At 59.2% G+C, this 115343-nt stretch carries 73 protein-coding genes, 1 tRNA gene and 2 rRNA genes (2 of these 76 only partly in view); 37 read left to right on the top strand and 39 right to left on the bottom strand.

Annotated features, from left to right (window positions below):
• The 8 genes from ACRRQW_RS13335 to ACRRQW_RS13300 all read left to right on the top strand — a co-directional run.
• On the top strand, positions 1–1146 hold the 3' portion of the coding sequence (locus tag ACRRQW_RS13335) for a glycosyltransferase family 4 protein (RefSeq protein WP_438481969.1). 105 nt of this gene lie to the left of the window's left edge; the window shows 1146 of its 1251 coding nt (coding positions 106–1251); its start codon lies off the left edge, out of view; it ends in the stop codon at positions 1144–1146.
• Positions 1143–2561 (top strand): hypothetical protein, encoded by a 1419-nt coding sequence (locus ACRRQW_RS13330; RefSeq protein ID WP_438481968.1) that lies wholly within the window; start codon positions 1143–1145, stop codon positions 2559–2561. Before ACRRQW_RS13335 ends, ACRRQW_RS13330 begins: the two co-directional genes overlap by 4 nt.
• Positions 2539–3690, top strand: a complete 1152-nt coding sequence (locus ACRRQW_RS13325; RefSeq protein ID WP_438481967.1) for a glycosyltransferase family 4 protein — start codon at positions 2539–2541, stop codon at positions 3688–3690. The genes ACRRQW_RS13330 and ACRRQW_RS13325 overlap by 23 nt, the downstream gene beginning before the upstream one ends.
• Positions 3691–3713: 23 nt before the next feature.
• Positions 3714–4865 carry a glycosyltransferase gene (locus tag ACRRQW_RS13320; protein ID WP_438481966.1) on the top strand — a complete coding sequence of 384 codons (1152 nt, stop codon included), beginning with the start codon at positions 3714–3716 and terminating at the stop codon, positions 4863–4865.
• Positions 4862–5986, top strand: coding sequence for a glycosyltransferase family 4 protein (locus tag ACRRQW_RS13315; RefSeq protein WP_438481964.1), 1125 nt, complete (start codon positions 4862–4864; stop codon positions 5984–5986). Before ACRRQW_RS13320 ends, ACRRQW_RS13315 begins: the two co-directional genes overlap by 4 nt.
• The gene (locus tag ACRRQW_RS13310; RefSeq protein WP_438481963.1) at positions 5983–6579 is read left to right on the top strand and encodes a putative colanic acid biosynthesis acetyltransferase; all 597 of its coding nucleotides are present in this window, start codon (positions 5983–5985) and stop codon (positions 6577–6579) included. The genes ACRRQW_RS13315 and ACRRQW_RS13310 overlap by 4 nt, the downstream gene beginning before the upstream one ends.
• A 100-nt stretch (positions 6580–6679) precedes the next feature.
• On the top strand, positions 6680–7384 hold the full coding sequence (locus ACRRQW_RS13305; RefSeq protein WP_438481961.1) for a PEP-CTERM sorting domain-containing protein: 705 nt from the start codon (positions 6680–6682) through the stop codon (positions 7382–7384).
• A 105-nt stretch (positions 7385–7489) separates the two neighbouring features.
• Positions 7490–8401, top strand: a complete 912-nt coding sequence (locus tag ACRRQW_RS13300; protein WP_438481960.1) for a glycosyltransferase family 2 protein — start codon at positions 7490–7492, stop codon at positions 8399–8401.
• Here ACRRQW_RS13300 and ACRRQW_RS13295 read toward each other — a convergent pair.
• The 6 genes from ACRRQW_RS13295 to ACRRQW_RS13270 all read right to left on the bottom strand — a co-directional run bounded on the left by ACRRQW_RS13295 (position 8382) and on the right by ACRRQW_RS13270 (position 19420).
• Positions 8382–10988 (bottom strand): hypothetical protein, encoded by a 2607-nt coding sequence (locus tag ACRRQW_RS13295; RefSeq protein ID WP_438481959.1) that lies wholly within the window; start codon positions 10986–10988, stop codon positions 8382–8384. The genes ACRRQW_RS13300 and ACRRQW_RS13295 overlap by 20 nt on opposite strands.
• Complete coding sequence (locus tag ACRRQW_RS13290; protein WP_438481957.1) at positions 10985–12628, bottom strand: exosortase/archaeosortase family protein; 1644 nt, start codon at positions 12626–12628, stop codon at positions 10985–10987. Before ACRRQW_RS13290 ends, ACRRQW_RS13295 begins: the two co-directional genes overlap by 4 nt.
• A gap of 99 nt (positions 12629–12727) precedes the next feature.
• Positions 12728–13387: a response regulator gene (locus ACRRQW_RS13285; RefSeq protein WP_438481956.1), complete on the bottom strand. Its 660-nt coding sequence runs from the start codon at positions 13385–13387 to the stop codon at positions 12728–12730.
• Positions 13388–13574: 187 nt separating this feature from the next.
• The gene (locus ACRRQW_RS13280; RefSeq protein ID WP_438481955.1) at positions 13575–14282 is read right to left on the bottom strand and encodes a response regulator; all 708 of its coding nucleotides are present in this window, start codon (positions 14280–14282) and stop codon (positions 13575–13577) included.
• Between the two features lie 234 nt (positions 14283–14516).
• Positions 14517–16646 carry a PAS domain S-box protein gene (locus ACRRQW_RS13275; RefSeq protein ID WP_438481954.1) on the bottom strand — a complete coding sequence of 710 codons (2130 nt, stop codon included), beginning with the start codon at positions 16644–16646 and terminating at the stop codon, positions 14517–14519.
• Entirely contained in the window at positions 16643–19420 is a 2778-nt protein-coding gene (locus ACRRQW_RS13270) for a chemotaxis protein CheB (RefSeq protein ID WP_438481953.1), read from the bottom strand. Before ACRRQW_RS13270 ends, ACRRQW_RS13275 begins: the two co-directional genes overlap by 4 nt.
• Before the next feature lie 374 nt (positions 19421–19794).
• On the opposite strand from ACRRQW_RS13270, the gene ACRRQW_RS13265 reads away from it, so the two are divergent.
• From ACRRQW_RS13265 to ACRRQW_RS13240, 6 genes are all read left to right on the top strand, one after another.
• A complete protein-coding gene (locus ACRRQW_RS13265) occupies positions 19795–20676 on the top strand; it encodes a response regulator transcription factor (RefSeq protein WP_438481952.1) in 882 nt (293 codons plus the stop codon).
• 361 nt (positions 20677–21037) lie between these two features.
• Positions 21038–37684 (top strand): autotransporter-associated beta strand repeat-containing protein, encoded by a 16647-nt coding sequence (locus ACRRQW_RS13260; protein WP_438481951.1) that lies wholly within the window; start codon positions 21038–21040, stop codon positions 37682–37684.
• A 491-nt stretch (positions 37685–38175) separates the two neighbouring features.
• The gene (locus tag ACRRQW_RS13255) at positions 38176–40266 is read left to right on the top strand and encodes a hypothetical protein (RefSeq protein ID WP_438481950.1); all 2091 of its coding nucleotides are present in this window, start codon (positions 38176–38178) and stop codon (positions 40264–40266) included.
• 41 nt (positions 40267–40307) lie between these two features.
• Positions 40308–40664, top strand: coding sequence for a DUF1573 domain-containing protein (locus tag ACRRQW_RS13250; RefSeq protein WP_438481949.1), 357 nt, complete (start codon positions 40308–40310; stop codon positions 40662–40664).
• Positions 40665–40667: 3 nt separating this feature from the next.
• Positions 40668–41843, top strand: coding sequence for an efflux RND transporter periplasmic adaptor subunit (locus ACRRQW_RS13245; RefSeq protein ID WP_438481948.1), 1176 nt, complete (start codon positions 40668–40670; stop codon positions 41841–41843).
• Complete coding sequence (locus ACRRQW_RS13240; protein WP_438481947.1) at positions 41840–45181, top strand: efflux RND transporter permease subunit; 3342 nt, start codon at positions 41840–41842, stop codon at positions 45179–45181. Before ACRRQW_RS13245 ends, ACRRQW_RS13240 begins: the two co-directional genes overlap by 4 nt.
• Positions 45182–45184: 3 nt before the next feature.
• Here ACRRQW_RS13240 and ACRRQW_RS13235 read toward each other — a convergent pair whose 3' ends face one another.
• The 5 genes from ACRRQW_RS13235 to ACRRQW_RS13215 all read right to left on the bottom strand — a co-directional run bounded on the left by ACRRQW_RS13235 (position 45185) and on the right by ACRRQW_RS13215 (position 54027).
• Positions 45185–46210, bottom strand: a complete 1026-nt coding sequence (locus ACRRQW_RS13235) for a beta-propeller fold lactonase family protein (protein WP_438481946.1) — start codon at positions 46208–46210, stop codon at positions 45185–45187.
• A complete protein-coding gene (locus ACRRQW_RS13230; protein WP_438481945.1) occupies positions 46207–46773 on the bottom strand; it encodes a hypothetical protein in 567 nt (188 codons plus the stop codon). Before ACRRQW_RS13230 ends, ACRRQW_RS13235 begins: the two co-directional genes overlap by 4 nt.
• Positions 46774–46793: 20 nt before the next feature.
• Positions 46794–48926, bottom strand: coding sequence for a TonB-dependent receptor family protein (locus tag ACRRQW_RS13225; RefSeq protein ID WP_438481944.1), 2133 nt, complete (start codon positions 48924–48926; stop codon positions 46794–46796).
• A gap of 5 nt (positions 48927–48931) precedes the next feature.
• Complete coding sequence (locus ACRRQW_RS13220; protein WP_438481943.1) at positions 48932–50971, bottom strand: TonB-dependent receptor; 2040 nt, start codon at positions 50969–50971, stop codon at positions 48932–48934.
• Positions 50972–51033: 62 nt separating this feature from the next.
• A complete protein-coding gene (locus tag ACRRQW_RS13215) occupies positions 51034–54027 on the bottom strand; it encodes a chitobiase/beta-hexosaminidase C-terminal domain-containing protein (RefSeq protein ID WP_438481942.1) in 2994 nt (997 codons plus the stop codon).
• Between the two features lie 303 nt (positions 54028–54330).
• Here ACRRQW_RS13215 and ACRRQW_RS13210 point away from each other — a divergent pair, with 303 nt between their 5' ends.
• A complete protein-coding gene (locus tag ACRRQW_RS13210; protein ID WP_438481941.1) occupies positions 54331–56550 on the top strand; it encodes a GH92 family glycosyl hydrolase in 2220 nt (739 codons plus the stop codon).
• A gap of 58 nt (positions 56551–56608) precedes the next feature.
• Here the strand turns inward: ACRRQW_RS13210 and ACRRQW_RS13205 are convergent, their stop codons facing one another.
• The 5 genes from ACRRQW_RS13205 to ACRRQW_RS13185 all read right to left on the bottom strand — a co-directional run bounded on the left by ACRRQW_RS13205 (position 56609) and on the right by ACRRQW_RS13185 (position 63194).
• Positions 56609–57448, bottom strand: coding sequence for a hypothetical protein (locus ACRRQW_RS13205; protein WP_438481939.1), 840 nt, complete (start codon positions 57446–57448; stop codon positions 56609–56611).
• Positions 57449–57476: 28 nt separating this feature from the next.
• On the bottom strand, positions 57477–59174 hold the full coding sequence (locus ACRRQW_RS13200) for a hypothetical protein (protein WP_438481938.1): 1698 nt from the start codon (positions 59172–59174) through the stop codon (positions 57477–57479).
• Entirely contained in the window at positions 59171–60592 is a 1422-nt protein-coding gene (locus tag ACRRQW_RS13195) for a hypothetical protein (RefSeq protein WP_438481937.1), read from the bottom strand. Before ACRRQW_RS13195 ends, ACRRQW_RS13200 begins: the two co-directional genes overlap by 4 nt.
• Positions 60593–60638: 46 nt before the next feature.
• Positions 60639–61997, bottom strand: coding sequence for a GH1 family beta-glucosidase (locus ACRRQW_RS13190; RefSeq protein WP_438481936.1), 1359 nt, complete (start codon positions 61995–61997; stop codon positions 60639–60641).
• Between the two features lie 72 nt (positions 61998–62069).
• Positions 62070–63194, bottom strand: coding sequence for a LacI family DNA-binding transcriptional regulator (locus ACRRQW_RS13185; protein WP_438481935.1), 1125 nt, complete (start codon positions 63192–63194; stop codon positions 62070–62072).
• A 128-nt stretch (positions 63195–63322) separates the two neighbouring features.
• On the opposite strand from ACRRQW_RS13185, the gene ACRRQW_RS13180 reads away from it, so the two are divergent.
• Positions 63323–66148: a TonB-dependent siderophore receptor gene (locus tag ACRRQW_RS13180; protein WP_438481934.1), complete on the top strand. Its 2826-nt coding sequence runs from the start codon at positions 63323–63325 to the stop codon at positions 66146–66148.
• Positions 66149–66286: 138 nt separating this feature from the next.
• Here ACRRQW_RS13180 and ACRRQW_RS13175 read toward each other — a convergent pair whose 3' ends face one another.
• Positions 66287–67138: an MBL fold metallo-hydrolase gene (locus ACRRQW_RS13175; RefSeq protein ID WP_438481933.1), complete on the bottom strand. Its 852-nt coding sequence runs from the start codon at positions 67136–67138 to the stop codon at positions 66287–66289.
• A gap of 50 nt (positions 67139–67188) precedes the next feature.
• Here ACRRQW_RS13175 and pyrE point away from each other — a divergent pair, with 50 nt between their 5' ends.
• A complete protein-coding gene (gene pyrE / locus ACRRQW_RS13170; protein WP_438481931.1) occupies positions 67189–67758 on the top strand; it encodes an orotate phosphoribosyltransferase in 570 nt (189 codons plus the stop codon).
• An 80-nt stretch (positions 67759–67838) separates the two neighbouring features.
• Here the strand turns inward: pyrE and ACRRQW_RS13165 are convergent, their stop codons facing one another.
• From ACRRQW_RS13165 to ACRRQW_RS13110, 12 genes are all read right to left on the bottom strand, one after another.
• The gene (locus ACRRQW_RS13165) at positions 67839–69260 is read right to left on the bottom strand and encodes a Do family serine endopeptidase (RefSeq protein WP_438481929.1); all 1422 of its coding nucleotides are present in this window, start codon (positions 69258–69260) and stop codon (positions 67839–67841) included.
• Positions 69261–69314: 54 nt separating this feature from the next.
• Entirely contained in the window at positions 69315–70262 is a 948-nt protein-coding gene (locus ACRRQW_RS13160) for a ribose-phosphate diphosphokinase (RefSeq protein WP_438481928.1), read from the bottom strand.
• Positions 70263–70310: 48 nt separating this feature from the next.
• Positions 70311–71336 (bottom strand): UDP-3-O-(3-hydroxymyristoyl)glucosamine N-acyltransferase, encoded by a 1026-nt coding sequence (lpxD, locus tag ACRRQW_RS13155; RefSeq protein ID WP_438481927.1) that lies wholly within the window; start codon positions 71334–71336, stop codon positions 70311–70313.
• Between the two features lie 47 nt (positions 71337–71383).
• Positions 71384–72079, bottom strand: coding sequence for an OmpH family outer membrane protein (locus tag ACRRQW_RS13150; RefSeq protein ID WP_438481926.1), 696 nt, complete (start codon positions 72077–72079; stop codon positions 71384–71386).
• A 33-nt stretch (positions 72080–72112) separates the two neighbouring features.
• The gene (gene bamA, locus ACRRQW_RS13145; protein ID WP_438481925.1) at positions 72113–74542 is read right to left on the bottom strand and encodes an outer membrane protein assembly factor BamA; all 2430 of its coding nucleotides are present in this window, start codon (positions 74540–74542) and stop codon (positions 72113–72115) included.
• The gene (gene dnaB, locus ACRRQW_RS13140; RefSeq protein ID WP_438481924.1) at positions 74523–75929 is read right to left on the bottom strand and encodes a replicative DNA helicase; all 1407 of its coding nucleotides are present in this window, start codon (positions 75927–75929) and stop codon (positions 74523–74525) included. The genes bamA and dnaB overlap by 20 nt, the downstream gene beginning before the upstream one ends.
• Positions 75930–75958: 29 nt before the next feature.
• Positions 75959–76435, bottom strand: a complete 477-nt coding sequence (rplI, locus tag ACRRQW_RS13135; protein WP_438481923.1) for a 50S ribosomal protein L9 — start codon at positions 76433–76435, stop codon at positions 75959–75961.
• 50 nt (positions 76436–76485) lie between these two features.
• Positions 76486–76962, bottom strand: a complete 477-nt coding sequence (locus tag ACRRQW_RS13130; RefSeq protein WP_438481922.1) for a single-stranded DNA-binding protein — start codon at positions 76960–76962, stop codon at positions 76486–76488.
• A 26-nt stretch (positions 76963–76988) separates the two neighbouring features.
• On the bottom strand, positions 76989–77285 hold the full coding sequence (gene rpsF, locus ACRRQW_RS13125; RefSeq protein ID WP_438481921.1) for a 30S ribosomal protein S6: 297 nt from the start codon (positions 77283–77285) through the stop codon (positions 76989–76991).
• Positions 77266–77865 carry an aminoacyl-tRNA hydrolase gene (pth, locus tag ACRRQW_RS13120; protein WP_438481920.1) on the bottom strand — a complete coding sequence of 200 codons (600 nt, stop codon included), beginning with the start codon at positions 77863–77865 and terminating at the stop codon, positions 77266–77268. Before pth ends, rpsF begins: the two co-directional genes overlap by 20 nt.
• A gap of 59 nt (positions 77866–77924) precedes the next feature.
• A complete protein-coding gene (locus ACRRQW_RS13115) occupies positions 77925–78668 on the bottom strand; it encodes a 50S ribosomal protein L25 (RefSeq protein ID WP_438481919.1) in 744 nt (247 codons plus the stop codon).
• Between the two features lie 203 nt (positions 78669–78871).
• Positions 78872–78946, bottom strand: a tRNA-Asn gene (locus tag ACRRQW_RS13110).
• 321 nt (positions 78947–79267) lie between these two features.
• Between ACRRQW_RS13110 and ACRRQW_RS13105 the strand changes: the two genes are divergently transcribed.
• The 10 genes from ACRRQW_RS13105 to ACRRQW_RS13060 all read left to right on the top strand — a co-directional run bounded on the left by ACRRQW_RS13105 (position 79268) and on the right by ACRRQW_RS13060 (position 93905).
• Positions 79268–80317: a LacI family DNA-binding transcriptional regulator gene (locus tag ACRRQW_RS13105; RefSeq protein ID WP_438481918.1), complete on the top strand. Its 1050-nt coding sequence runs from the start codon at positions 79268–79270 to the stop codon at positions 80315–80317.
• Between the two features lie 103 nt (positions 80318–80420).
• Positions 80421–82181 carry a sodium:solute symporter family transporter gene (locus ACRRQW_RS13100; protein ID WP_438481917.1) on the top strand — a complete coding sequence of 587 codons (1761 nt, stop codon included), beginning with the start codon at positions 80421–80423 and terminating at the stop codon, positions 82179–82181.
• A 172-nt stretch (positions 82182–82353) separates the two neighbouring features.
• A complete protein-coding gene (locus ACRRQW_RS13095; protein ID WP_438481916.1) occupies positions 82354–84729 on the top strand; it encodes a TonB-dependent siderophore receptor in 2376 nt (791 codons plus the stop codon).
• Between the two features lie 144 nt (positions 84730–84873).
• On the top strand, positions 84874–85959 hold the full coding sequence (locus tag ACRRQW_RS13090) for a class I mannose-6-phosphate isomerase (RefSeq protein WP_438481915.1): 1086 nt from the start codon (positions 84874–84876) through the stop codon (positions 85957–85959).
• 1 nt (position 85960) lies between these two features.
• Complete coding sequence (locus ACRRQW_RS13085) at positions 85961–86965, top strand: hydroxyacid dehydrogenase (protein WP_438481914.1); 1005 nt, start codon at positions 85961–85963, stop codon at positions 86963–86965.
• A gap of 56 nt (positions 86966–87021) precedes the next feature.
• On the top strand, positions 87022–88896 hold the full coding sequence (locus ACRRQW_RS13080) for a DUF2264 domain-containing protein (protein WP_438481913.1): 1875 nt from the start codon (positions 87022–87024) through the stop codon (positions 88894–88896).
• Positions 88897–88942: 46 nt separating this feature from the next.
• Positions 88943–91072, top strand: coding sequence for a heparinase II/III domain-containing protein (locus tag ACRRQW_RS13075; protein ID WP_438481912.1), 2130 nt, complete (start codon positions 88943–88945; stop codon positions 91070–91072).
• On the top strand, positions 91050–92138 hold the full coding sequence (locus ACRRQW_RS13070; RefSeq protein ID WP_438481911.1) for an alginate lyase family protein: 1089 nt from the start codon (positions 91050–91052) through the stop codon (positions 92136–92138). Before ACRRQW_RS13075 ends, ACRRQW_RS13070 begins: the two co-directional genes overlap by 23 nt.
• 104 nt (positions 92139–92242) lie before the next feature.
• Complete coding sequence (locus ACRRQW_RS13065; RefSeq protein WP_438481910.1) at positions 92243–92998, top strand: hypothetical protein; 756 nt, start codon at positions 92243–92245, stop codon at positions 92996–92998.
• A gap of 4 nt (positions 92999–93002) precedes the next feature.
• On the top strand, positions 93003–93905 hold the full coding sequence (locus ACRRQW_RS13060; protein ID WP_438481908.1) for an alpha/beta hydrolase: 903 nt from the start codon (positions 93003–93005) through the stop codon (positions 93903–93905).
• A gap of 192 nt (positions 93906–94097) precedes the next feature.
• Here the strand turns inward: ACRRQW_RS13060 and ACRRQW_RS13055 are convergent, their stop codons facing one another.
• Together ACRRQW_RS13055 and ACRRQW_RS13050 are read right to left on the bottom strand one after the other, a co-directional pair.
• Positions 94098–94895, bottom strand: a complete 798-nt coding sequence (locus ACRRQW_RS13055) for a sugar phosphate isomerase/epimerase family protein (protein ID WP_438481907.1) — start codon at positions 94893–94895, stop codon at positions 94098–94100.
• 92 nt (positions 94896–94987) lie between these two features.
• Positions 94988–97540, bottom strand: coding sequence for a TonB-dependent siderophore receptor (locus ACRRQW_RS13050; RefSeq protein ID WP_438481906.1), 2553 nt, complete (start codon positions 97538–97540; stop codon positions 94988–94990).
• Between the two features lie 245 nt (positions 97541–97785).
• Here ACRRQW_RS13050 and ACRRQW_RS13045 point away from each other — a divergent pair, with 245 nt between their 5' ends.
• From ACRRQW_RS13045 to ACRRQW_RS13025, 5 genes are all read left to right on the top strand, one after another.
• On the top strand, positions 97786–98322 hold the full coding sequence (locus ACRRQW_RS13045) for a helix-turn-helix domain-containing protein (protein ID WP_438481905.1): 537 nt from the start codon (positions 97786–97788) through the stop codon (positions 98320–98322).
• 115 nt (positions 98323–98437) lie between these two features.
• Positions 98438–99850 carry a glycosyl hydrolase gene (locus tag ACRRQW_RS13040; protein ID WP_438481904.1) on the top strand — a complete coding sequence of 471 codons (1413 nt, stop codon included), beginning with the start codon at positions 98438–98440 and terminating at the stop codon, positions 99848–99850.
• Positions 99847–100683 carry a sugar phosphate isomerase/epimerase family protein gene (locus tag ACRRQW_RS13035; RefSeq protein WP_438481903.1) on the top strand — a complete coding sequence of 279 codons (837 nt, stop codon included), beginning with the start codon at positions 99847–99849 and terminating at the stop codon, positions 100681–100683. Before ACRRQW_RS13040 ends, ACRRQW_RS13035 begins: the two co-directional genes overlap by 4 nt.
• Before the next feature lie 108 nt (positions 100684–100791).
• Positions 100792–101940 carry a Gfo/Idh/MocA family protein gene (locus ACRRQW_RS13030; protein ID WP_438481901.1) on the top strand — a complete coding sequence of 383 codons (1149 nt, stop codon included), beginning with the start codon at positions 100792–100794 and terminating at the stop codon, positions 101938–101940.
• 97 nt (positions 101941–102037) lie between these two features.
• Positions 102038–102814, top strand: a complete 777-nt coding sequence (locus tag ACRRQW_RS13025) for a 3-ketoacyl-ACP reductase (protein ID WP_438481899.1) — start codon at positions 102038–102040, stop codon at positions 102812–102814.
• 69 nt (positions 102815–102883) lie between these two features.
• Here ACRRQW_RS13025 and ACRRQW_RS13020 read toward each other — a convergent pair whose 3' ends face one another.
• The 3 genes from ACRRQW_RS13020 to ACRRQW_RS13010 all read right to left on the bottom strand — a co-directional run bounded on the left by ACRRQW_RS13020 (position 102884) and on the right by ACRRQW_RS13010 (position 105285).
• Positions 102884–103687, bottom strand: coding sequence for a 3-keto-disaccharide hydrolase (locus ACRRQW_RS13020; protein WP_438481898.1), 804 nt, complete (start codon positions 103685–103687; stop codon positions 102884–102886).
• Between the two features lie 87 nt (positions 103688–103774).
• A complete protein-coding gene (locus tag ACRRQW_RS13015) occupies positions 103775–104557 on the bottom strand; it encodes an SGNH/GDSL hydrolase family protein (protein ID WP_438481897.1) in 783 nt (260 codons plus the stop codon).
• 8 nt (positions 104558–104565) lie between these two features.
• A complete protein-coding gene (locus tag ACRRQW_RS13010) occupies positions 104566–105285 on the bottom strand; it encodes a YceH family protein (protein WP_438481896.1) in 720 nt (239 codons plus the stop codon).
• A 191-nt stretch (positions 105286–105476) separates the two neighbouring features.
• Between ACRRQW_RS13010 and ACRRQW_RS13005 the strand changes: the two genes are divergently transcribed.
• Together ACRRQW_RS13005 and ACRRQW_RS13000 are read left to right on the top strand one after the other, a co-directional pair.
• The gene (locus tag ACRRQW_RS13005; RefSeq protein WP_438481895.1) at positions 105477–106211 is read left to right on the top strand and encodes a DUF3224 domain-containing protein; all 735 of its coding nucleotides are present in this window, start codon (positions 105477–105479) and stop codon (positions 106209–106211) included.
• Between the two features lie 62 nt (positions 106212–106273).
• Positions 106274–106969 (top strand): lysostaphin resistance A-like protein, encoded by a 696-nt coding sequence (locus ACRRQW_RS13000; RefSeq protein WP_438481894.1) that lies wholly within the window; start codon positions 106274–106276, stop codon positions 106967–106969.
• Here ACRRQW_RS13000 and ACRRQW_RS12995 read toward each other — a convergent pair.
• Positions 106966–107844, bottom strand: coding sequence for a DUF1206 domain-containing protein (locus ACRRQW_RS12995; RefSeq protein WP_438481893.1), 879 nt, complete (start codon positions 107842–107844; stop codon positions 106966–106968). The two genes, ACRRQW_RS13000 and ACRRQW_RS12995, sit on opposite strands and share 4 nt — an antisense overlap.
• A 103-nt stretch (positions 107845–107947) precedes the next feature.
• Between ACRRQW_RS12995 and ACRRQW_RS12990 the strand changes: the two genes are divergently transcribed.
• Positions 107948–108751: a DUF899 domain-containing protein gene (locus ACRRQW_RS12990; protein ID WP_438481892.1), complete on the top strand. Its 804-nt coding sequence runs from the start codon at positions 107948–107950 to the stop codon at positions 108749–108751.
• 103 nt (positions 108752–108854) lie between these two features.
• Positions 108855–109148, top strand: coding sequence for a hypothetical protein (locus ACRRQW_RS12985; RefSeq protein WP_438481891.1), 294 nt, complete (start codon positions 108855–108857; stop codon positions 109146–109148).
• A 67-nt stretch (positions 109149–109215) separates the two neighbouring features.
• Here the strand turns inward: ACRRQW_RS12985 and ACRRQW_RS12980 are convergent, their stop codons facing one another.
• Positions 109216–109947 (bottom strand): PEP-CTERM sorting domain-containing protein, encoded by a 732-nt coding sequence (locus ACRRQW_RS12980; protein WP_438481890.1) that lies wholly within the window; start codon positions 109945–109947, stop codon positions 109216–109218.
• Positions 109948–110074: 127 nt separating this feature from the next.
• A complete protein-coding gene (locus tag ACRRQW_RS12975; RefSeq protein ID WP_438481889.1) occupies positions 110075–110713 on the bottom strand; it encodes a response regulator in 639 nt (212 codons plus the stop codon).
• 259 nt (positions 110714–110972) lie between these two features.
• Here ACRRQW_RS12975 and ACRRQW_RS12970 point away from each other — a divergent pair, with 259 nt between their 5' ends.
• The gene (locus ACRRQW_RS12970) at positions 110973–112823 is read left to right on the top strand and encodes a tetratricopeptide repeat-containing sensor histidine kinase (protein ID WP_438481888.1); all 1851 of its coding nucleotides are present in this window, start codon (positions 110973–110975) and stop codon (positions 112821–112823) included.
• Positions 112824–113499: 676 nt separating this feature from the next.
• Here the strand turns inward: ACRRQW_RS12970 and rrf are convergent.
• Positions 113500–113615 (bottom strand): 5S ribosomal RNA (gene rrf, locus ACRRQW_RS12965).
• Between the two features lie 87 nt (positions 113616–113702).
• A 23S ribosomal RNA gene (locus ACRRQW_RS12960) occupies positions 113703–115343 on the bottom strand; it runs 1271 nt beyond the window's last position.

Genomic DNA, 115343 nt, shown 5'->3' with positions numbered 1-115343 from the left:
CACGCGCCCGAGTTCATCGATCGCTTGCTGCCCGCGCGCGTGGCGAGCCAGCTGCGGCGGCGGGCGTATCCCAGCGAGTTGCTGACGTCGATTCACACGCGACCGTTTCACGAAGTCGTGCGACTATTCGCGCCCAAGGTCGGATTATCGTCCTTCGTCAAAGGTGAAGGCAGCGCCTTTAGCATCGACGGAGTTTATCGCGCGTTAGACGCCGCCGTGGCCGAGCGATTGAGCCAGGCAAACTTCCGTGCAGTTTACGCCTACGAAGATGGCGCGGCGACGGCCTTTCAAGCAGCGCGGCGTCGCGGCATGGTGACACTTTACGATTTACCCATCGGGCATTGGCGCGCTGCGCGCACGTTACTGCTCGAAGAAGCGGAACGAGAGCCGGAATGGGCCGCGACATTAACCGGCAACCAGGACAGTCCGGCGAAAACTGATCGGAAAGACGCCGAGTTGGCCCAAGCGGATATCGTGTTCGTCGCGAGTGCGTTCACGCGCCAAACGCTAAGTGCCGCGCCTGATTTCAAAGGCACCGTGGTCGTCGTGCCCTACGGGGCGCCCTCGTTCACCCCCGTAACGGCGGCAGTCCCCAATCCCACGAAAAAACTCCGCGTGTTGTTCGTCGGCTCGCTCGGGCAACGCAAAGGTTTGAGTTATCTTTTCGCCGCCTGTCGTCAGCTCGGTTCCGCCATCACGCTTACCGTCATCGGGCGCAAACCCGTTGAGACGTGCGCCGCGCTCGATCGCGAACTCACGGGCGTGCGTTGGATTCCCAGCTGCCCGCACCAGGAAATCCTCGCGGAGATGGTCGCGCATGACGTGTTTGTTTTCCCCTCGCTCTTCGAAGGCTTCGGGTTGGTGCTGCTGGAAGCGATGGCCATGGGTCTGCCGGTCATCACCACGCCAAACACCGCCGGTCCTGATTTGATTCGCGAAGGAGTCGATGGATTTATCGTGCCGATTCGCGACAGCGCGGCCATCGCCACCCGACTCGAGCGATTGCACCGCGAACCGGCACTCCTCGCCGAAATGCGTGAACGCGCGCGTGAACGCGCGCGCGAATTCTCCTGGGACAACTACGAATCCACGCTCGCCACGTGTGTGACGCGGGCACTTGCGGAAAAGCGACCGCGCGCCGCATGAAAATTTCCATCAAAGCCTTGATCTGGCTCTACCTCACGTTGCTCATCTTCGAAGGGGCATTGCGCAAATGGGTGCTGCCCGGAATGGCGGACGCGCTGCTGGTCGTGCGCGACCCGGTGATCCTGGCGATTTATGTTATCGCATTTAAGCAGCGGATTTTTCCGATCAACCGCTTCATCGCGGCCATTGCAGTTTTGGCCGGGCTTTCAGTGCTCCTGTCTGTGCTGGGCGGGCACACGCACCCGCTCGTCATCGCCTACGGGGTGCGCATTAATTATTTTCATCTTCCGCTCATCTGGATCATGGGCGCAGTGCTCGACCGACGTGATGTGGAAAGGATTGGCGCGTTTCTCCTGATCGTAGGTATCCCGATGACTTTGGTCATGGTCGAGCAGTTCCGATCACCGATGAACGCCTACATTAATCGCGGAATCGGCAACGATGAGGTCGGGCAGATTTTCGGCGCGGACGGACGCATTCGTCCGCCCGGCCTATTTGCCTTCATCACGGGGCCGCAGCTTTTCTATCCACTTTGCGCGGCATTTTTCCTGGATGAAATTTCCGGCGCGAAACGCCTGCCCTGGTATTTGCTCGTGGTGTGCGGGCTCACTTTGGCCATCGCGTTACCCGTATCGATCAGTCGCTCTCTCATGTTGGGCACGGGCGTGGTGGCGGTGGCGTTCGTGCTTTCGCGTCCGTTCACCTCTGTGAAAGCCTCCGTGCTTTTCCGGCCCCTTCTCTTGCTCGCGGTGGTCGGAACGGCGCTCTCTCAGCTCCCCGTATTTCGAGAAGGCGCGGAAGTTTTCATGATGCGTTGGGACACCGCCGAGGGCGAAGGCGCCGCCGTCGCTTGGGGTGGCGTGCTCAATCGCACCGTGAACGGGTTCACCAATCCGGCGTATTTCTTAAAGATCGCGCCGCTCCTTGGACACGGAATTGGCAGCGGATCGAATGTCGGTGCGCGCCTGACTTCCGGAGAAGTGGGGTTCAATCTCGCCGAAGAGGAATGGGGCAAAGTGCTCCTCGAACTGGGTCCCCTCGTCGGTTCCGGATTCATAATTTTTCGAATAATCCTGACCGGCTGGCTTGGCTGGGTGTCGTGGCGCGCGCTGCGGCGCGACCGCAACGCGCTGCCGTTGCTGATTTTCGCCGCCATGGCGCTGACCATTTTGCAAGGCCAGTGGGCACCGCCGACGGTGTTAGGCTTCGCCGTCACGGGTGCTGGGCTGCTCCTGGGCGCGTGCAATCCTCGACGAGACGACCCCGGCGCGAAGCGAAAGACGGACGAGTCATCCGCACTCATTTCACACCCCTCCCTTCATCACCGTGGAATCCAGCGCGCACCGTCACTTACGCCACGACGACTTCCCTCAACTCTTCACAAAAAAAACCATGAAAATCCTATTGATCGGTAATTTGCCCCAGGACGGGCAACAAAGCATGCAACGTTTTACGGATCTGCTTCATCACGGCCTGAGTGCTCGGAACCACGATGTTACGGTGCTGACACCGACCCTGCGACTCGCCCGCCTGGGCCCGCGCTATCACTATAACGGCCTGCCGAAATACCTAGGATACTTCGATAAGTTCGTGCTGTTTCCGAGGCAGCTACGCCGTCACATGCAAGCAACCCGGCCCGACATTGTGCATCTCACTGACCAAGCTAGCGCCGTTTATATGGGGGCAATCGATTCCCAGCACACAATCGCAACTTGCCACGATCTCCTTCAAATTCGGGCAGCAGCGGGCGAGATTTCGCAACACACTTTGAGTAGGGCTGCCCGCGCCCACCAGAACTGGATCCGTAGAAACCTAAATCGCGTGCCGCATGTAGCCTGTGTCTCGGAACAGACACGATCCGAAGTGTTGCGGCTGACTGCAATGGGGCCCTCCAAAACCTCGGTAGTCTCCAACGCGTTAAATTATTCCTACCGACCGATCGCAGCTGCAATTGCTCGTGAGCGCCTTGACGCACTTTCAGCAACTGCGCACAAATCTGACCCATTCAAGCACGGCTTCGGGGGGTTCGTGCTTCACGTAGGTGGCGAACATTGGTATAAGAATCGTCCAGGCCTGCTTGCAATTTACGCAGCCTTGCGCACGCAGATTTCTCCGCCGCCGACACTGGTAATCGTCGGCCCCGCGCTCGACGCCGAAGCATCGGCCATCGTTGAAAAACTGGGTCTGGAGACACACATCACGGTGTTTACGAATGTGAGCAACCTGCAGCTCGAAGCACTTTACTCGCTCGCAGAGGCGTTAATTTTTCCGTCGCTCGAGGAGGGCTTCGGCTGGCCCATTGTCGAAGCACAGGCCTGCGGCTGTCCTGTTTTCACCTCGAATCGCGCGCCCATGCCGGAAGTCGGGGGACGATTCGCTTATTATTTCGACCCTACGAATCCTTTGGAAGCGGCGCAAATTATCAGCGCCGCGTGGGTCGGCCGGCACGTCCACCGTGATGCCGCAATCAGCGCCTCCGGACGCTGGCATGCCGACGTGATGCTGGATGCTTACGAAGCTCTTTACCGACGATTGCGCGCATGAAAACACTTCATCTCGTTAGCTCGATGAATCCCGCCTTCGGCGGGATTTCCGCTTTTTTAAACTCGCTTGTGCCGGCACTCAACGCGCTCGGACATTCCTCCGAAATCGCATGTCTCGATTCGCCCGATTCCTTATTTTTAACCGACATTATCGGGCGCGTGCACGCACTGGGCCCTGTAAAATCTGGCTACGGCTATGCCCCTCGATTGCGCCCTTGGTTGAAAACCGCCGCGGCGCGCTTCGATGCCGTGATTGTCCACGGGCTTTGGCAATACCATGGGCTGGCTACCAACGTCTCAATTACGCCAGGAAGTTCGACCTGCTATTTCGTGTTTCCCCACGGCATGCTCGATCCCTGGTTCAAACGCACTTATCCGCTCAAGCATCTGCGTAAATGGTTTTATTGGTGTCTAGCTGAGCGACGCGTGCTGCGCGGAGCAACCGCTGTTCTGTTCACATGCGCGGAAGAATCGCGCCTGGCACGCCAGTCGTTTCCCGGCAGTTCCTACCGTGAACGCGTAGTGACCTTCGGAACAGCCGCACCGGAAAAAAATTCCAGCGAACAACGTGCTGCTTTCCTCGTGAAACATCCTGCACTCCGAGAACGGCCGTTCTGGCTTTTCCTCGCGCGCCTCCACCCCAAAAAAGGCGTCGATATTCTAATTGATGCCTATGCCGCGCTCTGTCGCGAGCACACGGATCTCCCCCATCTCGTCATCGCGGGCCCGTGCGATGATCGGGTATACCTCGCCGATTTGAAACGACGTGCGGCCGCATCGTGTCCCGACGGCGCAGTGATCTGGACCGGTATGTTAGAAGGCAACGTGAAATGGGGTGCGCTGCGAACGGCAGAAGTGTTTATCCTGCCGTCTCATCAGGAAAACTTCGGTATCGCGGTCGTGGAAGCTCTCGCATGCGGCACACCGGTGCTAATTTCCAAGGAAATCAACATCTGGCGGGAAATTCTCGATGACGGCGCAGGCCTAGCCGAAGCCGACACCACTGAAGGAACGTTGCGACTCATGCGCCGCTGGCGCGGCCTGGACCGCTCATCGGTAAACGCCATGCGAACCGCCGCTCTCAGCACGTTTAGCCAACGTTATGAAATCAATGCGGTCGCCAAAAATTTAATCCAAACCCTGCAACCTACTTCGACTCTCGTCCTTACCTCATGAAAATCACTATTGTTCAAGGAGCGTTCTATCCCGTGCCCACGCTGCGCGGCGGTGCCATTGAAAAAATCTGGTTCGCTCTCGGCCAGGAATTTGCCCGGCGCGGCCATGAAGTCACGCATTACTCACGACTGTGCGATGGCCTGCCGGCACGTGAAACAATATCCGGAGTTCGTCACATCCGGGTGCTTGGAGCGGACACCCCCTCATCGCGTCTGCGCCAAAAGTGGCGGGACTTCTGTTTTACGTGGCGCGTTCGTGGAAAATTAACACCCGCCGACGTCATCATTACCCACACTTTTTTCTCACCCATGCTTTTTTCCCCGAGGCGACACGGCGCGATTTGGGTCCATGTGCAACGCTACCCGCAAGGCCAGATGAGATTTTATCCACAGGCCGCGCGACTTCAGACGGTCTCGCGCGTCATCGCGCACGCCATGGTGAATCAACTCCCGTCTTCGTTGGATCGCGTGCGCATCATTCGAAATCCTCTGCCGCCGCTCGCGCAACTTGCTCAACCGATCGCGCGCGACCCAAATCTCGTGCTGTTTGTCGGACGCCTGCACGCTGAAAAAGGCATCGAATTGCTCGTGGAAGCGGCGGCGCTCGCCCGCTCGCAAGCTCCCTCACTGCGGTTTCGAGTCGTAGGCCCGCACGAGACTCGTTTCGGCGGCGGTGGCGACGCGTTGCTCGAAAAACTCAAACTCTTGGCGCAGTCCAGCGATGCCAATGTTGAATTTACTGGCTCCGTGTTTGATGAGGCCGCGCTGGCGACTCACTACGCCGCGGCCAGCGTATTTGTTTATCCTTCACTCGCAGCGAAAGGCGAAGCATCGCCCGTCGCACCGCTGGAAGCCCTCGCCCGCGGCTGCCCGGTGGTGACTTCCGATCTCGAATGTTTTAACGACACCATCGGTTTCGGAGCCTTTGCCAGCCGTTTTGACCATACGGCGGCGGATGCGTCCGCGCGTTTACTCACGTCAATTCGTGCGGCAATCGGGAATCCTGTCTCGTGGTCGGTCGCATCTGAAGCCGCCATCGTGCGGGCAAACGAATTTTCCATCGAGCGCATCGCGACCGAATACCTTGCAGGATTTTCGGTGCTCCCGGCTGACGAATCATGAGCGTAGAACTGCACACCCATAACCAGGCTAGCGCCTACGCGTCGCCATGGACCCTGCGCCGCCGACTCACGTTGCTCGTGTGGGACTGGACGTGGGCGCTTACTTGCGCGTGGACTCCGAAGCCGTGTAATCGGTGGCGCTTGCTCGTGCTGAAGCTATTCGGCGCGGAAATTCACGGAACACCCTTTGTCCATCAGCGCGCGCGCATCCAACAACCCGCCAACCTCGTGCTGCATGATCGCGCGTGCCTCGGTGACGGCGCGGTCGCCTACTCACTCGATCAGATCGTGCTGCACGAAGGTGCGACGATTGCGCAGGAGGTTTATTTGTGCACCGGCACTCACGATTTTTCACAAAAACACATTCCGCTTCAGACCGCGCCCATCGTGGTAGAGCGAGGAGCGTTTGTCGGAGCACGCGCTTTCATCATGCCAGGGCTCACGCTGAGCGCAGGTTGCGTCGTTGGAGCAATGTCGGTGGTGACGCGTGATGTCCCGGCACGCACTGTCGTCGCAGGAAATCCTGCGCGAGCACGCAGCGGGCATGCTTTACGCGTGGCGGGGACGAACCCTGATACGGAGGTCAGGGCATAAGGCCCGCCGGTGCGCTTGAGCGTCCGCACGGTGAACGCACGGTGTTCATAGAGGGAAAATCACGCGACGCGTGGCCCCCTTCAAGAACACTAAACACAAAATGAAACTCAGACTAAAGTCCAAGTTGCTCCTCACGGCCACCCTCGGGTTGGCCTTTTCTGCGATTGTCGCTCACGCGCAATTGATGGTGAACGTCAGCCAACGCGCCACTTTCGGCCCGTTCGTCGGCGGCATCAACAATTCCGTGACCAACAATGGCAGCACCAACATCAACCAGGTCATTACGACCGGCACGCCACTGGCGTCCCAATTCAATATCACCTACGATCCGATCACCGGACCGTCCATGGTAACGCTGAACACGGGCACGCTCACGACAACGAACTTCATCTTCAATTCGACCATCACGCCGCAGAATTATTTCTCCGCCCTGGCAGTCGCGATTGAGACTGATTTCGATGGCAACGGTAGTTACGATCTTACTCAGAACTATACTCTGAGTCTCTCGCCCTTCACGTCGCCCAACGGCCTGACCGGGGTCAACTACATGATCGTTCCGCAGCAGTTCTTCGGTTCGGTCATGATCAACGGCTCCAACTACGGTTATGCCTCGGTCGTGTCCAACAACCAAGGCACGCTGTTCGATGGTTCGTCCACGACGGCCGCGATTCAGTTCCAGTTCCTGGCCACGCCGGTGCCAGAACCTTCCACCTACGCTCTCGCAGGTGTCGTTGCGCTCGGTGGCATTGTCGCTCTGCGCCGTCGCCGCAACAAAAGCAACTCGCCCCTCGCGCTGGCTGCTTGATTCCGTGCCGCGCCAGTCACCCCGCTGGCGTAGCAGTGTAAAAATGATTCCGCCGCGATCCGTTAAGTCGCGGCGGTTTTGCACCTCACGCCTGAATCCCTCGTCATGAATCCGTCAAAAATTTCCGTTTCCGTTCTCATTCCGATTCGCAATGAGTCGGCTAATCTCGCCCGTTGTCTCGCTTCCGTTGCCTGGGCCGACGAAATCTTCGTCGTGGATTCCCACAGCTCCGATGACTCTGTCGCCATCGCCACCGCAGCCGGGGCCAAGGTTGTGCAATTTGATTTCAACGGCATCTGGCCGAAGAAAAAAAACTGGGCCCTCGAAAACCTCCCCTTCAGTCACGAGTGGGTCTTGATCCTCGATGCCGATGAAGTGATGCCGCCGTCATCCGCCGGCGAAATCGGCACCATCGTCGAACTCGACGGTGCGGGCCACACCGGTTTTTGGATCAACCGTCGTTTTATGTTTATGGGCGGCTGGCTCCGTCACGCTTACTATCCAAACTGGAACCTCCGTCTTTTCCGCCATCGCGTGGGCCGCTACGAACAGCTTGTCCGCGGCGCGACTCACAGTGGCGACAACGAGGTGCACGAGCACATCTTTGTCGAGGGCCTCACCGGCAAACTGAGCTGCCAGATGGATCACTATGCGTTCCCCTCGATCGACGTCTTCATGGAAAAGCATAACCGCTACTCCAATTGGGAAGCGCGACTCGATATGGAACTGGAATCAGCCGACCGGAATCCTTCCGCCGACCGTCCGCTGCAATCCACCGCCGCCAGTTTGCGCCGTCGGTTGAAGCTTTGGTCGAGACGGCTGCCTTTCCGCCCGACGCTGCGTTTTCTTTACGTCTATCTCGTGCAACGCGGTTTCCTTGACGGAGCGCGCGGCTTTTACTTCGCGCGGCTCCATGCTGTGTATGAGTTCATGTCAGTGGCCAAGGCGGCCGAGCTCCGCCTGCCCGCTCCACGGTCTGTCGCCGGCGTGCCGCTCGTCAGATCCGTGGGAGCGTAATTGCCCCGGTTGAAGCGAGCAACTGGCGGGAGATTTTCTCCGCCAGTTCTGCTTCTTCGGGCAAGGCGGCTTTCGGATCGAAGTTCGCCAGACTGGCCCGCGCCGCGTCGCGGTTGCCCAGCTCCATTAAGATCACCGCGCGCAACAACGCAGCCGGCACGGCTTCTGTTTCGAGCGTAATCTTCTCCTCCGGCAATAACGCCAGGGCTTCAGCTGCCCGTCGCTGCTTCCAGAGTGAAAACGCATACACCAGCCGACGCGCGCGATCCGTCGGCATGGCGGCGAATTGTTGCTGCGCCACCACGTGCGCGCGGGTGAGATTGGAATCGATCAGCAGGCAGTAGTAAGCGTAAGCCACCGCCGCGTCGCCTGTCACCGAGTTGTCTTTTAAATGCACTCCGAGCACGCGCACCAGTTCCGAAGTGCGCCGCGTGCTGCGGTAGTAGTCGAGCAATTCGGCGAGCAAGACCTGATTCCCTGCCTCCCGCTCGAACAATAAATTGAGCACGGCGATTTGCTCCGCCCGCCATTCCCATTGCGTGGTCAATGCGCGCAGGTCTTGCAAACGTGCCGGCACGCGATCGGCCGATGCCAAGGCTTGCCGCCATTCTTGGTCGCTCTGGCGCAGATCGTTTTCTTGCCGGGAGGCCCACGCGAGTAATGCGGCGCGCAGGTAGTCGTGCTCACGCCATTTCTGGGTGTTTAAAAACAAGCGCAGCTCCACCGCATTTCCCGCACCATAAAGCGTGTCCGCCAGTCGCATATCCGGCGTGGCGGTGCTTCGCGCCTCAGGCGTCAGGAGTAAAAGCCAGCCGGGCCTTTCCACACCACCGGCCGGGCCTTGTTGCATCGCGAGCAGACGCGAACGATTGCCACTTTCACGCAATGACTGGGCGATCGCGGTGTGGACACCGAGTAACAATTTCTTCTCCTCCGGCAGGAAATCAGCGCTAGCCAAGCCATCCACCAAATCGTCCGCGCCCGCCACGTCACCCAATGTGGCCATGCACAATGCACGCAGCACGCGACGCACAGGCTCAGATTTTTCGCTTGGTGCAAGGCGGTCCAGTTGCGCGAGCGCATCGGCCACGCGCCCTTGTTTGTAGAGTGCGAGCGCATACGTCGTCGCAAAATTCGGATTATCCGGATGGGTTTTCGCGAGGTCGGCCGCGAGCAAGTTGACCCGAGCCAGGTTCGCATCGAGCAACAAGCTGGTGTAAGCAAAATTATTTCGGGCAATCTCGTTGGCAGGGTGCACTTCGACGAGCCGATTGAACAAGCGGTTGAGATTCACCGTATTCCCCTGGCGCTTTTCCCACAGGACAAGAATTTCCTGCACCGACTGGTTCTCGGGAACGAGGGCGAAAATTTTCCAGACGACATCGTGGCGTTCCTGCGCCCAACGCCAACCGTCCACGCGCGCCAGCAAGGCAAGGGCTTTGCTCATGTCGGCTGCAGTGCCGGCAAGGGCAAGTTTCCAGGCCCCGGCAAAATCTGCCCTGCGATCTTGCTGACGGTAGCTATAGGCGAGCAGCGCCGCACGCAGGTAATCGCGCTGCGGCCATTTGCTACCGCGCAGCAAGACTTCCAACCGCTCATAATCGCGCATTCGGAGCAACGCTTCCGCCACTTGGAGCTGCACGTATTCGTTCGCCTGCGTGGTTTCCGGCAGGGTCGCGAACCAGGGCATAACGGTCGCGGTGCGATTCGATCGCACGAGAAAATCAACCAACCGCGCGACGTCCCCGGGCGCTGCCGCCGCTTCGGCTTTCAAGCCGGTCAGTGCGGCGGTCGCGTCGGGTGAGCCGACCAGGAACAAGCCCTCAATGATCAACAATCTCTCGGCCAGCGTCAGGTCGGACTGGCTTTGGAGTTCTTGCACAATTTTTCTAGCGCCGGGAGAGACGTTACCCGTCACATGATCACGCAGCAGCAAAGTCAGCGCGCGCCTTCGTAGCTCGGGCTGCTCCGAAAGCGTGCGCAACTTCGCGCGCGCCGACTCATCCTCGCGGGCGGGATCGCGCGCAAGTTCCAGTTCCACGAGATCCAGTTGCGCCGTGAGATCGGCGGGCTGTAATTGCGTGAGCGCCACCAGATGGAATTTTGCGGAGAGCAACTGCCCGCTTTGCACGTAAGCTTGCGCGGCCAGTCGGTGGAACTCCGGGTTCTCCCGCGCGCCTTCCCCGATTACCTTGATCGCATCGATCGCGTAATTGATCGCCGAGAACTGCAGCGCGAGGCGCATCAACTCCAGGTAATTCTCGGTCGTGGGTTCGATGTGACAGAGGTTTTCCTGATAGTAAATCGCGTCGGGTTGCGCCCGGGCTTTGGACGCTTCGACCGCGATGCGCCAAGCCTCCGGATTGACGGTGGTGGACTTCAGGCTTTTGCGCGCCGTAAGAATCGCGTTGGCAAAATCTCCGCTCACCAAAAAGGCGCGCGCGTCACGATTCATGGTATCAAGACGGTGCGCCTTAACGGCAGGCCACGCGTAGTGCCGCGTCGTCACGTAGCCGCCACCGAGTAGTGCCAGGGCAACCAGGCTGCCCGCGACCCAGCGCTGCCAGCGTTTAAGTTTCTTTTTCATAAATTCTTCGGGGTTGAAAGTGACGCCAGTGACCCGCCGGGCCCGGTTTGAATCACGCCTTGCAACACGCGCACGACCACCTCGCGCGCTTCGTCGGACGAGGTCGCCGCGAGCAGCGCGATGCCGATGACGTGCTGTCCGAGATTGCGCTCACCTTGCATGACAGAGCGCAGCCGCTCCGACGAATCCACCTGCCGGTAGGAAGATTCCGCCACGCTGGAAATGGGCCGGTCTTCGATGATGGCGTGAAACACATACACGTCGCGGCCACCCTGACTGAAAAGATACGTGGAGAATGGAATCCGCAGCCCATTTACCTCACACGACCAGCCCCCCAAGTCGCCCACCAGCGTAAGCCCGGTCGCCGGCAAACACACCGTGGGATAATGCGCGCTCGAGAGAAATTTAGAGACGCGCCCGGGATTCCAATGCAGCGCATACATCTGCCATGGATAAACTCCTTCCGCCTGCCACGACGCGGTGGCGCCCTCGTTGAATTTCAAAAGTGCCAGCGTGCGTTCCGCGAATTTGCCATGCGCAAACTGCGGCGCTTTTTCCGGCCACTCCACTGACCACGCCAACGCGGGCGGCACTTTGCTTTCGTGCCAGCCATACCACGCGTGCGTCAGCCCCTCCGCGCCGACCAGCCAGAGAAGGCCGGCGACTGCGAACCAGCGTGGCCACGGCGCACGCCGCAATTCTGGATTAGAATCGCGCACCACTTCGCCGGCTCCGGACGCGATTCGCTGCGGACGAAACCACTCGGAAAGCCCCCACAACGCGACGAGGCATCCGATCATCGCCACGACGCCGATGGTATCGTGCCACTTTTCTGCGAGCCCTTCAGTGGCGGTGAGGTGCGTGAGCAACAGCGTGCGCAACAGGTTGATCAAAAACGCGAGGGCGAACGACGCCGCGACGAGTCCGACGCGCCGCAGCCAGGAAAGCCGATGGAGTTCACCGAGGAAAAGCGACATCATGAAGGCCGTTTGCAGCGAACGAATGCCGCTGCACGCCTCCTCCACGTTGACCCAGCGATCCGCGACCTGAATCAAGTTCCCTTCGGCAAGCGCCGGGGTGCCCGACCACGTGAGCAATTCCGCGCAGACCGCGGCGTTGCCGCGCATGAGCTCCTGCACGAGAAAAGTTTCCATCCACACCGGCCACGGCAAGGCCGTGAAGCAAAACAGCTGCGGAAAAATAAAATGCAGCGCGTAACGCAAGCCGCCGATGGCGGTGAACGCCATGAGGCTGAGTCCCACTCCAAGTGCGGCCAGGCTCCAATTGATTTTCACCCAATCGGGATTGGCTTCTTGAATTACCCGCACCGGCAAATACGCCGCGAGCAAAACGCCCGCAAGAACCAGCCACCCCACCGCTGACACTGCGGCGGGCGTCAGCGCAATCGGGCGCGAACGCCAGCGCTCGAACAATAAGTAAAGCGCCATGATTGGCACCGCCCAACCGTAGGCATACACGACATTTACGGTCCACTCGAGGCGCTGCTGGTTGAAAATAAGCAGCCAGAGCACACCCAGCATCGTCAATGCAGGCAGCCATGCGAATCGACCAAGCTCGCTTAATTTTCGCGGCCAATGTTGGGCCGCATCCGGTTTTTCTGATTCGCTGGTGGAGTCCATTCACCGCAATCTACTTCGCCACGAGCGAACCCGCCAGCGCGCCAACCTCAGGCAAACCCTGATGCGCCCATCCTCTCGTGGAGGACGAAGCGCCTCTCTTTAAGCAAGCTCTCGTTTGCTCTCTTCCACCCAACGCACACTGAACTGCACGAGTTCATTCGCGGTGCGAAGATTAACCTTCGACTTGATATGCCCACGATGGGTCTCCACGGTCTTCACACTTACGTGGAGTCGGCCCGCGATTTCCCGCGTGCCCAGACCGGAGCCGATCAGTGTCACAATTTCCAGTTCGCGATCGCTCAACACTGCCACCGGGGATTCCGAAAAGTGTTCGGGGCCCTTGATTAGGCGATCGAGCATCTGCACCGAAACCGCCTCACTCACGTAAATCTGCCCGCTGAGAACTTTTCTCACGGCCTCAATCACTTTGTAACTGACGTCCTGTTTCATGACATAGGCTTTTGCGCCGGCCTTTAAGGCCCGCAATGCATACACGGACTCGTCGTGCACGGACAACACCACCACTTGAGTCCGGGGATCAAGGATTTTGATATTCTTAATCAGCTCGATGCCATTATTTCCACGCAAGGAAATGTCCACGATGACAAGGTCGGGTTTGAGTCGCTCAATTTCGCTCGTGGCGGTCGCGCAATCCTCTGCTTCGCCACATAGCTCGAGGTCGGACTCCAGTGCGATCATGGCAGCGAGACCGCGCCTTACCAAAGCGTGATCATCGACGATAAAAATGCGGGTCTTCAAAGAGGAAAACCCCTCGCCCGATGCATGAAGTGAGCAGAGCTAAATTCTGCCTGACTGATTTTTTTCATCCGGCGAAGGATAACACCTCGTCGGTGGACACACTATCGGGGCATCTGGTCAACGTTGGCGCGTTTCACCCCGACCCCGAGCTAATGCATTACCTGAGCAGCCGCGTGCACCGGCTTTTTCAGGCTTCGCGCACTCGCATGGTTTCCAAGATATTTTCCATCGGTGCGGGCGCGAGCGACAGCCGTTTGCTTTCCTCGACCCAACGGATGCAGAACTGCACGAGCTTGGTGCCACTCGTAAGATTGATCTTCGCTTTAATGTGGGCCCGATGCGTCTCAACCGTCTTGATTCCCATGTGCAGGCGCGCGGCGATCTCACGCGTGGCATAGCCCGCGCCGATCAGGTTAACCACTTCGAGTTCGCGATCGCTCAACCCGGCTACTGGCGAATCGCCCTCGTGCTGGCCTTGGGCGAGTCGATTGAACATCTGACTGCCGACATCCTCGCTGATATACATCTGCCCTTTGCTCACCTTGCGAATGGCGTCGATGACCTTACTGCCCGCGTCCATCTTCATCACGTAGGCTTTCGCGCCGGCCTTCAACGCGCGCAGCGCATAAGTGGTTTCGTCGTGCACGGAGAGCACGACCACACGAATCGCTGGGTCGATCACTTTGATGTTTTTAATGAGTTCAATTCCGCTGTTTCCGCGCAGGGAAATATCCACCACGACTACATTTGGACGCAATTTACCCAACTCTGCCGTGGCAGCGGCACAGTCAGCAGCTTCGCCGATAAACTCCATATCGGGCTCGAGTCCGATCATGGCAGCGAGTCCTCGGCGCACCATCGCGTGGTCATCAACCACATAAACTTTGGTTTTCACAAGCAGCGCTCCTTTTCGAAGCGCACATTGGCGATGGATGGAAAATTTCCTGCCATCAGGGAGAACGGTGAATAAGTAGTCATCGAAGGCCGTTAATTTACACTATTTTACAACGCGGTGCCATCAGGCCATCCCCTAAGAGTATATCCGGCCTACCACATCACTACTCAACAAACCTCATCTTTGAACCATCTACTAAGGCACGATATATATTACAACCCGCTGCTTAGCACATCATTGAGACTTAACTTTATGGAGCGGCATGGTGGCGCGAACCTTCGTCCCCTTGCCGACAATGGATTCGATCCGGAAGCGACCATTAAACATTTCTACACGTTCTCTCATCCCAATAAGTCCAAGGCGGCGATTCCACTTTGGAGAGGTCAGACGGGCCACATCAAAAGATTTCCCATTATCCGCGATTTCCAAATGAACCATGCCGGGGCGCTTGTGCAATGTGACCTGCGCAACGGTCGCCTGCGCATGTTTGCGGACATTCACCAGCGCTTCCTGCACCACGCGGTAGAGGACGATCCGACAGTCATTATCGAGGGCGTTAAAACGGCCCGTGGCTTTGAATTCAATACGCAGGTTTCTGCGGTCGGGAAAATTATCGATGTAATACTGGAGCGCGGGCACCAGCCCGAAATCATCGAGCAGCGACGGGCGCAACTCGCGGGCAAAGCGGGCGACAATCTCCAGCGACTTTTCCACCAGACGTTGCAGAGGAACGATGGATTTTCGGATTCTCTCGGGCCGCACCTCCGCTGCTCGGGCAAAATTGGAGAGCTGCATCACAATTCCCACCAGGACCTGGCTAATGTCATCGTGAAGTTCGCGGCTGATTTTTTTTCGCTCCTGTTCCTGCACGAGCAGGATTTGGTGAGATAAATGGCGCAGCCTTTCCTGCAGTTGGCGCGCTTCTACCAGCATCAACCGACCGCTTTGCTCGCTCTTCCGCAACGCAGACTCAACCACTTGCCGCCGCATGATCTCGCGTCGCATCTTAACGTTGGTCGCAGTCAACACATCCAACCGGCGTTGGGCGGCTTCCGCTCGCGTGCGCTCGGTGATGTCGTTGAAGAACGCGACGACGCCATACTCACCGGCCGGTAGCGTCACGCGCTGAATCTGCCATTCATAAATTTCCTCTTTGCCGGTATCGAGCCGATGCTCAGAAAATTTAGGGGATTTATACGGGACGCCGGTTTTTAATGTTTGGCGGAATAGCTTAACGATCGGATCAGAAACCCGCCGTGTCCAAATCGACCGGTGAACCTCCGCAAAGTCGCGACCGATCAACGGATGCACGCCAGCGAACACCCGCTGCGCCCGGGGGTTCACCTGTTGCAGCCGGAATTCATCATCGACCACATACACCCCGACCGGGGCCTGCTCGATCAACGCGGAGAACAGCGCTTCGTTGCGACGCAGCACTTCCTCCGCTTTTTTGCGCACCGTGATGTCGCGAATATTGCACTGGATTACCGTATGGCCATTTTCCGCGTAGAGATTGGCCACGACCTCGACCTCCCGGTGCCGACCGTCTTGGGTTTCGAGCGGCAAATAGTCGTAGCGTAGCTGGCGGTTAACTTTCAGCTGCTCAAACATCGCCCGGCTGGCGGCGGCATCGCGCAACAAGCCAATCTCGAACAATTCCTTCCCCACCAGTTGAGGCCGCGAATAACCCAGCAGTTTAATCATGAATGGATTCGCATCCGTGATTTTCCGCGTGAGCGGATCGAGGAGCAGAACCCCGTCGTGCGCCGCTTCGAACAGCCGGCGGTAACGCACCTCCGACGTGCGCAGGTGATCCTCCGCTTGCTTGCGCGCAGTGATATCAGTCACCGCCATGCGACAGCCCAACCCGCTAGGCAAACACTGGGCTTCGATGTTCACCCATTTCGGCGGCTGTTCCCGGACACACAATTCGAACTCCCCGGCTTGTTTCACCGGTCCTTCAAACACCTTCCGCAGAAACCCGACAAATGCCGCTCTCTGCGTCGAGCGAAGGAGCATCGAAAATGAACGTCCCACCAGTCGGGAACGATCGGTTCCCGCCAGTCCGGCACCGGTGAGGTTGACCATTTGAATCACCGCTTGGGGCGAAAGCGTGAAGTAACCCACTGGCGCAAAATCGTAAAGGTCGGTGTATTTCGCCAAGCCCGCTTCCACCTCGGCGTTTGCGTGCAACAGATCCTCATTTTGCAGCTCCAACTCGATCTGCTGGATCTGCAATTCCTGCACCAGCCGCTGGGCATCAGCGCTCGCAAACTCCAACTTCGCCAACTGGATTCCAAAGGATTCTTCCGCGCGCCAGCGCAACGCTTCCTCACGGGAAATAGCCGGCGCGCGCGGCTTCATGCGGTCTTCTTTCGCGTGATTGCGACGGGCTTCGGACGGACTTGCGTGCCGCGCCGACGCGCGGGCTGGCCTGGGCCGCTCTGCGCCAGTCCGCGCGCCGCTTGGTGCAAGGCCTTTTCCTGCGTCTCGACGCGACTGGACAAGGTGTCGCGTTGCTCGCGCAACCTGACCTCGGTCTTTTTTGCCTCGGTGATATCGGCAAACGTGATCACTAACCCATCAATCCGATTGTCGGTGGTCCGATATGGCATGATGCGCACGCCAAACCACCGCCCATCGTGCGTGGCAATCATCCGCTCCACCACGACCAGCGAGCGCAAGACCTCGTGCGCATCGGCGACCAGTGCTGGGTAAATCAGATCCGAAGCCAGGTCCGTAATCGGACGGCCCACGTCACTCGCGATAAATTTTATGAGCGCCTTGGCTTGCAGCGTAAATCTACGCACACACAGGACGTTGTCCAGAAACAGCGTGGCGATGTCGGTGCTGTTCAGGAGATTCTTCATGTCGTTCTGCGCGCTCGATAACTCGTCGAGCTTGGCGTGGAGTTCCGCATTGACGGTATGCAGCTCCTCGTTGAGCGACTGCATCTCTTCCTTCGACGTCGTGAGTTCTTCGTTGGTGGACTGCAATTCCTCGTTGGTGGATTGCAGTTCTTCGTTCAGCGAGCGCTGTTCCTCCTGCGAGTTCTGCATCTCCTCGCGGCACAATTGCACTTCCTTGCGCGCGCGGGCGAGTTCACGTGCATGATCGCGCGGCAGCGAACGGCTGCGCCCGGTGGAAATTTTTTCCAGGGCTTTTGTTTCGGCGGGAAGAGGAACTCCGGCGAACACGATAAGGATCAAGCCGGCCAGTTCTTTGGGTTCATGGAGCCGCTGCACGGTCACGTCTGCGCAGCGCGCCGTGTCGCCCGCATCGGTTTTGATTCCCGGCAGCGTAAGCGGGCCTTTCTTCTTCTGCACCAGTTGGAGCGCGCGCGCGAGTTCGTAGCGGAGGCCGTCCCGCGCCATGGCGATGACGTTCCAGTTCGCTTTGCCCGCAGCGGGCTCCAGATAGAGACCGATTCGTCCGCTGATATAAAGCACATCGCCCTGATCATTAACGAGCACCGCCGGTGGTGAAAAACGGGTTTGCACCAAGTGATCGGCGTGGGACTGCAGGTTGGCCACGGGGCGGTGGCTTGGCGCGGGCGTGTTCGTCGGTGACGCCAGGGTGAGGGCATTGAACACCGCCGGAAAATCATGGACTGATTCGCGGCGCGCTGCGTCATTTCTACGAAAGATGCGTTCTTTTTGGGCGAGCGGCGTAAATAACCGCGAAGAACTGCCGAGACTTTCAGAACTCCCGAGGAAAAGAATTCCCCGCGGATTAAGCGCGTAATGAAAGAGCGGCAGAATTTTCTTCTGCAACACCGGTGTCAGATAAATCAGCAAATTCCGGCAGCAAAGGATATCCAGCTTGGTGAAAGGCGGATCCATGATCAGGTTTTGCGGGGCAAACACGACCATCGCACGAATCTCCTTTTTTATGCGGTAACCGTGCGACTCCTTGATGAAGAAACGCGCCAACCGGACGGGTGACACCGTCGCGGCAATTGCCTCCGAAAACAGACCGGCGCGGGCCTTTTCGATGGCGTCCTTGTCGAGATCGGTCGCATAAATCTGCAGCGACAGAGTGCCTCGAGATTTACTTTTCTTGAGGGTTTCCATGAACACCATCGCCAGAGAAAACGCTTCCTCTCCCGTCGAACAACCCGTGACCCAGGCGCGCAATTGCGTGCCGGCCGGACGACCGGACATCAACGCGGGCAACGCACTTTTCGCCAATTGTTGCCACGCCGCCGGATCGCGGAAAAAGCCCGTCACGCCAATCAACAGTTCCTTAAAGAGGATGCCGACCTCCTGGGGATTCTCCTGAAGGTAACGAATATAATGACTCACCTCAACGATCTGATGGATACCCATCCGATGTTCGATGCGCCGATCAAGCGTGCTGCGTCGATACAGCGTGAAATCGTGTCCGGTGTGGGTCCGCAGCAAGATGATGATTTTTTCGAGCGCCCCGCTTACAGCCTCTTCCGCCAACGGTGTCACCACCGCCAACCGGGGCCGATTTTTAACGTAAGCAAAAAGCTTCGCGGGCAACTCAGCCGCCGGAGCGACGATATCAGCGAGCCCTGCGGCAATCGCACTGCGCGGCATCGCATCGAACTTCGCCGTGCCGGGTTCCTGCACGAGCGTGAGTCCGGATTTCTCTTTTATCTCCAACAGCCCGGCCGTGCCATCACTGCCCATCCCTGACAACACCACGCCAACCGCCCGCTCACGCTGATCTTTCGCGAGCGATTGAAAAAAAGAATTAATCGGCAGCCGCACGCCGCGCGCGTCCACTGGCATCATCAAATGCAGAATGCCGTGCAACACGGACATGTCGCGATTGGGCGGAATCACATAGACGCAATTCGGGTGCACCCGCATGAGGTCGACCACTTGTAATACTTTCAGTTTAGTAACGCGCTGCAGCAACTCCGGCATCATGCCTTTCTGCGTCGGATCGAGGTGTTGGATTACCACGAAAGCCATTCCGCTATCATCGGGAACGTTGCGAAAAAATTCAGTCAGCGCCTCGAGTCCGCCAGCCGAAGCTCCAATGCCTACAAGGGGAAAATTTCTGCCTGCGCTTCTTATCTTTCCGGAAGTCTGCCCGTAAGCCTTCTCGCCCGCAGCACGAAGCCGGTGGAGTTTCCGCGAACCCGGCGAAATAGATTTTTTCAAGAACAACCCTTGACCGCTAAAGAGCTCAGCGGTTCGAGGATAAGCAGTTTATTTGATCTTTATGGAAGTGTCGAGAGGGTTGAACGATTAGAGAGCCAACGTCGGCTCGGCCTTCGCGGTTAAGCAAATTTTCGCGTTTCACCGTGTGCTATCAGTGGTGCTGCATCGGTCCTTTCAATCGGCTTCGATCTGCCAATAAAGCACCGTTAGCACCCAAAGGAAGATACCTAACGTCAAAGATCAGCTAGGAAAACTCCGTCACGGCCGCCTCCTCCGGTTCGCAAATTTTTTCCGCTCGTTCCTTGCAGTTTGGTTTTCCGCGTGATTCACCGAAGCGCCATTGGAATTTTCCTCTTTCCGATCCGCGCACCATTTTGAAAAAATCCGATCTGACACCCGTAAATCTCGCCGAGCATCCCGACAGCACGGTTGCACTTTGGCACCGCCTCGCGGCGTTTCCGGCGAGCGAGACCGATGCGGCGCTCACTCATTTGCAAGAGTGGATCGCCAAAACCATCGATGCCGACAATGTCATCTGGATTGGGGGAGTGCGCATCCTGCAAGGCGAAGCGGCGAAGGCCGACGCATTTCTCGGTTGGCGTTTGCGCGCGCGCGTCGCGCTGCGCCCCGATCCCCCGCCGTATCGCAAGCAACTCGCCGAATATTACGACAGCGAACATTACGGCAAACTCACCCCGACGTATTATGAGCGATCGCACGAAGCGAAAAAAGAAGATCACATCGGCATGGACAGTCACGCGACCATGTCGGGCTGCGGAAATTTCCGCGCCGTGAGCATCCGCGATCGCACCTACCTCGATTTCGCAAAATTCCAAACGACGCCCCATTACCAGCGTTATTACCACGACGCGGGCATCGTCGACCGGCTGATGGTGTCCTTTCCACTTACCCCCGACCACGAATCGTTTTTTTTGATCGATCGTTTTAGAAGCTCGCCGCCGAGAAAATTTTTTACCGAGCGCGAAATAAAACTGGCTGGCGCGGCGATCCATGGCGCGCCGCAATTGCATCGCCGTCTTTTTCTCGGCAACGGCCTGTTCGTCGCGGACAAATTGCTCAGCCCGATGGAGCAGCAAGTCTTGCAAGGCCTGCTGACTGGCCTGACTGAAAAACAAATTGCCGCCACGACTGGTCAAAAAGTGCCGACGTTGCACAAATACGTAACGGCACTCTACGCGCGTTTCGGCGTGAAGAGTCGGCAGGCATTGATGGCACTTTGGTTGGGCGGCAAATAACTGCCAAAAGTGGGTAAAGCCACCACCCCTTCCCTCTATTTAGAGGAGTATTCGATTCGGGGTAAAAAGAGCATACTTCAGGCGGAATTTTTCCGTCATGCTCTGGTCCATAATACACGCGTTTCTAATTAATGTTCAATATCCTGCGGATTTTTACAATTCACAGGTAAACATTGCGCGAGCGATTCTGCTGCTTGCCCCGTTGGCCAAGGTTTTCACCCCAGAATCTTCGCTAATTTCAGCGAATACCGACCGGGTGGCTCGCGCTTCGCGTGACGGCTGCTTTCCGAGCTCCGTCCTCGCGTAACCCGCATCTCCGAATTCGCCCACTTTCACACACACCTGCTCGCAACTGCCTCGAATGGCCTTCCCTGCCCTGCACTTGAAAACCACTTCGTTATTCCTTCTGCCTCCCCGAATCCGCTCACTGGCCGTTGCCCGGTTGTCCTGGCTCACGTTAGCCGCCGGTCTTTTTTCGGCGCCCGCGCTCGCGCAGAATACCATTCTCTTCAACACGCGCTACACCGCGCAGAACATCAGCATGGGCAGCACGAGCGCGCCGATGAACATCAACTACGATCAGTTCCTCGGCCTGCAGTGGAATGAGCGCAGTGCGACGGTCGGTGGATTTTCTTATGGCGTGTTTGGAGAACGTTATGGTCTGGCGTTCAGCGCAGGAACCTCCGGCAAAGTCGGGTTTGATGTCATGTTCAAATCGACGAGCGGCACGTTGGACATCGATATGCCGAACACGATTTCGTTCACCATGCCGGATCTGACGGGCACAAACCCGAGCGGATCGATCGTCGTCAAACAGAACCGCGATTTCAGCACCGTCGAAAATGTCATCGCGACAAAGTTCCCGCAGGCGCAATTCAACGTCGGCGCCCAATTCCACGTCAACGCCGACGTCACGGGAGAAATCGCCTACGGCGTTGGCTCCGCGAGCGGCACGGTGACGCTCACCGATCTTTATCAATTCACGACGCTCGTCACGACCATGAACCCGCTGCTGGCGTCGGTGGATCCGTTCAACCAGGACCTCCCGATCATCAGCTACAACGTTAACAACAGCGGGAAAATCAACTTGCTCGGCGGTCTCTTCGGCATCGCCGAGAAAAACCTGAACCAGAGCTTCACCTTCCCGCTCGATACGGGCACGTTTACAAATCTGCCCAAGGTCAGCAAGGCGCTCCCGACGGCGGTCGAGTTCGGCAGCATTCAGTTCAAGAACATCCAGCTCGATGGCGCTTCCGGCACGTCGTTTACCTCGGTGGAGCAACAGGATCTCGTCCTCGGCATCCGCGCCAATCTCATCGGCCTTTCCATGCTGGCCAACGGCATGCCGTTCAACCCGCTTGAGTTGAAAGTCAAAATTCCGGGCACCCCGCTGCAGGTCGACGCGACCCTCCTGGATATCAGTGCGGGCATCGATATCGGCCTCAAGCAGACGATCACTCTCCAACCGCAGACCCGCATCGTGCTCACGAGCAACATGCCTGTCACCTACAACGTCAACGGGCAGATCTACACGACCATGTCGCTCGACATCCTGCTGCCCGACAACGGCAACGACCTGAGCTTCTCGATCGTCAGCAAACCCGATGATCCCAAGCTGCAGATCTTCCCTTCCGTTTACGTCAGCCCGATCGTGAAAAATAACGTCGAGCTGGGTCTGGCGCCTTCGATCCGGGTCACGGCGCTCTCGTTGGGCATCAGCGCGTATGGTTTCGGCGGCGGCATCGGCCCGGTTTATTCCGAAGAATTTCACCCCGACCCGTATTTCCTCTCCGTTTATACCAGCACCTTCAATATCGGTGAACTCGCCCAATTCAGCCGGCGCTACCGCACCGCCGACTCCATCGTGAACAACGGCGTCGCGCTCGGCGAGGATCTGGCGATCGGCCTCTCGGAATATGTCCGGCTCGTGAACAGAAATCAGCCTTACCAGACGTCGATCATTCCGGTGAACGCGGCGCTCGAGGTGGATAGTGGCGTGTTCAAAAACACCGTGGACCTCACCCTCGCGGCGGGCGCCCAGTTAATCCTCAACGGCGACTCCGCTTCGCAGACGCACGCGCTCTACATGGATGCCAATGCCCAGGTCCTGATTTCCTCCCAGAGCAAATTCACGGTGCTCGGCAAAGTGAATGTGAACGGCGTGCCGATCCTCGATGGAAACGGAAACAAGCAACTCGGTTTCATCGATGCCGACGGCACGATCGCCCACGGCGATTTTCAAATTGCCGGTCAATTTTTTTATCAAGGCCCCAACATCAAAAAAATCGGCACCACCGCGCGCCTCGCGCTGATCGACAATGACGACGTCGGCAATGGCGCGAACGCCAACCTGCTCCATATTGTCAACGGAACGACCGACGCACTCGGGCCAAATCCACTGACCGCCCTGGAGACGCTGGACGGCACGCTCATTCTCGACGGAGCGAATCTGACCACGGCAAATCCGTTGTCGCTCGGCGGCCTGCTCGACCTGCGCTCCGGCTCGGTCGTCACCACGCGAGGGCTCACCGCCACCGGCACGGGCCAGAACGTCGGCACGGTGTTTCTCGATCACGGCACCCTGCTCGACATCAGCTCCGGCACGTGGGGCAACCTCAACAATGGAACTTCCGAGTTCGCGAACGATGGCGTCCTCAACAACATCAATCTCGTCCTCGGGGATGCGGCGGGCGGCGGACAGGTTCGCTACACCGGTGACTTCATTCGCCAGAACAATGCCGTGATCGTAATGGCGGGAACCGCTCCGACCGGCGGCTTCCTCTCGCGCTCGACCAGTGGCAACTGGACGGACGGGCTCCAGACGCTCGCCAGCAACACCAATACGCTCTCGTTGCTCAGCGGCGCGAAGCTGACCTCCTCCGCGAATTTATTCACGAACTCCGGCATGTTGATGATCTCTGGTGCCGGCAGCCGCCTCACCACGAACAACTTTACCAACACCGCCACGGGCATCGTGGCCGTGTCCGCCGGGCGTCTGGAGACGACCGGATTTTCCAACGTCGGACGATTCACTTTGGGGGACGGCGGCGTGTTGAAGCTCACTTCCATCGAGGAGTTGGATTTGGGGAGCCTTCACAACGGCGGCGAGTGGATCATCGGCGGAACCGTCGACACCAGCGGGTCTTTGTTTTCCATCACCGGGGTGCACAGGGGCACAACGCTGACCATGCGCACGCCCTTCGCGTCCTTCGGCATTGGCGCGCTGAATTCTCTCAGCGCGTTCAGCTACAACGACGGCAACTTCAATATCCTAGCCGGGGCGACCGTGCAAAGCGGTCAGCTGCTCACGAATGCTTTCCCCGGCGTGCTGACCGTGGCGGGCCAGTATGATGCGAGCGGAAACACCCGCAGCACTTTCAAATTCAATGGCGTGAGCCTCTTCATGCTCGGCACGGTGAATATCGGCACCTACGGCATCTTCGATTCGACCGGCGGCGGACTCCGGCCCGACACCGACAGCAGCCTCCCGGTGAATCTCGACACCGGCGAGTTCGGCAGTGTCTTCGCTGGCGTAAACAACGGCGTCCCTTTTTCCGTCGGCGGCACCTGGAACGTCGGCGGCGATCTGCGCTACACTGGAAAAATCATCACGGGGATCACGGCCCCCACGATCCTCACTTTCAAACCCAGCGTCGCCGCGCCCAGCGTCGTCTCGGCGGACTACGACACCAACTCCGCCGGAAAATATTTCCAACGGTTAACCGGGTCAGGATTCGTGGACGGCCTCACGCAGCTCGGTTCCATCGCCGGCACGGTCACGCTCGAGGGCCACACTTCCCTGCGCACCGACGTTTCGTTCAACCTGCTCGCGGGCGGCACGCTGAACATCAATGATGGCGCTTCCTTCCACGTCACCGGTCCCACGCTGACGCTGGCGGACGGCAGCCATTTCAACCTCGAGGGAAATTTGATTCTCGGCAACGGCACGGGCACGACCACCTTCCGCGCTCCGACGAACTTCGCTTTCACGAACACGAATGGCGAAGTTCAACTCGGCCACGTCATGACCGCCGGCACCGGCGTCAACGCCCGCTTCTACACGTCGGGCACGGGCATCATCGAGCCCTTCAACGTCGGCGGCACCTGGACCAATACCAACACCCTGATTCGCGGCTCCGGCGTCGTTCGCGGCGCGAACATCTTGAATCGAGGAGCGATCTACGCTTCGGGTGAGACGCTCACCCTCGACGCCACCGATGGTTTTTTCACCAACTCCGGGGTGATCGGCGCCGCCCTCGGCATCGATCTCAACAATTTGCAGGGAACCAACCCTTCCACGCTCAGCATCAGCAACGCTACGATCACCAACCACGAAACGGTGAATGGTCAATTGGCCCAGGGCTTGATCGATATTCAAGCAAGCGGAGTGCTGACGAATGTCACGGTCAACGGCGGCAACGTCTTCGTCGGCTCACTCGGCGGGCTCAGGCTCAATTCCTCCACGCTGAATTTGAATGCCCTCAAGCCGGATGGCTCGAACGTCACCGGCGCGCTCGCGAATTACGGCATCGTCACCTTGAGCGGCCAGAATACGATCCTGGGCAACATTACGTTCGGAAAAACCGGCAGCATGACCATCTCCGCCGGCGCGACCCTGACCACGATCGATCCCCTGGTGAACAGCGGCATGATCAATATGAACGGCGGCACGCTCGCCGGCGGCATGTTGATTAACGACGGCTACCTTAACGTGACGGGCAATTCCTCCATCGGTCGCATCGAGAATCGCGAGAGCGGCAACGTCACGATCTTCGACGGATTCGCCCTCACGCTGCCCACGGGCATGAGCACCTTCACGAACAAAGGTTACGTCCACCTGGCTCCCGAGAATCCGGCCACCCTGCAAAATTCCACGGCGTCGCTGATCCTGAACGAAAATACCACCTTCACCGGGGGCGGCGCGATCCAGCTCGGCGGTTACAACACTGCGAATTTCGAAATCACCGGCGAGAATTTCGATCAGACGACAAGTCTCTGGGCCAACTCCGGCGCGGGCACGATTCTCGCCGCTGCGCATCGGCCCAACACCACGCTCACCAATCTCGGCCACACCATCCAAGGTGCCGGCAGCATCGGCGGACCCAACGCCACCCTGACGATCATCAACGGCGTGGGCGGGCTCATTCATGCGATGGGCAACGGCCGGACCTTGTCGATCGACACGGGCGTCGGCACGGGCGGATTCCGCAACATCGGCCGCCTCGATGTCGACGCCGGCGCGACGTTCATCGTGAACGGCGATTTCCGTTCCTTCGGCGATGGTTACGACGCGAATGGCAACTGGATCGATGACGGCAACCCCAACAACAATTTCATTTTCGAAGGCGACTACCGCATCGCGGGCACCCTGCAACTTCCCTTCGTCGCCTCGTTCGACAACTCGGTTTCGTTCCTCTTCGACGGCCCGAATGCGATCATCAAGGACGCGAACAACCACGCGATTTCGATCCGCAACAACCTTGCCACCGGCAGCCTCACCGTCAGCGGCGGCTTCAATTACCAGACTGATACCGACATCACCGGCCAGTTTCTCAACTACGGCTCGGTTACCGTGGGCAACAACTCCGCTTTCACGCTGCTGGGTAACGGCGGCTTGAATAATTTCTACCGGCCCGGCTTCCACACCGATTCCGAGGAGCACGAAGTTCCCAACACCTTCGCCGACGGCGTGACGGTGGTCACCAAGAACACCCTCGACGAAGGCGCGTGGTCCATTTTGAACGGCACGCTCAAGTTCACCGGCGCGGATATCGTGGTGAACGCCACCAAGCTCACGCTCGGCGGCACCAACGCCAGGATTGTCAACGAAGCCGACGTCAACGCGCTCGCGAATTTTTCCACGAACCGCGCCGACGGCGAACTCGTGATCCTGCCCGTCGGCACCGATCGCGATTACACGCTGCCCACCTCGGCCGGCGCCTTTGCGAACTTCGGCAAGATCACGTCGAACGGCGCGAATTTCACCCTCGGGGCGAGCGACGGGATCAACAAGTTCACGAATGAACTCGGCGCCACCCTGCTGGCGGATAACGGGGGCACGTTCCGGGTTCAGTCCACGTCGCTGTTTACGAACAACGGCGCCATCACCGCGCAAAACAACTCGAGCCTGATCCTCGGCGCGCCGACCTTCGTCAACAACTCGACGATCTCGCTCGTCAACGCGGCCACGCCGTTTTTCGGAAATTCGAGCCTGTCGATTTCGGGCACGAACGTAACTAACCTTGGCACCCTCACGGTTCCCACCGGCGCGAGTCTGTCGATCAATGCCACCGACACCTTGACCAACCACGGCCTGCTCGAACTGCGCGGCAACGGCGTCATCACTGCGGGCACCTTCGTGAATACGACGCCGCTCACTTTCGGCAACGGTCCGGCCACTGTTTACACGCTCAATCTCTCCGCGTTCGACAACCGCGCGCCGCTCTCGGTCGGCTACAATACCACCGTCGCGATCACCGCCGCGCTCAATACCTTCACAGGTCGCAGCGCCGCCAATGACCTTTACCTCATCAGCGTAGCCAACACCGGCATGTTGCACCTGCGCTCGCCGAATATCACAGGCATCACCGGCACCAGCACCGCCGCCAGCGACGGCGGGATTTATCAGATTGCCGGCAACCTCCGGCTCGACAATCCGCTCACGCATCTCGGTGCGAGCCTCACCCTCCTCGGGCCGGCGGCCCGCGTCACGCTGCCCAATGGAGCCAATGCCCTCACGCTGACCACGATCACTGCCAGTGGCGTCTTCGGCGTCGACACGCTTTCCGGTCAAGGGACCGATGTGGCCATTCCGCTCACCACGAACCACGGCGTCCTGAATGTCGGCAGCCATCTCACCCTCACCTCCAATTCACTCTCCGGCTCCGGCACGATCAATTTCTCCGGCGGCCTCCTGACTCTCGATCGTTCCACGGTCGGCACGTTCACAATCGATACCCGGATTAGTGGATCCGGTCAGATCAACCTCGGCGCCAACACCTCCGGCATCACCGTCGCGCCTACCGGTGCGCTGGCCGTGACTTCCGGCGCTTTCAACATCACCTCGCCCTTCACGAGCAATGGCCGCGTGGAAATCGCGGCCGGCGCCTCGCTGTATTTTTCCCAGACGCCCACGCTGCTCGGCACGGTCGATATCGCCGGGCGATTGTCGTTTAATACCGGGGGACTCACCTCGATTCTTCCCGCCGGCGTGGCGCTCAATGTGCACGGTGCAACTGCCCGTTTCGACAACCTGACTTCGCTGACGGCCAACTACGGCAGCATCACGATCGGCGACCACGCCGAGGTGACGGTCGGCGATCTCTATCACGATTTCACCAATGTCGGCAGCTTCACGATCGACACGACCGCGACTGTGCACGGCCGCCGCATGGTGAACACCGGCACATTTGTCATCAACAACGGCGGCACTCTCGATACCTTCGATTTCGTCAACCAAGCCGGCGGTTCGATCCGGATCAACGGCACCACCAACGCAAATATTCACGGCGCGGGTGATCTGCATATTTTCGGCGGCGTGAGCACCTTGGGCGGCACCGGCAGCACCTACGCCGGTCGCACGATCATCGAGAGCGGCGCCACGCTCTCCATCCAAACCGACTCGGTGCTGGGAAGATCACCTGGCTTGAACGGCGTCCCGGCCGACCAGCTTCGCATCGAGTCTGGCGCCACTCTCAACGTCGCTTCCTTCGCGGAACTCGCGGAGTGGCGCAACGTTTACTACAGCCACGGCGCGACCATCACTGGCACCGGCAGTATTCTAGGCGCCATCACCGGCACGGGCTTGTTGAATATCGGCAACACCGACGGGACCACCGACGCGCTGAGCGCCCGTCTGGTCAACAACGGCCAGGTCAACATCCTTGGAGCGCTTCAACTCCTCAGCGGCAGCAACATTTCCGGCGTCATCAACGGCGCGGAGACCGCCCGACTCGTGGTGTCCGGCAACAGCAGCGCGATTGTCAGCGGCGCCAACGGCTTTGCCGGCACGGTGGAGGCCCGCGACGGTGGCGCGCTGACCATTGGGGCCGGCGGCGCAAGCGGGTCGTTCTACAACGCAGCCCTTCATCTCGATGGCGGCTACATCATCTTCAACCGCGTCGGCCCGGTCATCCTGGGCCGGGAAATCACCGGTTCCTCGGGCGATCTCTTCCTGCGCGGCGGCGTGCAAGGAATCACCAGCAGCGCCGGCAACAATTTCCTTGGCACCACCACCATCGACGCCGACAGCTCGCTCACCATTCAGCAGGGCACCTTCGGCTCGATGATCGTCAATGGCGGTCTCACGCTGGCCACGACGGCCAATAACCCCATCACCGTCGGCGCCATTTCAGGCACGGGCTCCTTTCTCACTTCCGGCACTGGGCAGTTAAACTTTTCTTCCCTGCCAACGATTGCGAACCTCGGCATCGGCGCCGGCCAGACCATGCAAGTGGGCACGGGTGGCGCGCTGTCCGCTCTTTCCTTTACTCCGGCAGTCGCAAATAACGGCACGCTGGCCTTTGCGCACAGTGGCGATCTTTCCGCGACCGGAATCATCAGCGGCAGCGGTGGAGTGACGGTGAGGGGACCCGGGCGTCTTATCTTGACGGCGGAGAACACTTACGCCGGCGGCACCACGGTCACAGGCGGCACCCTCCGCCTCATCGCGGATAGCGCACTTGGAGCGGTGCCGGTGACGTTCGACGCGGACAATCTCATTCTGGATGGCGGCGCTCTTTCCACCGATTTGATCACGTCTCTCGCGTCCACCCGCGGACTCACGATTGGCTCCCAAGGCGGCACGATCACCAGCTCAAATTTTTCGATCAACACGCCGATCGGCGGCACCGGCACACTCACGGCGACCGGTGAACTTCACCTCGGCCTCGACACCAGCACCTCGGCGGCCGGGCTGAGAGCGAGCACCGGGCGCATTTTTCTCGATAACGCCAATTCCCATAGCTCCGTCGGCGCGCTCTTCACCGATGTCTCCGGCATCATCGAAGTCACCGGTGCCGGCGTCACCACGTCCACGGGCCAGAGTGAACTCGCGGGATCGCTCCGCATCGCTTCCGGGTCCATGCTCAGTTTCGCGGGCACCAATACCGGCTTTCTTAAAGATGACGGCCACTTGATCATCCGGGGGAGCTCTGCTCTCGGCCAAATCGACGGCAGCGGATCACTCACCGTTAACGCGATAACCACCGGCACCGCGCTGCGGCTCGGCACCGAAACGCTCCAGCAGGTCCCGGTTATTCCGGGCAATGTCACGGTGAACAGCGGCGCCAGCCTGACGCTGAGTTCCACCTACGTCGCCACCGGCACCACCACACTCAACACCGGATTTTTGGGCATGGATTACGGCCGCACCGGCGCGCTCGCCATCAGCGGGGCGAGCATCATCGCCACGTCCTCCAGTCCCGGAAAAGCCTTCAGCGTGAACGGTCCGCTGTCCGGCTCCGGTTCGTTGTCCGTCTATGGCGATGTCTCCGGCGGCGGCATGCTGCAGCTCGGCAACATCGGCGCGACCAACGTCGGTGTCGCGATCAATGGCAATGGCACGCTGCGCACGGTGAATACCGAAGCCATTGTCCTCGGTGGCAGCAACCAGGGCGTGAACGGCAGTCTCTCGGTCACTGGCACCGCTCCTGTGTCGGTGACCGGCAATAATTATTTCCTGAACACCACGGTGGGCTTCGGCGCCACGCTGCAGCTCGGCCACAGCGGCACCACGGGCAATCTCAACAGCGCCATCTATGTCCTCAATAACGGTTTCCTTTCCGTCAATCGTTCCGACGACATTTACCTCATGGGCGGCGAATTTGGAATTCCTTCGGGCGTCATTCCTTTCGGTGGCAGCTTCACCGGCCCCGGCGGCCTTAGCCAGGACGGCACCGGCAAGCTCATCCTCAACACCGCGATGACTTACACCGGCCAGACTCGGATCACCACCGGCACCTTGCAAATCGGCGACGGCGGCACGACCGGCTCGCTCGCCCGCGCCATCCCGCAAGATTTGGCCAACGGCATTCCCGGCACACCGGTCGGCGACATCATCAACCAAGCGCAGCTCGTCTTCAACCGCACCGGCACACTCGCACTCGACAACGCCATCACCGGCAGCGGCACGGTCACGCAAAGCGGCGGCAGCACCACGACGCTCTTCGGCGCGAATAATTTTGGCACGCTGAACGTCAACGCCGGCACTGTGGTGCTCGCGAACACCAACACGATCGCCCAAACCAACGTCGCCAATAATGGCGCGCTCACGATCAGCACCGGTTCGCTCACCGGCGCCGTCGCCAACAGTGGCACGATTTCCCTCGAACGGGCCGGCGACTACGTGAATACGTTCACGACCACGGGCTCCGGCCTCGTCGTTCAAAACGGCGGCGGCACCGCCTACCTGAACGGCACGACCCAAAGCAATCGCCTCACCGTCAACTCCGGCTACCTCGCAACGATCGTGGCGAATAACGAGACGACTTCGCTCAACGGTCAGCTCACGGTAGCCGCCGACACGTCCTTCATTAAATACGGCGGCGGCACGCTCGTCCTCAACGCAGGCGCGAGCGGCGCGGGTGTCCTCGACGCCACCAGCGGCACGACTCGCCTCGCGGGCGGAAATTTCACCAGCGACATTCACGTCGGGGCGACGCTCGAGATCGTGCAGGACATGGGCTTCACCAAAACGATCAGCGGCAGCCACGGCACGGTCAGCCTCGTGGACAGCGAACTCGCGCTGCTCGGCACGATCAACGTCGGCACCACGCGCATCGACGCGACTTCGAAACTCGGCCTCAACAACGGCAGCTCACTCAGCGGCAGCGTCGTGAACAACGGCCTCATTTCCTTCGACTATAGTTTCGGCAACGACACCACCTTCGCGAGCGCCGTCAACGGCACGGGCGCGTTCGCGCAAAACGGCGCCGGCAAAGTTACCCTCACGGGCATCAACACCGCGACGGGCGGCGCGACCATCGCCGCAAACCGCACGCTCGCGATTGCCGGCAACGGCTCCCTCAGCGGGCCGGTTACGAACCACGGCACGCTTTCCCTCGCCGACTCCGGCTCCATCAACGGCGCGGTCACGAACCATGGCACGTTCGCCGTCATCACGACCGCCGGCAGCCGCACCAACCTGCTCGGCAACATCACCGGCTCGGGCACCCTCGCCTTTTCCGGCGCGGGCACGGTCGGCGTCGGCAACCTCGCCAGCGCCGCCACCCTCAGCGACGGCGTCACGCTGCTGACAGGAGGCTCGGGCACGAGCACGTTCTCGAAATTCGTTTCCGGCACCGGCAACTTGTCCGTCGAAGGCACCGGCACGCTCATCATCACCGGCGACACGTTGCTCAACGGCGACGTCACCCTCACGCTCGGCACGCTCCAGATCGGCGACGGCGGTGCCACGGGTTCGGTTTCCGCCAACCACTTTTTCAACAACGGCACGCTCGTCTATAATCTCGGCAGCGGTGCCACCGCGACGCTCGGCGCCGTCAGCGGCAACGGCGCCATTCGCCAGAGCGGCGCTGGCACCTTGAGCATCCTGAGTGACCACCCGAATTTCACCGGCACGACCACGGTGGACGCCACGCGCACGCTGTGGATCGGCAACGGCACCACCGGCTCGATCGGCGGCGCGCTCGTCGTCGACGGCACGCTCAACTACAACCGCACCGGCGTGCTCGTAAATCCCGTCGTCCCCAGTTCCGGCTACGTCGTCACACTCGCGAATTCGATCACCGGCGCGGCCACGGGCCGGTTCGAACTTTTATCCGGCGAACACCTCACGCTGAACGGCGGCATCAATTTCCTCGGTGAAATCGTCACCGCCGGCACGCTCACGGTGAACGGCAACTTAAACAATAGCCTCGATCGCCTCAGCGCGCGCACGCTGGTCAATCACAGCTCGCTCACGCTCACGGGCGACAGCAGCGGTGGTTTGCTCAACTCCAGTGTCACCAATGACGGCACGCTGACTTTCGGCACGGGCGGCACCTCCGGCTGGCTCGGCAATGTCTCCATCGCCAATTCCGGCACCGTGGCGATCAATCGCAGCGACGATGTCACGTTCGGCAACGGAGCCAACCTTGGCGGCAACGGCGTCATCACACAAAACGGCACCGGGCGCACCACGATCTATTCGAGCGTCTTCGCCGACCGCCTCGAAGCCAACGCCGGCACCTTGGAATTCTACAACGGCGTCGCGAAATCCGGCGGCGGATCAGCCCAGATCAAAATCGCTGCCACCGGCACCGCGCTCCTCCACACCGGTTCCTACGCGAATCAAATCACGAACGACGGCACGCTTCAGACCCTCGGAAACGTTGAACTCACCGCGTCCGGCAATGCCTACAACGGCGCGCTCTCCATCGGAAGCGGCTCGCTCACCGTGAACGTCAACGAAACTCAAGCCCTCGCCGGCGCCCTCACCGGCAGCGGCGATCTGCGTTCTTACGGCAACGGCGCCCTTCAACTCGCCAACGCGGGCACGTTCACCGGGGCGATCGCCACGCGCGGCAGTTCGATTTCGAGCGCCAGCGACCTGCGTTCGAATGTCACCTTCGAATACGGCGGCCTGCTCGAGTTTACGAACGCCGGTAACACGACGTTCTCCGGCACGCTCGCCGCGTCTTACGCCGGCTTCGCCAGCGCGCTCCGTTACACCGGCCTCGGCAGCTTCACGCTCGACAGCGCTTACGCGGGCGCCACCGAAATCACGCGCGGCCAGCTTCTCCTCGGCACCAACGGCTCCCTCGGCGGCGCGCTGACCCTGGGCAATTATTCCGGCGCGTCGTTCGTGCTTTCCGGAAAAAACGCGACGCTCAGTTCTCTCTCCGGTGGCGGCGTGCTCGGCGGAACCATTGGCCTCGGCGCCAACACGCTCACGCTCGACCAGGGCACTTTCGGCGGCGCGATCAGCGGCACGGGCGGACTGGTTAAAAACGGTTTCGGCCACCTCACGCTCACGGGCGCCAACACTTTCACGGGTGGCATCGTCTTCAACACCGGCACGCTCACGCTCGGCGCGGGCTCGGCCGGTTCCGCGCCGGCGAACGCGCGCGCGGATTACCTCACGCTCAGCGGCAGCACGCTCAATCTCCTCAACGGATTCACGCTCGCTGCGAACCAGGGCGTCAAACTCGCCGGCGACGTCCTTCTCGACACCACCGGATTTGTCGCTCTTAACAGCGACATCACCGGCACGGGCAATCTCACGCTCGACAGTCACGGCACCACGCTTTTCGGCGGACGCGTCCTCACGACCGGCACGCTCATCGTCGGCAACGACAGCACGATCGCGATCGGCCGCGCTGATTCCATTGACGTTTCAAAAACGATTTTCCGCAACCGCACGACGCTCGATATCCGCGGCCTCGACTGGGCGCAGAACCTGAATTTCACGCAGGGCCAGATCGTCGGCAACGTCGATGGCACGGTCGCCAACAGCGCCGCCACCGCGGTCACGCTCTCGTCGCAGATCACTGCCACCAACGGCTTCGGCCTCTCCGGCACCGGCGCGCGCCTGACGTTTACCGGCAGCATCGTTTCCTCGGTTTCACCGACTACGCCGCTCGCACTCTACACCAACGGTGAAGTCGCGCTCGGCACCGCCACGGCCGCGAGTCTCCAAAACATCACCGTGCAAAGCGGCGCGCTGCATGCCCCGGTTTCCGCGATGACAAACCTCTCCACGCTGAAAGTGGAAAGCGGCGGCGGCCTGCACTTGATGGGCACGCCGGGCACGGAACTCACCTTGTCCACGCTCGAACTGAAGGGTAACAACTCCGGTCTCTACAACAGCGCCGGCGGCCCGGTGACGTTTAAAACCGATCTCGTCCTGACTTCGATGGACAGCGCTTTCCGCGACACCGCGCTGATCGGTGGCGACTACGATCTCACGTTCAACGGCTCGATCAGTGGACAGCTCTCGTTGCTCAAAGTGGGCACCGGCAATCTCTTCCTCTCGGGCAGGAATGAATCCAACCAAAGTGCCGTCACCGGCTGGAGCAATGCCAACGACGGCGCGCGCATCGGCGTCCGCGAAGGCACGCTCACGACCAACCTCGGCCTCCTCGAAAACCGCGGCCTCGTTATCGAAAATTCCGGCCAACTCGTCCTCACCGATGCCGGCAACGCCGCCCTCACGCTGCGCAACCTTGGCGGCAACGGCACGCTCACTCTCGGCGCGCGCGGCCTGACCGTGAACCTCGTCAATACCGGCACGTTCACCGGCACGCTCACCACCTCGGGCCTCGTGACCCACAATGCCGCCAACGGTCTCAGCGGCGGCTCCAGCGGCGGCACCCAAACTTACGGCACCATCAACACGCTCGGCCTGGAGGTAAACGTCGGCGACGTTATCGTCACCGACGCGCTCAACACCGACTACGTCACGGTGAACGCCAGCGGTGCCGCCGGCAGCCTCACCACCACGACGCGCGGACTCACCGCCTCAACCGATGCGACGAGGCTCGACGCCCAGTTGCAGATCCAAGGCACGATGCGTCTCTCCGACGGCGCCGCCATCACGGGCAACGCAGGATCAATTAATCTCGTGGGTCTCACGGCCACGCTCACCGACGGAACTACGACCACCTCCACGTTGAGCCACCTCACGTCGAACAGCGGACAGATCTCCCTCAACCAGGGCGCAACTGTCACCGGAGGCGCCGCCGCCACGTTCACCAACACCGGCGTCGTCAGCATCGGCGGCGCGAACGGAGCCACCGTCAGTCGCTGGGACGGTTTTAACACGATCAACAACTCCGGCCATTTCGCCTGGAGCGGCTATCAACTCACGGGCGCGAACTCCACCAACGCCCGCTTCACCAGCACCGGTGGCACGGTGCAACTGTTGAACGGCGCGGCCTTCACCAGCACGAGCGGCAGCGCGCTGAACAACCCTGCGGTTACTCTCACGAACACGGCCTTCACCACGTCGGGCGCAGCCGCCATCACCGGCGGCCTCGCGCTCACTGGCGGCAGCTTTACGCTCGGCGGCGCCGGCACCATCGGCACGTTGCACGTCGCCGGCGGCGTCGTGTTCGGCGGCGGCACGAATTTCCTCTGGGACATCAACCACGCCCAGGGCACCGACGGCGTGAACCGCGATCTCCTCGCCGTCACCGCGATGGCCGGCCAGGCGGACGGCAAGATCACCTTCAGCGGCAGCGCGGCTAATCCGATCACGTTCAGGGCGAACAATCCCACGCTCGCCGCGTTGACTAATTTCGACGCCGCCCAACCGATCGAATGGGTCGTCGCGACCGCCACGGAAGGCTTCAGCGGCTTCAGCGCGGATCAATTCATCATCGACGTCTCGAAGCTCTTCACCAGCTACACCGGCAACTTTGGCCTCGCGGTCAACGGCAACACCCTCGTCTTAAAAATATTCCAGTCGCACGTCTTCGACGCCACCAGCGGCAACACCATCGTTTCGACGCCGCTGGCGGCGCTGGGCGAATTCGGCGGCCTGAATAAATCCGGCGCCGGCACGCTCACGCTCGCGACCGCGAACAATTACACCGGCGTGACCATGCTCACCGCCGGCACGCTCGTCCTCGCCGCCGATGGCGCGCTCGGCACCAACCGCCTCACCCTCAATGGCGGCACTCTGGAAAGCACCGCCGCCCGCACGGTCGCCAACGGCCTCAACCTCTCCGCCAGTTCCACGATCGGCGGCGCGGCGAATCTCACGTTTACCGGCAGCCTCATCAGCACCAGCGGCAGCAAAACGCTGGCCGTCACCAACACCGGCACAACGACCTTCGGCAACATCGACTTCACAAGCCTCCTCTTGAACGAGCGGCTCACGTTCAGCACGACCGGCGGAACTGTGAATGTCGCCGGCACTATTGTCGGCTCGAGTGCCAGCAATACGGGCATCACGAAGACCGGCCCGGGCACCTTGGTGCTGAGCAGCGCAAACACCTACAGCGGCGTCACCACGCTTTCGGGCGGCACCCTCGTCCTCGCAGCCGATGGCGCGCTCGGCACCAGCACGTTGTCGCTCGGCGCCGCCACCACGTTGCGCAGCGACGGCGCTGCGCGCACGATTGCAAACAATGTCAGTCTCTCCGGCGACGCCACGCTGGGCGGCACGGGCAACCTGACCTTCACCGCGCCCATCATATTAAGCGGCAACCCCGCCGCCGGCCGCACACTCACTATTACCAACACCGGCGTCACCACGGTCGGCAATATCGGGACCAGCCTCCCCGGCGCCTCCGGCACCTTGCTCACCCTCGCGGGCTCGGGCAGCTTGATCGTCAACGGCACCGTGGCGAATCAGGGCACCGGTGCAGGCGGCCCCGGCAACCAGGCTTTGAGTCTCACCAAAACCGGCACCGGCAACCTGACGCTCAACGGCGTGAATACCTACCGCGGCGCCACCACGATCAACGGCGGCTCGATCACCGTGAATGGCTCCGCACTCGCGAGCGCCTTCACCGTCAACTCCGGTGCGACGATCGGCGGCCGCGGCTCGATCGGCGCGCTCACGCTCCACAGCGGCGCGACGCTCGCCCCCGGCAACTCGCCCGGCACGCTCACCACGGGCAGCGAAATCTGGAACGGCGGCGCGAATTACAACTGGCAGATTCAAAACGCCACCGGCGCGGCGGGCGTCGGCTACGACCTCGTGAACATCTCCGGCTCGCTCACCATCAACGCCACCAGCGCCAGCCGCTTCAATCTCAACCTGTTCTCGATCTTCGCCGGCGACGCCGCGGGCAACGCGATCAACTTCAACTCGGCCCTCAACTCCAGCTATACCATCGCCAGCGCGACGAGCATCATCGGCTTCGACGCCAACGCCTTCACGATCAACGCGAGCGGTTTCACCAACACCCTCAACGGCGGCTCCTGGAATCTCTCGCAGGTCGGCAACAACCTGAATCTCAACTTCGCCGCCGCCGCGATCCCCGAGCCTTCAACCTATGCGATGATCTTCGGCGTTTTGGTTCTCGGCCTCACCGTTTATTCCAAACGCCGTTTGTAGTCTGATGCGTCACTCAGCAAACAGCGCCGGAGAGATTGGTTGAGACCTTGGGAAATAAAGTCCGCTGAATTACTCCGCTATTATTCGTTCTCCCGCCGAAGATGCGAAGGCACCTCTCAAAAGTGCGGTTTTTCAGCGTGTGCGGTCAGTTGTGCAACGAACGCATTCCGACCCACGAAAATCTTTTGTTTCCGAACGGCTTCCAATTGTCGGAGGATGAGTTCGAATCTCTCCGTCCCGACCATTTCTTAAATGACAATGGTCACTCTGCAGCGCGAGGCGTTGTTACGCAGCTGCCGATGACGCTTCTCGATCTCGTCTGAAAATCGGGCAGCGCTGGCGCCCTAACGGCGCGCCGGCATTCATCAGCAAGCACAAGGGCTGCGTTGCCCGGACTACGTATCGGGATGAGTTGTTGGTGCCCTGATTGCTTCCGGCGTTTCCCGCTTGTTCCCCTCACTCCGCGGCGCGCCGACAACCCCCGTCCCGCCATGAATCCTCCCTCGTCCTTCCTTCGGTCGGCCTGTATTGTGCCGATCCTCGCCGTAGCGTTGACTACGTCCGCACTCGTCGCCGGCACCGCCACCGTTGCGGTGAATTTCAACACCGTGGTGCGCACCATCGATCCCCTCACCTTCAGTGGCATCGAAAGCGGTTATGGTTCCACCAAGCTTCCCAATGACCTCAACCAACAAGCGGCGATCTCGATGCTCGATCTCGCGATGTTGCGGGTGAATCTCGGTTACCAAACTCCGGGTAATCCCAGCAGCACCATCGTCAGTAAAGTTGCGGGCGGCGACACTTCGATTACCGGCACGCAATGGATCAACGCGATCAAAGCGACGGGCGCGATCCCGCAGATTCGCGTGCAAATGGATGCCGCGCTGCCGCAATCCACGTGGGTCACCGATGCCGCGAACATGGTCGATTACTTCAACGACACGACCAGCAACCCGGTCACGCGCTGGGTCATCGGCAACGAGCCGAGCGACAACGGCCACACCGTCGAATCCTATGCGCAGGGCTTCGTCGCGATGGCCGCGGCCATGAAAGCCGCCGATCCCACCATCAAGATCGGCGGTCCCGCTTCTGCCCAATATAATTCCTCCAACACGGGTTTCCTCAAAGCGGCGTTGACGCGGATCCAGCAACTCGGCGGCACACCGGACTTCGTCATTTTCCACTCCTACGGTAGCGGCAATGCGAACAACGCCACGCTCCTCGACGAGACGCTGCAAAAATACGAAACCAATCCCGCCGACTTGCGCTCATTCCTGATCGCTACTTGGGGTTCTACCGTGGGCGGCGCCATGCCGATCGAAATCGGCGAGTGGAATCTCAAAACCAATTCCGACGCGCGGCAGCTCCAGCATTACGGCACCGTGTGGACGGCGCTCGCCATGGGCCGCATGGTAAAATCCGGCGTCATCTCGCGTTTTTACGCCGACAAGAACGGTCTCACGATGGGCTTTCTCGTCGACACGGCCAACCCAACCTACGGCGGCTCAAGTTACACCGCACAGCCCAACGACCCCATGCCGGCCTACCACGGCATCGGCATGTTTACCGGCGAAGATCTTTTCACAGGCTTCGGCACGCAACTCGTCAGCACGACCACGACCTCCAGCACGGGTCACATCTACGCCGTCTCTTCCGGCAACCCGCGCAACATCGTCGCGGTAAATTACAATCCCACGGACAACACCACGACGACCTTCAATCTCACCGGCGTCACCAATGCCTCCGTCGCCGTCTGGCAAAAAAACTCCGGCAACCAATCCCCCGTTAATCTCGGCACGATCAACGTCACTGGCGGCACCTTCAACTACACGCTCAACGCTTACACGGTCACCACCTTCATCGTCACGCCGACCAGCGCACCCCCTGCGCCCACCGGTCTCGCCGCCACCGCGAGCAACGCGCAAGTCTCCCTCACGTGGAACGCTTCCGCCGGTGCCACCAGCTACACCGTCAAACGCGGCACCACGAGCGGCACTTACCCGAATACATTTACCTCCGCGACCAACAGCTACACCAACACCGGCCTCACCAACGGCACGACTTACTACTACGTCGTCTCCGCCACGGGCACAGGCGGTGAAAGCGCCAACTCCTCGCAGGTCAGCGCCACGCCAAGCGCCGGCACGAGTTACACGTTCCAGGAAAGTTCGCTCGCCGCCGGCGCGAGTTCCGGCGACACGTGGCGCACTTCGACCGACGCCAACGCCAGCGGCGGTGCCCTCGCTTTCTACGATGCGACTGCGAGCGCCGACTACGTCACGCGCATCACTCCGTCCGTCAACGCGGGCACGTATCAACTGAGTGTCGTCATCAAAACCGGCAACAATCGCGGCATCTATCAAATCGCGACTTCGCCGACCCTCGGCGGCACCTACACAAATCTCGGCTCGGCGCAGGATCAGTATAACACGGCGCAACTCTTCCAAGTCGAACAGGTCATCGGCACGGTCACGTTCAGCACCACGGGCACCAAGGCGATTCGTTTCACCGTCACCGGCAAAAACGCGTCGAGCAGCGGCTACGGGCTCGCGATCGATGCGATTAAACTCACGCCACAGTAATTCGCCGGCATGCATTTTTCTCCTCTCTTCTTCGTCGTCTCGTGCTCACCGCGCTCAGTTTGCTCTGCGTGCGGTCGGGCTTTGCGACCCTGACCTGGGAGCGCTTGGTCAGCGAAGTCGATTTATCGAATGGCGCGGATCAAGCCGAAGTGGTTTTCCGTTTCAAAAACACCGGCCCCAATCCGGTGCACATTGCGATGGTGCTTTCCTCGTGCGACTGCGTGACCGCAGAATTGAAAAAAGAAACCTACGCCGCGCAGGAATCGGGCGAACTGCGCGCCACTTTCAAACGAGAGAGAAAAAACGGTCGCGTGCTGCGCACGATCAACGTGGTCACCGCGGAGAATCCTGAGACACCGACCACGCTGACTTTGCGCATTCAGCTCCCGGAAAATTAAGTCATGGTGCGGGCCGTCCTCCTCGCGGGCTTCGTTTTTTTACTCGGCGTATTTGTCGGTCGAAAATTTCCGCACCGCATCAATCCGGCCGACTCTTCGCTCGTGGCGGCGGCCAGCGCTTATCGCTGTCCCATGCATGCGTGGGTCGTCGCCGACCAACCGGGCCAATGCACCGTGTGCGGCATGACGCTTACGCGCGCCGGCCGCCCCTCTGCGGAAATCTGCGGCGCACCGGTCGTCGTGCTCGATCCTGCCGCTGCGACAGTCATCGGCGTCCACACGGTCGCGGTCACTCACGTCCCGCTCCTGCGCACGCTGCGCGTCGGAGGCACGTTTGCAATCGACGCTACGCGCCGCCGCTACCTCACCGCGTGGGCCGACGGCCGCATCGATAAATTCTACGTGCCGACGAACGGCGCGGAGATTCGCGCGGGCGAACCGCTCATGGCGCTTTTCAGCCGCACGTTGCTTTCCGCGCAAACGGAACTGTTGCTACTCGCGACCGGCGGTCAGAATTCCACCGCCGCCATCGCCGAGCAGCGCCAACAGATGATGCAACTCGGATTTTCTGCGCAGCAACTCGATGACTTGATCGCCTACCGCGAACCGTCCTCCACTCCATTGATTCTCGCTCGCGAGAGCGGCACCGTCCTCACGCGCGACGTGGTCGAAGGCCAGTGGGTGCGCACCGGTGACCGCTTGCTCGAAATCGCCGACCTCTCGACGCTGTGGTTTAATTTCTCTGTGCCTGTCGTGGATCGCGAGTGGATGTCGGCTGCGCAGGAAATCGAACTCACCACCGGTGCACGGACCTTCAGCGCGCCGATCACTTTCCTCGATCCTACGCTCGACACAACCAGCGGAGCGGTTCGGGCGCGCGCTGAAGTTAACCAAGCCGCCGGGCTCGCCGTGGGGCTTTTCGCCGAGGGAAAAATTGCCGTCACGCTGCGACCGACGCTCGTCGTGCCCCGCTCCGCCGTGCTTGATAGCGCCACCGGCCCGCAGGTCTGGGTCGAGCGTGCCAATTTCACTTACGAGGCTCGGCCTGTCACCCTTGGCCGCCGTGGCGACACCCATGTCGAAGTGCTCGGCGGCCTAGCCGAAGGCGAGCGCGTCGTCACGGAAGGCGCGTTGTTGATCGACGCGCAAGCGCAACTCACCGCGTCCACCCCGCGATGACTGCTGCGATTATTCGTTGGTCGCTCGAAAACCGTTTTGTGGTGCTCAGCCTCACGGTGCTGGCCTTGGGCTGGGGCGTGTTTGCCGTTCACACGGTGCCGATCGATGCGATGCCGGATCTCTCCGAAAACCAAGTCATCGTCGAAACCGAATGGGCCGGCCACAGCCCAAATGAAATCGAAACCCAAATCACGCGTCCGCTTTCGATGAACCTGCAAGGCCTCTCGGGACTGCGGGCGGTGCGCGCGAGTTCGATGTTCGGATTTTCGTTCATCACAGTGGTTTTCTCCGATGAAACCGATCCGCTCTCCGCTCGTGCTCGCGTGGCCGAGCGACTTTCGGCTCACGCCACCGAGTTGCCTGCTGACGCGCGCTATAAACTCGGGCCGGAGGCGAGCGGGCTTGGTTGGGTGTTCCAATATTACCTCGATGACACATCGCACCGCGAAGACCTGGGTTCACTGCGCGCCCTCCAAGATAATTTTATTCGTCCTCACCTCGCGGCCGTGCCAGGGGTCGCGGAAATTGCCAGTATCGGCGGATTTGTGCGTCAGTGGGAAATTGAACTCTCCGCGTTGCGTCTCGCCCATCACGGCATCGGGTTACACGAGATTCTCGACGCGGTCGCTCGCAACAACCTCAGCGTCGGTGGCCGCACGGTCGAAGAAAACGGTCGTGAATTTATCGTCAGCGGACGCGGTCTGATTACCGAAGCCGCCGACCTCGAATCGACTACTCTGACGACTCGGCATGGCGGGATTATTTCGTTGCGCGATGTCGCCACGATTCGCGTCGGCGGAAAATTCCGGCGCGGCGCTCTGGACGTGGATGGCCGTGAAGTGGTTGGCGGCACCGTGGTCATGCGCGCCGGCGAAAATGCGCGGCAAGTCATTCGCGACACGCAGGCCGCGCTCGCCCGCCTCGCGCCGGGATTGCCGGCGGGAGTTGCCATCAAACCATTTTACGATCGCAGTGACTTGATCGATGGCGCGTTAAACACATTACGCGCATCGCTCTGGGAATCCGTGGTGCTGGTCACGCTGGTTCATGTCTTTTTTTTGGCCCACTTCCGCAGCATTCTGATCGTCACACTGCCGCTGCCAGCCTCGATCTTGATCGCCTTCATTTTGATGAAGACCGCCAGCATCCACTCGCACCTGATGTCGCTTACCGGCATAGCGATTGCCATCGGGGTGCTCGTGGACGCGGCGATTGTGCTGGTGGAAAATGTCATGCGTCGTTGCGCGATCGCGGAAGCTGGGCTCGGCCGAAAATTGCGCGGTCAGGAAACGTGGGCGCACACGCTGGAGGGCGCCCAGCAAGTGGCGCGTCCGCTCGTGTTCGCGATGCTCATTATCATTTTGGCATTTGCGCCGGTCTTCGCCCTCACGGGTCAGGAAGGGAAATTATTCCATCCGCTCGCGTGGACAAAAACGTTCGCCATGATTGGCGCGACGTTGCTCGCCGTCACGCTCGTGCCGGTCTTGTGCACGCTCCTCGTGCGCGGGCCGTTTCAAGCCGAGGAACGCAACTGGTTCATGCGCGCCGCGCTCGCGCTTTACGATCCAGCTCTCTCGTGGGCACTCGTGCATCGGAAAACCGTGCTTGGTCTCGCTGCGGGTATTTTCGGGTGCGCGCTGATCGCTGCGTTCGGCGTGCCGGTTTGGATAGCGCGCTCCTTTTCAACCGACGGCGAAACTCCACACTGGCTGCGAGGTTTCGGCACAGAGTTTATGCCCGCACTCGAAGAAGGGGCGTTGGTGTTCATGCCGGTGCTGCCGCCCGGCACTTCCCTCACGGAGGTGCAACGCATCCTCGCGTGGCAGGACAAACTCATCCGCGCCACGCCGGAAGTCACGAGCGTCGCCGGAAAACTCGGGCGTTTCGACACGGCTACCGACCCCGCGCCCGTGGAAATGATTGAGACGACCATCCAATTAAAACCGCGAGCGCAGTGGCGGAATGGCCTGACGCGCGAGCAACTCTTAGCTGAACTCACGGCCAAATTGCACCAAGTGCCGGGTTATGTGCCGGGATTTTTGCAGCCAATTGAAAGTCGAATTCTCATGCTCTCGACCGGCGTGCGCGGGCAGTTGGGCATAAAAATTTTCGGCGACGATTCAGCCGCGCTCCAGCAAAAGGCATTGGAAATCGCGACGCTCGTCGAAAAAATTCCCGGAGCCGTCGGCGTCACCCCGTCACGCACGCAATTCAGGCCTTATATGGAAATTTCCGTCAATCGCGCCGCACTCGCGCACTATGGTTTGAGCGCGGCCGAGGTGCTGGTCGTGGCGGAAGCCGGGATCGGCGGCAAGCACGCTGGGTTCAGCTTTCGAGGCCGTGAACGCTGGCCGATCCAAGTGCGTTTCGAACGTGCCGACCGCGAAGATCTCGAACGCCTCGCGGCACTGCCGGTGCCAATACGTCAGCTCGCGACCGAAAAAAATGCCTCCGCTGCTGCGATGGGCGACATGCTCTCAAGTCTCTCGCCGCCCCCGCCCGGCCGCATGAGTTCGATGCGGCTCCCGCCAGGCACCGCAATTGACACTTCTCCGCAACTGGATGCCTCGCCCGCGGTCGTGGCGCTCGGCCAAATTGCCACGATTAGACGCGTCCTCGGTTCCAGCGAGATCGCCAGTGAAAACAGCCGGTTGCTCGCCGTTGTCCAAGCCAACGTCTCCGGTCGCGACCTCGGAAGTTTCGTTAAAGAGGTTCACGAAAACATCTCCCGCGAAATCGAATTCCCGCCCGGCATGGTCGTGGAATACTCGGGCCAGTATGAGCATCAGGTGCGTGCCCGCGCGACCTTGCGCTGGGTCATGCCGGCGGTGTTGTTGATCACCTTCGTGCTGCTGGCACTCGCCTTTCGCTCGCCCATCGAAGCCGCTCACGTGCTCCTCGCCGTGCCGTTCGCGTTGAGTGGCGGAGTATTTTTACAGGCGGCACTGGGCTTCAATTTCAGCGTCGCGGTGTGGATCGGTTACATCGCGTTGTTCGGCACGGCGATTCAGACAGGCATTGTGATGGTGACGTATCTCGACGCGGCGGTGCAGCAACAGCGGACCGCGCGCGGAGCCAAGCTCACGCGCAGCGAATTACTCAACGCCGTGAAAGCAGGTGCGCGTCAGCGCCTGCGACCGAAGCTCATGACGGTTGCCACGACGGTCGCGGCGTTGGTGCCGATTTTTTGGAGCACACGTGTCGGGACCGAAGTCATGCAACCCATCGCGGCGCCTGTGCTCGGGGGCATGATCTCGTCGCTGCTTCACATCTTGATCGTCACGCCGGTAATTTTCGCCTGGCTGCGAGAACGCGAGCTGCGCGCAGACGCGCACTAATGCTCACTGCGGAATTACCACCACGCCCCAAGGGCTCATGCCCGCGGGCAGTCGGGCAATTTCCTTGCCGAGGGCAAGATCCACGACGGACACATCGTTCGATGGGCCGTTCGCGGTGTAGAGCAGTTTTTCGTCAGGCGAAAGCGCTAGTCCCCACGGGCGGGTGCCGACCTTGATCACTTTCACCACGCGTCTGTCCGGCAAATCTACCACGCATACCGTGCGAGCGCGGCCGTTGCTGACATAGGCCCGGCGATTGTCCGCAGAAAGTTGCACCCCCATCGGCAGCGACCCGGCTGGCAGTCGGATGGACTCGATCACGCGGTGCTGCACCGTGTCGACGACATGCAGCAATCCCGTGAGCTCGGAAGGAATCACCGCATGACTGCTGTCGGAAAAAAATGCCACCGTGCGCGGGCGACCCTCAACCGTGAACTGCGCGATCACTTGGTGTGTGCGCGTGTCGATCACGTGAATGTCGCCTTTCGTCTCGCAGGTGACATAGGCAAATTTTCCGTCGGGACTCACCGCCACCCCTTCCGGCTCCAGACCGACTGGGATCAGGTGCTCGCGTTTTCCCTCCGGCATCGAAACCACGCTGACGGCACCGATATCCTCGTTAGTTACATAAAGCAAAGTGCCGTCCGGGCTCACAGCCAGTTGCTCCGGATCAGAGTCTGACTCCAGCACGCGTTGCAGGCGTTTCGTCGCAACATCCACCACCCCGATACCATCAGCGGTTTTGTCCGCTTTTTTTTCGTCGTCATCTGACTCTTTTCGCGTGCCGGGCGGACCCGCGATCGGGCTGCCGCTCAACGCCACGAGCAGGGTGCGCTTGTCCGGAGTGAGTTGGATGCCTCGCGGGCGTTTGCCGACGGGAATCGTCGCGATGAGCGTATGACTCGGCGCGGCAAACACACTCAAGTCACCCGATCGCTCGTTGGTCACGACAACGTGATATGAATCAGCGGCCCACACGACTGGGGAGCCAAGCCTCAGCGTCGCGAAAAGGAATAGGAATATTTTCATGGTTTGGTGACGTAGACAGGTGGCCCATATTTGCGGACAAATTCGCGAAACCAGTCGTTATCCATGTGGGGCGCGACCTCTTCGCGGGTGAGCGACTGGTTCCTTAAGCCGTTGCGAATATCGCGAGGCGGAACCAAATCTCCCTCGCCTGGCGTCGGCCCGTTCGCCTGATGCGCATTTGAGTCCACCACCCGCGCGTTGATCATTTTGAGCGCATGGTGCACGCCGTGATATTCGATCGTGATCGTGTCAGCGTTTGAATCGTAACTCACCAGCGCGATCCCGTCCTCCGCACTGCCGAGGGTGAGCCAGATACTTCGGCGGCGAGCCGGCAAGTAGAGGTTAAACAACATCGTGTTGTCTTCGAATACATACCCGGAAAACCGCGCGGTTGTTTCTTCGAGCGGAGCGGAGGGCCGTGCTTGCGCAATCGAGAACGGCGAGTTCGCCAATAAACTCCTCCACCGTTCTGCTGAAGATTCCCCGTGCTCGGATGCCGTCGAGCGCGTCGTGACAAGCAATGCCAGCGCCCACACCCGCGCGCAGTTTGGCCAGGCCTTCACGAAAAAGCTGCCACCTCTCGCTACCATACCAACGCCACGCCGGCAGCTAAGGTGCGCGGTCGGCCCGGCGCGAAAATTCGCAGTTCTTCATCCTCGTCCACCGTGCGGGCATCGCCAATCGGCTTCGCCATGGAAACGTAATTGCGATCCGTGAGATTACGCATCTCCACAAACACGCGGAGGCCGTTCGGCCCGCGATACTCCGCGTGCAAGCCGACGAGGCTGTAGGCATCGACTTTCAACGTGTTTGCGTGGTCGCCGAAATAGTCGCCGAAACTCCGCTGCAGCGACGCACCCACGGAAACGCCACTTGCGTGACTCCACCTCAGATCCGCCTCGTAATTATGCACCGGCAACCCGCCGATGCGATTGCGTCCGTAAACCGGATCTCCGTCGAAACGAAAATCCCCGAGCGTGTATTCCTGCCTCAACGTCAATCGGGAGCTCCGCACATTTTCCGAACCTGGCGCGAGCAGTTCGATCTCTAGGCCAACTTCCACGCCTTGATGCAGCGTGCGGGGTGCGTTCACGGTGCCGATGTCGCGCCCGGCGGCGTCATTAAGTTCGAGTAGCTCGTCGCGACCTTCCCCACGATACAAAGCGACATCCCACTCGAAGCGTCCCTGTTGACCGCGATGGCCGGCCTCGATCGTCCATGCGCGTTGCGCGTTTAGCGGCGTGTAAACAACGCTGCCGTTCGTGCCTTCTTCAAATGGATTTAAGTCGTCGAACGATGGCGGTTGGAAACTGCGCACAACATTCGCGAATAACTGCGCGTCATCGGAGGTCTTGTGCACCAGTCCGAATCGCGGATTCAAGCTACGGAAGCGCTGGCGATCGGATGCGTCACCCTCGTTGTCCGTGAAGTAACGGTCTTCGAATTTCCGGTCGACGTGGACGAATTGCGCGCCGGCCACGAGCGTGGTGCGCGACGTGACCGCGACGCTGGCCTCGGCAAACACTGGAAAATTTAATCCACGGGTCACACCTGATGCCGTGCGACGTGTGCGGTCTATCACACCGTCGTCATTGCGAAAATTTTCGCTGCGTTCGACCTCATGCGCCGGTGCCAATCCAAACGTGAACGTCGCTGGCGAATCAAGCACCGTGCCCCGCTGCTCAATCGAGAGCGATACACCGAAGTTATCGGAGTCCGCATCCGTCACGCCGAGCCGGTAATCGCGCTCATAACGATCATACAACATGAACTTGCGGTAGTGATAAAACCCGCCGATTTCCAAGCGCTGCCCGTCGGTGACGCGTGTGTATTTGTCGGCGACGCGAAACGACCGGGTAAAGACGCGTAAGTTACCTTCAAGTGCTTCTTCATCGGCTTGCTCGGGATCGTCCGACAATTCATCGAGCGTGAGGTCGCCGGGAATCTCGCGTTCCCATTGGCTCAATCCCCAATACACGCGATTCTCCGAATGCGTTCCAAGGCGATAACCGAAATTCCCTGAAAAAATCTCTGCATGCTCCGCGCTGTGCTCACGAAACCCATCGGTCTCGCGCGCTGCGATCGCAATAAATACATCGGCGTCACCTCGCGCGAATCCTGCACTCGCATGCGCGCGCAGAAACCCAAAACGCCCCGCCTCGGTTTCGATTTTCCCGCCCGAATGATCGCGCCCCGTCATCGAAACGAGATTGATCGCACCGCCCAACACATAACCGCCATACCGCAGCGCGCTCGCCCCCCGAAACACTTCCGCCGCCGACACACTCGCCAGATCGATTTCCTCAAGATTCGCCTCACCGTCGCCTTGGTTGTAAACGAGTCCGTCGAGCAACACCTGCACTCCCAGCGCTTCGTCGCTTTGAATCCCCGAACCTCGCATGGAGATTTTCGATGCATCCGCCGCATTATCCGAAGTTAAAGCGACCCCGGGTGACAGTCGCAGCCAGTCTTCGAAACGTCCGTCCCGCCCCGCGCCCAACTCTTCGCGACCAATCACCGTCACCGCACCGGGAACTTGACTCGCCTGAGCGCGCAACGTCGCCAGCGTGCGCAACGTCTCCGGCGCTGAGGTGGTCGCCGTCACGGTTACGTTCTGCAATCTTACGATTTCAGTTTCGGAATTCTTCGTCTGTGCAAGGGCTGGAACCAGCACGACAAAACTGAAAAAGAAGCGAAGTAACGGAAGCGTTTTCATGGAGTTTACCAATTGAGGTTAAGACTGGCGCGCAGCCACTGTCCGGCATCACGCGTGACGAGGCCGTCGACTGAACGACTGGTTTCAACGGTAGCGTCGAAAATATTTTCCACCGCGAGTGCAACGTCGGCATGCCGACCAATCCGGCGCGACACGCGCGCATCCATCGTCGTGACGCCAGCGAGCGGCAGGAGATTTTCATCGTCTTCGAATTGCACGCTGACGCGTCGCAGTTGCGCGATCACGGCCACTCCGCACGGCAGTCGCGCATTCGCGCCGACACAAAGTGTGTGCCGCGGCACTTGCGCCAAGCGCCGTCCCACCAGCGCCGGCTGCGCAGAAGCGTTCGCCACGCGCGCATCGTTCAACAAATGATCCAAGCTCACGGAGAGATCAGGGCCCCACTTCCAATCCGCAGAAACCTCCACGCCACGCACTTCGATCCGATTAAGATTTTGCCGCTGACGACTGATGGTGGTTGGTGTGCGCGACAACGTGACGTTACCCACCGCGTCGTTCAATTCGCTCGCAAATCCACCGAGTTCCACCGTGAGCGCGCCGATTTTAAATTCCGCCGCAGCTTCGATACCCGTGAGTGTTTCCAGCACGAGTTCCGGATTCGCCTCGGTGCTGACATTGCCCGCGCGGAATGGTCGAAAATATTCATTAAGCGTCGGCTGCCGAAACGCGCGATACGCCGCGCCACGCACCTTTGCTCGTTTGCTCGGCTGCCACACGACGCCGACGCCCGGGCTAAATTGAAGCCCAGTGCGCGCGCCGTAGCGGTCGTCGCGCACGAGCGCGCCAGATGCGATCTCAGCCTCGCGCCGATGACCGCCACGATTTTGCCAGTGATCGACGCGCGCATCGATCGAGCCACGTAAAGCCGAACCGAACTCGCGGTCGTGGTGCGCGAAAATCCCGCCAACCATCTGTTCGCCGCCCGCAAATCGCTGCCGGGTAAAACGATCCACCGCATACGAGAATTCTTCGCGCGTCTCGCCCCGCACCGCCCTGAAATCTCCGCCAGCAGTCGTGCGACTGGTTTCAGTGCGATGCACCCACGTGAATCCCGCGCCGGCGGCGGTCGACGGAACGGCAAACTGGTTGTTCGCCGGTGTTTCTGCCGTGCGGGTGGCGTTGACCGACGTGAAGTAACTCGCGAGTTCGCCGCTCTGCGCATACGCGACGGCTTGCCAGGCGGAATCAGGTTGCGGCTCGCCGTCGACGGTGAGCGTGGCAAATGTTTCCCGGGTGCGGTTGCGTTGTAGCGGCGTGCCGTTGCCGCGATCTTCGGAGAACCAACGTGCCGTAAACTTGGCTGTTACCGTGTCAGTGATCGCCCGCCGCCAGTCGAGTTGAGCCCAGCGATGCTTTGAATCCAACGGTCGATCGATGGCCCCGCGGTCGGTGATCGCAAGCGTGTAGGGCCCGTCAGTAGAAAACTCTCGCGCGCTGATCCGCAGCGATTCGCCTTGGCGCAGCGTAGGCGTCGCCACGCTAATCTCTGCTTGCTGCGTGGAAAATTCGCCTAGTTCAACGACTGCGCGACGTTCACGATCGGCCACCGTCGGCGCAGAATTCAGGGCAATTGTCCCGCCGAGCGCGCCGTTGCCCCACGCGCCCGAACCGCCACCGCGCATGATTTCGACGCTCTCAAGCGAGAGGCGCGGTAATTTGCTCCACGTCACCCAGCCGCCGAACGGATCATTGAGCGGCACGCCATCGAGCAACACGAGCGATCGGCTCGCGCCGCTCGGGCCGATGCCGCGCAGTGAAACGCCCTGCGCGGTCGGATGCGCGAGCGCGCTGCTGGTTCGTCTGAACAAACCAAACGCAGCATCGGCACGCAGCACTTGATCCAGCGCCAGGCCGGGCGCAGCGGCCAGTTCCTGTGCGGTGAACCGCGTAATTTTCACTGGAGAATTTTCCGGCTCCGACGCTCCACGCGTTGCCGTGACGACAAACGGCGCGAGCTTCTCGGTCGTCTCGGCGCGGCTCTCGCAAGCCAACCCAGCAATCATCGCCACGACCGTGCAAGTCATGGCGAATGGGGAAAACGCGCGCCTGGGATTGCCAGACGCGCGGTTAAACCCGGATCGATCAATCACGGGGCAATACGGATGTAATCGATGACGAGATCGTAGTCCGTGCTCGTGGCGTTCTTGCCCGAGACGGTGAAGCGGAACGCTTTGTCACCGGCCGAACCAAACACCACAGCACCAATCGAAACCTCGGTGTAGGTTGCCGAAGCAGAATACAAATCCTGCGGCGAACCTTTGTCGAAGTAAGTGCCGCCGGTGCTCGAAGCGGTCGCGAGTTGGAAGATGCCCTCGGTGGAAGATTTCTTCACGCCGATGAAGACATTGAACGTGCCTGCCGCCACGCTCGGAACCGTGAACGTGATGAAATCAGTCGCTGCATTCGCCGCGAATGATTTGCCCTGTCCGCCACTGAGTCCGCCTTCGGAAATGTTGCTCGAAGTGTCGCTAGCGCTGATGGCAGCTACCGTCAGCGACTCGGCTTGATACGTCGTGCCGCCACCGGCACTGATCGTGTAAACACCCGTCGTCACGCTGCTGTCCGTCATGCCGCTCTTGTAAGCGATGGCTTTGAGCGTCGTGGTCGCGGCGATGCTCACCGCAGCAGAATACACCGTGCCAGAAGATGAAGTCGGATCGACGCCGTTGGTCGTGTAACGGATCGTCGAACCGCTCGTCGCGCTGGAGATCGTGACTGATTGCGTCGTGCTGTAAGTGCCGGCAGCAGGACTGAACGTCGGCGCGGCGACCGTGCCTCCGCCGCCACCGGAACCGGTGAGTTCGATCGAATCAATCGCGATCCCAAAGCCAGAACTCGCGGCGTTTTTGCCAGTGATTGTGAAACGGAAGATGTGATTGCCCGACGCGGCGAAGGTCGCGTTGCCGCAGTCCGCGAGTTGATTGTAGAGTTGAGCGGCGTTGTATTCGTCCTGCGCAGAACCGATGTTCGTGTAGGTGCCGCCCACCGTAGTCGCAGTCGCGAGTTGGAAGATACCGCGATTCGCGCCGCTCTTGTAGCGAATCTTCACGTTGTAGGTGCCGGCGGCAGGAACATTGACAGTCAGCGAAACGTAATCGGCTGCAGCAGTGGCGTCGTAGAACGCAATCGATCCGCCGCTCGCGCTGCCATCAGCGACCGTGCGCCACACATCCCCCGAGCTCGCCGCGACGGAAAGCGATTCACCTTCGATCACCGTCACGGAGCCGATGATGTAGTTAGCGGTGCTCACCGTGCTGTCCGTCATCGCGCTCTTGTAGGCGATGGCTTTGAGCGTGGTGCTCGCGGAGACGCTCACCGGAGCAGAATAAACGGTGCCCGTGGTCGAAGTCGGATCGACGCCGTTGGTCGTGTAACGAATCGTCGCGGCGCTCGTCGCTGTGGAAATTGTCACTGATTGCGTCGTGGCATACGTGCCGGCGGCCGGACTGAACGTCGGCGCGGCGACTTGGTTGGTGTTTTTCAAACCATAGACGACCAGTTCACCGGTGCCACTGGTCGCGGTGCCGAACGTGGCGTGATACACTTTGCCATTCGCGACGGTGGGATAATTATATTTCGCGAGATAATTAGAATCGTTCGACGGGGTGGCGGTGATCTCGGAGTTCCAGAGTTCTGCGAGCGTCTCGGCATTGAAAACGCGCAGCGCGCCGGGACGGGTTTGGTTGTTCGCGTTGCCGTCGATATTGGAATTACTCCAAAGCAAACCGGTGCCCGCGGTGCTGCCGTTTGACGAAACAGTCATCATGTTGCCCGGCATGCCGGTGCCGGTGGAGGGGCTGCGCATCGTCGTCGTCATGAAGGCAGGAGTTTGGAACACTCCGCTGACGAGTTTGTAAGCGCGGCCGAAATCACTCTCGCCCCAGATGTAGATCAACGGGCCGTGCGTCGGGCTGTTCCAGTAAACCGGCCCGCCGTGGATGTGATCGGTGGCCGAGCCGTTTTGCACGATGGCCTTGAAACGTTGCACCGCGTTTGGGTCGCCCGCGCCACCGATGAAGCCGAGATTGGTGCGATTGAGCAGCCAGAGTTCGCCCGTTTTGCCACCGCCCGTGATCAGGTTGGTGCCAGGAATCAACAACGGGCCGGCCGCGCCGAGATCTTCGTCCGCCGTGTTCATCGCGGCGTAATCGTTGGGCGTAAACGTATCGGTGGTCGGATTCGCGATGGAGAGCGCCCCATTCACATCCGGCGTGAGCTTCACAAAACTCTCAGCGAAGGTGGTCGTGCCGTTGCGATTGCCGTTGCCGGTCATCACGTAAACATTGCCGCTGGCATCCGCCGCCGGGCCGGTGCCGGCCTGCCAGATACCGCCTTGCTGGCCGGGCGTAAGATTCGTGACGGACGCCTGCACGAGGTCGGTCTTACGATAACCGAGCAACCATGCTTGATAGGAATTATTGTAAGGCCGGTCGCAGTGCGAAGCGAAGGCCACGTAGACGACGTTGTTTGCCAGCAGCAACGCCGGACGATTCTGCTGCCAGCGTGATTGGAACGTGTTGCCGCCCTGCGTCGCGGCGATGACGGTGCTGTTGAGCGTATTGCCGGTCGCGAGATCGAGCGAGTAGATCGTGTGCTGCGTGTTGGGCAGTGTGTTGGTGGACTTGGCGACGACGTAAAGTTTTTTGGTCACCGGATCGACCACCGGTGTGCCGACGATGCCGCACTTGGCCGACATATCGGTGCACGCTCCGCCGAGATTGAGATCGGTCACCGTGGGCGCGGTGCCGAGGCTGCGCATCCACACTTGTGCACCGGTGTCGGCGTTGAACGCATAGACGCTGTTGTTCACCGTGGTCACGAAGACGAGATTCGGTCCGCTGCCCATCGTGGCGCTCGAAACATAGAGCGGCTGGCCGTAGATCTGATCGTCGACAGCGGAGCGGAACAGCACACCGAAAGTGGTGGCGTTGACGTTCGACGTCGTGAGGACGGTTTCGCTGAGGTTCTGGCTGGTGCGGGCGTTATCGTAACGCTGCGTGGTGACGTTGACCTGCGCGGGGGCAGTGGAAACAGCCGCGGCAATCAACAGCACGGCGAGAGAACGGAATAAGGTTTTCATGATCGAGCCGGGGGGTGGGTTAAACCAAATGCCACGCGAATCCTTATCAGAGCTTCGGACGCGATGGAGGGGAGCCGCACCGTTCAGAAATTGCGCCGGCGAAACAATTCACTGCCTGCGCTTACTGATGAATGCCACGAGGCGCGGCGGCGCTGTTTTATGCTTACTGATTAACGCGCCTGAAAAATTCTTCCGCTATTCTTGTGAACGAATAGCCCTGACGTTGTTTCCGAGCGCTTTCATTCTCCAAGTGAAGTCTCACCCCCAGCCACACGCTCGCGTGCCCTACTCCCTTCTCTCCGCATGAAGTCTTCCGCTTTTTATCTATCGTTGCTGCTCGTGTCTTCGCTGGCTTTGCCGGCCGCCTATGTCGAACAGGTGGATCCTTTTCTCGGCACCGCCGCTGAGGGCAACGTCTATCCCGGCGCGACGCTGCCGTTTGGCTTTATCCAAGTCAGTCCCGACACCGGCCCCGGTAGCATGGCCGGCGGCTATAAATTCGACCGCAACATCGTCGCGTTTTCCCAGCAGCATATCTCCGGCATGGGTGGGCCGATCCTCGGAGAAATTTCTGTGTTCCCCGCGACGGGAGAAATTCGCGATCCCGCGAACATCGCTTCCACGGGAAAATCCGCCGAGGCAGCCACGCCGGGTTACTACACTGTCACGCTCGCGCCTTGGAACGTGAAAATTGAACTCACCGCGACCTCGCACATGGCACTGCATCGCCACACGTTTCCGGCGCGTTCGCCCGCACGCGTGCTGGTGGATGTTGGCCACTGCCTCTACGGCCAGCAAAGTGACAAGCCGCGCAATTGGGGCTCCGCCTATCCGACCGGCGGCGAAGTGCGCATCGACCGCGACAAGCAGGAAGTTTCCGGCTATATGGTTTATCAAGCGGGTCGCAGCACGACGAAGCCGTGGAAAGTGTATTTCGTCGCGCGCTTCGATACGCCATTTGCCTCGGCCGGCACTTGGAACGACGACGGGCTCATCACTGCAGCGCGCGCTACCACCGCCGGCAAGGAAATCGGCGCGTGCCTTGATTTCGACACCACTTCAAAGCAGGTCGTCCAAACCAAAATCGCCGTCTCGTGGCGCAGCCTCGACCAGGCCCGCGGTTACCTCGACGCACAATCTGGCTGGGATTTCGACGCCGTGAAAAAGCAGGCCCGCGATACGTGGGAGCAGACGCTCTCCGCCATCAAAGTAGAAGGCGGCACCACCGAGGAGCGCACGAAATTCTACACCGCTCTCTATCGCGCGCACCTCACGCCGAATAACTGGACGAACGAATCTCCCGACCGCTACGGCAGCCTCACCTACTACGAAAACCTGCTCTGCCTGTGGGACACGTTCCGCACGGTGAATCCGCTCTTCACGCTCATCCAACCCAAGATCAACGCGGACATCGTCAATTCGATCATCAACTACCACCGCATCGACGGCTGGACGGGCGACGCCCACAGCGCGCATCAATACGAGCACGTGCAAAACGGCTCGCACGCCGACACCATCATCGCCGACGCCTACGTCAAAGAGCTGCCCGGCATCGACTGGAGTGCCGCCTACGCCGCGATTCGCAAAAATGCGTTCGAAGATCCGAATCCTACGATCAACGAACGTCCCGTGATCGGCCGTTTTCGTCTCAACGATTACCTGCAACACCAATATCTTCCCACTGACGTTTCTGATCACAAAGACGTCCAAGCCGTCTCGCGCACGCTCGAATACGTGCACAACGACTTCAGCGTTTACACGCTCGCCAAGGAGCACGGTTCACCCGGCGATATCAAAGCGCTCGAGGATCGCATCACGTGGTATCGCCACCTCTGGGACGCCAACAGCGGCTTCATGCGCGGAAAAAAATCGAACGGCGACTGGCTCACCCCATTCGATCCGCTGCAACTCGAGACGGGCCGCCAATATTACGAAGGCCACGCGTGGACGTGGAGTTGGTATGTGCCGCACGACCCGCAGGGACTGATCAATCTCATGGGCGGCGACGAAGCGTTCATTAAAAAACTCACCATCGCCTGCGAAAATTATTATGAGGCGTTCAACGAGCCGTGCATGCTCGAAACGTATCTGTTCATCCACGGCGGCCGCCCCGATCTCACCCAGCGCTTTGTGCGCGAAGCCCAGCGTCACTTTACGACCAGCCATGACGGCCTGCCGGGCAACGACGACAGCGGCACGACTTCCGCTTGGCTGGTCTGGACGATGCTCGGCATCTACCCCAACGCCGGCCAGGATTACTATTACGTCGGCAGCCCCGTGTTTTCCAAAGCCACTATCCGTCTCGGCAACGGCAAAGAAATCATCCTCAACGCCCCCGCAACCTCCGCCGACGCCCGCTACATCGCGTCCGCAAAACTCAACGGCCGGCCGCTCGGCTCCGCGTGGTTCCGCCACGGCGCGATCAAGGATGGCGCCACGTTTGATTTCACCATGACCACAACACCGACCAACTGGGGCCGCACCTCACGTCCGCCGAGTTGGAGCGCACCGGACGCAAAATAAAAAACGGACGGCAGTAAGCCGTCCGTCGGGTTGTCTTCATTTTTCGGAATGGCCGCGATTACTTCTTCGCCGTCTCCGTGATCGGCTTGTGGGTTTTTAACCACTCCTGCCCTTCCTTGTTCGTGAAGAAATCGAGCCAAATATAATAGAGCTTCTTCCCGATGGCGACTTCCGCACCGTGCATTGAGCCAAGCGGAATGTGCAGCACGGAGAATTCGGGAAAGTCTACGCGGGCTTCATCGGCCGTCACAGCGGAATCATTGCCGCGTAACCCGACGAAATACTGCTCCAGCATCGGGTGTTTGTGACGCAACACCCGATCGGGGCCGACCGTCTCAACCGTGCCCGCGGCCATGCGCGGCACGATGTCCTGCGGCAACAACGTGCGGCTGACGGTTTTCGCGCTCTTGATGGCTTCGCCATACGGCACGCATTCCCGAAATGTTTTCACGTAAGCTTCTTTTTGAAACTGCGTGAACTTGGGAACTTCCGCACGATCCTCGTCGTTGAGCGGTTTGCGAATTCGCAGAGCGCGCACCGTTTCGCCTGCGGCGACTTCGATTTCGCATTTTTCGCCCAGCGGCGCGCGCGCGATCGTTTCTTCGGCGAAAGGAAAATCTTTTCCTTGAATTCTCACTACTCCGCGTCCGTCCAGCAGGAACCACACCACATTTTCGTCCGCTCTTGCCGGCTCGCTGAAACGCGCGGGGCCTTTGATTTCCACGTGCTCCGTGACCACGCCCGGCACCTCGTCGACGAGCACGCTGCGCACGGTGACGCCCTGTTTTTTTGCCGGCGTCAGCGTCTCGATTTTAATCGGGCCTTCCGCCCGGCCGGCGAGGGCCAAGATCAGCGCCAGCAATCCAGTGCTCAACAGTTTGGTAGAGGTAGTTTTCATAAAATTGGGTAACGCATTCCCGAAAATTTCACGGCGTAAATTTCACGCCCAACACCAGAACCAGCACGGTGACCGCACCGCAAATTACGGTAACGATCTTCGCACCTCGTGCGTTGCGACGATAAACATCATCCTGCACGAGCGCAGCCTCGCGTTCGGCCGAGGAGGCAAGTTGCCACGCCCGCACGGAGAGAAAGAGTTTCAACGCCGCATTCGCGACGAGGAACGTCATCGGCATCCAGGTCACTTTTCCGCTTTGCATCTCGCCGAGCGCTTTTGCGTCGATGAGCAAGATCGCGAGAATGTTGAGCATCGCATACACGGAGGCGCGCCCGGCGATTAACTGCACCCGGCGCGCGCCGGTATCAAGCCGCGTGGGATCGTCGGGAGTGATTGTCGGCGTGCCGTCGGCTTTGTTCGCCGCCTCACCTTCGCCAGATGCGAGCGGAAACGGTGCTTTCCAGGCGACCCACATCGAAGGCACCGAGGCCACCATCACCACGAGGAAGAATGTCGAGAACCCCAACCACTCCGCCAGCGGCCCGGAAACCATCGTCGTCGGCGCGAGCACCAGGTTCATCAGCGCCGTCGCAAACGCGTAATGCGTCATCGTGCGGCGACCCGGCGCGAATTGCTGCATCATGTAAACCATGTTGCCGATGAATCCGAAACCGTAGCCGAATTTCTCGATGCTCACCAACGTCGCGATGGTCGCGTAGTCGAGTCCGTGACCTCCGGCAGCGCGCTGGCTGAGATAAACAAAGGTCAGATGCGGGATATTCAGGCAAAGCCCGAGTAGCGGCAGCGCCCGCTTCAGTCCGATTTTTCCGAGAAACATCCCGCCTAAAATCCCGCCCGCGATGGACGCCAGCGTGCCCCACACAGCATCGATACTCGCCACCTGTCCGGCCGTCAGGCCGAGCCCGCCGCTCTCCACGCTCGATTGCAGAAAAAGTTTTCCCTCCACCAGCAGCAGCCCTTCGCCGAGCCGGTAAAGAAATACGAACGCAATCATCCCCCAAAACGCGCGCTTGTGAAAGATCGTCACCGCCGATCCGACGAAGTCGTCAAACACTTGCCGCGCATTCTTCGGCCGCTGCACCACGGGTCCCATCGGCAGGATGAACACATGATAAACTGCAAACCCCGCCATCGTGACACCTGCCGTGATCCACACCGCCATCCACATCGTTTGCGTCGACCAGCCGTTGGCCGTGGAAACTACTTCCATGCCGCTGATCAACACGCCGGTCGCGAGCACGCGGCCCAAGTTCCAAAACATTCCTTGGATGCCCGCGAGATTCCCCTGCGCTTTTTCACTGAGCGCGGTCAGGTAAAGTCCATCGCCACAAATGTCCTGCGTCGCCGACGCAAACGCCGCGACCCACAGCAACGCGATGCACACCCGAAAATAACCCGGCAACGGCAGCGCCATCGCCACGCCTACAAACAACGCAGCGATCAAAAACTCCATCGCCAGCACGAAGAATTTTTTCGTGCGAAACATGTCGAGAAACGCCGCCCACAAGGGCTTTAACGACCACGCGACGATCACGCTACCGAGCGCCACCGTGTTCTGCGCGTCGCTCACGCCGAGCGATTTGAACATCGTCGACGCGGTGCCGTTGATGACATTGAACGGAATGCCCATCGCCAGATAAAGCGTCGGAACCCACAACCAGGGGTTAAGCGACTTCGAGACAAAACGAGCAGCCGACGCACTCATGGAGATTTTTTCACCGCGGCCGCGTTCACCAGAAACGTCGTCACGGTGTAAGGTTTCAGCTCAGTAGAAAATCTCCCTCCGCTGGCCCGGATTTTTTCCAACTGAATCACATCGCGATTATCGGGACTTTTTTGCCAGACGGAAATTTCAGCCTCACCCACCCCGGCTAAGGTGAACTCGACGTGGGCGACATCGTCAGGGCTGCTGTTGATCGCGACGATATTGCGTGGCTCATCCGAGGCGACGACGTGCAACAAACCCGTGCTCGAAGTCGTGGTCACCGACACGACCTCGCGGCCGAATCCGCGAAACAAACTCTCGCCGGTGAACATTCCGATGCCGTGATACGCCGGCTGCGGATCATTTACTGCGCCCGAATACGTCGCGCCTTTCGCGGTGGGATTCGCCACCTCACACACGAGGCCGAGCGCACCGTTTTTATCCGCATAAAATCGCTCGATCATCCCCGATTTGACCATGTGACTGAGCGCGAGCGCGGCCCAGACCGAAGCGAAGGGTTGCAACTGGCGTGGGTCGGAACGCCAGCTGAGATTCCATTCGCCAAGTTCGATCTGCATTTTTCCGCCAACGTCCTGCCCCCAAAGTCCAATCAAATAACGCCGCAAATCCGCCGGCTCGTCGGCGTATTTCTTTTTCGTGATCGCGAGCAAATCCGCATCGGTAATTGGATTTGTGCCGGTGCCGTAGGAGTGAAAATCAACGAAGTCTGGCGTCAGGCCCTCGGCGTGAACGCGACGCAGGAACGTCTTCAGCATGCCGTCTTCAGCCGAATTATACGAAGCGGTCGCCGGCCCGCCAATCGCGATGGTGGGATCGACCGCCTTCATCGCTTTGAACATCGCAATAAATCCCTGCGTGTAAGCGTCGAGGCCGATGCCGTGCTTCGCGTGATCCGGCTCGTTGCCGATCACCCAACGCTCGATGCGCGTGGCCGGCGTTGCATTGAGTTGGCGAACGATATTCGCCGCGTCAGCTGCCCAGGTTTCCACACTATCTGCGGGATTCATCTGCAAACGCACGGCGGGCACCGCGCCCGAGGCGCGAATCGCCGCGAGCCAATCCTCGCCGGATATCGACGCATCGGCGCCGCCCGCGAGGCACACGAGGCCGCTGGTCGGGTCGCCGGCTTTGCGATAACCAAGATTGATGCGCATCATCGCGATTTTGAGTTTCGCGAGTTGTGCCTGTTGCTGCGGCTGGCGCGGAAGTTGGGTGCCATCAGCGCCGTAGCCGCTCGCGCACACACTGAAAGTCAGCGGGCTGAGCACCGTTTCGACTTTATCGAAATCGATCGCGACGGTCGCAGTGCCGGCGAAACCGGTCAGGCTTAGCGCGGCGCTGAGACTCAGACCGGCCAGCCAGCGTGAACATTTGGGACGGGAAAAACACGCGATCATCGGGGTGAAGATTTTGGGGTGCGGGAAATCAGCTAGGCCGGAGTGTTTAATCCGGCAAAAATTCTCCGTTGGAACGGATACATTCGGAATACCAACGCGCCGAGTCTTTTAGTGTCCGTTTCTGCGTGGCGAAATCCACATGCACGAGGCCGAAGCGAAAACGGTAGCCCTCGGCCCACTCGAAGTTATCCATCAACGACCACGCGAAATACCCTTTCACGTTCACCCCGTTTGCCATCGCGCGCCGCAGCGCCGCGAGGTAGCGAGAGAAGAAATCCACGCGGGACGAATCGTGAATCTCGCCATCGGCAAATACCCAGTCGTGCGTGGCCGTGCCGTTTTCCGTGATGACGATCGGCAGGCCGTAACGCTCGTGCACAAAAGTCGGCCCCCACTGCAACGCCGCGGGGTGGAAAGGCCAGTGATTGTGCAAATGCGGACTGCCGGCGGATGGTTTCAAGACTTCGATTTTTCCGTCGGCACTGCGGCGGCAACTGTAGCCGTGATAAATATTCAACCCGAGAAAATCCAGCGGCTGATGCATCGTGCGCAGATCGGCTTCGGTGAACCGCGGCACTGCCGAGCCGTAAGCTTGCAGACCTTGCTCCGGATAATGTCCGCGCAGCACCGGATCGAGCCACCAGGCCATATTCCACACGCTCGTCGGCGGCACCTGCCAGTAGGTTTCCCGCGCCGCCTGGATGTCGGCCTCCGTTTCTGTGGCCGGCGTCGGCACTTCACCGGTGGGCGCCCAGCCAACGAGTGGCGGCGATTTGGCGCGGCTGCGGATCACTTGCACCGCGAGACCATGGGCGAGCAAAACATTTTGCGTCGCGAGCAACGCTTGATCCAACGGCAGCTTGTCGCCCGGCGCGTGAATGCCGGTTTGGTGGCCGAGCCCCATGAAGCACTGCGGCTCGTTCAGCGTCATCCAATGACGGACCCGATCCGATAATTTATCCACAACCGCGTGCGTGTAATCGGCAAACCACTGCGGGCTGTCGGGATGCAGCCAGCCACCTTCGCGATACAAAGGCAGCGGATAGTCCCAATGGAAAAGCGTGAGCCACGGCTCGACTTTTGCCTCCAGCAATTGATCCACGAGCCGATCATAGAAAGCCAGACCCGCGGCATTCGCCGGGCCACGCCCCGTCGGCATTACGCGCGGCCACGCTACGGAAAACCGGTAGGCGCGCAACCCCAGGTCGCGCATCAACTGCACGTCTTCAGCGGAGCGCGTGTAATGTTCGCACGCCACCGCGCCGGTGTCGCCGTTGTGCACGCGGCCGGGCGTGGCGCAAAATTCATCCCAGACGGACGCGCCGCGGCCATCGGCGTGGGGAAATCCTTCGATTTGGTAAGACGACGTGGCAGCACCCCACGTGAAGTCCTTGGGAAAAGTCATTAAAGAAAACAGGGTAGAAAACCGCCTTCATGGTCGGTCACGCGCCCATGTGGCAGAATTCCGCGGACTCCGTCAAAGCCCCGCTGACCTGTTCTTGTTCTTGCTGATGAATGCGGAGTTCGTGGGCCGCGCCGGCACATCGCTGCCGTCGACCCACGCACCTTCGATCAAAGTATTATTGTGCGGAGTGCCGAGCCCGCGCTGGTTGGTGCGCATCAGAATCGCGAGTTGCTCCACCGCACGCTCGCCGACGACGGCGTGATTCTGACGCATGCCCGCGTTCGAGCCGCGATCAGGGTTCAAGTCGAGCGACGCCACCACGATATCGCGCGGAACTTGCCGGCCCATCAGGCGAAACGCCTCCGGGACTTCGGCCCAATTGCTCGCGACAACTTCGAGATCATTCGACTTGGCCCAGCGCGCCAGCAGCGGCGCAATCTCCTCGGTGCTCGCTCCCGCTGGCAATAGCAACGGCGGCAGGTGCATCACATCGGGATGCAATTCCACTTCGACGAAATAGCCGGCGGTATAAGCGTTGCGCAGATAAGTTTCTTCACGCTCACCGATGGCGAGGCCGATCCGGCGATAACCCAGATCGTAAAGATGCCGCACCGCTTCCCGCGTGATCTCCATCTGGTAACTGGAAATCAGGTGGAGAGAATTATCCAGTTGCTGCGATTCGATCCGCACCACGCTGAACTCATCCCAATCCATCTTGAACTTAATCATCTTGTCACCGAACGCGGCGATGATCGCCCCGCCGATGCCGCGCGCTTTTAACACCCGCTGAATTCGCTGCCCGGCACCGGGCGCGTTGTGGCCGATATAAAACACTTCGAGATGATACCCCACCCGCTCCGCCTGCCGGCGCGCTCCTTCTAAAAACAATCGATGCGGATGAGAGGTCTCCATCTCCTCGCGGTCGCGAAAGTTCAGGAGAAAGGCCATCGTGGTCGGCGACTTTACCGGACGCCGTCCCGTGCGATAATAATTTAACGCTGCGAGCATCGGATCCGGACGGTAGCCGAGTCGATCGGCGACCGCCTGAATCTCGAGCCGGGTTTTCTCAGGCAACCGCGGATCATTGCGCAACGCCAGCGATACGGTGGTCTGATGCACGCCGGCCGCGCGCGCGACTTCCTGCATGGTGACTCGGGGTAGAAACACGCGGAGGGCTTTGGCGCGCGAATGATTCATCAGCAAGAATAAAAGGTGATTTGTCTCGTGCGGCGCGATGAAGTGGAACACCTGTGTCGCTCAAAAACCCTCGAGCCGACATCACCCCGTGCGACTCTCGCAGTCGTGCCCACCCCCAACCGGCCCCAATGAAACTGCTGCTCTCCTTGCGTCTTCACTCGCGCTCGCCTCTCCGTGCCACGCTGGCAACGTCGGCGTCGCTTTTCACCCTCTCCCTTCAGGCCCAAGTCGCGGCCAATCCTGTTAAGAACGACAACGAAACCGTCGTGCTCTCGCCATTCGTCGTCACCTCCGAAGGCGACACCGGTTACACCGCCGCCAATTCGCTGATGGGTGGGCGCATCAACACCGCGCTCAAAGACACGCCCGCTTCCGTTTCGGTGATTACGCGCCAGTTCCTCGACGATATCGCCGCCACCAGTCCCGCCGACGTCGTTGAATGGACTGTCAACGTCGCGCCAAATTACGTCGGGGCCACGTCGAGCTTCAGCACTTATCAATACAACATCCGCAACCTCGGCACGAGTTCCGCCACGCGCAACTACGTCCTGTGGTATGGGCAGAGCGACGACTTCAACGTCGATCGCTACGAATTTGTGCGTGGTCCCAACGGCATGATCTACGGCGATTCTAACATCGGCGGCGTCCCCAACAACTGGACGAAGCGGGCGCGCTTCGGCAAGACCGGCACCGTCGTGAGGGGCAGCGCTGACACCTTCGGCAGTCTGCGCGCCACGTTTGATCACAACCTCGTGCTCAACGAAAAACTCGCCGTGCGCATCAACGCCGTGCACGACGAAAAAGCCTACTGGCATGACGCTCCTTCTAAGAATTTCGACGGCATCGCGCTGGCGACGACCTATCGCCTTACGAAAAAAGACGAGATCCGTGCCGACGGTGAATTCGCGTATTACACTTACCCATTTTTCTCCAATTTCTACGTCGACCAAGGTTCCTACTGGAACGGCACCACGTCTTACAACGGCGTGACCGCCCCGACTACGCACAGCGCGGCCAATCCGACCGGCGTCGTCGCCAATCCCGCATCGTTTGTCTATCTCCCGGGCGCAGCAAACGGCGGTCTTAATCAAATGGGATCGTATTACCGCTCTTCCGGCACCGGTCTCGCGATCAATCCCGACGGACGTCCCGAACTCCCGAACTTCCCCTCGCTGCCGAGCCGTGAGTTCGACCTTAATCCTTCCAACGCGCTCTCGCGGCTGCACCAGTATTTCTACAACTTCGCCTGGACGCATCGCTTCAGCGACCACCTCACGAGCGAAGTCGCCTACGCGCGCACCGCCGTCTCGCGTTACAACGGCCCGTCCACCGCCGGTAATCGTTACAACGAATACCGCATCGACGTGAACACCGTGCTACCCGGAGGCGCGCCCAATCCCAACTACGGCAAAGCGTATCAGGATCGCGAAGTCGCCAAGCAATACACCGGCAACGACGTAACGCAGCTGCACGGCCTCATCAACTGGAGCCTGAATCCGAGTTGGGTGAAACAAAATTTCGTGGGCATGGTTGGCACGCGCCTCGATCGTTTTGACAACGAACAAGTCCGACTCACGCGCACGAATCCTCCCTCGACGGTGAGCCAGTTGCTCAATAACGCCGCGAACATCGTCCTCGTGCGCCGTTACTGGGATCAAGCCGGCCTCGCCATCGGCGAGAATCCCGTGCCTGAGATTGCCGGCACCACCCTCGAATACGTGCCACAAACCGCCCAATATCAGCGCAAGGCGGTGGATTTTTTCCAAATCGCCTCGGTCAGCAAATTTTTCAAAGACCGCCTCTCGCTCATGGGCGGCTACCGCATCGACCAGGTAATCGACTCCCAGCAACAGACCACCGGCATCCCCGTTGACGCGCGAGGCCTGCCGCAAATTGGCGCCGTCATCGTGACGCCGGAAAGCCCCGTCGTCCCACGTCCCGTGATCGGCGCGAAAATCCACACCAACCGCAAAGCCGCGAGCAAGAACGCCGGGGCTGTTTTCTGGCTCAAACCTTGGCTTGGATTTGTTGCCAACTACGGAGAATCCATCGCATCGAATACCGCCGGCGCGGCGAAACTCGATGGCTCGATTCCGGGAATTACCCGCAACGAGGGCATTGATATCGGTCTGCGCAGCGAATTTTTCTCAGGCCGTTTGTCGGGCTCCGTGAGTTATTACAAGAATGAGCAACATGGTAACCTTCTCGGCTCCGCCAACGTGACCGAGATCAATCGGCTTTGGGACAACATCGGCCGGCTTGACGTGCCCGATGTGGACTACCGCGACACCCAAGACCGCAAAGGCGACGGCTGGGAATTCGAGTTCGTGGGCAATCCCACGGCCAACTGGCGCATGAGCCTTAACTTTGCCCTGCCCGACAGCACTATTCTCAACATCCGCCCGGGCCTCCGTGAATACTACAATACCAATCTGCCCGCATGGCAGGCTGGCGCCAACGATCTTACCAATCCTCAGCGGGCCCAAATCCAAACGGACATCAACGCAATCGCCAGCACGCTCAACGGCCTCACGCCTGGCACACCCGTCAACGACACCTACAAATACACCGCGAACTTTTATTCGACGTATTCGTTCCGCAACGGATTCCTGAAAAACTTCGAAGCCGGCGCAGGTGCCAACTTCCGCGGAAAAAATAAAATCGGCGCAGCGTTCGACGACCCCTACCGGTTCCTCTACTCGCCCGCTTACACTCTCGTGAGCGCACACGTCAGCTATCGCCACAAATTCAGCAAGAAGCTCACCGCGCGATTCCAGATCAACGTGAAGAACCTGCTCGATGACGACACCCTCGTGCTCTCCAGCCAGGACGGCAACGGCTACAACACTTATCGCGTCGGTGGCTTCACCACCAATCCGCAGGTGCAGGTAACCGATCGCTTTCGCCAGCAGGATCCACGTCAGTTCATCTTTTCCACCACGTTCGAATTTTGAGTTTTGGGGTAACCTAAGCGTGCGTAGCGGCACTCAATTGGGTGCCGCTACTTGTGAGAAAGCCGTCGGGTGAAATTCACTCGGCGGCTTTTTTTCGCACGCAAAACTCCGGCGTAACTGAATTCGCAGCGCTAAAGTTTAATTGGCAAGGAAGGGATTAAAGCGGCGTTCGGTTGCCGCATCGGTAAAGGGGCCGTGACCGGGCGCGATCAAGGTATCGGCGGCGAGCAAATTAAGGATGCGGCGGGAGTGTGTCAGTTGTCGCTGACAGCAAAAGTAGCCGCCGCCGAGCGAGCCTGCAAAAATCAGATCCCCCGAGATGAGCAGTGCGGTTGCATCGGGACGTCTGGCGTCGCGCACCAGATAGCAATTATGCTCTGCGGCATGGCCCGGCGTGTTGTAAGCAGTGATTCGTAAGCCGCCGATTTCGACCGTATCGCCTTCACCCAAACCGCGGCATTGCGGCCAACGTCCATTGGGTGGGCCGTAAAAGTTTCCGAGTTCGGTCTCGCGCAACACAACTTCGAGGCCGCCGATATGCTCCGCTTCGTAATGCGTGATAAACACTGCATCGAGGCGCTGGATTTTCGCCGGCCACGCACGATGAAGTTCGGAGTGGCTCGCCCCAGTATCGAAGAGCACCGCGGAATCGCCGCCGGTGCTCACGACGTAGGCATTTGCCACACCTACGCCGAATGGCATGCGCAGCGGATGCACGTTGAAAGGTAAGCCGCACAAGTTCGGCAACGGGTAACGGTTTTGCGCCAGCGCGTTCAGGCCGACCTCGTTCAAATCAAGGGCAGTCGCGAGACGGCTGATTTCCGCCTGGGTTAAATCCGGACGGTAATCGAGTGCATCTTTGATTTTCGCGAAATCGACTCCGCTGCGTCTTGCCAGTGCCTCAAGCGTGAGCGTAGCGTGCCGGGCGGCTTTTTCCAAAACATCCCCCAATTCATCTTCGAGGGCAGGATGCGGGGAAGGAGATGGCATACGGAAATTATGATTTCCATTTCGCCGGCGTTTTCCACAGCGTTTTTCGCATGGATGCCGTTCAACAAGAGGTCACCGACATTTTCGTGCGCACAAAAGCGCTGCTGCAAGGACACTTCGTCCTGCGCTCCGGGCTACACAGCGGGCACTTTTTTCAATGCGCCCAAGTCTGTCAAAATATGCCGGCAGTCGAGCGCCTTGGCGAGTTGCTGAAACAGAAGCTGGGCTCGCTCGACTACGACACGGTGCTCGCACCCGCAATGGGTGGACTCGTAATCGGCCAGGAAGTCGCGCGCCAGGGCAAGAGCCGGTTCATTTTCGCGGAAAAGGAAAACAACGTCCTCGTGATGCGGCGCGGCTTTACGTTCAAGCCGGGCGAAAAAGTGCTGATCGTCGAAGACGTTATCACCCGTGGCGGACGCGTGCAGGAATGTCTTGAGATCGTGAAAAAACTGGGTGGCACGACGGTCGCGGTGGCGGTGCTCGTGGATCGCAGCACGGGCTTGGCGAAATTCGAGGTGCCGACTTATTCGCTTCTTGAGATGAGTTACCCGACCTACCCTGCCGATCAAGTGCCAGAAGAGATGGCTAAAATCCCTGCGACGAAGCCGGGCAGTTAACCTCACGGCGACGTTTGCTTAGATTCAAAAAAAGGCGCACCATTTACGGTGCGCCTTTTTATTTGAGATTCGACCGAACGTTAACGCACCGTGAACGGCACGTAACGATAGGCTCCGCGGTAATATACCAAGGCGACATTGCGGCCGTCGCGGAGCGCTTTCTTGGCCGAGGCCACATCAGTCATCGGCACACGATTGAGCTGCTCGATCACAGCGCCTTGCGGGAAGACTTGGCTGTAGGGAGAATTGTCCGCGATGTCAGTGATCACCAACCCATCGACGCGATCATCGATCCGCATTTCTTTGCGAAGTTGGTCGTTGAGCGGGGACACCGACACTCCAGTGATCAACTCCCCGAGCGCGCCAGCATCATCGAGTTTGCCGAGGGTGATTTCTTTGGTCTGCGATTTGCCGTCGCGGATAAAGTTCACGCTGACTTTTGTATTCGGCGGAGTTTGCGCGATGACCAAACGAAGATCTTCCACGGAGGAAACGGATTTATCGTTGATGCTCGTGATGATGTCGTCGCGTTTCAGACCGGCCTTGGCGGCGGGGCCATCGGCGGGATTCAGTTCCGTGATGATCACACCTTTTTGGTTCGGCTTGAGGCCAAAAGACTCGGCAACTTCCGACGTCAGGACGTCGGTCGAAACCCCCAAATAGCCGCGTGAAACCAGCCCTGTTTCGATCAGGCTGTGCATGATCGTGCTCGCGAGATTGATCGGGATGGCGAAACCAATGCCGATGTTACCTTGCGACGTGGAAAGAATCGCAGAATTGATTCCAACCAGACGCCCGCGGGCATCGATGAGCGCGCCGCCGGAGTTACCTTGATTGATGGCTGCGTCCGTTTGAATGAAGTCTTCGTAGCCATCCGCATCAAGAATACCGATGTTACGACGACTGGTGGCCGACACGATGCCCATGGTCACAGTCTGACCGACGCCGAGCGGATTGCCGATGGCGAACACCACGTCGCCGATGCGGAGCTTTGAGCTGTCGGCCAGCGTGGCGGCCGGAAGATTTTCGGCTTCGATTTTGATGACCGCGACATCGGTTTTCGGATCGGTGCCGATTACTTTTGCGGTGAACTCGCGTTCATCGTTCAGCAAAACTTTCAGTTCGTCCGCGCCTTCCACGACGTGGTTGTTGGTAATGATGTAGCCGTTCGAGGCGACGATGACGCCTGAACCCAGTCCTTTCTGCGCACGCTGTTGGTCGGGAATGTTGCCGAGAAACGGGCGAATATATTCCGGCACGCGCTGGCGCACCATTTTTTGTGAGTGCACGGAAACGACGGCATTGCGGATGCTTTCCAAGGAGTCGGCGTAACTGAGCACGACGGCGGACTTCGCATCGCTCACTGGCGAGCTGTCGACCTTCACTTCGGGTTTCTTTACAGGTTTATCCGCAGGTTTTTTCTCCGCGGCGAAGAGCCCGGCGGCGAAGCCGAGCAACGAGACACTCAATACGGCAAACAACGTAACCGACTTGGTTTTCATAGGGGAAATAGACGTTCGCAGACAATAGCCCGCGCGCGCTGTTCCGCAACCGAGTTAGAAGCCTTTAATCTTAAAAAGACTCGTGACGCTCTCGTTCGTGTTGATGCGGAGAATGGCTTCGCCGAGCAACGGCGCGATGCTGAGCACCGTGATTGGCAGACCGCGCGTGTCGATCGGCACGGAATTTGTAGTGATCAACTCGTCGATCAAGCCGCCTTTAAGGCGCTCGTAAGCAATCTCGTTGAGCACGCAATGGCTCACAGCCGCGCGAATGCTGCGGGCTCCGTGGTCTTTCAGGATTTTTGCAGCGGCCGTCAAGGTGCCGGCGGTTTCCGTGATGTCGTCCACCAGGAGGACGTCGCAGCCCTCGACTTCACCCACGACGTTGATGGCTTCGACGGTATTGGCGTTGACGCGCTTTTTCGCGACGAGGCCGAGCGAGGCGCCCAGAATATCCGCGTAGGCCGCCGCCATCTTCATGCCGCCGACGTCCGGAGAAAATACGACGAGTTTGTTAAACTTCTTGGTCGCCAAATATTGGAAGAAGACCGGCGAGGCAAAAAGGTGGTCCACCGGGATATTGAAGAATCCTTGGATTTGTTGACTGTGCAGATCCATCGCGAGCACGCGATTGGCGCCAGCGGCCGTAAGCAGATCGGCCACGAGTTTGGCCGTGATCGGCACGCGCGGCTGGTCTTTGCGATCCTGACGCGCGTAGCCGTAGAACGGGATGACTGCCGTGATCCGCGAAGTCGATGCGCGCTTGGCGGCATCGATCATGATCAGCAGCTCCATCAGGTGATGGTTGGTCGGCGGGCAGGTGGACTGGATGAAATAGGTGTCCGCGCCGCGGATGTTTTCATTGATCTTCACGAACGACTCGCCGTCGGGGAAACAAGTGACGGTCGCATCGCCCAAGGGGACGCCGATGGACTTGCAGATTTCCTCTGCGAGTGCGCGGTTGGATGAGCCTGAAAAAATCTTGAGCTTCGTGTCCGTCATTCCCCGCGTTGGTAATGCAGAAGCGGAAATGCGGGAAGCAGATTATTCCTACTTTTTCTCAAGCGCTTCCACGCGCTTGAACAAATCGGGCAGGCGCTGGTGTAAAATCTGCAACCGTCGCTCCAACATGTAGGGAATCGCCGGTGTGCCGTTCAGGTAGCTCTTGGGCGGCACATCGTAGGCGATGCCAGTCTGGCCACCGGCTTTGCTGCCTTTGCCTATCGTGATGTGACCGCCGACGCCGACCTGGCCACCGAGTATGACATAATCTTCGATCTTGGTGCTGCCGGAAATGCCGACCTGCGAGCAAAGAATGCAGTGTTTGCCGATCTCTACGTTGTGCGCGATCTGGACCAGATTATCGATTTTGGTGCCCTCGCCCACCACTGTCCGGCTGAAACGCGCGCGATCGAGCGTCGAGTTGGCGCCGATTTCGACGTCGGCTTCGATGACGACTGAACCGATCTGGGGAATTTTTTCGTGACGCCCTTGCACGAACTCGTAACCGAAACCATCCGAGCCGACGACGACGCCGGGTTGCAGCCGCACGCGGGCGCCGAGCGAGCACGTGGAGTTCACCACACAGCCCGCCATCAAAAAACAATCGTCACCGATAACTGCATCCGCGCCGATGAACACTGAAGCTTGCAGCACCGTGCCTGCACCAATGCGCGCACCTGCTTCGACAACGCATAATGGCCCAATGTGCGCGGTGGCATCGACGACGGCATCTTTGGCCACAACCGCGCTCGCATGAATCCCGGCGGCAGGCTTCGGCCAAAACGTCTGCTCGATGCGCGCACATACTTTCGCCAGGGCGACCGAGGGATTTTCGACGTAGATAAAAACCTGATCGCTCTTCGGTTGGCCGTCGTAGTCCAGCGGCACGAGCACGGCGCTGGCGTTGCTTTCGGGCACTTGCGACCGGTATTTGGTATTACCGAGAAACGAGAGATCGCCGGCGCGCGCGGTGGACAGCGAAGCGATGTCGCCGATTTTTTGAGTGGTGGAACCGGAAGAACGTCCGGCTCCGACAAATGTGGCAATTTCCTCTGGGTTGTAAGCGACCTGCATAGCGACAAAAAAGCCCTGTTCGGTGGAACAGGGCTTGGCAAGATTTCTTAGTTTTTCTTCGCCGGAGGCGTCGTGACGCCAGGGACGTTGAAACCGGTCGCAGGGGCCGGAGTCGTGGCAGCCGGCGTGGCCGCTTTGGCCGCAGGGGCCGCTGGCGTGGCGCTGGCAGCCGGGCGATCCTTGTTGGTTTCTTTCACGACTTCTTCGGTGATGTCGAAGGCCGGATCGGCATAGAGCACGCTCGGGATGCCGAACAGCGTCGGGCCGGATTTGTCGACAACGAGCGTCGCGCCTTTCTTCTTGGCGATATCGTTCACGACTTTGGTGATGTCTTCGAGGAGAAGATCGCGGTGGTTTTTGACGCGTTGTTGCAGCGTGCTCACGGTGTCGCTGCGGAATTTTTGCACGGCACCCTGCTTGCGCTGGATGTCTTCGATTTTCTTTTGGGCGTCGGCTTCGGCTTTGGAGCGCGCTTCGGCGGTGAGGACGGTGTTCTTGGATTGCTCGATGAGCTCCTTGTATTCGTCGACGAGGATCTGGCCTTGCTTGTTCATCTCTTCGACTTGTTCCTGAGCCTTTTGCTCGGCGTCGCGGAATTTGGCGTTGGCCTCTTCCGTCTTGTAGTGGCTGTCGTAGACTTTCGCCATATCGACAACGATGAGTTTAACCGCTGGCTGAGCCAGCAAAGTGGAACCTGCGCCGAGGGCGGCCAAGGTCAGGAGCGTGCGGATCATCTTATTCATAACGTTTGGATTGAGGGGTGATTGATTAAAAAATTAGAAACGGGTGCCGAAAGAGAAGTTAAACTGCGTGCCTTGTTTATTGAATTTGTCGCCCGTGAGCGGAATACCGAAATCGAGGCTGAGCGGCGCACCCGCGACAAACAAGCGCAGACCGATACCGATGTTATCGTTGTAGTCTGCCGGGCTGAAATCATACGGATCAGTGTTTACGAAGCCACCATCGTAGAACAACGCGGCGCGGACGGGTTTCACAACGTCGAGCGAGTATTCGATGCTGACAAATCCATATGTGTTACCGCCCAAAGGTTCGCCGTTGCTGTCTTTCGGACCGACAGTGCGGAATTCAAAACCGCGTAAGGTTTGCGGCCCGCCGAGGTAGTAACGGTCATAGAAAGGCACGCCCAGCGTGAAGGGCAACGAAGTCTCAGGAAGGCCGGTGAGCGGGTTGGTGATCGTGCGAGTTTGTGGTTTATCGCTGTCACCAAATGAATCCGCGACACCCACGCGACCGATGACAGAGATGACCTGCTCCTGGAATTCCGCGATCGGGAAGAACTTCGAGCCACGGAACTCGATCTTGTAGTAATTATTGTCGCCACCGAACGGTCCGCCGGCGAGGCCGAGATCCAGCGTCGCATAGTTACCGCGCGTGGTGTTGATGATCTTGTCACGCGTGTCCTGAGTAAGACTCAGATTGATCTTCGACGTAGTGCTCTCACCGGCGAGGAACTGAATTTGCGAAGGAGCCGAGGTCGAAACGTTATCGATGCTGATAATTTCGTAGCTATACGACAGGCGCGACTCCAACCAGTAGAAGAGACGTTTGCGGAGGTAAACTTCGCCGCCGGTGCGGATTTCTTCGTAGAACGAACTGTTGTAGTCGGACGAGGTGCGCAGCAATTGGAAGCCGAGCGACAATTCGCGTTCCAAGAACCATGGCTCTTCGAAGGCGAGAATCACTTCGCTCGACTGCGAACCGATCTGGAAGCGAAGGCGGAACTTCTGGCCGTCGCCTTGGAAAAAGGAGCGGCGGTTAAACAAATCGAAGTTCGACTGCGTGACTTCCGCGAAGACCACGGCGCGTTCCAGCGAGCTGAAACCAGCGCCGAAAGTGAGGTTACCCGTGCGAGCTTCCGTGACCGCGATCTTGAGGTTACGGCGACCGGGAATGTTGGTCGACTCTGGCGTGACGTTAACCGGGTCTTCGAAGAAACGCGTGTTTTCGAGGCGCAGTTTGCTGACCTTCATCAACACCGAGCTGAAGACATCGCCCGGCCCGAGTGCGAGTTCGCGGATGATCACGATGCTCTTGGTCTTGGTGTTGCCCTCGATGTTGATGGACTCGACTTGGAATTTTTCGCTCTCGGTGATCTGGTATTCGATATCGATGTTACCGGTCTGGAGATTGGGTTTACGCACGAGACGGACGCGCGTTTCGAGGTAACCATCACGACCGTAGAAGTCTTCCATCGTCTCGATGTCTTTATCGAGTTTCGACGGCACGAAAATCTGGCCCTTCTTCTGACGCGGCACGTAACGCAGCAGGCGGGACGAATAAATCTTGTTACCGGAGAAGCTGATGTCGCCGATGCGATATTGACGACCTTCCGTGACGCGGAGCGTGATGACCAGCTTGTCAGGCTTCGGGTAGTCGAACGTGATTTTGTCCTCAGGAATTTCGACGTCGAGGTAACCCTCTTCCTTATAGTAGTCGCGCAGCTTGCCCAAATCCTCGTCAAACTCGTCGTCTTTCAAACGGCCGCTGCCCGTGAGCCACGAGAACATGTGCCACTTGCGCGTCTCCATTTCTTTACGGAGCTTCTTGGCTTTGATGTGATCGTTGCCGACGAAGTTGACTGCGGAAATCTTAACCCGCGCGCCCTCGCGAATCTTAAACGTCACCGTGCCGAAACCCGTCTCGCGGTTGCGATCGATGCTGTAAGTGATCTGAGCCTGATTGTAGCCGCTCTTTTGGTAAAACTCGTAGATCTTCTGGGCGTCGTCCTTGATCTGGCGTTCATCGAGCGCGCCGTTGGATGCCGTCTTGATTTCCTTCAGCAGGCGGCGCTCTTTGTATTTTTTGTTACCGTCGAATTGCACTGCCAGCACGCGGAACTTCGGAGTTACATCGACGACTAGATTCACCACATTGCCGGGCCGGGACTCACGTTTGACTTCGATGAACTCGAACAACCCCGTGCGGTAAAGGGAACGGATGTCGCGATCGATCAGCGATTCGTCGAGTTCCGACTCTTCACGCAACGACATGTTGGCGCGGACGATCTGCTCGCTGACGTTGGCCATGCCCACGAACTTGATCGTGATGGTGCCAATGCGCGGTGCAGCCTGCTGCTGTTGCGCAGACGGAGCTGATAGCTGCGCGCGCAAGCCGGAGGCGCTGACCACGAGGAAAATGAAGGCGAGCAGAACCCGCGCAAACGGGTTACGGTGTGAAGTTTTCAAAGCGCGTAATTTCTTGAAGGAAAGTTAGTTTCAAATCACCTACCGGCCCGTTACGTTGCTTGGCAACGATTAAATCCGCAGCGTTGGCGGCGACCTGAAATTTTTCATCGGCATCTTTAGGGCGAGACAGCATCAGCACCACGTCAGCATCTTGCTCGATGGAGCCAGATTCACGCAAGTCGGACAAACGAGGGGTGCGGTTTTCCTTTTCAGAGGCACGATTAAGCTGACTTAGAACAATCACTGGCAAGTCTAGTTCCTTCGCCATCGCCTTTAATCCACGAGAAACTTCCGCAACTTGCTGTTCGCGCGGCGAGCGCGGGTCAGAACCACTCACCAGCTGCAAGTAATCGACGACAATCAGGCCGAGTTTCTTGCGTGCGTAGATACGACGGGCCTTGGCGCGCATTTCCATGATCGTGAGATTGGACGAATCATCGATGAAAACGGGCGCTTTCTTGAATTCCTCGGCCGCCTTGCCGAGATCATTGATTTGCTGGCTGTCGCGACCGATCAACCCATCGCGCAAGAGCTTCAAATTCACGCGGGAACGCGAAGTCAGCATACGCAGGGCAAGTTGCGATGAACTCATTTCGAGCGAGAACACGAGCGTCGGCACGGCCTCGCGGCCTGGCTTCGGCAACGCCGCCGATTCCGCGATGTTCAACGCGAAACTGGTCTTACCCATGGAAGGACGAGCCGCGACGATGATCATTTCCTGTTTCTGGAAACCAAACGTCATCGCGTCCAAATCTTTGAACCCCGAAGACACGCCCGTGAGCTCACCCTTCTTGAGCAACATCTTGGCAATGACCGCGTTGGCATCCTTGATGGCGTCTTTGATTTCCTTGGCACTATCACTGACGCGGTCTTGCGTAACCTTGAACAAATCCTGCTCCACTTTATCGACGAACTCTTCGAGTCCGCCCGTGAAGCTGTAGCAGTTTTCCACCGCGCCCGTGGCGGCTTTGATCAGTTCACGCAGCAGGTGTTTTTCACGGACTTTATCGATGAAATACCCAGCGTGCGCGGTCGTTGGGATCTTGCCCGTGACCTGCATCAAATACGGAAACCCGCCCACCGCATCGAGTTGACGGCGGGTTTTTAACTCCTCCGCCAGCACCTCGAGTGTCACCGGCGAGCCTTTTTGATAAAGCTCGATGGTGATCTCAAACAACAGCCGGTTGGCCGGATAATAAAACGATTCGGCCGAGATGCGCGCTTCGAGACAGCGTGCGATCGTGTCATTACCGTCTAACAGACAGCAGGCAATGACATGCTCTTCCGCCTCCACGCTGTGTGGAGGCGAACGATCAGGGGCGGAGGAAGGCAGCGTCTCTTCAGGCGATGACCGTCCGCGCCGGGATGTAGCGGGCGTCAGAGCCATGTCCGGTCAGAATCGGAGGTCCGAAGACCTTACGAAGCGGCTGGCTCGATCGGGTTTTCGGAAACGACGTCGAAGGTGAGATCGACGCTGACCTCAGGGTGCAGCTTGATCTTAACTTCGTGCTTACCGAGGGTCTTGATCGGCTGGCCGAGGTGGATGCGCTTCTTCTCGATTTCGATGCCGGCCGCGGAGAGCTTGGCGTGGATATCGTTCGCGGTGACCGCACCAAACAGCTTGCCGCCTTCGCCCGTTTTCACGGCGATAGCGATGCCCGCTTTCTCGATTTGCTTGGCGAGCGCCTGGGCGCCGTCGAGCTCTTTGGCTTCGCGGAGACCGCGGGCTTTCTTGAGCGCTTCGACGCGCTTGCGGTTAGCTTCGGTGACCGAAACCGCTTTGCCTTGCGGCAGGAGGAAATTGCGCGCGTAACCGGCGCGGACTTTGACCTGATCGCCTTCGGCGCCAAGGCCGTCGACTGGTTGGAGGAGGAGAACTTCGTGATTAGCCATGATCGTAACTGTGTTGAATGATTTAGTTTAAATGAGTGCGACGGCGCGATTTAGAACGGCACGTCTTCGTCGAGGTTTTCTTGCGCAGGAGCTGCGGAAGCACGGGGAGCGCTGGTGCGCGGAGCGGGCGAACGGAATTCGCCGCCAGCGGGAGCCGCGCCACCACCCTCACCGCCACCGGGCGCGCCGTCGCGACCGCTGCCGAGGAATTGGAAATTATCGCAGACCACTTTCATGCGGCTGCGTTTTTCCTTGGTGGTTTTGTCTTCCCATTGATCGAGCCGCAGGCGGCCTTCGACGAAAAGCGGGCGGCCTTTGACGCAATACTTGGCGATGTTTTCGCCCGATTTGCCCCAAGCTTCGATGTCCACGTAGGTAACCTCTTCACGGTCGGCGCCAGACTCGTCGCGAAACTTGCGGTTCACGGCCAGGCTGAACTGGCAAATGGCAGTGCCTTTCGGCGTGACCCGGAGTTCCGGATCGCGCGTCAGGTTGCCGATGAGCATGACTTTGTTGAGGTTGGCCATGGGAGGAAGCGGCGCGAAAGCCGTTTTTAGGCGTTCTCGACGAGAGCGCGGTAAACGCTGTCGTTGAGGCGCAGGCGCTCGTGCAACTGGGCCGGAGCGCCAGCGGGAGCGGAGAAATTCACCTGCACATAGACGCCGGCGGGGAATTTATCGTCGGTCTTGCGGGCGAAATCGCGGCGACCGAAGCTTTCGACGGCGGTGACTTCACCTTGGACGGCGGAGATTTCTTTCTTCACGCCATCGACGAGTTGGTCGACGGAGTCTTCCTTGCCGCGGTTATCAAGGATGAAGGTGGCTTTGTAGTTACGGTTTTTCTGGCTCATGGTGGTCTCGGCGATTGAGGAGGTTCATGGCTTCGGCGGGGCCGCGTGCAAGAAGCAGGCGAAGGCCGTCCATGAAAGGGTTTAATTTAGTTTCTAAAAGGGAGAGTTGTTCGGGTGAAAATTTTCCTAGCACGAAATCTTTGATGTCCATCCCGGTAGGTCGCGGGGCGTTTATACCGAGCCGGTAGCGGATAAATCCATTACCGAGGTGCTCGAGCAAACTCGCGATGCCGTTATGCCCGCCGGCGCTGCCGCTGACGGAGATTTTAACGCGGCCAGTGTCGATCGTGAGATCGTCGTAGGCTACGATAAGGGCATCCACCGGAACTTTGTGAAACGACATCAGCGCGCGGAGGGCGCGGCCGCTGTCGTTCATAAAGGTCTGCGGTTTGACGAGGAGTCGCGTGACACCGGGTCGGACATCCCAGCGGGCGGTTTCGGATTCGAAGCGAGTCTCAGACTTCCACTTCAAACCTTCGGCAGCAGCCAGCGCTTCGACCAAGGTAAAACCAAGGTTGTGGCGGGTGGCGGCGTATTCTCGCCCGGGATTGCCCAGTCCAGCGATTAGCGTGACGGACATGACTCAAAGAACAGCGTGAAAAACGGTGCGTCCGCGAACGGACGCACCGTGGAAAAACATTACTTCTTGGCCGGAGCGGCGGCCTTTGCGTCCTTCGCAGGAGCGGCGGCTTTCGCGTCCTTCGCAGGAGCGGCACCAGCAGCAGGAGCGGCAGCACCCGCGGCAGGAGCGGCACCGGCAGCAGGAGCGGCGGCACCGTCGGCAGCAGCTGCGCCCGCGGCAGGAGCGGCGGCGGCAACTTCTTCCTGAGGAGCCACGCAGAGCACCACGGCTTGATTCGGGCTGTCGAGGAGTTCGACGCCAGAGGGAGCCTTCAGCTCGCTGACATGAAGGGCTTCACCCATCTTGAGTTCGGTGATGTCGACCTCGATAAATTCAGGGAGATCCTTCGGCAGTGTGCGGATACGCAGGCGCTTGGTGGCGATGTCGAGCACGCCGCCTTCGGTCTTAACGCCGTAGGCTTCGCCGACGACGCGGACGGTGACGTTGATCACCATCTTCTCGTTTTCCTTTACTTCCTGAAGGTCGAGGTGGAGATATTTGTCGGTGATCGGGTCGCGTTGCACTTCTTGAAGGAAGGAAAGCGCCGAGGAACCGGCGGTGCGCTTGAGTTCGATGAGCGCGGCGCGGCCACGGATCTCCTTAAGCAGTTTGACGAATTCAGGGCTGTTCACAGCCAGGGACTCGGGATTCGTGTGTTTTCCGTAGAGGATGGCCGGGATCTGATTGGCCTTGCGCAGACGGCGGGAAGCGCTGCGACCTGTGCCCTCGCGGGATGAGACGGTGAGTTGGTATTTCTTCATAATTTCGTTCCCCCTGTGACTCCGGAATTAGAGGCAGGCGTAGTGGAAAAGGGTGCGACTTCAACGTTCCGTCGCTCTGTAGGCAATCAAAACTTTGGATCCGCGCCGGAATTCTCGTTTTTACAAAACGCCTCCAATCGCGCCCAGCGACTCCCGAAATCAAGCCACAAAAAAGCCAACACGCATAACGTGTTGGCTTAAAATGGCTGCCCGGGTAGGGATCGAACCTACGACCAAGTGATTAACAGTCACCTGCTCTACCACTGAGCTACCAGGCAATGAAAGAGGGCAGAAAAAAGAGAGCCCACCTTGCACTTGTCAACTCCCGTCTCCGCAGAAAATCTGACTATTTCGCCCGCCCCTCACGCGGAATGGTTTTCCAAGAGCGGAAAGCAATTCCTCAAACACACCTCACCGCTCCTCCATATGACAGGCACCGGCAAATTATCACGCGGCACAACTTAAACGGAGCCTGCTAGCCAACTCCGGTGGTAGCGGGTGCGGCAGCCCAATAGCCGTCATCTGGAGCACTCACTGGACGATCGCGAACGTTTAATAAATTCGTTGTCACACCTTCATAGTTATCAAAGCGTGCCTGCGTGCGTCCCAAAAAGAAGATTTCGCAAACCCACCTCGCGAAAGAACTCGGTGTTTCCCAAGCCCTCGTCTCGCTCGCGCTGAACGGACGCAGCGACGGCATCAATCCCGACACCTACAAACGCATCTGGGATCACGCCATCAGCCTCGGCTACCTGCCGAAAGGCATGCGCGTGGAATCCACCCCTGAATCTTCCCGCACGCGGCAGATTGGCTACATCTTAAGAGCACCGCTGCGGCTTTACATCCCGAGCACTTACTTCGGGCACGTCCAACACGGCTTGCATCAGGAACTGGAAAATCACGGCGCACGCCTGGTGTTTCTGGGCGCCGAAGACGAGCTCTCGCCCGAAAAACTGCGCACTTTTTTTCATCCGAGTCATCATCTGAGCGGCGTCGTAGTGCTGGGCGAAGTGGCCAAACCTTTCATCGAGCAGCTGCGCAAACTCACTCGGCGCGTCGTGGTCGTCTCGTCGCGCTACCAAGGCCTTTGCCATTCCGTGCTCGGTAATGAGCCGGAAGCGCTCACGGAGTTGGTGCGCCACCTTTTCAATCTCGGCCATCAACGCATCGGCTGGCTCGGCGGCAATGCGTCGCTCGGTCGTCACGACGCGCGCCTTTCCGCATTAAAGGATGCGCTGAAGATTCTCGGGCTCTCCATCGATCCGCGTTACACCATCGTGCTAAACCAGGCTGACCGCGCCGAGGGCGCCGAAGCGATCCACGCGATGCTGAAGCTCTCACGTCGAAAGGATTTTCCGACCGCGTTTGTCACTTATAACACCCAGATGGCTTTCGGCGCGGCACTCGGACTCGAGCGCGAAGGCTGGAAAGTTCCGGGTGACATCAGCCTCGCTTCCGCCGACGTTTCGCGGCTCAGCGTCGAGGGCGCGCTCCGCATCACCGGTGCCGGCACGAGCCCGGATAAACTTGGCGAAGCCGCCGCCCGCCTCGCGCTGGGCGAAGGCCTCCCGAGCGAAGGCTTCACCGATCTCATTCTCCCCGCTCCGTTGATCGTGGGCAATTCCACCGGCCCCGCGCGCGAGAGTTAACCGGATCGCGGGACGGATCCCCGCTCAATTAATTTTTATGCTTGGAACCTCATAATTATTAATCCTAGTTGGATTTTCTCCCCAACCCCGCCGTTTCTCGCCGATGACAAAATACGACTACGCCGTCCTCATTTTCTATTTCGTGTACATGCTGGCGATCAGCTGGGTGTTCAGAAAATTCGTCACCAACGTCAGCGACTATTTTCGCGGCGGCGGCAAAGCGGTGTGGTGGATGGTCGGTGGCTCGGCCTTCATGGCGGCATTCAGCGCGTGGACGTTCACCGGCGCGGCGAGCAAAGCTTACACTGACGGCTGGCCGATCATGGTGATCTACGTCGCGAACGCCGTGGGCTTCATTCTGAACGCTGTCTACTTCGCACCACGCTTCCGCCAGACGCGCGTGATCACGTCCGTCGAAGCGGTGCGCCAGCGCTTCGGCGCCGTGAGCGAGCAAGTCATGATGTGGCTCCAAATCCCGCTCAGCACGCTTCAAGCGGCGATTCACCTGAATGCGCTCGGCGTCTTCTTTGCCGCGATTTTTGGTTTGGATCTCACGCTCACGCTCGTCGTCACGGGCTGTGTGGTGGTCGTCATGACTTTACTGGGCGGGAGTTGGGCGGTGCTCGCCGCAGATTTTATTCAAGTGCTGATTCTCATGCCCGTGTGCGCCGCCGTCACGGTGCTCGCAATTCTCCGGCTCGGTGGCTGGGACGGTTTCCTTGCCGGGCTGCCTGCGTCGCACATGAATCTGGGCGAGATTTTCACGAAGGAATTTCTCGGGCTCTGGTGCGCAGCGATGTTGCTCAAACAAATCACAAGCACGAATAATCTCTTCGAGGCTGGTCGCTACTTGAGCGTAAAAGACAGCCGCCACGCGCGCTGGGCTGGTTATCTCGGCGCAGTGCTTTTCCTCGTCGGCATCTTCATCTGGTTTCTTCCGCCGATGGCCGCGAAAGCACTCAACGTCGACCTGAACGCCATGTTCCCCACGCTCGCCGGCAGCGCAGACGAAGCGTCTTTCATCGCGATCTCCCAAGTCGTAATGCCAGTCGGCATGCTCGGTTTACTCGTGAGTGGAATTTTCGCCGCGACCATGTCCGGCATGGATTCTGGTCTAAACAAAAACGCCGGTTTCTTCGTCAAAAATTTCTACCAAACTTTTATCAACCCGACCGCTGCTGACGCCAAGATGCTCAAGCTCGGTCGCATCGTGACGTTTATCCTCGGCGTCATCGTCATCTACATTTCTGTGCGCATGGCGGAGATCAAAGACCTCGGTCTTTTCCTCATGATGCAGCGCGTCAGCATCTTGGTCGGCGTGCCCGTCACGGTTCCCTTATTGCTCGGCTTGGTGATTCGCCAAACGCCGCCGTGGTCGGCCTGGAGCACGGTGTTGGTCGGCTTCTTCGGCTCGATTTTCGTCGGGCAGCTTTTCACCCCCGAGTGGGGCGCGTCGCTCTTCGGTTACGCCGCACCGGTCGATGCCGCGTCACGCGAATACTGGATCCAAGGTTTCCAATTCTTCGCCAACGTCATCCTCGCCTCCACGTGGTTCATCGGCACGAAACTTTTCTGGAGCCGCTGCACGCCTGAATATCGCGCGCAAGTCTCCACCTTTTTCAAGCGGATGGAAACGCCCGTTAATTTCGACGAAGAAGAAGGCGCGGCTAACGCGAACGACGATCGTCAGCAATCCGCCGTCGGCTGGCTCTCGATCGCTTACGGTGTATTCGTCTGCTTGCTCGCGTTTATTCCCAACGCGCTCGTCGGTCGCCTCGCCTTCCTCGGCTGTGGCGGTGTCGTGGTGCTGATCGGCGCCATCCTGATTCGGCAGTCCCGCCGCCCGATCGTTCGCAGCAGCTAATAAAAATCGGCCCGCGCACCGGGCTCTTCACCTCGCAACGCACAGCGATCAAAGAAATATTAGCCCGTTACTAATAATTATGATTTTTGGCTTGAAACTCCGGTTAACCGGAAAAGCTTGTCGCCCTACCCTCGCCGCGCCCCGTGCGGCTGTCCTTAAACCCAACCTACCCATGATCCATCCCCTGCATCGCATGGCGCCGCGCGCGCTCGCGCTGGCGGCGATTGCCTCGGCATCCGCAGCCTTCGCCCAAACCACCACGCCCTCTCCGGTCTCCGACGAAGTGGTCACCCTGCCGGCGTTCCAAGTCAGCGGCACGTCCACGAGCGAATACCTCGCCGCCGAATCAGTGACCGGCACGCGCGTCGCTTCGAAAATCAAAGAGCTCCCTTTCACCGTAAACGTCGTCACCGGCGACTTCCTCGATGATTTCGCGGCGTTCGAATTTCGCGATCAGTTCGGCTACACGAGCAGTGTGTCCGCGTGGGAAACGCTTTCGACCGGTTACAGCCTCCGCGGCTTCGACGCCGACGTCCAACTGCGCAATGGTTTCCGCCGCATCGGCCTCATCGATAAAGTAAACGTCGAGCGCGCCGAAGTCATCAAAGGCCCCGCGGCTTCCATCTATGGCACGGTGCTCCCCGGCGGCACGATTAACGTCATCACCAAGAAACCGAAAACAAAAGCGCAGCAACGCGTGAGCTTCAGCGTCGGCAGCAACGATCTCATCCGCGGCCAGCTCTCATCCACCGGCCCGCTCGGCAACAGCGACAAGCTTTTCTACCGTGTCGATGCCGCGCACGACGAAAGCGGTTACGACCAGCTCTTCAAGCAGCGCAAGACCGACACCGTTTCCACGCAGCTCCAATGGAAGCCGTCTGCGAACACGAGCTTGCTCGCCGAAGTCGAATACCTCGAACGCGCCGAAGACGGCATCTCCAGCGCGACCGTGCCGTTCCGCATCCAAACCGGCGTCGCCGACCCGTATCGCGTCGCGTCGCAAAATCGCACTTATACGCGCTACGTCGGCATCGCGACCGAGGTGTTCGATTTTAACTCCCAAGGCCCGCTCAACTATTCCAACCGCGACGTCCTCAATCTTACGCTCACGTTCGAGCACAAGATCAACGACACCTTCTCCCTGCGCAGCGGCGCGAACTGGTTTGATCGTGGTCTCGAGCGCCAGGAAGTGGGCGGACGCGACCAATACAACCCGACCACCGGCGCTGTCCAACGCGGCACGCCGCGTCTCCGCCCGTTCGGCGAAGGCGGCGCGAGTTGGCAGACCGATTTGCTCGCACAGTGGGAAAGCGGCGCGATCAAACACAAGACGCTCCTCACGTTTGACTATCAGCGTCAGAGCGAAACACCCGAGCGTTACGACATGAAAACCGACGCCGCCAGCCTCGCGCTCGGCATGCCCGCCTCAGTCGTCTCCGGCGGTCTCAGCGTCGCCTCGCCCAACTACGCTTTCGTCACGTATCGCGAAAACCCTTCGCTCTACACGCTCGCGCAAAAAGAAGACAACTCGCTCGACATCTACGGCCTTTTCCTGAGCGAACGCGCCACGTTCTTCGACAACCGCGCCAACGTGATGACCGGCGTGCGCTACGATTACGTTGAAAACGAATCGAAAAACCTCGTCACGAACACGTCCTCGTCGCCGCACAGCGACGAAGTGAGCTACCAACTCGGCGCGAATTTCGCGGTGGTGAAAAACCTTATGCTTTTCGCCAACCTGAGCCGCTCGTTCGTCCCGCAATTCCGCGTCGGCAACAATCTCGACGGCACCACGTTTGATTTGCCCAACGAATTCGGCGAAGGCTGGGAAGTCGGCGCGAAGGCTTCGTTCTTTAACGATCACCTCGCGTTCACGGCGACCTATTTCGACATCCAGCGCGAAAACGTCGCGCGTGATACCACCGATCCGCTCACCGGCATCGCGATCACCGTGCTCTCCGGCATCGAGGCGTCGAAAGGTTACGAGTTCGATTTCAACTGGATCCCGACCAACCGCCTGCAATTCTTCGGCGGCTACGGCTACAACGACACGGAAGTCGTCAGCAACGCGCAAGCCCCGCACCTCCAAGGGGTGCCGCTGCGCCGCGCTCCGAAGGACAATCTCGGCGTCGGCATGAAATACGAATTCAAGGACGGCCGCTGGAAAGGCGTCTATGCGACCGCGGGCTATAAATATTACGGCCGCTCCATCGCCAACCCGTCGACCGGCCGCAGCATAACCGCGTCCGCCGCAAATCCCATCGTCAACAACCCAATGCCGAACGGTCTGCTGCCTTTTCCGAACCAGCCGCAAGGTGCCGTCATCACCGCCGGCAGCGTGCGCGTCGACGACGGGCGCGAGTCCATCTACAACAGCGCTTACGATGTCGTCGAAGCCGGCATCGGCTACAAGTGGAAGACCGCCCGCCGTTACAGCCACAAGGTGCAATTCAACATGAGCAACATCCTCGACGAACGTTATACCTACGGCTCGACCGGCCAGGGTCAAGGCCAGGCCTTCGTCGCCACCTACGACTTGAGCTTCTAATGTCACTCGCACGAAGCCGGGCCAACCGCCTCGGCGCCCGGCTTCGTCGCTCTACTCTCCTGCGAGCATAATTCGGTTAACAATCTAACTGACAACGCACTGCCCTTGCGGCTCCCCGCTGTTAATTTCATCGACGCCCCGTTCATGCCCGCACCCCGTGGAAAACTTGTCCTCCTGCCCCCCAATCGTGTTTGGCGCACCTATCAAGGTGGGCGCACGCTGGATCGTCTGGCTGGAAACACAGCTCCGGCGGATTCGCATTTTCCCGAAGACTGGGTCGCGTCCACCACCCGCGCGACCAACATCGGCCGCGAAACCATTCGCGAAGGCATCGCCCAAGTGCTGGTCGGCGGCGCATCGCACGACTTCGCCGCATTGCTCGCCAGCGACCCCGAATATTTTCTCGGCTCCGCGCATGCCGCCCAGTTCGGCGCGCAACCTCACTTGCTCGTCAAGCTTCTCGATCCGGCCATCCGCCTCCACTTTCAGGCTCACCCCACGGCCGACTTTGCCCGACGTTTTCTCAATTCACCCAGCGGCAAAACCGAGGCTTACCACATCCTCGCTGCGCGACCAGAAACTCCGCAGCCGTATATTTACCTCGGGTTTCAACGCCCGCCCAAGCGCGACGCGCTCCGCCGGATGATTGCAACGCAGGACATCGCCGCGCTCGAAGCGTGCTTTGACAAAATCCCCGTGAATCCCGGCGACACTTATTTGGTCCCCGGCGGCGTGCCGCACGCGCTCGGCGAAGGCGTGCTGCTCGTGGAAATTCAAGAGCCGAGCGATCTCGTCGTGCGCGCTGAATTCGAACGTGGCGGCTACGTCCTGCCCGAAAGCGCGCGCTTCATGAATCGCGGCCTCGAATTCTGCCTCGATATTTTCGATTACAGCGCGTGGCCCGCCAACCGCTTGCTCGCCGAAGCCGCGTGTCCACCGCGTCGTCGTCGCGCACTCGGCCCCGATTCGTATCAAGACAACCTCATCGGCCCAGAGCGCACGCCCTGCTTCCAGGTCCGTCAGTCGCACCTCCGCGGCCCCGTCACGAAAACCGAAGAGAGCGCCTACATCGCCGTCGTCACCGAAGGCACCTGCACCGCCACCGTCGGCGGCGAGACGCATCACCTTTCGCGTTACGATAAATTTTTCTGCGCGGCGGGCCTCGGCGCCGTCCAATTCACGCCCTCGCCCACCGCCACCTTGCTGGAGTGCTATCCGCCCGCCGCCTGACATGCCACGTCCCACTTCCATTCTCGCCGCCATCACCACTCAGGAACTCCGCGAGTTCCTGCCCGACCCGTTGCTCGGTCAGGTCACGGCGCTCACCGAAAATTTTTCCCACCTCGACACCGACGGCCTCGCCACGGCGGATTTCCATCGCGCTCTCGCCGCCGCCAATCCGGAAGTGCTGATCGCCTGCTGGAAAACTCCCGCGCTGCCCGCGCAACTCCCGCCCAATCTCCGTTACGTGTGCTACCTCGCGGGCTCGATTAAAAAAATCATCACGCGCGATCACATCGAACACGGCCTCATCGTCACGAACTGGGGCGGCTCTATCAGCCGCATCGTCGCTGAATGGGCACTCTTCCACGTGCTCTCCTGCTTGCGCCGCGCCACGCACTGGACCCTCGAAATGCACCGCGAAGGCGGCTGGAAAAATGGCGGCACGGAAACCGCCTCGCTTTTCGGACGTCGCATCGGCCTGCACGGTTTCGGCCAGGTCGCGCGCGAACTCGTCGCGCTGCTCAAACCGTTTGGCTGCGAGATCTCCGCCTTCGCGCCCGACGTCAATCAATCCACCGACACGAACTACGGCGTGAAACCCGCTGCGTCGCTCGACGCTCTTTTCGCGGAGAACGACATCATCGTCGAACTCGCGCCGTTGATTCCATCCACTACCGGAATCATCACTGAAAAATTGCTCCGCCTCATCCGACCCGGCGGCGTCTTCGTTAACGTCGGCCGCGGCGCGGTCGTCGACGAGGCCGCGCTCCTGCGTGTCGCCCAGGAAGGCAAAATCATGGTCGGCCTCGACGTGTTCAGCATCGAACCGCTGCCCGTCGATTCCGGTTTCCGCGGTCTGCCCAACGTCACGCTCACGCCGCACCTCGCCGGCCCCACGACCGATCGCCGCCGCGACGCCGGCAGCTACGCCGTGCAAAATCTCCTCGCCTACGCCGAAGACCGCGCGATGCCGTCCACTATCACCACGCGCGTGTTCGATACCTCGACGTAAGTTCATCCTCATTGCGTCGAGCACCGCAATGTTTTCGTGCTCCCCAATTCTCTCCCGTGAACCTCCCCGCCACTTATATTCACTGGCAGGATTCGGCCCGCCGTCTCCTCGAACCACTCGCCGCACTGATACAGCCCGGCCACGCGGATCTCGATCTTCACGGCGCCGCCTCCGACCACGACAAACAAGCCGATCGCCTCGAAAGCTTCGCGCGCCCGCTCACGCTCGCCGCGTTTTGGCTGCATTCGACCGCGCGTTCCGAAGACGCAGCGTTTCGCGAAGAAATTTCCACGTGGTTCCGCGCCGCACTCGTCGCCGGCACGAATCCGTCGAGCCCGCATTACTGGGGCCCCGACGCCAGCTATCACCAGCACCACGTCGAGATGGGCCTCATGGCCATCGCGCTACAAATCGCCGAGCGCGACGTCTGGGCGCCACTTTCCGCCGACGAAAAAAAACAAGCCGCCCGCTGGTTCGCGACGTGTCGAGGCGGCGGCATTGTTAACAACAACCATTTGTTCATGTCGGTGCACATTCTCGAATTTCTCGGCCAAGCCGGCTTCGCGCACCGCACCGATCGCGCCGTCATCACCGCACATTTGAACCAACTCGAAACCATGCACCGCGGCGGCGGTTGGTTCGAAGACGGCATCAACCAAGCCTACGATCACTACAACGCCTACGCATTTCACTTCTACGGCCTGATGTGGGCACACCTCCACGGCGTGCAGGACATGACGCGCGCGGAACGTTGGCGCGGTTGGGGAAAACTCTTTGTCGCCGACTACCAGCATTTCTTCGCCGCCAGCGGCGAACATCCCGCCTTCGGCCGTTCGATTACGTATCGTTTCAACTGCCTCAATGTCTTCGGTCTCGCACTCGCCGAGGATTGCACCGATCTCGCGCCCGGCCTGTTGCGTCGACTGTGCACGCGCAACCTCGACTTCTTTCTCTCGAAACCGATTTACCAGGACCAAGGCTGCCTCAGCTACGGCTTCACCGACACGTTTCCAAAAATCGTCGAAGCCTACTCGTGCGCCGCGTCACCGTATTGGGCCGCAAAAGGATTCACGCCGCTCTTGCTCCCACCCAATCACGCGTTCTGGAACGACGCCGAGCAACCGCTGCCCGCCGAGCGCAGTTTCGTGCGCGTTATGAAAGCGCCCGGCCTCATCACGCGCAGCGTGCCCGGCGGCGACATCGAAATCCTCAACGCCGGCTCGATGGTCGGTAACACGCAGCTCCGCTACGGCCCGTGGAAATGGAGTAAACTCTCCTACCGCACCGGCGTGCACTTCACGTTCGCATTTCCCGAAATCAGCGCAGTCTCGTTCGACAGCGCGCTCACCGCGGAACTCGACGATGGCCGCGTTTACGGACGCCACTCGACCGTCGCCGTCGAACTCGAAAACGATCACCTCGGCTACAGCTACAATCTCGGTTTCAAAACCGGCCAGGCAAACACCGGCGTCGAGACATTCATCTTTTGGAAAGACGGCTGGCTGCTCCACGTGCACCATTACGACGCCCAACAACCCGTCGTCCTCCGCGTCGGCGGCTTCGCGCTGCCGATGAGCGAGAGCCACGCATTGCTCTCCGATCCAGGCCAACACCTCTCCGCGTTCTGCGACAGCCGCGGCAGCGCGCTGCAACTATTGTCGAACGGCTTCACGCCCGGTTGGGACAACCGTCTCGATGATAAATCCGAGCGCCGCCACGTCGCCGCGCCGTATCACGCGACTCCCGTTTTCAAATCCGTGCGCCACACCGGCGCGGGCATCATCGTGGGAGTTTCGTGGACCGGTTCAGACGAAGCCGAATCCGCGCCGTGGAAAATCACCCGCAGCACCGCCGGCGAATTGGCGCTGCACCACCCGAAACTCGGCCCGTGGGAAATCCGTCACTGGTCCCTCCCCGCCCTCAAATCCTGAACCAACCAAACCGTTTGTCATATAATATATGACAAATGCCCGCGCCATGAATCGCCTCTTTCTCTTAATCTTTTTCTTTCCTCTTTCTCTCGGTTTCTCACTCAACGCTTCCGCCGCGCAAAATGCTGCGTCTGTCGTTCCTTCTGCCGCGCCGCGCACCAACATCATCCACGGCCGCGCCGACGCGTTCCGTGCTTACGTGCGCACCGGCGAAGGCGCGAAGGCCTTCGCGAAACTCAAAGCTGATCTCGACAAAAAATATCTCACGATGCCGTTTCCCGCGGAGCCGGTGACCTACGGGGATCCGGCGCCGAGCAAACGCACCTCCGACATGGCCGACAAATGGCGAAGCGTGCAGGACATCTGCGGCATCCTCTCCGCCGTCGCCGAAGCTTCCGCGCTAAGCTGGATCGTAACGGGCGAAGATAAGTATTTGGCGAAAGCGAAGGAAATTCTCCTCGAAACGAGCAAATGGCATTTCGCTCCCGATTGGAAATCCGGCCCCGTCATCGGTGCCACCGACATTTATTACAACGACGAAGCCCACTTCCGGCTCTGGCGAAAACTGCCGCTCGTTTACGACCAGATCCGCGACCAACTCACGCCCGCGGAGAAAAAAATCATCCTCGATCATTTCCGCGAACGCGGGCGTCGTTCCTTCGCGTGGATCGAGCACGAGGGAAATATTTCCAAAATCACACGCAATTCCATCGAAGCGGACTTGTCGTCGCATCCCGTGCGTTTCATGCCGATGACCGGTCTCACGGCGCTCGCGCTTTGGGATGATCTGCCCGAAGCGCGGCAGTGGTGGGACTACGCGTATAAGTTTTACCGCGACCAATTCAGCCCGTGGGGCGGCGACGAAGGCGGCTGGGCCGAGGGCAACGCCTACTGGCGCGGCACGTTCGAACACGCGGCGTTTCAAGACGCACTCCTCGCGATCCACGACCCGCTCGCCTACGCGACGCCGTTTTGGAAGAACTCCCCACTCTTCGCGATCTACCACGTCCAGCCTTACCTCCACACGACTTTCGGCGACACCTCCAATGCGGGGCATTTCAATCTCGAGCCGGTCATTTCGGATTACATGGAGCATCTCGCGCGTGTGCAGCAAAACGGCACGCTCCTCACCTACGCCGCGCTCGGCACCGACCAACGCACGCGTCCGATCGACAAAGGTCTCGATGAGCTCGGACGCAATTACCCGACGGCGGCCGAGTTTATCGTGCGCAATTTCATCGCTTCCGAAAAACCACTGCCAACTGCACGCCCGTTGAGCGAGTTACCCGCGAATCGTTATTTCAGCGACGTGGGTTGGGTTTCCCTGCACAGCGCGCTCGGGAAGCCAAACGATGATATTCACGTGACCTTCAAGTCGTCGCCTTACGGCTCGTTCAGTCACAGCCACGCCGACCAAAATAGTTTTATCCTGAACGCCTATGGTGAAGGCCTTGCGATCAATTCCGCCTACCGCGAATTCCACAACTCCCAGCACCATCGCGGCTGGACGCGCCAGACGATTTCGAAAAACACTCTGCTCATCGACGGTCAGGGCCAGAAAGCGCAAAGCAAGCTCTCGACCGGCAAGATCACGCGCTACGAAGAAAAACCGCGCTACGTCTGGACGACTGGCGACGCCACGAAAGCCTACAGCGCGGCGCAACCGAAGGGTCAGGTTAAACAAGTGACGCGCGATCTCGTGTTCGTCGATTCGCGTTATGTTATCTTGCGCGACCATGTCGTGCTCGCGAAGCCCGCGAAACTGTCGTGGCTTCTCCACTCCGAAAAAGACCTGCAGTGGGACGCCAGCACCTCCACCGCGAGGATTCGCGGCCCGCAAAAAAAATCTTCGCTCACCACTCAAGTGCTCGCCAGCGGCGTGCAGTGGAACGGCAACGTCACCGATCAATTCCCCGTGCCGGTCGATCCGAAATACAAACGCGGCGAAATCGGCGGTTCCTACCTCACCGGCACGTGGCACGATCAAGCGCACCTCACGCTTGAGTCCGCTACCGCTGCCGGCGAGTTTGTCGTATTCTCCGTGTTGTGGCCCGAACGCGGCACGACCCCGGCAAAACTTACCGCCACGCTCAACGGCAACCAACTCACCATCGTCCGCCCCGACGGCAAAACCGACCTGCTCACCCTTTCCGATGATTCGCTCATCCTTCGCTAAAAGCTGCGCTCTCGCGCTCGTTTTAATCCTCAGTGTCCGCAGCCAAGCTGGGGAAACATTTCTGCTCAAGGCTCAAGAGATTGAGACACTCGCTGCAGAATCGCCGAAAGCACTGAAGGCCAAAATAGTCACGGTCGCCGACAAATCGGTTAAATCGCCCAGCGGCGATCAACACGACTACGTCAGCTTCGCGCGCTACTACTGGCCCGATCCGAAAAAACCGGACGGCATGCCTTACGTCAGTCGCGACGGACAGCACAACCACGAGCAAGTGGCCAAAGGCGATCGCTATCGAATCGGAAATTTCTGCGACACCCTCGCCGCGCTCGCCGCCGCGTGGCGCGTGCATCACGACGAAGCCGCCGCCCGTCGCGCCGGCGAGTGGTTGCGGGCGTGGCTTGTCACGCCCGCCACCCGCATGAATCCACATCTCGACTATGCGCAGGTGCGGCTCGGTCATAACGAAAATCGCGGCAATCCCGCCGGGGTGCTCGACTCACGCGATTTGGCCAAGGTGATCGATTCGCTGATTTTGCTCGAAGACTCACCCGCCCTCACCGTCGACGACAAGAGCGCCATACGCGCTTGGTTCTCAAAATTCCTTCACTGGCTCGAAACCGCACCCAACGCGCTCGCCGAGCGCACCGCCAAAAACAACCACGGCGCGTGGTATTTCGCCCAAGCGATTCCGATCGCGCGCTACGTCGGTCGTGATGATCTCGCACGCCAGCTGATCGAGGAAGACAAAGCGCTTATCGCTCACCAAATCAAAGCCGACGGCAGCCAGCCTGAGGAGATTCGTCGCGTCGACGGCCTCGGTTACAGCCGCTTCAACCTCGAAGCTCACGCGACCGTGGCCCGCGTCGCCGCCGGACTTGGGGCAGACTTGTGGAGTTACACCGCACCGAACGGCGCCAACCTCCGCAACGCCGTCACGTTCCTCCAGCCCTACAATGCGCATCCAGAAAAATGGCCGCATTCCCAAAACGAAAAACTGCGCGCCGGGTTCCTCGATGACCTCATTCAAGAAGCCGCCCCGCGTGAGGCCGAGAGCAAGGCCCGCTAATTGCCGGCCAGCGCACCGGTTCTCTGAGCACACCAGTGCCGAGGCCTCGCGTCGCTCGGCGCGTTTTACTTCATGGGCTGGTTAAGTGTAATTCTTTCGCTTCCATGATCCGTTCACTCCTCACGGTTTTGTTAGCTTCGTTGCTACTCGCGTCGTCCCACGCCGCTCAACGCGACTGCGAGGTGAACGTGAATGTGGACATGACCGTGGCCGGCCGAAAGATCGCGCCACCCACGAAGGAGAAACCCATTCATTATTACCCGGTCGTCGGTTCTTTTAAAAGTGCCACTCGCGGCGACCCGCTCCCCGACCAGCGCAAAACCCTGCGCGCATTCGCCGTCGCGCTTGCCCGGCAAAATTACCTGGTCATGAGCCAGCAAGTTCCGCCGACCGTGGTGCTGGTTTTTCGCTGGGGCGCCGTCGATCCGGAAATCGAAGAGTTCGAAATACCCGGCGAAGCCTCGCCGCTCGAAGTGTTCTCCAATCAAAATGAAATGTTCACGCTCGTGGGCGGAAACCAAGTCGATCCACTGAGTATTCCGATGGTTCAGGAAGCCGTGAACGATGATTCCCGTGACAGTCGTTATTTCATCGTCGTCACCGCTTACGACTATGCCTCGTTCGCTCAAAAGAAAAAAGTCCCGCTCTGGCGTGCGCGCATGAGCACGCATTCCGAAGGGGTGATGATGGACGATGTCGCCGCCGCTCTCATCACCAGCGGCGCACCGCACTTCGGCGTGGAAACCAAAAAACCAGTTCGCACGCTCGTGTCGTTGGAACGCAAAGGGCGCGTGGATCTCGGTGAACTCGAAGTGAAGGCATACCTCGATCAAAGCGTCCCCAATTCCAAAAAACCTTAATCCCATGTCCCTTAAAAAACAGTTTCTCAAAGCACTGCGCTGCGTCGTCATTCCGCTCGTGCTCGGCACCCAGCTCCGAGCCCAAGAGCCCGACGAAAAAAAGACCCCCGCCAAATCGGTGGTCACCCCGCTCACGTTGCCTGGCGCGGAGAGTTTTATTTACCACGAGGTCGCGCCCGAACCGATGCGCCTGCACGTGTTCAAACCGGAAGGCTGGAAGGCCACCGACCAGCGTCCCGTTTACATTCACTTTTTCGGCGGCGGTTTCGTGCGCGGCGTGCCGACGAATTCCGCCGGCTTCGCCAAGCAAGCCGCGGCGTGGGGCATGATCGGCGTCGCCGCCGATTACCGGGTTTCCTCGCGTCACAAAACCGACGCGACCGCGTGCATCGCCGACGCGCGCGCGGCAGTTAACTGGCTGCAAACGCATGCGAAAGAACTCGGCCTCGATCCGAGGAAAATAGTAGTCGGCGGTTCATCCGCCGGCGGACACCTCGCCATCTGGACCGCGATTACCAAAACGCCCCCGGGCAGCGATCCCCAGGAAACGCCGCTCGAAAAACCGGTCGCACTGATCTTGATGTGGCCCGCCGCCGACACTTCCTCGGATGGGAAAGGCCAGCGTAGCGAGCGATTTGCTGGCCACGGCGACGCCTGTTCCGCCACTCAAAATCTCGATCTGAAAATGCCGCCGTCGCTCCTGCTCCACGGCGACAAAGACCCGACGGTGCCTTACGCGATCGCGCAGGAACTGCATCAAAAGCTGATCACGACCGGCAACACCTGCGAATTCATCACGATGACCGGCTGCGGCCATGGGGCGACGGTGCCCGAGTGGAAAGCAAAGTTGCCCGCTTTAATGGAAAAATTCCTGACCGATCAAAAGATTCTCCCCGTCGGGAAATAGTAACCGTCCGAAATTGGAGGCGGGGCCATCAGCCTCGCGGGACATCATCTTCGAAATACCTGTGTAGGTGGCGGGCTTGCACGCCACGTTGCGCGCGAGCGCGCAACCTACATTGACGCTGACCAAGTCGCTAACTCGCGGGGCTGATGGCCCCGCCTCCATTTGACGCGCACCGAAGCGCCAGGATTTAACTCACCACCAGCCGCGTTCCGTCGCCACCCGCAGCGGTTCTTCCAACGGGGCGAGGTGCGGATGCCACAAGCGTTCCCACTCCAGGCTGATCGGGCCGTGGTATTCCTGTTTCAAAATTTCGCGCAGCGGTGCCATCGGAAATTCGCCATCGCCTGGCAGCACGTAGCTGAACGGGTGCTTACCACTCGGGACACTGACGCTGTCTTTCACATGCAGGTGCACGACGTCGGCTTTGATCGCGTGCCACGTATCGACGGGATTTTCGCCGCCGCGTTTCCACGTGTGATGCGTGTCCCACAAAATGCCGATGCGCGGCGCGAGTTTCAGGAAACGATTGATCGCGTTCGCCGTGAACAACAAGTCGTGCGTCTCGATCATGATGTCGGCGCGCCAATTATTTTTTGCACGCAACTCGCGCCACCAGTGCACCGTGGCGGCAGCGGCAGCGAGTTCGGCGTCACTGTCGGTTTTGCCGCCATCGAATACCCGCAGCCATTTCACGCCGAGTGCTTCTGCCCATGGCAGGAATGCGAGAAACTGTTCGCGCTGCACATCCGTGTCGCCGATCAGATGCAGGCTCGTGTCGAGTGAGACGAGGCGCACCGGCGAGTTTTTCAAGTGCTCTGCGAGTTGCGCGGGCGTGCCGTAGGTCTTCGAGAAATAGCCCACGACGTCCACGCCGCCAGCGACCGCGCGCAGTTCCACCAACGGCAGGCTGTGGCGCTGCGCCAGTGCGAGCGCGCCGTCGAGCGAGAGTTCAGGGCAGCCGAGGCTGGAAAACGTGCGTTGGTAGCTCATGGGGCGGCGATGCTGCAAAGTGTGAGCCGAGATTGACGAGAAAAAAAAGGCCGCCCCCACGGCGGCCTCATAACCCTGACAATTATTTCAGATTAGAATTTGGCCGAGAGACTGAGCACGAAACGTGACGGCAAACCGCGCGCCTGATTGGCGGGGAAATACTGTTCGTCAGTCACATTTTTCCAAGACAGCGAAGCGCCCATGTCGCGGCCGTGCCACTTCCAATCGTAGCCAACGACCGCATCGAACACCGTGTGCGCGTCGTAGAAGAGCGTCGGGTTCGCCGTGCGTTGCGCTTTTTCACCCGTGTAAACAAAACCACCGGCAACCCACAATCCGCGCAGCGAGCCGTCATTGAACGAATAACGGGACCACAACGAACCGAGCGTTTCAGCCGAGCCTTCCGGCACGGCATTCAACACTAGGCCGACAGCTTCGTTGTAAGCGGCGACATACGCGGCTTGGTAAATCGGATCCGCGTTTACGGGGATCGCCGGGAACGTGGCCTTCGTGGTCTTGATGTCCATGAATGTCGCGGTCGCGTAGATCTGCCAGTTGTCGAGTGGCGACCAAGTGACTTCCATTTCCACGCCTTCGCTTTCGTCGACCGTGCCTTGGCGGGTGATCGTCGGGAAGGTGCCGTCAACGGCGGTTTCGCGGAAACGCAGGATGCGATTTTCGCGCTCCAGATGAAAGAGCGACACCGTGGACGAAACGCGACCGTTGAAGAAATCGGTCTTCACGCCGAATTCGTAACCGCTGCCCGTCGTCGGCAACGCCGGCGCGCTGATCGTCAGCGGATTCGTCGTCGCATTAGTCGGGAGCGCGGGATTGTAAGCCGGGTTGAAAAGCGTGAGCACGCGTTCCTCGATGAAAAACGACTCCGAGTAGCTCGCGAACAACAGCAGGTCGCGGCGCACTTTGTAACCGATGCCGAATTGCGGCGTGGTTTTCGTGGCTTCGTAATCCGGATCCGGGATCGTGGCGCCCGGCACGGCGGCCACGGTCGGAAGATAGTTGATGCCGGTGGATTTGGTTTTGTTGTAGCGCGCGCCGCCGATCGCGATCAGGCGGTCGTCGAAGAAGCTCGCATTCAGCACGCCGTAAAGCGCGCTCTCCTCGCCGGTGCCTTCGCGAAGATTGCCCCACGGCAAAGAAAACTCGTCGTAGAGGCCGGAGCGATCCCAGGTCGACGGGTTATTGTAATCCCAAGGCTGGAAGTGTTGCGTCGGCGTCGTGTTGACGTTCGCCACGCCGGCCCCCGGGGCCGTGGTGCTTTCGCGACGACGCGCGAAGCTTTCGCTCTTGCTGAGATAAGCGCCGAAAAGCGGCTTCACCGTGACGTTGCCGAGTGCGAGCTTGCCCGTGACTTCGGCTTGGAAGGTGTCGGAGTTGCCCGCGGATTCTTCGATGCGCTTGCGGCGCGTGAGCAGCGCAGACGCCGTCTTGTTCGGATCGGAAAGAATTGCAGGATTGGCGACGACTTCGGCGACGTAATCGAAACGATTTTTCGTCGCGAGATACGCCGCAGCCGGCGTCACCGTGAACTCGGCCAGGCCGGTGAGTTTATTGCCGATGTAGAAATCGTTCCACGCGTAATTCACGCGTGCCGTCCAGTTGCTGCCGAGGTTGATCGCGTATTCGAGGTTGAACGAATCGAAGTCGGATTTGCGGTAATCGGTGTCGTTCACGTAATTGAAATCATACGGCAGCGGCGGCGCGGCGCGGAAACCGAGGTTCAAATTACCGACGTCGACATAGGCCTGCGCACGGGCGCGGTCAGCGACGTTCGGGAAATTAGCGGCGGTCGCGGCAACGCTGACCGAGAGATTCGGCATCATGCCGACGAGCGGCGTTTCGCGGCGACGGAAGCGTTCGTAGTCGAGGATGAGCGTAGAGTTCTCGGTGACTTTAAACGCCACACTCGGCGCGATGAGCGTGGATTTGCTTTCGCCCGGGTCAGTCCATTGGAAGCCGTTTTCGTAGGCGCCGACAAGGCGGGCCTTGAAGCGACCACCGGCGTTTTCGGGCGCGAGATTCACATCGAGATCGGTGCGCAGAAAACTGTCAGTGCCGACCTGCTGTTTGATTTGCGTGAACGATTTGTCCTGCGGGCGCTTGGTGATGTAGTTCACCGTGCCGCCCGGCGTGATCTGGCCATAAAGGAGCGAGGCTGGACCTTTGACCACTTCGACGCGTGTGATGTTACCGGCGTCGACGTAACGATTGCCGATGAACCCGTTGCGTTGCGGCGTGACGTCACCGTCGAAACCACGAATCGAATAACGATTGTTACCCTGCGTAAATTCTTTCGCCCCACTCGTGACGCCAGGAGCGAAGTTCACGATATCCGTCAGCTCGCGCGCCCCGGTGTCGGTGATGAATTGCTCCGTTAACGCCGTGATGGCGAACGGCAGATCTTTAATGGGCGTGTCGACGCGTGTCGCGGACACGGAATTGGTAGCGCGATAACCTTTATCCTGACTGGTGGAAACGGTGAAGGTCGGCAACTCGACGGTCGAGCCGGGAGCTTGCGCATCGGTCGGCGTGGTCGTCTGAGCGACGGCTCGAAGGGAAAGAAAGGCCAGACAGCAAAAGCCTGCTGTCCGCGCCCGCGTAAATCCAGCGGATTGGCGGAGGGTCATACGATAAGGGGTTAAGGGGAGTAAGTTGGCTAATAATTATGATAATCATAAAATATCAAGTGTTATGTAGCTCTGAGAATCGGCTTATTTTTTATTATCGGAAGGCCACCACGATCGAATCTCGCGGGCCATTTGCACTATGAAATTTCATCTCAAACAGCTCGATTGGCTTGTTTCGCTGAACGCACTTTTAAGCCATTTTTTTGCTTGATGCGAAAATCATAAAAAACAGCCTCGAAGCTACTTTGGCTACCCCGCCCGACAAATTCGACTTCAGCGTGCTGCGTCGCTTGCGCGAGCAGCATGAGATGACGCTGGCCGATCTCTCGGAAAAATCAGGCGTGTCGGCGGCAGTGATTTCGAAGCTCGAACGCAACCAACAGTCCGCGGAGCTCGACACGCTGTATCGCCTCGGTCGCGCGTTCGGCATGAGCGCCACCGACCTGCTCGCGCTCGCGGAGTCGCCCCTTGCCCATCGCAGCGAAGAAGCTTCGCATCGCGCCGGCCAATTTAAGTTTCGCGAAATCCGTTTTGCGAACGTCGTTGGATTGCTTGGCACTGCGCCCGCGAACTCGAAAGTCTCACGGCCTGAGATCCACCACGACGACACCGAGGTATGTTGGGTGCTTGAAGGAAAACTCCGCCTCACGCTGCCGCACGAAGAGTGCTTGTTGACCGCCGGCCAGTGCATGCAATTCGACGCGATCCAGCAGCATACCTACGAGTCGCTCGAAGAAAGCCGTTTTCTGATTCTCCACCTGCGGAAGGACAAACGTTACTAAGCTCAAAATTTCAGCACAGGGAACACTGCGCAGCGCACACAGAGTTTATTTTACCCCCAAGGTCCTTCCCTCGCCTCACTTTACTCCGTGACTCAACTCCCCAACTAAACGCCTCATGCAAATCGACAATAACCTTCAAGCCTCGGCCCTCACGCCGGCTCTCGAAAAATTCTGGAAACTCTCCGGCGAAAAGATCGACCTGATCTTCAAGGAATACGACCCCGCCAAGGGCTCGCCCGTTTTCACCGTCGGCGGCAAATACACCACGCGCGGCTGGACCGAGTGGACAGAAGGTTTCAGCTATGGCTCGGGTTTCTTGCAATTCGACGCGACCGGCGAAAAGCGTTTCGCCGACGCCGCCGCGAAACTCACCGTTGACCGCATGGCGTCGCATGTCTCGCACATCGGCGTGCACGATCACGGGTTCAACAATCTCTCGACCTACGGCAACTGGCTGCGCCTCCAACTCGAAGGTAAACTTCCGGCCACGCACATCGACTTCTGTGAGCTCGCGATCAAAACCTCCGGCGCCGCGCAAGCTTCCCGCTGGTCCCGCATTCAGCACGGCGGCGCCAACGGCACGCGTGGGAACGAAGAAGGCGGCTACATTTACTCCTTCAACGGCCCGCACTCGCTCTTCGTCGATACGATTCGCTCGGTGCGTATTTTGATGGTCGCGCACAAACTCGGTCACCGACTCATGGCGGAAAACGATGCCGCGCATTCGCTCCTGCAACGCGGTCTTCTCCACGCCGAAGCTACCGCGAAATATTCGATTTACTACGGCGAAGGCCGCGACAGCTACGACGTCCCCGCCGAACGCGGCCGCACGACGCACGAAGCCGTCTTCAACACCAACGACGGTCGCTTCCGTTGTCCGAACTCGCAGCAAGGTTTCTCCGGTTTCACCACGTGGACGCGCGGTCTCGCGTGGGCGATGGTCGGCATGGCTGAGGAACTGGAATTCCTCAAAACCGTTTCCGACGCCGACCTTGAACCGCTCGGCGGCCGCGCAAAGTGGGAAGCGATTCTTCTCAAAGCCGCGAAGGCGACCTGCGATTGGTATATCCAAGGCACCGCGCTCGACGGCATCCCGTATTGGGACGGTGGCGCGCCTAATCTCCACAAGCTCGGTGACTGGCGCTCGCGCAACGCCGAGATTTTCAACGATCACGAACCCGTCGACAGCTCGGCCGCCGCGATTGGCGTGCAAGGTCTGCTCCGTCTCGGTCGTTATCTCGGCATCAACACGACGGAAGGTAAAAAATATTGGCAAGCCGGCCTCACCACGATGCGCACGCTCCTCAGCGACGCGTATCTCGGCATCGATCCGAAGCATCAAGGCCTCTTGTTGCACTCGGTCTATCACCGCCCGAACGGCTGGGATAATATCCCCGCCGGCCAGAAGGTCCCGTGCGGCGAAGCCTGCATGTGGGGCGACTACCACCTCCGCGAAGCTGCACTCACGCTGCAACGCATCATCAAAGGCGAGAAAGATTACACCTTCTTCGGGTGCCTTAAATCATGAACACCGCTGCCCCTCTCCGCGATCTCTCGCGCCTGTGCGTTCACACGATCACCACGAAACCGTGGTCGATCGAAACCTGCGCCACCAAGTTTGCCGCCGCTGGTGTGACAGGGATTACCGTCTGGCGCGACACTCTCGAAGGTCGCGATATCCAAAAAACGGGCCAGTTGATACGCGACCAGGGCTTGTCGATCGTCTCGCTTTGTCGCGGGGGATTTTTTCCCGCTCTCACGCCAGTCGACCGTCGCAAAGCGCTCGACGATAATCGCAAAGCCATCGCCGAAGCGCACGCCCTCGGCGCACCAATGATCGTGCTCGTGTGCGGCGCCGTGCCCGGGCAATCGCTCGTCGCCTCGCGCAAGCAAATCGTCGATGGCATCGCTTCGCTGCTCGACGACTGCAAAGCCGCCGGCGTGAAACTCGCCATCGAGCCGCTGCATCCGATGTATGCCGATGCGCGTTCCGCCGTGAATACACTCGGTCAGGCCAACGACATGGTGGAGGAACTCAAATCCTCCTACGTCGGTGTCGCCGCCGACGTGTATCACCTTTGGTGGGATCCGGCACTCGAACAAGAAATCGCGCGCTGCGGTCGTCTCAATGCGCTCTTCGCCTACCACGTATGCGACTGGCGCACGCCCACCACCGATCTCCTCCTCGATCGCGGCCTGATGGGCGAAGGCTGCATCAATCTCCGCCAGATCCGTTCGTGGATCGAAGCGACCGGTTTCAAAGGCTTCAACGAAGTCGAAGTCTTCTCGAATCGTCTGTGGGCAACGGATCAGGACGCCTACCTCAAGAAAATCGTCCAAGCCTACCGCGACCACGTTTAATTATTAATTAACCACAGAGACACAGAGAACACAGAGCGGCTCAGAAATTTTCTCTGTGATCTCTGAGTCTCTGTGGTTCAAAAATTTCAACCTACTACTACACTCCAAATGAAAGTTCACAAAATCGGCATCATCATGAACGGCGTCACGGGACGCATGGGCACCAACCAGCATCTCATCCGCTCGATCAAGGCCATCATTGACCAAGGCGGCGTGAAGCTCTCCGACTCCGAGGTCATCATTCCTGATCCGGTGCTCGTCGGCCGCAGCGAATCCAAACTCAAGGCCCTCGCCGCTCGCGTCGGTGTGTCGCGCGTCTCCACAAACCTCGACGAGGAACTCGCGAAACCGGAAAACCAAATCTATTTCGACGCCACCCTCACCGGCCAGCGTCCGATCGGCGTGCGCAAGGCCATCGCTGCGAAAAAACACATCTACTGCGAAAAGCCCACCGCCACGACCTCCGCCGAAGCGCTCGCGCTCGCGAAGGAAGTCACCGCCGCCGGCCTCAAGAACGGCGTCGTGCAAGACAAGCTCTGGCTGCCTGGTCTCGTGAAACTGAAGTATCTCATCGATACCGGCTTCTTCGGCAAGATCCTCTCCGTGCGCGGCGAGTTCGGCTACTGGGTCTTCACCGGCGAATACGAGCAACTCCAACGCCCGTCCTGGAACTACCGCAAAGAAGAAGACGGCGGCATCATCGTGGACATGGTCTGCCACTGGCAGTATGTGATCCAGAATCTCTTCGGCGACATCAAGAGCCTCACCTGCTTGGGCGCGACACACATCCCGACGCGTTGGGACGAAGCCGCGAAGCCTTACAAGGCTACGGCCGACGACGCCGCTTACGCGACCTTCGAGCTGAAGAACGGCACGATCTGTCATTTCAATTCCTCGTGGGCCGTCCGCGTTGACCGCGAAGATCTCCTCACGCTGCAAGTCGACGGCACGCACGGGTCCGCCGTCGCCGGTCTCCGCGATTGCAAAGCGCAATCCCTCGCCGCCACGCCGCGCTGCACTTGGAATCCCGACGTCGACAGCCCGATCAACTACAAGGATGGTTGGACGCGCGTCCCGAACCAGCGCGTTTACGACAACGCGTTCAAGATCCAGTGGGAACTCTTCCTCAAGCACGTCGTTACCGACTCGCCGTTCCAATGGAATCTCTTCGAAGGTGCCAAAGGCGTGCAACTCGCCGAAGTCGCCCTCGACTCCTGGGCCCAGCGCCGCTGGCTCGACGTTCCCGAACTGAAGTAACCAATCCAAAACAAACCACAGAGACAAAGAGTTCACGGAGTCCAATCATTGGCTTTCTCTGTGTCTCTGTGCCTCTGTGGTTCAAATAAAAATTCTCATGTCTAAAGTTGCTTTAGTAACAGGTGGCTCTCGTGGCATCGGTTTCGGCATTGCCGAAAAACTCGCAGCCGAAAAATGGGACATCATCATCAACGGCGTGCGCGATGAAGCCGCTGTCGCCGAACCGCTCGCGAAACTTCGCGCCGCCGGCGTCAAAGTCGGTTACGCGCGCGGCGACGTCGGCTCCGTGGAAGGCCGCAATGCCATCCTCGCCGCCGTCAAAGCCTTCACCGGCGGCGCGTCGATCAACCTCCTCGTCAACAATGCCGGCGTCGCGCCGAAAGTCCGCGCCGATCTCTTGGAGACGAGCGAGGAATCCTACGATTACGTCGTCGATACCAACTTGAAGGGCGTGTTCTTCCTGACGCAGGCCTTCGCCCGCGAAATGGTCGCCGCCAAGAAAGCCGACGCGAACTTCTTCGGTTGCATCGTCAACATCACGTCGATCTCCGCGACGGTGGTGTCGATTAACCGCGGCGAATACTGCATCGCGAAAGCCGGCTTCGGCATGCTCACGCAGCTCTTCGCCACCCGTCTCGGCGGCGAAGGTATTCCGGTTTACGAAGTGCGCCCCGGCGTCATCAAGACCGACATGACTGCAGGCGTGACCGACAAATACGATAAGCTCATCGCCGGCGGACTCTGCGTCCAACCGCGTTGGGGTTTCCCGGACGACATCGGTCGCTCGGTCGCGGCCCTCGCCCGCGGCGACTTCCCGTTTTCAACCGGTCAGGTCATCATGGTCGACGGCGGCCTGACTATTCCGCGTCTGTAATCGGCAGCCCAGTTTCTCTTCAAGGTGACCTCGCGGTCGCCTTTTTTATTTACCGTATTCAGCGCGAGCTCACGGCTTTTCCAGCGACATGATCTCGATGTTGCGAAACCACACCGGCTGGCCCTCCGCTTGAAGCGCGATGTGACCGAAATGTAATTCGCGCGCGGCACCCGCTTTGATGATCGCAGCCGCCCACGGATCTTTCGGGTCGAGTTGCGGGTGCTGGTAGCGCAACACCTCCATGCCGTTTACACGATAAATGACTTCATCGTAACCGTGGACTTCCACCTCGATCTTGACCCAATCGCCTGCAGCAAAAGTCGGCGCGGTGGATTGAACGATGTGCTGGGTGATCAACTTGCCGTTCATTTCGATGTGCGTGCCGGGCGAACACATGTTGCCCGTCGGTCGCGAGCCCTTGCCCTCATCGGCAAGAAACTGCACTTCGAGGCTAGCGGGAAATTCCTGATCGCGCGGCAGGCTTTGCGGCGATTGTGAATGAATCATCACGCCGCTGTTGAGGTTCACGTAACTCGGCGCGTCAGACATCATCTTGCCCTCGAAACGATATTCCATGCGCAAAATATAACGCGAATAAGCGACGTTGCTGTAAAGGTGCCCGAACTGTTTTCCGAATTTCGGATACTTGTCGTAGGCTACCTTGATAATTCCGTCCTCCACGCGAAACGTGTCCGCGTAATTTTCGCCCAGCGGACGGCCGGCGATCTTAATCGTCCAACCATCGAGATTTTTTCCATTAAACAACGAAATCCATTTTCGCCCTGGCGCTGAGCTATCATTCGCGTGCGCAAAATGTATTCCGAACATGGAAACCGCCAAACCAACGAGCAACCGCAACGTGGAATTTTTCATGGGAACTCAACTGAGTTTGCCGTCCCTCCATAAGTCAAGCGAGCCGACTGGGCCCAGTGCCAGATCGGTGCTCGTCAATCCGCTCACTCACAACGGAGCAAGTGCGGCACGCTTGGGACCCCGGCCATCCGCCGAGGAATGGCCTCGAAGCCCTTGCCAAACCCACGGCGCGAAGTGGCGCTTAAACCAACGCATTTCCCATGACCACCACTCGCCCCAAGTTTGCGCGAGCTCGATCGGAAATGATTTTTGCCATGCAGGAGTGCTCCCCGGCAATCGCAACGCGTGAGCCAGCGCGTCCGCGATGCGCGCGTGACCAGCGGCGTTGGCATGAATGCGATCGTCGCTCCACAACCGCCGATCCGTTGCCACCGGATACGCCGCGAAATCCACCAGGATTGCGCCGCTTGCTTGCGAGGCCGCCGCGAGCGCCCGATTCAATGCGGCGATGCGTGGCGCGATCACCCGCGCGAGCGGCATGAGCGGGGTGAGGTCCGGCAGCGTAAAACTTAGCACCGTCGCCCCACCTCGCACCAATGCGTGTTGCATGTGCGCAATATCCGCCGCCACGGCTTCCGCATCGAAGCGCCAGCTCGTGACATCGTTGGTGCCGCAAAAGACCGTCGCGAGATCCGGACGCATCGCGAGCGCGTCGGCGAGTTGACGCTCACGCACCTGGCGCGTCGTCAGTCCACGCACGGCAAGATTTGCGTAGAGGAGTCCGCCACCTTGCGCCGCATCCACGCGCTCCGCCAAACGCTGCGACCAGCCACGATAACCACCCACGCTATCGGGGTCGTCGATTCCCTCGGTAGAACTGTCTCCAAGCGCCACGTAGCGCGAGAAAGTGGCCGGTGACTTGATCTGCATCGCCGATCTCACCCCGCCTCACCTAACGCGGCCCGCAAGCGCGCGAGTTCGATTTTCAGCGTGGCGACTTCCGCCTCTAAATTGACCAGCCTCGCTTCTGCTTCCGCCGGAAGCATCATCGTCACGGCGACTTTCACCGCTTCGCGCGCGCCGTCCGTTCCCGACGCGCCCGCCCCCTCGTCCGGCGACGGCTCTCCCGTTAACAGCTGCACCCACCGCGCCTCTTTCTGTCCCGTCTGCCGCGACAATTTGCGCACGAGCGGTTCCGAGCGCTCGCTCAAATGAACCAACAGCGCTTCGCAGTCCGCCAACTCCGAGACCGCCACCATCCGTTCGCAATTTCCGCGCAGTCCCGCTGTCGTTTGCGGCCCGCGCAACATCAACTCAGCCAGCATCGCCTGCGCCAGCGGTTCCACCGGAAAGCGCTCACTGAAGCGATGCCGGTATTTGATCGCTCGCGCGTTTGCTCCGCTAAACGCCATCACGAGTCGCTTGCTGCGCAATCGATCCAGCGCGCCCTCCACCTCCGCCTCACCCAAAGCCATCACCGGCGCACGATTATTTTTTTGGTTACACGCATTCACCAGCGCGTTGAGCGAGAGCGGGTAAAGATCGGGCGTCGTAGTTTCTTTCTCAATCAAACAGCCCAATACCCGAGCCTCCAGCACATCGAGCGTCACAAACCCAGCGTCGGTCGAATCGTGCCTGGTTGAATCCGTGTCATTCATGCCTAAATCTCCGCACCGTCGCTCCGCCAAAGCAATCCCGCAACCTGCTGACACAATGCTGTCAGCACCCCGTGCTAAGATCCGCCGCCATGAAACTCACTCTGCTTTGCCTCCTCAGCGCCTTGCTCAGCGCAATCGCCTGCCGTGCGGAAAAGACCCCACCACTCCCACCATCGCCTGGCGCCACGCCCATGAAATCATTTGTCATCCTCTTCCGCCAAGGTCCACACCCGCTCACCGACGCCGATAAAGCGGCCCGCCAGACCGCGATCTCCACATGGGCGCGCGAACAGAATGCCGCCGGCCACAAACTTGAGCCGCGCAGCATCGCGCCCGACGCAACTCATCCAGGTATCACGGCGCCAAATGAAACGAGCGGCCTTTGGCCAGTCACTGCGTTGCTATTCCTTGAAGCACGCGATCTCGCCGAAGCCACCGCGGTCGCGGCTGCGCACCCCGCGAAAGACTACAACGTCAGCATGGAAGTCCGTCCGTGGTCGCCGCCCGCGGCTCCCGCCGTTGTCGTAAAACAGTTCACGAAAATTTCCGGCGCGTTCGACGTGAACATGAAACCACAGTCCGCCGCCGATGCGGTCGTCGGCCGTTTCTCGCTCGACAAAAAATATCACGGCGAACTCGAAGCCACCGCCACTGGCGAAATGTTAACCGCGATGACGGCCACGAAAGGCTCCGCTGGTTACGTCGCGATTGAAAAAGTCACCGGCACACTGGCGGGCCGCAGCGGCACCTTTCATTTGCAGCATACAGGAACCATGAACCGCGGCGCACCTTCGCTCACGATTACCGTGGTCCCGGATTCCGGCACCGGCGAGCTGATTGGTTTAACCGGCACGATGGACATCAAGATCGGCGCTGATGGGGCGCACATTTACGTCTTCGACTTCGCGATTACGTCGACTCCGTGATGTGAGTTGATAGTGAAATTGACGGAGCGTGCATTTTTTCGCGCCGGCTTCAACGTCGCTCGATGATCGGGCCAATCCTGTTATTCGTTTCTTGGGTGCTGCTCCGCTGGGAGCACAAAGGCCTGGGCACGCTCGGTTTCAATTTTCCAAGAATTCGCAGCTGTGAGTTTGCGCTCGGCTTGCTCGTCACGGGAATGGCTGCGGCGATTCAGCAAATTGGTTCTTCCTATGCGACGAACGATGCTTGGCGCCTCAACTCCAGCCTCAGCTTCGGGCTCGTGGTCACGCAACTGCGCTGGACGCTAAATTCCGTCTTGTTCGAGGAGCTGCTGTTTCGCGGCTACCTGCTCTATCAAGCCATTCGCTTTCTCGGGCCGCGTCGTGGCGTGTGGTTGAGCGCGGTGGCCTTTGGCATCTATCATTGGTTTACATTCGGCGTGCTAGGAAATCCGGTTGCGATGATCTACGTGTTTTTACTCACCGGAGCTTTCGGCGGCTTGTGCGCATTTGCCTTTGCGGAAACCAAATCGATCGTCGCACCCATCGGACTTCATCTCGGCTGGAATTTGGTGAGCTATGTAATCTTTTCTGCCGGCCCGTCCGGTGCATCGATTTTAATCCCTGCAAGCGGCGTGGCTCGGATGAAGGCCATCGGCCTGCCGGGACTGGCGCTTGGGCTCGGCCTGCAACTGACGCTGGTGGCGCTTGTCATTCTCGCGCTTCTTCGTCGGCGGAGCCGTCTTGCTCCCGTCGCTTAAAATCCAAACATCCGCCGCCAGCGTGCAGGCAAACCCACCACTGCTTTTTTCACGCGGATTTCGCGATACGGCACCATCAGCCAAATAAAAAGCCCGCGTGACATCACACCGACTGCCGTGAGCCCAAGTAGCCAGCGACCGTAAGGTTGTTGGAGCAGCGTCTCCAGCGCCTTGGGAAATCCGCCCGCCTCGGCCGGATCAGCGTGCAATCCCGCGCGCCACAGAAACCACGCGATCAGTCCCGCCACAATCGCTTGCGCAACGAAACCGAATCGCGCCGTGGTTTTCAGCCATAAGCCCGAAGTATCTTTCCCGTCGTTATCCGAAAACACATCCATGAAGCGCCCACGGATGAGTCGCACGATCATCGAAACCGCCACGCCCACAGTCACGGCGGCGGCAACCAGGATGAGCATCCGCCCACCCGGCCAACTTAACACGAGTTCAGTCCACGATTTCACGGCCTCATCTCCGCTTTCTCCACCCCAGGTGCGCCCGAGCCCCACGCCGGCGGTTTTGTAAGCGAGGAAGAAGTTTAATCCCGCGCCAAACCCAAAACCGAACCGCAGCGCGCGCCCGATCCAATCCTTCGCCACGCGCTCGGGATCCCAGATGCACTGCACGGCGTTCCACACGCCATAATTGAGCAAACCAAACGCCAGTAAGAGCAGCGCCACTTTTCCAAACGGTTGGTTACCGATTTTCTCGACAGCACCGTGCATGTCTTCAGCGGAGCCACCAAACCCCAACGCCAAGCGCAGCGCCAGCAGTCCGATGACAAAATAAATAGTGCCTTTCGCCGCGAAGCCCGCGCGTGCGACAAAGCTGATCCACGGGCGAATCTTTTGAACTGATTTAGAAATTTTTGTCGGCATCGCGCAGTTCCCTGACCCGTGAGACGCGGAAATGTGCTTGGGGCATTTTCCGGTCTTCGCGGCGAGGCAGGAACGCGCCCAACGGCGAATGGTCTCACCAATCATGAAGCCCCGATCCCTAAAAGTCTCCCTGCCCAAAATAGTTTCCCGCGAACAATGGCTCAAAGCGCGCACCTCCTTTCTCAAAAAAGAAAAGGCGTTTACTAAAGCCCGTGACCGTCACTATGCCGACCTGCGTCGTCTGCCAATGGTCGAGATAACCGAGCCTTACGTGTTCACTGGCCCACACGGCAAGGTCACGCTGCTTGATCTCTTCGACGGCCAGGATCAGCTGATCATTTATCATTTCATGTGGCTCTGGAAAAACGGAAAGCCGCTGAAAAACGGCTGCCCAAGTTGCTCTGCCGCGATGGACCATATCGCCCGCGGCCATCTGCAACAACTCCATCGGCGCGACACGAACTTCGTGTGCATCTCGCGCGCGCCGATGGAGAAAATCGCCGCTTTCAAGCGCCGCATGGGCTGGAAATTTCCGTGGGTTTCCTCGGCGGACAGTCGCTTCAATTTCGATTTCCACGTTTCTTTCGACGAAACAATCACGCCGTTCATCTACAACTACCGCGCGAAGGCGGCGTGGATGAAAACGCCCGCGCGCGCATTCATCGACCAAGAACAACCGTTCGATCTTCACGGCCAAAGTTGTTTCCTGCGCGTCGGTAAAAAAGTGTATCACACCTACTCCACCTACGGTCGCGGCACTGAAACGGTGGGCGGCGCGAACTACTACGTGGATCAGACTGCACTTGGCCGTCAGGAGCCGTGGGAAAAACCCGCCGGACGTATTCTCCATCCTGGTTTTGGCGCCGGTTCGACCCGGATGCGTTACCCCGACGAAGTGAAATCCTAGCCAAGGCAGTCATGCGTTTAACCGTTCCTAAATAACCGGGCATGGTCATTGCGTATCCGGAGGAGGCGCGATATCCTTTCCTATGGAAATCAAACTGCCGCACATGCCCTTCAAATTCGATTCACCGGAAGGCCGGATGGAAATCACGGTGCGCCCGGGAGTGGTCGTTGCCAACAAACCTCCGCAGTTCACGGCCGCCGCAACTTATCTTCAGCCCGGCGCGCGCGCATTGGAACGCATCCCGCTCTCCGCTCACGCCGACTCGCACACCGGCACGATGCAGGTTCTGACCAGCGGGTTTAAGGTAAACCTCGCGAGTCATCCCAAGGACAGCGCTGCTTATCGTGTGCTCAACGCGTTGTGCTCCGCTACGGGCGTGACCGAAGTCGACAATTGATGCCGCGCGTGGACAAAAAAAACCCGGCCATGAAGCCGGGTTTGAGCAAACAAAACTAGAAGACGGATTAGGCGCTAGCCGCTTTCGAACCGCGCGAGCGACGCCACGCGGCGAAGCCCAACGACATAACACCAGCCATCGCGGCGTAGGTGGATGGCTCAGGAATCGCTGAAGCTACGGCGCTTCCAATCACATCGATCTCGCGGTAGGCGCTGCCACCATTTTCAAAGTCCGTGAAAGTGAATTGCAAAGCCGCGACTCCGTTGAGCAAGTTGGCATCACCACCCAAGTCTTGGATGGTAACACTGGTCCGACTCGTGGGGTAACCGTCACCATCACCGGCTGCCAACTGAGGCACCACCGCCAGCGTGATGAATGTCGCAGGGGCAGACGCGAGCGAGTAACTTACCGTATATTCCTGTCCGTCGCGTCCATTGTCCCAACCCACAAACGTGCTGACGCTGGTAATATTGTATCCGGCCGTATTAGTCGTGAGGTCGAAATTGAATGTCACGATAGCACCCGAGGCAAACGCCACCGCGGCACTGTAATCGGAACGTGAATTGCCAAAGTTGCCGTCATTCAATCGAGAGATCGACGTTCCACCCCCGAGCGCGCCGGAATAACCACTGGGAGATATGGTGGCGGATGAAAGATTCGTCTGCAGGAGATCGGTGTTCGAGACCGAGTAAGTGAGCGAGTCGGTGAATTGCGAAGTGACGATTTGGACTTGAGCGTGAAGAGCCGAAGCCGACGCCAAGATTAGGGCGAAAGCTCCCAGCAAGTTATTTTTGTTCATGGCAGGTGAGGTGGTGCACCTTTGGAAGAAACGGGACTCGTTCTTCAAAATGGCAAAGGCGGTCTAGTTTACCTCTTTTTTGAGAACACGTCCTGTCGTTATTTAACGACACTTCTCAATTGGGACTTCAGCGGGTCAGACGATTTTCCACCACATAACGCAGCAGATCCGCCGTCGTGCGCAGTCTAAGTTTTTCCATGATTCGAGCGCGATACGTCGCGACTGATGGCACGCTCACTCCAAGCCGAGCAGCAATTTCTTTCTGCCCCAAACCGCGACCCAAATCCGTAAGCACTTCCAATTCGCGGGCGGAAAGCGAATGCGTTGACGTCCCAAATGGAGGGCGCGAAGTCCGTAGCTCTTTGAGTTTTTCGCTCACGTAACCACGCCCCGCCAAGGTCTCGCTCGCCGCGATTGCAATGAGCGCGGGATCCGCCGTCTTCGCCAGAAATCCATTCGCACCGGCGTCCAACGCAGCGCGTCCCATCTTCTCCTCGCTAAACGATGTGAAAACCAAAATCGGCAGATGAGGGCGCAGCACCCGCAAGCGGCGCAGTGTTTCCAGTTCTCCCGCACCCGGCAAACCGAGGTCGAGCACCACGAGATCGAAATCTGTCGCCACGATGGCGCCTTCCGCTTCGAAGGCGTTGCTGACTTTCTCAAACTGCGCCGTGGGAATTTTTTTTCGAATCGCCCTCGGCAGCGCGTCGCGAATCAGCCCGTGGTCATCGGCGAGCAAAATTCGTGGCGAAGCGGTGTCGGGCATCGACTTGGAGAACAGATTCCCTCATCGCTGTCGGCAACTGCAATCCCCACTCAGGATGATCACTTTCTTTCGCCGCGCGGGACTCGTTGGCCTGGGCGTTTTTCTTGTTCTCTTTAGCAATTCGCTGGCAACTGAAGCTGCCTCCTCCGCGCCCGCACCAACGGCCCACGCACTCTCAAATTTCGAAAATTTGCTCGCCGAATCACGGCGCGTTCAGGCCAACGAGCCACAGCGGGCCGTTCAGATCGCACACGAGGCATTGAAACTCGCGCCAGCGGAAAGCCGTCCGATTTCGGCGGAGATTCGCGCCCGGACGCAGCTCGCTGAAGCGCTGCGCATGACGAGCAACTACCCGGAAGCACGCACGGTGATCGACGCGGCGCTCGCTTTGCCCGCCGGCGATGCGGAGAAACTCGAACGCGCCCAAGCGTTGCACGGCTCCGGTCAGATCTACTGGAACCGCGGCGACTACGCGCGGGCCGAGGCCTGTTTCGTCGAGGCGCAAACTGTCGCCGAAGTCGTGGCCGACAAACGCTTGCTCACGCGCGTGCTGAACAGCCGAGGCATCGTGGCGCGACATCAGAAAAATCTGACGCAATCCGCTGATTTTTTCACCAAAGCCCTCATCGCAGCCGGCGACGAGATAGATCTCAGGCTGCAGATTCAAAACAACCTCGCGGTGCTCTACATAGACATGGGCAGGCTCGATGACGCGCGCACGCAACTCACCGCCAACCTCGCCACTCACACCGCCAACAACAATCGGCGCAGCGTGGCCAATGCGATCATCAACCTCGCGATCGTTGAAACCAATGCCGGCAACCATATCGCCGCGCTCGACTACAACCTGCGCGCCCTCGCACTGCGCAAAGAACTCGGCATTCCCCGCCACATCGCCTCGGCCCAAGTGGCCGTGGCCGCTTCGCTCATAAAAGCGGCTCGCGCAGACGAAGCGCTTAGCTATTTAAAAAACGCTCAGATCGCTGCCGAAAAACTCGCGAGCCACGAACTGTGGGCGAATCTTTACACCGCCATGAGCAATGCTCACGCAGCCCGTGAGGAATTTCGCGAAGCGCTCGATTTTCAAAAGAAAGCCGAGAAAGAAAACGAACTCGTCGCCGGTGAGAAAACCGCGGCCGCCGTTGCGGAGCTCCGCGAACGGTTCGACGCGGAAAAACGCGAACGCGAACTTGTCGAAATGCGTGCCTCGCAACTCCAGAAAAACAACGAACTAGCACTGAAAGAATCCGAACTACAGCGCCACAAACTAGAGCGCTATGCTTTCGGCGTGGTGCTGATTTTGAGCAGCATCACGTTTATTGCGATTGTGGGGCGGCATCGCGCTAAAGTTCGCGCCGAACGCATCATCTTCGAACAAACTCAACGCGCCCGCGAGGCCGCTGAAGAAGCCAATCAGACGAAGACTCGCTTGCTCGACCTCGCATCGCACGATCTGAAAGCGCCACTCGTCGGCGTGATGATGACCGCGGATATCCTCATCGAAGAATCGGCAAACCAAGCCAATCTCATCGAACCCGCGCGCTCCATCCGTGCTGAAAGCGAACGCATGTTCAAGCTGGTGCAAGGCCTGCTCGACGGATCCGCGGTCGAGGCAAATCGTTTAAAGCTTACGCTCGCGTCTCTGGATTTGAATTCATTGGTCGCGGCAACGATTTCAGTTTTTCAGCGCCGAGCTGCCCATAAACAGCAGCGCGTGGAGTTCACGCCGGCGAAAGAACTTCCAGAAATTGAAGGCGACTACACACGCCTCCAGCAAGTGGTGGAAAACCTCATCGATAACGCACTGAAATTTTCGCCAGCCGGAACCACCGTTCACATCGCCGTTAGCTCGCAGATGGACCGAGTGCAACTGGCGGTGCGCGACGAAGGCCCCGGATTGACCGACGAGGATAAGCAAAAGCTGTTTCAAAAATTCTCCCGCCTCAGTGCGGTGCCTACTGCCGGGGAAACTTCGACCGGACTCGGATTGGCGTTAGCTCGTGAACTGGTGGAATTGCACGGTGGAAAAATTTGGGCTGAATCAAAACCGAGTGAAGGCGCCGTATTTATGGTGGAAATTCCCACGCGCAGCAGGAAAGCAGCAAACTAATGGTCCGAAGCTGAATAATTCTCGATTAAGGCCGCAATATTGTGCATTTGCGGGCCCATAGTATGTCGTTCGCGTTGTTATCACTCGCACTGTTGAAAACATCCCGCGCAATTTGATGGATATAGAGCGATCGGTTTAGGTCGGTTCCGCCTGAAGTCGCGTTTCAGACGGGCTTGTCTCTTATTACGCCAAGCGAAGAACATGAACACAGCATTTTTTTCGCTCCCGTCAAAATTACAGCGCCGATTTTATGCAGGCGCGCGGTCTCAATGTTTCGATAGCGTCTGGAACTTTCTCAAAGCAGATTTACCCGGTCAGCGGGAAAACTGCGGGAGATAGCAACTCGGACAAGTTCGTCTAGCGCCTGCGAAAGTTAGTATAATCGCCCCGTCGAGTATTGAGTAGCTACCTACGAAGCCCGCAGAAACTCGACCCGGTCAATTCACACAGAATTGAACTGAACTTAATTTTTCACCTAATCGAGCGCCGTCAGCTAAACTGCCCGATGGTTTGAAACTCTAATCAACTACAAGATTGAATCGCACACTATAGAGCGTCGCGACGACGCATGGCGCTCACTCCTGAAGAGGAATTAGACGACTGATCTCATTTTCTCTCAGCAAAAACCAGCAAATAAAAAGGCCCGAATGCTGCTTTCGCAACATTCGGGCCATAAACCTGGCAACAACCTACTCTCGCGGGACCTAACGTCCTACTACCATTGGCTACTCGGGGCTTAACGGCCGTGTTCGGGATGGGAACGGGTGGAACCCCCGGTATATGGTCACCAGGAAACTCGTGCTCCTTTCGGAGAAATTAAAAAGTTCAAATAACAAAAATAATGTAAGTAGGTGAAATAAACGCCTAAAAACTGGCATTTTGCATAAACCGGCAAGGTCATTAGTAGCAGTAAACTGAACGTATTACTACGCTTGCATTTCTGCCCTATCAACCGGGTGGTCTACCCGGACCTTGCACCGTCTTGCGACGGATTGTGATCTTATCTTGGGATGAGCTTGGCGCTTAGATGCTTTCAGCGCTTATCTCTTCCGCACATAGCTACCCGGCGCTGCCACTGACGTGACAACCGGAACACCAGAGGTGCGTCATTCTCGGTCCTCTCGTACTAGAGAATGAACCCCTCAAATCACAAACGCCCACAGCGGATAGAGGACCGAACTGTCTCACGACGTTCTGAACCCAGCTCGCGTACCACTTTAACCGGCGAACAGCCGGACCCTTGGGACCTTCTCCAGCCCCAGGATGTGATGAGCCGACATCGAGGTGCCAAACCGCGCCGTCGCTGTGAACGCTTGGGCGCGATCAGCCTGTTATCCCTAGCGTACCTTTTGTCCTATGAGCGATGGCGATTCCACATTCAACCACCGGATCACTTGAACCTGCTTTCGCAACTGCTCGACTTGTTGGTCTCACAGTAAAGCTCCCTTATACTCATGCGCTCTATAGCCCGATTACCGACCGGGCTGAGGGAACCTTCGTAATCCTCCGTTACTCTTTGGGAGGATTCCGCCCCAGAAAAACTGACCTGCTATCACTGTCCCACGCCCAGATAATGGGTCGAGGTTAGACGCCTAACAATTAAAAACTGGTATTTCATATTACGACTCGACTCGCCCCTGAAGGCAAGTTTCGCAGTCTCCCAGCTATGCTACGTATTAAAAATCAAGCGACAATAACAGCTTACAGTAAAGGTGCATAGGGTCTTTCCGTCCTGCTGCGGGTAGGCGGCATCTTCACCGCCACTACAATTTCACTGGGCCTCTCTCCGAGACAGTTGTCAACTCGTTACTTGATTCGTGCGGGTCGGAACTTACCCGACAAGGAATTTCGCTACCTTAGGACCGTTATAGTTACGGCCGACATTCACGGGGGCTTAGACCCGGAGCTTGCACCCCAGGCTTTCACCTTTCCGCATTGGTCACAAGTCACTCCCTATACGTCGTCTTGCGACTTAGCAGAGAGCTGTGTTTTTGCTAAACAGTCGGTTGACACTCTTATCTGTGGCCTCTTGCGAGGCACCCCTTATAGCTAACATACGGGGTCAGTTTGCCGAGTTCCTTAGAGAGATTTAACCCACGCGCCTTAGAATACTCATCTATTCCACCTGTGTCGGTTTACGGTACGGGCACCCTATCAAATAACCACAAAGCTTTTCCTGGAAGCCGAGTATCACACAAATTGCTTCGGCCGTGGCCTCTGCTTTTTATCGTCTTTCAGATAGATCCGGTATTTTACTCCCGAATAACCTACAGACTTAAACGGGAATCAACGCCCCGCTCATGTTAACTTTCTCCGTCACTCTATGGTATCGAACTCTAATAAGGTGGTGCTGGAATATTAAACCAGCTGTGCATCGACTACTCCTTACGGCCTCGTCTTAGCTCCCGACTAACCCTGGGAGGACGAACCTTCCCCAGGAATCCTTGGAATTGAGGCGAGATGGATTTCAACCATCTTTATCGTTACTTATGTCTGCATTCTCACTTCCAAACGCTCCAT

It is taken from the genome of Oleiharenicola lentus (genome assembly GCF_051660365.1).
Taxonomy (GTDB): Bacteria; Verrucomicrobiota; Verrucomicrobiia; order Opitutales; family Opitutaceae; genus Lacunisphaera; species Lacunisphaera lenta_A.
The sequence above is the reverse complement of the archived record's forward strand: the minus strand, read 5'-3'. Positions and strand labels throughout refer to the sequence as shown.

Coding starts and splice junctions, on each gene's coding strand:
- ACRRQW_RS13330 (WP_438481968.1), top strand. CDS start 1,143: ATGAAAATTTCCATCAAAGCCTTGATCTGGCTCTACCTCACGTTGCTC.
- ACRRQW_RS13325 (WP_438481967.1), top strand. CDS start 2,539: ATGAAAATCCTATTGATCGGTAATTTGCCCCAGGACGGGCAACAAAGC.
- ACRRQW_RS13320 (WP_438481966.1), top strand. CDS start 3,714: ATGAATCCCGCCTTCGGCGGGATTTCCGCTTTTTTAAACTCGCTTGTG.
- ACRRQW_RS13315 (WP_438481964.1), top strand. CDS start 4,862: ATGAAAATCACTATTGTTCAAGGAGCGTTCTATCCCGTGCCCACGCTG.
- ACRRQW_RS13310 (WP_438481963.1), top strand. CDS start 5,983: ATGAGCGTAGAACTGCACACCCATAACCAGGCTAGCGCCTACGCGTCG.
- ACRRQW_RS13305 (WP_438481961.1), top strand. CDS start 6,680: ATGAAACTCAGACTAAAGTCCAAGTTGCTCCTCACGGCCACCCTCGGG.
- ACRRQW_RS13300 (WP_438481960.1), top strand. CDS start 7,490: ATGAATCCGTCAAAAATTTCCGTTTCCGTTCTCATTCCGATTCGCAAT.
- ACRRQW_RS13295 (WP_438481959.1), bottom strand. CDS start 10,988: ATGAAAAAGAAACTTAAACGCTGGCAGCGCTGGGTCGCGGGCAGCCTG.
- ACRRQW_RS13290 (WP_438481957.1), bottom strand. CDS start 12,628: ATGGACTCCACCAGCGAATCAGAAAAACCGGATGCGGCCCAACATTGG.
- ACRRQW_RS13275 (WP_438481954.1), bottom strand. CDS start 16,646: ATGAAGCCGCGCGCGCCGGCTATTTCCCGTGAGGAAGCGTTGCGCTGG.
- ACRRQW_RS13260 (WP_438481951.1), top strand. CDS start 21,038: ATGGCCTTCCCTGCCCTGCACTTGAAAACCACTTCGTTATTCCTTCTG.
- ACRRQW_RS13255 (WP_438481950.1), top strand. CDS start 38,176: ATGAATCCTCCCTCGTCCTTCCTTCGGTCGGCCTGTATTGTGCCGATC.
- ACRRQW_RS13245 (WP_438481948.1), top strand. CDS start 40,668: ATGGTGCGGGCCGTCCTCCTCGCGGGCTTCGTTTTTTTACTCGGCGTA.
- ACRRQW_RS13240 (WP_438481947.1), top strand. CDS start 41,840: ATGACTGCTGCGATTATTCGTTGGTCGCTCGAAAACCGTTTTGTGGTG.
- ACRRQW_RS13235 (WP_438481946.1), bottom strand. CDS start 46,210: ATGAAAATATTCCTATTCCTTTTCGCGACGCTGAGGCTTGGCTCCCCA.
- ACRRQW_RS13225 (WP_438481944.1), bottom strand. CDS start 48,926: ATGAAAACGCTTCCGTTACTTCGCTTCTTTTTCAGTTTTGTCGTGCTG.
- ACRRQW_RS13220 (WP_438481943.1), bottom strand. CDS start 50,971: ATGACTTGCACGGTCGTGGCGATGATTGCTGGGTTGGCTTGCGAGAGC.
- ACRRQW_RS13215 (WP_438481942.1), bottom strand. CDS start 54,027: ATGAAAACCTTATTCCGTTCTCTCGCCGTGCTGTTGATTGCCGCGGCT.
- ACRRQW_RS13210 (WP_438481941.1), top strand. CDS start 54,331: ATGAAGTCTTCCGCTTTTTATCTATCGTTGCTGCTCGTGTCTTCGCTG.
- ACRRQW_RS13205 (WP_438481939.1), bottom strand. CDS start 57,448: ATGAAAACTACCTCTACCAAACTGTTGAGCACTGGATTGCTGGCGCTG.
- ACRRQW_RS13200 (WP_438481938.1), bottom strand. CDS start 59,174: ATGAGTGCGTCGGCTGCTCGTTTTGTCTCGAAGTCGCTTAACCCCTGG.
- ACRRQW_RS13195 (WP_438481937.1), bottom strand. CDS start 60,592: ATGATCGCGTGTTTTTCCCGTCCCAAATGTTCACGCTGGCTGGCCGGT.
- ACRRQW_RS13190 (WP_438481936.1), bottom strand. CDS start 61,997: ATGACTTTTCCCAAGGACTTCACGTGGGGTGCTGCCACGTCGTCTTAC.
- ACRRQW_RS13185 (WP_438481935.1), bottom strand. CDS start 63,194: ATGAATCATTCGCGCGCCAAAGCCCTCCGCGTGTTTCTACCCCGAGTC.
- ACRRQW_RS13180 (WP_438481934.1), top strand. CDS start 63,323: ATGAAACTGCTGCTCTCCTTGCGTCTTCACTCGCGCTCGCCTCTCCGT.
- ACRRQW_RS13175 (WP_438481933.1), bottom strand. CDS start 67,138: ATGCCATCTCCTTCCCCGCATCCTGCCCTCGAAGATGAATTGGGGGAT.
- pyrE (WP_438481931.1), top strand. CDS start 67,189: ATGGATGCCGTTCAACAAGAGGTCACCGACATTTTCGTGCGCACAAAA.
- ACRRQW_RS13165 (WP_438481929.1), bottom strand. CDS start 69,260: ATGAAAACCAAGTCGGTTACGTTGTTTGCCGTATTGAGTGTCTCGTTG.
- ACRRQW_RS13160 (WP_438481928.1), bottom strand. CDS start 70,262: ATGACGGACACGAAGCTCAAGATTTTTTCAGGCTCATCCAACCGCGCA.
- lpxD (WP_438481927.1), bottom strand. CDS start 71,336: ATGCAGGTCGCTTACAACCCAGAGGAAATTGCCACATTTGTCGGAGCC.
- ACRRQW_RS13150 (WP_438481926.1), bottom strand. CDS start 72,079: ATGAATAAGATGATCCGCACGCTCCTGACCTTGGCCGCCCTCGGCGCA.
- dnaB (WP_438481924.1), bottom strand. CDS start 75,929: ATGGCTCTGACGCCCGCTACATCCCGGCGCGGACGGTCATCGCCTGAA.
- rplI (WP_438481923.1), bottom strand. CDS start 76,435: ATGGCTAATCACGAAGTTCTCCTCCTCCAACCAGTCGACGGCCTTGGC.
- ACRRQW_RS13130 (WP_438481922.1), bottom strand. CDS start 76,962: ATGGCCAACCTCAACAAAGTCATGCTCATCGGCAACCTGACGCGCGAT.
- rpsF (WP_438481921.1), bottom strand. CDS start 77,285: ATGAGCCAGAAAAACCGTAACTACAAAGCCACCTTCATCCTTGATAAC.
- pth (WP_438481920.1), bottom strand. CDS start 77,865: ATGTCCGTCACGCTAATCGCTGGACTGGGCAATCCCGGGCGAGAATAC.
- ACRRQW_RS13115 (WP_438481919.1), bottom strand. CDS start 78,668: ATGAAGAAATACCAACTCACCGTCTCATCCCGCGAGGGCACAGGTCGC.
- ACRRQW_RS13100 (WP_438481917.1), top strand. CDS start 80,421: ATGACAAAATACGACTACGCCGTCCTCATTTTCTATTTCGTGTACATG.
- ACRRQW_RS13095 (WP_438481916.1), top strand. CDS start 82,354: ATGATCCATCCCCTGCATCGCATGGCGCCGCGCGCGCTCGCGCTGGCG.
- ACRRQW_RS13090 (WP_438481915.1), top strand. CDS start 84,874: ATGCCCGCACCCCGTGGAAAACTTGTCCTCCTGCCCCCCAATCGTGTT.
- ACRRQW_RS13085 (WP_438481914.1), top strand. CDS start 85,961: ATGCCACGTCCCACTTCCATTCTCGCCGCCATCACCACTCAGGAACTC.
- ACRRQW_RS13075 (WP_438481912.1), top strand. CDS start 88,943: ATGAATCGCCTCTTTCTCTTAATCTTTTTCTTTCCTCTTTCTCTCGGT.
- ACRRQW_RS13070 (WP_438481911.1), top strand. CDS start 91,050: ATGATTCGCTCATCCTTCGCTAAAAGCTGCGCTCTCGCGCTCGTTTTA.
- ACRRQW_RS13065 (WP_438481910.1), top strand. CDS start 92,243: ATGATCCGTTCACTCCTCACGGTTTTGTTAGCTTCGTTGCTACTCGCG.
- ACRRQW_RS13060 (WP_438481908.1), top strand. CDS start 93,003: ATGTCCCTTAAAAAACAGTTTCTCAAAGCACTGCGCTGCGTCGTCATT.
- ACRRQW_RS13055 (WP_438481907.1), bottom strand. CDS start 94,895: ATGAGCTACCAACGCACGTTTTCCAGCCTCGGCTGCCCTGAACTCTCG.
- ACRRQW_RS13050 (WP_438481906.1), bottom strand. CDS start 97,540: ATGACCCTCCGCCAATCCGCTGGATTTACGCGGGCGCGGACAGCAGGC.
- ACRRQW_RS13040 (WP_438481904.1), top strand. CDS start 98,438: ATGCAAATCGACAATAACCTTCAAGCCTCGGCCCTCACGCCGGCTCTC.
- ACRRQW_RS13035 (WP_438481903.1), top strand. CDS start 99,847: ATGAACACCGCTGCCCCTCTCCGCGATCTCTCGCGCCTGTGCGTTCAC.
- ACRRQW_RS13030 (WP_438481901.1), top strand. CDS start 100,792: ATGAAAGTTCACAAAATCGGCATCATCATGAACGGCGTCACGGGACGC.
- ACRRQW_RS13025 (WP_438481899.1), top strand. CDS start 102,038: ATGTCTAAAGTTGCTTTAGTAACAGGTGGCTCTCGTGGCATCGGTTTC.
- ACRRQW_RS13020 (WP_438481898.1), bottom strand. CDS start 103,687: ATGAAAAATTCCACGTTGCGGTTGCTCGTTGGTTTGGCGGTTTCCATG.
- ACRRQW_RS13015 (WP_438481897.1), bottom strand. CDS start 104,557: ATGCAGATCAAGTCACCGGCCACTTTCTCGCGCTACGTGGCGCTTGGA.
- ACRRQW_RS13010 (WP_438481896.1), bottom strand. CDS start 105,285: ATGAATGACACGGATTCAACCAGGCACGATTCGACCGACGCTGGGTTT.
- ACRRQW_RS13005 (WP_438481895.1), top strand. CDS start 105,477: ATGAAATCATTTGTCATCCTCTTCCGCCAAGGTCCACACCCGCTCACC.
- ACRRQW_RS13000 (WP_438481894.1), top strand. CDS start 106,274: ATGATCGGGCCAATCCTGTTATTCGTTTCTTGGGTGCTGCTCCGCTGG.
- ACRRQW_RS12995 (WP_438481893.1), bottom strand. CDS start 107,844: ATGCCGACAAAAATTTCTAAATCAGTTCAAAAGATTCGCCCGTGGATC.
- ACRRQW_RS12990 (WP_438481892.1), top strand. CDS start 107,948: ATGAAGCCCCGATCCCTAAAAGTCTCCCTGCCCAAAATAGTTTCCCGC.
- ACRRQW_RS12985 (WP_438481891.1), top strand. CDS start 108,855: ATGCCCTTCAAATTCGATTCACCGGAAGGCCGGATGGAAATCACGGTG.
- ACRRQW_RS12980 (WP_438481890.1), bottom strand. CDS start 109,947: ATGAACAAAAATAACTTGCTGGGAGCTTTCGCCCTAATCTTGGCGTCG.
- ACRRQW_RS12975 (WP_438481889.1), bottom strand. CDS start 110,713: ATGCCCGACACCGCTTCGCCACGAATTTTGCTCGCCGATGACCACGGG.